Annotated in this window: 98 protein-coding genes, 3 tRNA genes and 2 pseudogenes (2 of these 103 running past the window's edge); 56 read left to right on the forward strand and 47 right to left on the reverse strand. The window is 60.0% G+C overall.

The genetic code is table 11. From position 1 onward, the window contains the following. The 17 genes from V7756_RS03335 to uvrB form a co-directional block, all read right to left on the reverse strand. Positions 1-1,293, reverse strand: the 5' portion of a protein-coding gene (locus tag V7756_RS03335) for a putative bifunctional diguanylate cyclase/phosphodiesterase (RefSeq protein ID WP_335608744.1). 486 nt of this gene lie to the left of the window's left edge; 1,293 of the gene's 1,779 nt are visible here — the first part of the coding sequence; its start codon is at positions 1,291-1,293; its stop codon lies off the left edge, out of view. 538 nt (positions 1,294-1,831) lie between these two features. Then, positions 1,832-2,815 (reverse strand): cation diffusion facilitator family transporter, encoded by a 984-nt coding sequence (locus V7756_RS03345; RefSeq protein WP_335608745.1) that lies wholly within the window; start codon positions 2,813-2,815, stop codon positions 1,832-1,834. Between the two features lie 290 nt (positions 2,816-3,105). Further along, positions 3,106-4,983: a carboxylesterase/lipase family protein gene (locus tag V7756_RS03350; RefSeq protein ID WP_335608746.1), complete on the reverse strand. Its 1,878-nt coding sequence runs from the start codon at positions 4,981-4,983 to the stop codon at positions 3,106-3,108. 300 nt (positions 4,984-5,283) lie between these two features. After that, complete coding sequence (locus V7756_RS03355) at positions 5,284-5,778, reverse strand: M48 metallopeptidase family protein (protein ID WP_335608747.1); 495 nt, start codon at positions 5,776-5,778, stop codon at positions 5,284-5,286. Positions 5,779-5,889: 111 nt separating this feature from the next. Then, positions 5,890-6,348 carry a DUF2147 domain-containing protein gene (locus V7756_RS03360; protein ID WP_335608748.1) on the reverse strand — a complete coding sequence of 153 codons (459 nt, stop codon included), beginning with the start codon at positions 6,346-6,348 and terminating at the stop codon, positions 5,890-5,892. Between the two features lie 199 nt (positions 6,349-6,547). Further along, on the reverse strand, positions 6,548-6,892 hold the full coding sequence (locus V7756_RS03365; protein ID WP_335608749.1) for a 50S ribosome-binding protein YggL: 345 nt from the start codon (positions 6,890-6,892) through the stop codon (positions 6,548-6,550). Between the two features lie 191 nt (positions 6,893-7,083). Next, positions 7,084-7,160: transfer RNA gene (locus tag V7756_RS03370), tRNA-Pro, on the reverse strand. Between the two features lie 77 nt (positions 7,161-7,237). After that, positions 7,238-7,597 carry a MerR family transcriptional regulator gene (locus V7756_RS03375; RefSeq protein WP_335608750.1) on the reverse strand — a complete coding sequence of 120 codons (360 nt, stop codon included), beginning with the start codon at positions 7,595-7,597 and terminating at the stop codon, positions 7,238-7,240. Next, the gene (gene ihfA / locus V7756_RS03380; RefSeq protein ID WP_092283767.1) at positions 7,578-7,880 is read right to left on the reverse strand and encodes an integration host factor subunit alpha; all 303 of its coding nucleotides are present in this window, start codon (positions 7,878-7,880) and stop codon (positions 7,578-7,580) included. The genes V7756_RS03375 and ihfA overlap by 20 nt, the downstream gene beginning before the upstream one ends. Positions 7,881-7,883: 3 nt before the next feature. Further along, positions 7,884-10,265 (reverse strand): phenylalanine--tRNA ligase subunit beta, encoded by a 2,382-nt coding sequence (gene pheT, locus V7756_RS03385; RefSeq protein ID WP_335608751.1) that lies wholly within the window; start codon positions 10,263-10,265, stop codon positions 7,884-7,886. Between the two features lie 39 nt (positions 10,266-10,304). Then, complete coding sequence (gene pheS, locus V7756_RS03390; protein WP_335608752.1) at positions 10,305-11,309, reverse strand: phenylalanine--tRNA ligase subunit alpha; 1,005 nt, start codon at positions 11,307-11,309, stop codon at positions 10,305-10,307. A 105-nt stretch (positions 11,310-11,414) separates the two neighbouring features. Then, positions 11,415-11,771: a 50S ribosomal protein L20 gene (gene rplT / locus V7756_RS03395; protein ID WP_083727855.1), complete on the reverse strand. Its 357-nt coding sequence runs from the start codon at positions 11,769-11,771 to the stop codon at positions 11,415-11,417. Positions 11,772-11,803: 32 nt separating this feature from the next. Then, a complete protein-coding gene (gene rpmI, locus V7756_RS03400; RefSeq protein ID WP_083727856.1) occupies positions 11,804-11,998 on the reverse strand; it encodes a 50S ribosomal protein L35 in 195 nt (64 codons plus the stop codon). A 61-nt stretch (positions 11,999-12,059) separates the two neighbouring features. After that, positions 12,060-12,611, reverse strand: coding sequence for a translation initiation factor IF-3 (gene infC / locus V7756_RS03405; protein WP_233049867.1), 552 nt, complete (start codon positions 12,609-12,611; stop codon positions 12,060-12,062). Continuing rightward, positions 12,608-14,533, reverse strand: a complete 1,926-nt coding sequence (gene thrS / locus V7756_RS03410) for a threonine--tRNA ligase (protein WP_335608753.1) — start codon at positions 14,531-14,533, stop codon at positions 12,608-12,610. The genes infC and thrS overlap by 4 nt, the downstream gene beginning before the upstream one ends. 180 nt (positions 14,534-14,713) lie before the next feature. After that, positions 14,714-14,790 (reverse strand) — tRNA-Val (locus V7756_RS03415). A gap of 144 nt (positions 14,791-14,934) precedes the next feature. After that, positions 14,935-16,953, reverse strand: coding sequence for an excinuclease ABC subunit UvrB (uvrB, locus tag V7756_RS03420; RefSeq protein ID WP_335608754.1), 2,019 nt, complete (start codon positions 16,951-16,953; stop codon positions 14,935-14,937). Positions 16,954-17,302: 349 nt separating this feature from the next. On the opposite strand from uvrB, the gene V7756_RS03425 reads away from it, so the two are divergent. Both V7756_RS03425 and V7756_RS03430 read left to right on the forward strand, forming a co-directional pair. Next, positions 17,303-18,505, forward strand: a complete 1,203-nt coding sequence (locus V7756_RS03425) for an amino acid aminotransferase (RefSeq protein ID WP_335608755.1) — start codon at positions 17,303-17,305, stop codon at positions 18,503-18,505. Between the two features lie 67 nt (positions 18,506-18,572). Continuing rightward, positions 18,573-18,648 (forward strand) — tRNA-Asn (locus V7756_RS03430). A gap of 279 nt (positions 18,649-18,927) precedes the next feature. On the opposite strand, the gene rarD is transcribed toward V7756_RS03430, so the two are convergent. Beyond that, complete coding sequence (gene rarD / locus V7756_RS03435; RefSeq protein WP_335608756.1) at positions 18,928-19,839, reverse strand: EamA family transporter RarD; 912 nt, start codon at positions 19,837-19,839, stop codon at positions 18,928-18,930. 293 nt (positions 19,840-20,132) lie between these two features. Here rarD and V7756_RS03440 point away from each other — a divergent pair, with 293 nt between their 5' ends. The 7 genes from V7756_RS03440 to V7756_RS03470 all read left to right on the forward strand — a co-directional run bounded on the left by V7756_RS03440 (position 20,133) and on the right by V7756_RS03470 (position 24,045). After that, the gene (locus tag V7756_RS03440) at positions 20,133-20,306 is read left to right on the forward strand and encodes a BrnT family toxin (RefSeq protein ID WP_335608757.1); all 174 of its coding nucleotides are present in this window, start codon (positions 20,133-20,135) and stop codon (positions 20,304-20,306) included. 79 nt (positions 20,307-20,385) lie between these two features. Further along, on the forward strand, positions 20,386-20,652 hold the full coding sequence (gene brnA, locus V7756_RS03445) for a type II toxin-antitoxin system BrnA family antitoxin (RefSeq protein WP_335608758.1): 267 nt from the start codon (positions 20,386-20,388) through the stop codon (positions 20,650-20,652). Positions 20,653-20,863: 211 nt separating this feature from the next. Then, positions 20,864-21,649 (forward strand): 3-methyl-2-oxobutanoate hydroxymethyltransferase, encoded by a 786-nt coding sequence (gene panB / locus V7756_RS03450; RefSeq protein WP_335608759.1) that lies wholly within the window; start codon positions 20,864-20,866, stop codon positions 21,647-21,649. Positions 21,650-21,824: 175 nt separating this feature from the next. Further along, positions 21,825-22,061, forward strand: a complete 237-nt coding sequence (locus V7756_RS03455; protein WP_335608760.1) for a hypothetical protein — start codon at positions 21,825-21,827, stop codon at positions 22,059-22,061. A 126-nt stretch (positions 22,062-22,187) separates the two neighbouring features. Continuing rightward, the gene (locus tag V7756_RS03460; protein WP_335608761.1) at positions 22,188-22,883 is read left to right on the forward strand and encodes an aspartate/glutamate racemase family protein; all 696 of its coding nucleotides are present in this window, start codon (positions 22,188-22,190) and stop codon (positions 22,881-22,883) included. Between the two features lie 14 nt (positions 22,884-22,897). Continuing rightward, positions 22,898-23,314 carry a GFA family protein gene (locus V7756_RS03465; RefSeq protein WP_335608762.1) on the forward strand — a complete coding sequence of 139 codons (417 nt, stop codon included), beginning with the start codon at positions 22,898-22,900 and terminating at the stop codon, positions 23,312-23,314. A gap of 122 nt (positions 23,315-23,436) precedes the next feature. Continuing rightward, a complete protein-coding gene (locus V7756_RS03470; protein WP_335608763.1) occupies positions 23,437-24,045 on the forward strand; it encodes a LysE family translocator in 609 nt (202 codons plus the stop codon). Between the two features lie 9 nt (positions 24,046-24,054). Here V7756_RS03470 and V7756_RS03475 read toward each other — a convergent pair whose 3' ends face one another. The 4 genes from V7756_RS03475 to V7756_RS03490 are packed head-to-tail and all read right to left on the reverse strand — an operon-like array spanning position 24,055 to position 32,940. Further along, positions 24,055-25,479 (reverse strand): efflux transporter outer membrane subunit, encoded by a 1,425-nt coding sequence (locus tag V7756_RS03475; protein ID WP_335608764.1) that lies wholly within the window; start codon positions 25,477-25,479, stop codon positions 24,055-24,057. A 16-nt stretch (positions 25,480-25,495) separates the two neighbouring features. Then, positions 25,496-28,594 carry an efflux RND transporter permease subunit gene (locus V7756_RS03480; RefSeq protein WP_335608765.1) on the reverse strand — a complete coding sequence of 1,033 codons (3,099 nt, stop codon included), beginning with the start codon at positions 28,592-28,594 and terminating at the stop codon, positions 25,496-25,498. Then, positions 28,591-31,665, reverse strand: coding sequence for a multidrug efflux RND transporter permease subunit (locus V7756_RS03485; RefSeq protein ID WP_335608766.1), 3,075 nt, complete (start codon positions 31,663-31,665; stop codon positions 28,591-28,593). The genes V7756_RS03480 and V7756_RS03485 overlap by 4 nt, the downstream gene beginning before the upstream one ends. A 9-nt stretch (positions 31,666-31,674) precedes the next feature. Further along, the gene (locus V7756_RS03490) at positions 31,675-32,940 is read right to left on the reverse strand and encodes an efflux RND transporter periplasmic adaptor subunit (RefSeq protein WP_335608767.1); all 1,266 of its coding nucleotides are present in this window, start codon (positions 32,938-32,940) and stop codon (positions 31,675-31,677) included. A gap of 728 nt (positions 32,941-33,668) precedes the next feature. Between V7756_RS03490 and V7756_RS03495 the strand changes: the two genes are divergently transcribed. Then, entirely contained in the window at positions 33,669-34,778 is a 1,110-nt protein-coding gene (locus tag V7756_RS03495; protein ID WP_335608768.1) for a Zn-dependent alcohol dehydrogenase, read from the forward strand. 92 nt (positions 34,779-34,870) lie between these two features. Here V7756_RS03495 and V7756_RS03500 read toward each other — a convergent pair whose 3' ends face one another. Continuing rightward, complete coding sequence (locus tag V7756_RS03500; protein WP_442908942.1) at positions 34,871-36,820, reverse strand: alkyl/aryl-sulfatase; 1,950 nt, start codon at positions 36,818-36,820, stop codon at positions 34,871-34,873. Between the two features lie 176 nt (positions 36,821-36,996). Between V7756_RS03500 and V7756_RS03505 the strand changes: the two genes are divergently transcribed. After that, positions 36,997-38,712 (forward strand): SulP family inorganic anion transporter, encoded by a 1,716-nt coding sequence (locus V7756_RS03505; RefSeq protein ID WP_335608769.1) that lies wholly within the window; start codon positions 36,997-36,999, stop codon positions 38,710-38,712. Positions 38,713-38,733: 21 nt separating this feature from the next. Here the strand turns inward: V7756_RS03505 and V7756_RS03510 are convergent, their stop codons facing one another. Continuing rightward, positions 38,734-39,708 (reverse strand): IclR family transcriptional regulator domain-containing protein, encoded by a 975-nt coding sequence (locus V7756_RS03510; RefSeq protein ID WP_335608770.1) that lies wholly within the window; start codon positions 39,706-39,708, stop codon positions 38,734-38,736. A gap of 249 nt (positions 39,709-39,957) precedes the next feature. Between V7756_RS03510 and V7756_RS03515 the strand changes: the two genes are divergently transcribed. The 4 genes from V7756_RS03515 (at position 39,958) to V7756_RS03530 (ending at position 44,924) form a co-directional block, all read left to right on the forward strand. Further along, the gene (locus V7756_RS03515) at positions 39,958-40,473 is read left to right on the forward strand and encodes a sigma-70 family RNA polymerase sigma factor (RefSeq protein ID WP_335608771.1); all 516 of its coding nucleotides are present in this window, start codon (positions 39,958-39,960) and stop codon (positions 40,471-40,473) included. Positions 40,474-40,476: 3 nt separating this feature from the next. Further along, on the forward strand, positions 40,477-41,475 hold the full coding sequence (locus V7756_RS03520; protein ID WP_335608772.1) for a FecR domain-containing protein: 999 nt from the start codon (positions 40,477-40,479) through the stop codon (positions 41,473-41,475). Positions 41,476-41,614: 139 nt separating this feature from the next. Then, the gene (locus V7756_RS03525) at positions 41,615-44,014 is read left to right on the forward strand and encodes a TonB-dependent siderophore receptor (RefSeq protein WP_335608773.1); all 2,400 of its coding nucleotides are present in this window, start codon (positions 41,615-41,617) and stop codon (positions 44,012-44,014) included. Between the two features lie 46 nt (positions 44,015-44,060). Next, positions 44,061-44,924 carry an alpha/beta hydrolase gene (locus tag V7756_RS03530; protein ID WP_335608774.1) on the forward strand — a complete coding sequence of 288 codons (864 nt, stop codon included), beginning with the start codon at positions 44,061-44,063 and terminating at the stop codon, positions 44,922-44,924. A gap of 38 nt (positions 44,925-44,962) precedes the next feature. On the opposite strand, the gene V7756_RS03535 is transcribed toward V7756_RS03530, so the two are convergent. Both V7756_RS03535 and V7756_RS03540 read right to left on the reverse strand, forming a co-directional pair. Beyond that, positions 44,963-45,817, reverse strand: a complete 855-nt coding sequence (locus V7756_RS03535; RefSeq protein ID WP_335608775.1) for an MOSC domain-containing protein — start codon at positions 45,815-45,817, stop codon at positions 44,963-44,965. Positions 45,818-45,948: 131 nt separating this feature from the next. After that, entirely contained in the window at positions 45,949-46,212 is a 264-nt protein-coding gene (locus V7756_RS03540; RefSeq protein WP_335608776.1) for a DksA/TraR family C4-type zinc finger protein, read from the reverse strand. 117 nt (positions 46,213-46,329) lie between these two features. Between V7756_RS03540 and zapE the strand changes: the two genes are divergently transcribed. Both zapE and V7756_RS03550 read left to right on the forward strand, forming a co-directional pair. Beyond that, positions 46,330-47,490: a cell division protein ZapE gene (gene zapE, locus V7756_RS03545; RefSeq protein WP_335608777.1), complete on the forward strand. Its 1,161-nt coding sequence runs from the start codon at positions 46,330-46,332 to the stop codon at positions 47,488-47,490. 101 nt (positions 47,491-47,591) lie between these two features. After that, positions 47,592-47,855, forward strand: a complete 264-nt coding sequence (locus V7756_RS03550; RefSeq protein WP_335608778.1) for a YebG family protein — start codon at positions 47,592-47,594, stop codon at positions 47,853-47,855. A gap of 249 nt (positions 47,856-48,104) precedes the next feature. Here the strand turns inward: V7756_RS03550 and V7756_RS03555 are convergent, their stop codons facing one another. Beyond that, the gene (locus tag V7756_RS03555) at positions 48,105-48,650 is read right to left on the reverse strand and encodes a DUF411 domain-containing protein (protein WP_335608779.1); all 546 of its coding nucleotides are present in this window, start codon (positions 48,648-48,650) and stop codon (positions 48,105-48,107) included. A 302-nt stretch (positions 48,651-48,952) separates the two neighbouring features. On the opposite strand from V7756_RS03555, the gene V7756_RS03560 reads away from it, so the two are divergent. Then, positions 48,953-50,872: an alpha/beta fold hydrolase gene (locus tag V7756_RS03560; RefSeq protein ID WP_335608780.1), complete on the forward strand. Its 1,920-nt coding sequence runs from the start codon at positions 48,953-48,955 to the stop codon at positions 50,870-50,872. Positions 50,873-51,071: 199 nt separating this feature from the next. Continuing rightward, positions 51,072-52,718, forward strand: a complete 1,647-nt coding sequence (locus V7756_RS03565; RefSeq protein ID WP_335608781.1) for a methyl-accepting chemotaxis protein — start codon at positions 51,072-51,074, stop codon at positions 52,716-52,718. Between the two features lie 81 nt (positions 52,719-52,799). Here the strand turns inward: V7756_RS03565 and V7756_RS03570 are convergent, their stop codons facing one another. From V7756_RS03570 to V7756_RS03585, 4 genes are all read right to left on the reverse strand, one after another. Beyond that, a complete protein-coding gene (locus tag V7756_RS03570) occupies positions 52,800-54,116 on the reverse strand; it encodes a glycerophosphodiester phosphodiesterase family protein (protein ID WP_335608782.1) in 1,317 nt (438 codons plus the stop codon). 175 nt (positions 54,117-54,291) lie between these two features. Then, positions 54,292-54,909, reverse strand: a complete 618-nt coding sequence (locus tag V7756_RS03575; protein ID WP_335608783.1) for a TPM domain-containing protein — start codon at positions 54,907-54,909, stop codon at positions 54,292-54,294. A gap of 19 nt (positions 54,910-54,928) precedes the next feature. Continuing rightward, entirely contained in the window at positions 54,929-55,684 is a 756-nt protein-coding gene (locus V7756_RS03580) for a TPM domain-containing protein (RefSeq protein ID WP_335608784.1), read from the reverse strand. Next, positions 55,681-56,289: a LemA family protein gene (locus tag V7756_RS03585; protein ID WP_335608785.1), complete on the reverse strand. Its 609-nt coding sequence runs from the start codon at positions 56,287-56,289 to the stop codon at positions 55,681-55,683. Before V7756_RS03585 ends, V7756_RS03580 begins: the two co-directional genes overlap by 4 nt. A gap of 185 nt (positions 56,290-56,474) precedes the next feature. Between V7756_RS03585 and V7756_RS03590 the strand changes: the two genes are divergently transcribed. Together V7756_RS03590 and V7756_RS03595 are read left to right on the forward strand one after the other, a co-directional pair. Further along, on the forward strand, positions 56,475-57,728 hold the full coding sequence (locus V7756_RS03590; RefSeq protein ID WP_442908943.1) for a DEAD/DEAH box helicase: 1,254 nt from the start codon (positions 56,475-56,477) through the stop codon (positions 57,726-57,728). A 338-nt stretch (positions 57,729-58,066) separates the two neighbouring features. Next, positions 58,067-59,404 (forward strand): DUF1329 domain-containing protein, encoded by a 1,338-nt coding sequence (locus V7756_RS03595; RefSeq protein ID WP_335608786.1) that lies wholly within the window; start codon positions 58,067-58,069, stop codon positions 59,402-59,404. Between the two features lie 53 nt (positions 59,405-59,457). Here the strand turns inward: V7756_RS03595 and V7756_RS03600 are convergent, their stop codons facing one another. Next, positions 59,458-60,762: a methyl-accepting chemotaxis protein gene (locus tag V7756_RS03600; RefSeq protein ID WP_335608787.1), complete on the reverse strand. Its 1,305-nt coding sequence runs from the start codon at positions 60,760-60,762 to the stop codon at positions 59,458-59,460. 287 nt (positions 60,763-61,049) lie between these two features. Here V7756_RS03600 and V7756_RS03605 point away from each other — a divergent pair, with 287 nt between their 5' ends. From V7756_RS03605 to V7756_RS03620, 4 genes are all read left to right on the forward strand, one after another. Further along, positions 61,050-62,732 (forward strand): methyl-accepting chemotaxis protein, encoded by a 1,683-nt coding sequence (locus V7756_RS03605; RefSeq protein ID WP_335608788.1) that lies wholly within the window; start codon positions 61,050-61,052, stop codon positions 62,730-62,732. 217 nt (positions 62,733-62,949) lie between these two features. Further along, positions 62,950-63,501: a hypothetical protein gene (locus tag V7756_RS03610; protein ID WP_335608789.1), complete on the forward strand. Its 552-nt coding sequence runs from the start codon at positions 62,950-62,952 to the stop codon at positions 63,499-63,501. Positions 63,502-63,697: 196 nt separating this feature from the next. Then, positions 63,698-64,090 (forward strand): PAAR domain-containing protein, encoded by a 393-nt coding sequence (locus V7756_RS03615; protein WP_335608790.1) that lies wholly within the window; start codon positions 63,698-63,700, stop codon positions 64,088-64,090. Positions 64,091-64,170: 80 nt separating this feature from the next. Continuing rightward, on the forward strand, positions 64,171-64,614 hold the full coding sequence (locus V7756_RS03620; protein WP_335608791.1) for a hypothetical protein: 444 nt from the start codon (positions 64,171-64,173) through the stop codon (positions 64,612-64,614). 16 nt (positions 64,615-64,630) lie between these two features. On the opposite strand, the gene V7756_RS03625 is transcribed toward V7756_RS03620, so the two are convergent. Beyond that, positions 64,631-65,194: a phosphoribosyltransferase gene (locus V7756_RS03625; protein ID WP_335608792.1), complete on the reverse strand. Its 564-nt coding sequence runs from the start codon at positions 65,192-65,194 to the stop codon at positions 64,631-64,633. 62 nt (positions 65,195-65,256) lie between these two features. Here V7756_RS03625 and V7756_RS03630 point away from each other — a divergent pair, with 62 nt between their 5' ends. From V7756_RS03630 to V7756_RS03640, 3 genes are read left to right on the forward strand one after another with little or no spacing between them, the layout of a single operon-like run. Next, complete coding sequence (locus tag V7756_RS03630; protein ID WP_335608793.1) at positions 65,257-65,865, forward strand: phosphoribosyltransferase; 609 nt, start codon at positions 65,257-65,259, stop codon at positions 65,863-65,865. A gap of 21 nt (positions 65,866-65,886) precedes the next feature. Then, positions 65,887-66,468 (forward strand): pyridoxine/pyridoxamine 5'-phosphate oxidase, encoded by a 582-nt coding sequence (locus V7756_RS03635; protein ID WP_335608949.1) that lies wholly within the window; start codon positions 65,887-65,889, stop codon positions 66,466-66,468. A gap of 9 nt (positions 66,469-66,477) precedes the next feature. Next, complete coding sequence (locus V7756_RS03640) at positions 66,478-66,879, forward strand: SRPBCC family protein (protein WP_335608794.1); 402 nt, start codon at positions 66,478-66,480, stop codon at positions 66,877-66,879. A 69-nt stretch (positions 66,880-66,948) separates the two neighbouring features. Here the strand turns inward: V7756_RS03640 and V7756_RS03645 are convergent, their stop codons facing one another. Further along, positions 66,949-67,827, reverse strand: coding sequence for a beta-1,6-N-acetylglucosaminyltransferase (locus V7756_RS03645; RefSeq protein ID WP_335608795.1), 879 nt, complete (start codon positions 67,825-67,827; stop codon positions 66,949-66,951). Positions 67,828-68,111: 284 nt separating this feature from the next. On the opposite strand from V7756_RS03645, the gene V7756_RS03650 reads away from it, so the two are divergent. Further along, complete coding sequence (locus tag V7756_RS03650) at positions 68,112-68,921, forward strand: substrate-binding periplasmic protein (protein ID WP_335608796.1); 810 nt, start codon at positions 68,112-68,114, stop codon at positions 68,919-68,921. 3 nt (positions 68,922-68,924) lie between these two features. Here V7756_RS03650 and V7756_RS03655 read toward each other — a convergent pair whose 3' ends face one another. Next, entirely contained in the window at positions 68,925-70,061 is a 1,137-nt protein-coding gene (locus V7756_RS03655) for a glutathione S-transferase family protein (RefSeq protein ID WP_335608797.1), read from the reverse strand. Between the two features lie 145 nt (positions 70,062-70,206). After that, positions 70,207-71,757, reverse strand: a complete 1,551-nt coding sequence (locus V7756_RS03660; RefSeq protein ID WP_335608798.1) for an MFS transporter — start codon at positions 71,755-71,757, stop codon at positions 70,207-70,209. Between the two features lie 321 nt (positions 71,758-72,078). Between V7756_RS03660 and V7756_RS03665 the strand changes: the two genes are divergently transcribed. The 14 genes and pseudogenes from V7756_RS03665 to V7756_RS03730 all read left to right on the forward strand — a co-directional run. Then, positions 72,079-72,495, forward strand: a complete 417-nt coding sequence (locus tag V7756_RS03665; protein ID WP_335608799.1) for a DUF6152 family protein — start codon at positions 72,079-72,081, stop codon at positions 72,493-72,495. Between the two features lie 33 nt (positions 72,496-72,528). Next, positions 72,529-72,999, forward strand: a complete 471-nt coding sequence (locus V7756_RS03670; RefSeq protein WP_335608800.1) for a DUF2214 domain-containing protein — start codon at positions 72,529-72,531, stop codon at positions 72,997-72,999. Between the two features lie 151 nt (positions 73,000-73,150). Then, a complete protein-coding gene (gene metG, locus V7756_RS03675; RefSeq protein ID WP_335608801.1) occupies positions 73,151-75,205 on the forward strand; it encodes a methionine--tRNA ligase in 2,055 nt (684 codons plus the stop codon). Positions 75,206-75,315: 110 nt separating this feature from the next. Next, the gene (gene rsxA / locus V7756_RS03680; RefSeq protein ID WP_092288309.1) at positions 75,316-75,900 is read left to right on the forward strand and encodes an electron transport complex subunit RsxA; all 585 of its coding nucleotides are present in this window, start codon (positions 75,316-75,318) and stop codon (positions 75,898-75,900) included. A gap of 2 nt (positions 75,901-75,902) precedes the next feature. After that, positions 75,903-76,484 (forward strand): electron transport complex subunit RsxB, encoded by a 582-nt coding sequence (gene rsxB / locus V7756_RS03685; RefSeq protein WP_335608802.1) that lies wholly within the window; start codon positions 75,903-75,905, stop codon positions 76,482-76,484. Then, positions 76,484-78,871, forward strand: a complete 2,388-nt coding sequence (gene rsxC, locus V7756_RS03690) for an electron transport complex subunit RsxC (protein ID WP_335608803.1) — start codon at positions 76,484-76,486, stop codon at positions 78,869-78,871. The genes rsxB and rsxC overlap by 1 nt, the downstream gene beginning before the upstream one ends. Continuing rightward, positions 78,871-79,938: an electron transport complex subunit RsxD gene (gene rsxD / locus V7756_RS03695; protein WP_335608804.1), complete on the forward strand. Its 1,068-nt coding sequence runs from the start codon at positions 78,871-78,873 to the stop codon at positions 79,936-79,938. Before rsxC ends, rsxD begins: the two co-directional genes overlap by 1 nt. 2 nt (positions 79,939-79,940) lie before the next feature. Beyond that, positions 79,941-80,594: an electron transport complex subunit RsxG gene (gene rsxG / locus V7756_RS03700; protein WP_335608805.1), complete on the forward strand. Its 654-nt coding sequence runs from the start codon at positions 79,941-79,943 to the stop codon at positions 80,592-80,594. Next, positions 80,584-81,297 carry an electron transport complex subunit E gene (locus V7756_RS03705; protein ID WP_335608806.1) on the forward strand — a complete coding sequence of 238 codons (714 nt, stop codon included), beginning with the start codon at positions 80,584-80,586 and terminating at the stop codon, positions 81,295-81,297. Before rsxG ends, V7756_RS03705 begins: the two co-directional genes overlap by 11 nt. 8 nt (positions 81,298-81,305) lie before the next feature. Continuing rightward, positions 81,306-81,941, forward strand: a complete 636-nt coding sequence (nth, locus tag V7756_RS03710; protein WP_335608807.1) for an endonuclease III — start codon at positions 81,306-81,308, stop codon at positions 81,939-81,941. 106 nt (positions 81,942-82,047) lie between these two features. Next, a complete protein-coding gene (locus V7756_RS03715) occupies positions 82,048-82,227 on the forward strand; it encodes a PA3496 family putative envelope integrity protein (RefSeq protein ID WP_335608808.1) in 180 nt (59 codons plus the stop codon). 179 nt (positions 82,228-82,406) lie between these two features. Further along, positions 82,407-82,622 carry a DUF2061 domain-containing protein gene (locus V7756_RS03720; protein WP_335608809.1) on the forward strand — a complete coding sequence of 72 codons (216 nt, stop codon included), beginning with the start codon at positions 82,407-82,409 and terminating at the stop codon, positions 82,620-82,622. Between the two features lie 130 nt (positions 82,623-82,752). Next, a complete protein-coding gene (locus V7756_RS03725; protein WP_335608810.1) occupies positions 82,753-84,066 on the forward strand; it encodes a serine/threonine protein kinase in 1,314 nt (437 codons plus the stop codon). 166 nt (positions 84,067-84,232) lie between these two features. Next, positions 84,233-84,868, forward strand: a pseudogene (locus V7756_RS03730) (MlaA family lipoprotein); the annotation flags it as partial. Positions 84,869-84,901: 33 nt separating this feature from the next. On the opposite strand, the gene V7756_RS03735 reads toward V7756_RS03730, so the two are convergent. Beyond that, on the reverse strand, positions 84,902-85,354 hold the full coding sequence (locus tag V7756_RS03735) for a YcgN family cysteine cluster protein (protein WP_335608812.1): 453 nt from the start codon (positions 85,352-85,354) through the stop codon (positions 84,902-84,904). Between the two features lie 3 nt (positions 85,355-85,357). Further along, the gene (locus V7756_RS03740; protein ID WP_335608813.1) at positions 85,358-85,654 is read right to left on the reverse strand and encodes a glutaredoxin family protein; all 297 of its coding nucleotides are present in this window, start codon (positions 85,652-85,654) and stop codon (positions 85,358-85,360) included. A 115-nt stretch (positions 85,655-85,769) separates the two neighbouring features. Between V7756_RS03740 and V7756_RS03745 the strand changes: the two genes are divergently transcribed. Then, on the forward strand, positions 85,770-87,098 hold the full coding sequence (locus tag V7756_RS03745) for a deoxyguanosinetriphosphate triphosphohydrolase (protein ID WP_335608814.1): 1,329 nt from the start codon (positions 85,770-85,772) through the stop codon (positions 87,096-87,098). Between the two features lie 15 nt (positions 87,099-87,113). Here V7756_RS03745 and V7756_RS03750 read toward each other — a convergent pair whose 3' ends face one another. From V7756_RS03750 to V7756_RS03785, 8 genes are all read right to left on the reverse strand, one after another. After that, entirely contained in the window at positions 87,114-88,844 is a 1,731-nt protein-coding gene (locus tag V7756_RS03750) for a bifunctional protein-serine/threonine kinase/phosphatase (RefSeq protein ID WP_335608815.1), read from the reverse strand. 61 nt (positions 88,845-88,905) lie between these two features. Beyond that, complete coding sequence (locus tag V7756_RS03755; RefSeq protein WP_335608816.1) at positions 88,906-89,715, reverse strand: formate/nitrite transporter family protein; 810 nt, start codon at positions 89,713-89,715, stop codon at positions 88,906-88,908. 77 nt (positions 89,716-89,792) lie between these two features. Continuing rightward, the gene (gene nirD / locus V7756_RS03760; protein ID WP_442908952.1) at positions 89,793-90,158 is read right to left on the reverse strand and encodes a nitrite reductase small subunit NirD; all 366 of its coding nucleotides are present in this window, start codon (positions 90,156-90,158) and stop codon (positions 89,793-89,795) included. A 35-nt stretch (positions 90,159-90,193) separates the two neighbouring features. Next, complete coding sequence (nirB, locus tag V7756_RS03765; protein ID WP_335608818.1) at positions 90,194-92,752, reverse strand: nitrite reductase large subunit NirB; 2,559 nt, start codon at positions 92,750-92,752, stop codon at positions 90,194-90,196. A 448-nt stretch (positions 92,753-93,200) separates the two neighbouring features. Beyond that, positions 93,201-94,079, reverse strand: coding sequence for a hypothetical protein (locus V7756_RS03770; RefSeq protein ID WP_335608819.1), 879 nt, complete (start codon positions 94,077-94,079; stop codon positions 93,201-93,203). A 38-nt stretch (positions 94,080-94,117) separates the two neighbouring features. Next, entirely contained in the window at positions 94,118-94,501 is a 384-nt protein-coding gene (gene gloA / locus V7756_RS03775; RefSeq protein WP_335608820.1) for a lactoylglutathione lyase, read from the reverse strand. A gap of 116 nt (positions 94,502-94,617) precedes the next feature. Further along, positions 94,618-95,835: an argininosuccinate synthase gene (locus tag V7756_RS03780; protein WP_335608821.1), complete on the reverse strand. Its 1,218-nt coding sequence runs from the start codon at positions 95,833-95,835 to the stop codon at positions 94,618-94,620. Between the two features lie 154 nt (positions 95,836-95,989). Continuing rightward, complete coding sequence (locus V7756_RS03785) at positions 95,990-96,838, reverse strand: flagellar protein MotY (protein WP_335608822.1); 849 nt, start codon at positions 96,836-96,838, stop codon at positions 95,990-95,992. A gap of 220 nt (positions 96,839-97,058) precedes the next feature. Here V7756_RS03785 and pyrC point away from each other — a divergent pair, with 220 nt between their 5' ends. The 12 genes and pseudogenes from pyrC (at position 97,059) to cobA (ending at position 113,628) form a co-directional block, all read left to right on the forward strand. After that, entirely contained in the window at positions 97,059-98,093 is a 1,035-nt protein-coding gene (pyrC, locus tag V7756_RS03790; RefSeq protein WP_335608823.1) for a dihydroorotase, read from the forward strand. Between the two features lie 32 nt (positions 98,094-98,125). Further along, positions 98,126-98,806 carry a ribonuclease T gene (gene rnt / locus V7756_RS03795; RefSeq protein WP_442908944.1) on the forward strand — a complete coding sequence of 227 codons (681 nt, stop codon included), beginning with the start codon at positions 98,126-98,128 and terminating at the stop codon, positions 98,804-98,806. 336 nt (positions 98,807-99,142) lie between these two features. Beyond that, complete coding sequence (locus tag V7756_RS03800) at positions 99,143-100,114, forward strand: TAXI family TRAP transporter solute-binding subunit (RefSeq protein ID WP_335608824.1); 972 nt, start codon at positions 99,143-99,145, stop codon at positions 100,112-100,114. A gap of 267 nt (positions 100,115-100,381) precedes the next feature. Beyond that, entirely contained in the window at positions 100,382-103,000 is a 2,619-nt protein-coding gene (locus V7756_RS03805) for a TRAP transporter permease (protein WP_335608825.1), read from the forward strand. Further along, positions 102,993-103,421 (forward strand): universal stress protein, encoded by a 429-nt coding sequence (locus V7756_RS03810; protein WP_335608826.1) that lies wholly within the window; start codon positions 102,993-102,995, stop codon positions 103,419-103,421. Before V7756_RS03805 ends, V7756_RS03810 begins: the two co-directional genes overlap by 8 nt. Positions 103,422-103,587: 166 nt before the next feature. Next, positions 103,588-104,805 (forward strand): CmpA/NrtA family ABC transporter substrate-binding protein, encoded by a 1,218-nt coding sequence (locus tag V7756_RS03815; protein WP_335608827.1) that lies wholly within the window; start codon positions 103,588-103,590, stop codon positions 104,803-104,805. A 30-nt stretch (positions 104,806-104,835) separates the two neighbouring features. Then, entirely contained in the window at positions 104,836-105,414 is a 579-nt protein-coding gene (locus V7756_RS03820; RefSeq protein WP_335608828.1) for an ANTAR domain-containing response regulator, read from the forward strand. Between the two features lie 180 nt (positions 105,415-105,594). Beyond that, the gene (locus V7756_RS03825) at positions 105,595-106,806 is read left to right on the forward strand and encodes a nitrate/nitrite transporter (RefSeq protein ID WP_335608829.1); all 1,212 of its coding nucleotides are present in this window, start codon (positions 105,595-105,597) and stop codon (positions 106,804-106,806) included. A gap of 1 nt (position 106,807) precedes the next feature. Beyond that, positions 106,808-108,475 carry a bifunctional protein-serine/threonine kinase/phosphatase gene (locus V7756_RS03830; RefSeq protein WP_335608830.1) on the forward strand — a complete coding sequence of 556 codons (1,668 nt, stop codon included), beginning with the start codon at positions 106,808-106,810 and terminating at the stop codon, positions 108,473-108,475. 263 nt (positions 108,476-108,738) lie between these two features. After that, positions 108,739-109,971, forward strand: a pseudogene (locus tag V7756_RS03835) (NAD(P)/FAD-dependent oxidoreductase); the annotation flags it as partial. Positions 109,972-110,113: 142 nt separating this feature from the next. Then, on the forward strand, positions 110,114-112,816 hold the full coding sequence (locus V7756_RS03840; protein ID WP_335608831.1) for a nitrate reductase: 2,703 nt from the start codon (positions 110,114-110,116) through the stop codon (positions 112,814-112,816). A 29-nt stretch (positions 112,817-112,845) separates the two neighbouring features. Then, positions 112,846-113,628, forward strand: a complete 783-nt coding sequence (cobA, locus tag V7756_RS03845) for a uroporphyrinogen-III C-methyltransferase (protein WP_335608951.1) — start codon at positions 112,846-112,848, stop codon at positions 113,626-113,628. Between the two features lie 127 nt (positions 113,629-113,755). On the opposite strand, the gene V7756_RS03850 is transcribed toward cobA, so the two are convergent. Beyond that, positions 113,756-115,343 carry the 3' portion of a 2-isopropylmalate synthase gene (locus V7756_RS03850; protein ID WP_335608832.1) on the reverse strand. Its footprint extends 89 nt past the window's final position, so only the last 1,588 of its 1,677 coding nucleotides appear in the window; its start codon lies beyond the right edge, outside the window; its stop codon occupies positions 113,756-113,758.

Here is a 115,343-nt window from a genome sequence, read left to right on the forward strand (position 1 = left end):
ATTGATACCCACCTTGAGGGTAATTCCCTGAGCTTGCCAGGCTGCTGCCTGAGCGACGGCCGCATGCAGAACTTTCATCGTGATAGCGCCAATCAGCGCGGTTTTTTCTGCTAGCGGGATAAACTCATCTGGGCCAACGTGCCCCAACGCCGGGTGCCTCCAGCGCAACAGCGCCTCAACCGACTCACATCGCCCTGATGCCAGATTAATTCGCGGCTGAAAAACAAGATAAAACTGATCATCAGCTTGTAACGCTTCAGCGAGACTGGAGAGCACTGTAAAAGCCCTCTGCTGTGCCCCATCCAGACACTTGTCGTACCATTGCCAGCCTAGCTGGCGGTCTCTTGCATCGTCAGCTGAACTTATAACCAGCCGCAGCCAGTCTTCATCCTCGGCCTGATCGTGCTTAATCGGCAGCACGCCGATCCCTGCCTGCGTCTGGATCGGAATGCCTTTGCTATTCACCGGCATAGCCAAGTCGTCAAGGATACGCTGATATAGAGAGGGACCATCCTCGGCCTGGTCCTCATTCAACAGAAAGGCGAAACGTGTAGGGCTGATTTTATAGAGCGAGCAACCCCGCGGCAGAAGCGCCTGCAGCCGGTTTTTCATGGCTAGAATCAGCTCATTAGAGAAACTGTAGCCAAGAGCCTTGACGATATCGTTTAAAAAGTGCGGCGCGATGACGTCTACGGCGGCGACGGTGCACCCTTTGCCGGTACTGACGATGGAACGAATCTTCTGTTCGAGCATCACCCGGTTGAACAGTCCGGTCGACTGGTCAACGAACGCAACTTGGCGCAGGTCTAAAATGCGCTGCATGACCAGTTCGGCGATATGACGGAGCAAGGCTAACTCGTGCTCATCCAGTACGGGACGTGGCTTGGTGTCGATGATACAAACGCTGCCCAGACCGAGGCCGTCTGCGGTAGTAAGCGGCACGCCAGCATAGAACCGAATATTTGGGTCACCGGTAACCAGGGGGTTATTGGCGAATCGCGGATCGGACGTAGCATCGGGAATCTGAAAAGGCTCATCGGCCAGAATGGCGTAGGCGCAGAACGAATCACGGCGAGGCGTCTCGCGCACCGGCAGCCCGAAGCTCGCGCGAAAATACTGCCGGTTTTCGTCCAGAATCGAAATCAGGGCGATGGGCACCTTAAATGTTCTGGCAGCCAACTCCACCACACGCTCGAACACTGGGTCCGGCGTGCTTTCCAATAAACAAAGCTCCTGAATGCGTGAAAGCCGCTGAGGTTCATTAACAGGAGCAGGAGGCCCTTCAGTAAACATATCTTTTCAAAGCCGTACCGTAGAATCAAGTAAGCAATCCAATGGATGTCCCACACTACAATGAGATTCATCAACACTCCAATGAGATTCATCACCTGAATTAAACCGTAGCAAAAGGCCATTAAAAATGCAGCAGGGTTTTGCATATTCTGCTGATGTTAGAGCATACGCAGTTGCCATCCTGAATAAACTGGGCAACTGCCATCGTGGGCTCACAAATCAAGGCTTGGGCAAATACCCCGGCAACGCCTCTACCCTCTCCAGCCAACGGGCAATGTGAATATAGGGCCTGAGATCCACATCCCCTTCCGGCGCCAGAGCCACGTAGGGCTAAACAGCGCTGATTGGAGGCAGAATACGTTGGGGAGTTTATGGCACTATTCATGATTCTCACCGCATTAGAATAAACAACGCTCATAATTCAATTTAAGCGGGAAAATGAAATAACGCGGTGGTTCATCTGTTCATACCGCCAATATGTATAGAAAACCGGATAATTTCGACACGTTTACCTGACGTGTCGAAAAAACGCTAAAATTTAGACATGTTGCTTTGGTCCTGAAGCTGCCTCAGTGTGCTTTGACCGTCCGCCACACCCCTGCTCCACCACACACCCCTGCCGAATCGCCGCATCCTCCGGCTGCAAGGTGCTGTGCGCTATACCGAAGCGCTCGCGCAACACCTCCTGAATCTGCGGCAACACGCTTTGCCATTGATCAATGGCTTGTATGTCTACGTGCGCGGCCAGGGCGTGGCTGTTGGATGAGAGGCTCCAGATGTGCAGATCGTGCACGGCCTGTACGCCGTCGATCTGTGTGAGTGCCTGGCTTACTTCGGCCGGGTCTATGCCTTGGGGTACGCCTTCCATCAGTACCCGGGTGACGGCGCGTAGCAGGCGGATGGCCGATACCAGGATGAGCAGGCAGACAAACAGCGAGAGGATCGGATCCATGATCGCCGGGCCGCCGTAGTAGATGATGGCACCGGCAGCCACGGCGGCGACTGAGCCCAGCAGGTCACCCATGACGTGCAGCAGCGCGCCGCGCACGTTCATGTTCTGCTCGCCGCGCATCAGTACCCAGGCGACGATGATGTTCACCAGCAGGCCCAGGGCCCCCACGACCAGCACGGTGACGCCGTTCACCTCGGGCGTATCGAGCATGCGCAATACGGCTTCGTAGGCGATATAGGCAATTACCAGGAACATGAAGATGACGTTGAACAGCGCGCCCAGCACTTCGGCACGCTGCAGCCCGAACGAGTGCTGGCGTGAGGCGGGCTTGTTGGCCAGCCAGGCAGAGAAGGCGCCGACCGCCAGCGAGAGCGAATCGGTAAACATGTGGCCGGCATCGGACAGCAAGGCCAGGGAGTTGGCCATGAGCCCGGCGAATACTTCGACCAGGGCGAAGGCGGTGGTGAAGATGAGCGCGAAGACCAGAGTCTTGCCGCTGCCATGGCTGTGGCTGTGGCTGTGCGCGTCATGCTTGTGGTCGTGCGAGTGATCGTGGTGGTGTTCGGTCATCGGTTTCTGGCCCCTGTGCCGCGCCTTCTCAAGATGGCTGCGTGCTGCTGAATATAGCGCGTTGCTGTTCCGGTGAGACGGCGCGTTGCGGTATCCGCGCCCGACTCTCCATCAACACCCGTATTGAAAACCCTGCAGCCACTACAGGGTCAAGCAGAGAAAACGCGCATCTCGGCCAGACAAGCCCTTCTGACAATTGCCGTGTCATCCGTCACAGGTGACGGCAGAAAAAACGGGACCCTAAGGTCCCGTTTGCAGGCTAATTGCCGAAGGTACTAGCCATCATGCGATCACGGGCTGGAGTAACTGGCCGACTGACCAAAGAGCGCGCGCAAGGTGCCCTGCTCTGTGGGTGTAAGGCCGAGGTTGGTCATGGCGGTTGTCCACGCGGTGTTTACCCCCGCCAGCGTCAAACCCTCATCTGACATGCTGATATCCGAGGCCGAATCGGTCGCATCAAAGACGATAACCTTGTCGCCCCCTAGGGTGTTTGACCAGGGCTGCCAGGCCAGCTCGTCTTCGCTAAATTCGCCATTCGGGTTGCCGCCACGCGCGAAGTCCGCCAGGTAATCCATCATGGCGTTCTGCAGCTCTTCACGGCCAGGCGCGTTTTGTTGAGTAAAAGGCAAGTTGAACAGCCCCTCGCCTACGCCGTGGAAGAAAGAGATCTCCGAGGCATGCCCGGCGCCATAAATGAAGTCGAAGGGCTCCGGACCAGACTGGCTGCCCCAGCGAAAATCATAGGCATAGGTAGCAGGTTGGTGTTGGGAAATTACCCGGGCCAGTTCGTCTACGTATTTTGCCCGCCAGGCGCGGCCGCCGTTATAACCGGTGACTTCGTAGGTGTCTTTGTCTTTCTGGGTGGGTAGCACCTCGTCGAGTGTCTGCGCTCCTTCAAAGGCAACATCCAGCAGGTCGAGCCAGCTCTTGCCGGCGGCCGAGGGGATGGTGCCACCCACCGCTGCCTTCAATGCGCCGCCGTACAAGGGCATGAAGGACTTCTGTTCGTACTCGTTGGCGCCGAGTATTACCGGCACATTGTTGAAGTCGCCAGCGGTGAACGCGGGCAGCCAGCCACCGGCCGGGATTACCACGCCGTCTTCGATGGCGCCATAGGCGCTCAATTGGCTGTAGTTGAATACCGCCTGGTACAGGTCCCGAGCGTCCGCTGCGCGCAGGTAGGCGTTCAGCGTGCCGGCGCCTTCCATGTCTTGCCGCATTTGGGTCGCTTGCGCGGCGTCGATCGGGGTGGTGGGTGTTTTACGATCCTCGATCAGACGAATCAGCCATTCGATATGGTTGTTGGTTGCGGTGCGCGCACTGTTGGTACTGCGCGTCGTCATGGCGCCGCTTTGCGAAACCGCCTGTTGAAACAGATCGCCACTCGCCTCGGGCGATACCAGCAGGTTGAGTACGTTGTGCGCTCCAGCAGATTCGCCAGTGATGGTGACGTTATCCGGGTCGCCGCCAAAGTCGGCAATGTTGGCTTTGATCCACTTCAATGCCTGGATGGTGTCGAGCGTGCCAAAGTTGCCAGAATCGGAGAGCGGGTCTGCACCGCCGGTTTGTACGTCCGGATGGAAAAACCAGCCCAGCGGCCCTAGGCGGTACTGCAGCACTACCATGACCACATCGGAGTTCTCGACCAACGCGCGGCCATCGTACTGCTTGGCAGTACCAAAGTTGTTGGAGCCACCGTGAATCCATACGTATACCGGTAGTTTTTCGGACTGATAACCGGCGCGGTTAGGGCGATAGATATCGGCGATCAAACAGTCTTCATCACCAACCATGGTAGAAGTGCGCTGCCAACGGGTGGTGGTCTCGGCCTGCACGCATTCAGCGTGGCGCTCCGTAGCATCGCGCACTCCGGTCCAGTCTTCGGTTGGTTGCGGTGCGCGCCAGCGCAGATCGCCCACGGGTGGTTTTGCGTAGGGCAAGCCATGCCAGATCAGGGTGTCATCTTCGACGATGCCCTGGACTTCGCCATTGGCCAAGGTGATCTTGGCGCTTACGCTTTCATTGTCATCATCATCGCTACTGCTACTGCTACTGCCGAAGCAGCCAGATAGCAAGAGCGATCCGGCAATGGCGAAGGCCAGGGTGGTAAAAACGGGGCGCGATAGGACTGAGTTGGTTTCATCAGTTGCGGGGCGGCAAGAACGCATTTGCTCTCTCCTGAGTCAATGTTATTGTTTTGCTTCTCTGAGCCCGATCATGCGTCGAGCCGAGTTCAGTGTAGTTTAGGATTTGTCTATCGGATGAGACATAAGCAGTCGCTATACCCTGTATAGCTTTCGACTTATTTTGAACTCGCCGCGTAAGGTAATGCACCAGCATCGGTGCTGAACGACCAGCGCTGGCGAGCTAGTCCAGAGTTCTGCACGCCTGGCAGACCTGCTCAGTCTTTGCCGCCCGGGTTGTGGCGGCGCGCTCCGGGGCCGCGCGTTTGACCCTGGCCTGCGCCCCTACCCTCGCAGCGTCAAAAACAACCGCAAGTCCAGCTCCAACTGGTGATAGTCCGGCTCCATGTGCCGGCACAGTTGGTAAAAGGCCTTGTTGTGGTCTTTCTCGCGCAGGTGCGCCAACTCATGCACCACCACCATGCGCAGCAGCGGCTCGGGCAGGGTTTTGAGCATGGCCGAGACCTTGATCTCGTTCTTGGCCTTGAGCTTGCTGCCCTGCACGCGGCTGACAAACTGGTGCTGGCCCAGGGCGTTGTCGATCACGTGCATGCGGGTATCGTAGAAGACTTTGCTGATCGGCCCGCTGCTGCGCATGTGCTCCTGCTTCAGGCGCTGGGTGTACTCGTAGAGCGCGGCATCGGACTGAATCAGGTGCTGCTGCGCCTGCGGCGGATAGCGCTGCTCCAGCCAGGCGCCCAGCCGATTCTGATCGATCAGCGCCTGCACCTGCTGTTGCAGGCCGGGCGCGTAGCCGTTGAGGTATTTGAGTGTGGCCAAGGTCGTTTGATTGTCAGCGCATTGAGACGGCTGATGATACAGAACTCGGTTGCCTGTGGCTTTGCCCTAGCCGTTGCCTTCGTGGGTGCCTGGGCGGGTAAAGCCGGCAGGTCACTCCTGACGAATCCAGGTCTGGGTGCGACCCAATATGGGCGTGCCGATATAGCCGCGCACCTGCAGCTTGTCACCGCCCTCGATCAACTCGGCTTTGCTGCTGTAGACCTTGCCGTTCTCCGGATCGAGAATCTCACCGCCGGTGTACTCATCACCCTCTTTCTGCAGGCCGGTAAGAATGGTCAGCCCGACGATGGGCGCATCCTTGTTTTCACCTTCGCATTCCTTGCAGGTGCTTTGCTGCTCCTTGCCTGGCTGCGGGAAGACTTCTTCAATGGTGCCGCGCAGCGTGCCTTCCTGCTCGACAATACGGATCAGTGCACGGGGCTTGCCGCTATTGTCGTCAATACTCTTCCACAAGCCTTCTGGCGAGCTGTTGTCTGCCCAGGCGACAGAGGATATGAAAACGGCAATCAGCGCCAAAACAACGTGGCGCGCGCGAAGGAGGTGATGCATTGGAATTCTCCAGCAGGGTTTACAGAGTCTGGCCTGGCCTCAACTGCGCTGGCAGTTGGGCTTGCTAATTATGACAGCGGCAATTAGTCGGGTGTTCTATCCACACGTAAAAAAGGCCAGTCATTGCTGACTGGCCTTTTCGGTAATGCTTGACGCGCTGTTCACTTCAGCGCGCTGGCCTTACAACTACAACAGCTACTTAGACAGCCGCAGAGATCGGCTTGTCCGGGTACCAGGCATCCTGCAGGGGGCTGACTTCTACCTTGGCCAGCTCGCTACGGCCCTTGAGCCAGCGTTCTACGGCAGCGCGCTGTTCTTCGCTGACAGAGCCGCGCTCGGCCAGGCAGACCAGACCAAAGTCTTCGCCGCCAACATAATCCAGATTATTGGCGTCCATTGCCTGGATCAGGAAGTCTTCGAGGAAGCTGTCGATCTCTTCGACGGTCAGGCCGTCCTTGAATGCCAGGTTCAGTTCAAAACCCAGCTCTTGAAATTCGTCTACACAAAGCTTTTTGCGCAAGCGGCGCGAACGGGTGGTAGCCATGAATAATTCCTCTTGGATAAATACAAGCGAGAGTGTAGCCGGCCCTGAAAGCGGCGGCTGCAGAAAGTATCAGCTTGGTGGTTTCGGCTGCCGGCATCGACGCCAGCGGGAAAGGCAGACTGAGCAAGCCCAAAAACAGCTGAAAATGAAAAAGCCCAATGCGTAAACATTGGGCTTGATCACTAATAATATGGTCGGGACGGAGTGATTCGAACACTCGACCCCTTGCACCCCATGCAAGTGCGCTACCAGGCTGCGCTACGCCCCGACGATGCTTCGATTTGTCTTCCGAAGCGGGTCGCATGATACATTAACTATCTGAAATGAGAAAGTTTTTTTTCAGTATCAGCGTACACGCAAAACGTTCAGTACTTCTTCCAGCTCGGCAATGGTCTGACGGATCAGTTGCTTGTACTGGGTTACATCTTCACGTGCTTCGTCGCCGGACAAACGCTGACGCGCGCCGCCGATGGTGAAGCCCTGGTCGTACAGCAGGCCGCGAATCTGGCGAATCATCAGCACATCCTGACGCTGATAATAACGACGGTTACCGCGACGCTTTACGGGTGATAGTTGTGGAAATTCCTGCTCCCAGTAACGCAGAACATGAGGCTTTACTGCACAAAGCTCGCTGACTTCACCAATGGTGAAATAGCGTTTGCCGGGGATCGCCGGCAGTTCGTCGTTATGGCTGGGTTCCAGCATAGGCTTCTACTCTGGCCTTGAGTTTTTGTCCGGGGCGAAAAGTCACTACGCGCCTTGCGGTAATGGGTATCTCTTCACCCGTCTTGGGATTGCGTCCGGGGCGCTGACGTTTGTCACGCAGATCGAAATTGCCGAATCCGGACAACTTGACCTGCTCGTTGGTCTCCAGTGAATTGCGAATTTCTTCGAAAAACAGTTCGACCAACTCTTTGGCTTCGCGCTTGTTGAACCCTAGTTCTTCATAGAGCCGCTCAGCCATTTCCGCTTTCGTCAGAGCCCCCATCGGCTATTTCCTTAGTGTGGCGTTGAACCCTTGCTCCAGGGACTTCAGCACTCTGTCCATGACAGCATTCACCTCTTCATCCGTAAGAGTGCGCGAGGAATTCTGCAAGGTCAAGCCGATAGCCATACTTTTTCTATGCGGATCAATACCTTTGCCCTCATAAACGTCAAACAACCTGAGGTTTTTCAGGTGTTCACCCGCTTCGCGGCGAATGCATGCCAGCAGGTCTTCCGCGAGAACGCTGCGGTCTACCACCAAGGCAACATCACGTCTGACTTCAGGATAGCGGGACAATTCGTTGAAACGCGGGAGTTTTCCCTGGCAAATTTTCGCCAATGCCAACTCGAACACAAAAATCGGTCCGTTAAGGTCCAGATCGGCAACCAACTGTGGGTGCAGCGCGCCCAACAGGCCTACTTGCTGACCATCGCGCTGGATGCTGGCAGTCTGTCCCGGGTGCAATGCCGGATGCTCGGCTGGCACGAAAGTGAAGGCCTCGCCCGCACCGCCGCTACCCAGAATGGCTTCCACATCGGCTTTGACGTCAAAGAAGTCGAGCTTCTCGGCACCGTTGGCCCAACCTTCGGGCAGACGCGTGGCGCAGGCGATGCCCGAGAGCATACGTTCCTGCAGCAACTCGCCATCGGCCTGCGGCACAAAACGCAGGCCGCTCTCGAACAGGCGCACGCGGCCCTGCTGGCGGTTCTGGTTGTACTGCAGCGCCTTGCTCAGGCCCGGCCACAGAGAGGTGCGCATGACGGCCATGTCGGTTGAAATCGGGTTGGCCAATGCCAGGGGCTCGATCTCGGGATCGAACTGCTTGCTCAGGCCCGGCTCAATGAAGCTGTAGGTGATAGCTTCGTGATAACCGCGCGCGACCAGCAGACGACGCAACATGGGCAGCTCGCCACGGGTCTCCGGCTTGGCACTCAGCGTCAGGGCCGCGGTAGGTGCACTGACTGGCAGGCGGTTGTAGCCATACAGACGTGCCAGCTCTTCAATCAGATCGACCTCGATGCTGATATCGAAGCGATGGCTGGGTACATCTACCTGCCATTGGCCTTCGCCCTGGGCATTGACGCCCAGACCCAGACCGGTCAGATAGCCAACCACATCGCTCTCGCTCATCTGCATGCCGAGCATCTGATTGATGCGCTCGCTACGCAAGATGATCTGCTTCAGCGTAGGCAAGGCGCCCTGCTCTACCGCTTCGATAACCGGCCCCGGCTCGCCACCAACAATCTCGAGGATCAACGCGGTGGCGCGCTCCATGGCTTCACGCTGCAGTTGCCAATCGACGCCGCGCTCGAAGCGGTGCGAGGAATCGGTGTGCAAGCTGTAACCACGCGCCTTGCCAGCGATGGCGATGGTGTCGAAGAAGGCACTTTCCAGGAACAGGTCCCGGGTGCCGGTGCTCACACCGCTGTGCTCGCCACCCATGATGCCGGCCATGGCCAATGGGCGCTCGTGGTCGGCGATTACCAGGGTATCGGCGCGCAGGGTAATTTCCTGGCCATCGAGCAGCACCAGCTTCTCGCCTTCTTCAGCCAGGCGCACGCGAATGCCATCCTTGATTTCGGCCAGATCGAAGGCATGCAGCGGCTGACCCAGCTCAAGCATGACGTAGTTGGTGATATCCACTACGGCGTCGATGCTGCGAATGTCGCTGCGGCGCAGACGCTCGACCATCCACAGGGGCGTGGAGCGCGACAGATCAACATTGCGGACAACACGGCCCAGGTAACGCGGACAGGCCTGCGGCGCCAACAGCTCGACCGGGCGCACCTCATCGTGCATGGCGGCAACCGGATCAACCTGTACGCGCGTGACCGCCGCGCCGTAGTTGGCGCCGACTTCACGGGCCAGACCGGCAATGGACAGACAGTCGCCACGGTTGGGGGTCAGGTCGACTTCAATGATGGCATCGTCCAGGCCCAGGTATTCACGCAGGCTCTGGCCTGTGGGGGCGTCGGACGGCAGCTCGTAGAGGCCGTCGTGGTCTTCGGAGAGCTTGAGTTCGGCAGCGGAACACAGCATGCCGAAGGACTCTACGCCGCGCAGCTTGGCCTTCTTGATCTTGAAGTCTTCGCCGAGTTCGGCGCCGACCATGGCAAAGGGGATCTTGATGCCGGGGCGCGCGTTGGGCGCGCCGCAGACGACCTGAAACGCTTCGCTGCCGTTGCTGACCTGGCAAACGCGCAGCTTGTCGGCATCCGGGTGTTGCTCGGCACTGAGGATCTCACCCACCACCACGCCGCTGAACACGCCGGCGGCCGGGGTAACGCTGTCTACTTCGAGTCCGGTCATGGACAGGCGCGCTACCAGCTCGTCACGGGAGACGGCGGGGTTCACCCAGGTGCGCAGCCACTGTTCACTGAATTTCATTATGGATTCCTGCTCTCAAAAGGGTTGCGGGTGCGGCGCTCAGCGAAACTGCTCAAGAAAACGCAGATCGTTGTCGAAGAAAATGCGCAGGTCGCCCACGCCGTAGCGCAGCATGGTCAGGCGCTCTACGCCCATACCAAACGCAAACCCCTGGTATTTTTCCGGATCAATGCCGGACATGCGCAGCACATCCGGGTGAACCATGCCGCAGCCCAGCACTTCCAGCCAGTCGGCCTTCTCTTCACCGTTCTTGACCACGGTGCGGCGGATATCCACCTCAGCGGAAGGCTCGGTAAAGGGGAAGAACGAGGGACGGAAGCGCACTTCCAGATCAGCCTCGAAGAACTCGCGCAGAAACTGCTCGATGGTGCCCTTCAGATCGGCAAAGCTCACGCCCTCGTCAATCAGCAGGCCTTCGACCTGGTGGAACATGGGCGAGTGGGTCTGGTCCGAATCGCAGCGGTATACCCGGCCAGGACAAATGATCCGGATCGGCGGCTGAGAGCTTTCCATGGTACGCACCTGAACTGGAGAGGTGTGGGTGCGCAGCAGAGTGTTGGCATTGAAATAGAAGGTGTCATGCATCGCCCGCGCCGGGTGATGGCCGGGGATGTTGAGGGCTTCAAAGTTGTGGTAGTCGTCCTCTACTTCCGGACCTTCCTCGACGGTATAACCGACGTGGGCAAAAATCTGTTCGATGCGCTCCATGGTGCGCGTGACCGGATGCAGGCCACCACTCACCTGGCCGCGGCCTGGCAGGGTTACATCTACGCGCTCGGCTGCCAGCTTGGCATTCAGCGCGGCGCCTTCCATATCGTTCTTGCGGCTGTTCAGCACGCTGGAAACACGCTCTTTGGCCTCATTGACCATGGCGCCGACTTTGGGCCGTTCTTCAGCCGGGATATTGCCCAGGGTCTTCATCACCTGAGTCAGCTCGCCCTTCTTGCCTAGGTACTGCACGCGGATCTGTTCCAGCGCATTGACATCAGCTGCCTGCTCGATAGCGTCAAGGGCTTGGGAGACCAGGGCGTCAAGGTTTTCCATTTACAAACTCCAGAAACAAAAATAGGGGAAGAGCGTTGAGGCTCTTCCCCTATCATTGACGTTGCCATCCGCGCCTTGCGGCGCGGTGATTGTCGTAACGAGGGCTTAAGCCAGGCTAGCCTTTGCTTTTTCGACAATCGCGGTAAACGCCGCTTTTTCGTTCACGGCCAGATCGGCCAGAACCTTACGATCGATCTCGACGGACGCCTTTTTCAGGCCAGCGATCAGGCGGCTGTAGGACAGACCGTTCTGACGAGCACCAGCGTTGATACGGGCAATCCACAGCGCGCGGAACTGACGCTTGCGCTGCTTGCGGTCACGATATGCGTACTGACCAGCTTTGATAACCGCTTGCTTGGCAACGCGGAACACGCGTGAACGCGCGCCGTAGTAACCTTTAGCCAGCTTGAGAACTTTCTTGTGACGCTTGCGCGCCATGACACCACGTTTTACACGAGCCATTGCTTTCTTCCTCTAACCTGTAACCTTGATGATTAACGCAGACGCAGCATGCGCTCGACTTTTTGGACGTCAGCAGCGTTCAGCTGCGAAGTGCCGCGAAGTTGACGCTTACGCTTGGTGCTCATCTTGGTCAGGATGTGGCTCTTGAAAGCATGCTTGTGCTTGATGCCGTTCCCGGTTTTCTTGAAGCGCTTGGCAGCGCCACTTTTGGTCTTCATCTTTGCCATGTTCAGTTACTCCAAATTGAAGTGCATCAAATAATCGCAAGGCCTGGCGTTGCCCTGGAGATTACTTTTTCTTTTTGGGGGCGATGACCATCATCAGCTGACGACCTTCCATCTTCGGGTGCTGTTCCACGGTGCCGTATTCAGCAAGGTCGGTTTCGACCCGCTTCAACAACTCCATGCCCAGCTCCTGATGGGCCATTTCGCGACCACGGAATCGCAGGGATACCTTGGCCTTGTCCCCGTCAGAGAGGAAACGAATCAGGTTGCGAAGCTTGACCTGATAGTCACCCTCTTCCGTCCCTGGACGAAACTTGATTTCCTTGATCTGAATCTGCTTCTGATTCTTGCGCGCTGCGGCTTGCTGCTTCTTCTTTTCGAAGATGTGCTTGCCGTAGTCCATGATGCGGCACACGGGCGGTGCCGCATCGGGAGAGATTTCAACCAGGTCCAGCTTGACTTCTTCAGCTGCGGCCAGCGCTTCCTGAATGGATACGATGCCGATCTGCTCGCCATCTGCTCCAATCAGGCGCACTTCGCGCGCCGTGATGTTTTCGTTAATCGGCGGGCGTTGTGCGGCTCTTTTGTCTTGTCTCATCTCGCGTTTAATCTTTATTGCTCCGAATTCGGGCGGCCTCGTTGTGCCACAGCGCGAGATAGGAAATCAGCGAACTCGGTTACAGTCATTGAACCCAGATCTTTACCCTCTCGCGTGCGCACGGCCACGGTGTGCGACTCGACTTCCCGATCACCTACAACCAACAGGTAGGGAGTCTTGTGCAAAGTATGCTCGCGGATTTTAAAGCCGATCTTCTCGTTTCTCAAGTCCGCAACGGCGCGATAACCCAATTCATTCAGGGTTTTCTCGACATTTGCACAATATTCTGCCTGATTATCGGTAATATTCAGGACGGCAGCCTGTGTCGGTGCCAACCAAGCCGGGAAGTCGCCGGCGTAGTGTTCGATCAGAATTCCGATGAATCGTTCAAAGGAACCCAGAATTGCCCGGTGCAACATGACCGGCGTTTTGCGCGCGCCATCTTCGGCGACATACTGCGCGCCCAGGCGGCCTGGCAGCATGAAGTCGAGCTGCAGCGTACCGCACTGCCATACCCGGCCAATGCAGTCGCGCAGTGAAAATTCGATCTTGGGTCCATAGAAAGCGCCCTCGCCCGGTTGCAGATCCCACTTCAGACCGGCTTCGTTCAGGGCCGCTTCCAGACCCTGTTCGGCCTGATCCCAGAGAGCATCGTCACCGACGCGACTTTCCGGACGAGTGGACAGCTTCAGTTCGACATCATCAAAGCCAAAATCCTTATAAACCTGCAAAGTCAGTGCGATGAAGTCGGCCGCTTCCTTCTTTACCTGCTCATCGGTACAGAAGATATGAGCGTCATCCTGGGTAAAGCCACGTACGCGCATCAGGCCGTGCAGCGAACCGGATGGCTCGTTGCGGTGGCAGGAGCCGAACTCGGCCAGGCGCAGCGGCAGCTCGCGGTAGCTCTTCAGCCCCTGATTGAACACCTGGATGTGGCAGGGGCAGTTCATTGGCTTGATGGCGTAGTCGCGGCTTTCCGACTCGGTGGTGAACATCGCGGCGGAGTAATGCTCCCAGTGACCGGAACGCTCCCATAGCACGCGATCCACTACCTGCGGCGTCTTGATTTCCTTGTAACCGGAGTCACGCTGAATCTGGCGCATGTACTGCTCAAGCACCTGATAAATGGACCAGCCGTTGGGATGCCAGAACACCATGCCCGGCGCTTCTTCCTGGGTATGGAACAGGTCCAGACGCTTGCCGATCTTGCGATGGTCGCGCTTCTCCGCCTCTTCCATGCGCTGGATGTAGGCAGCCAGCTGCTTCTTGTCTGCCCAGGCGGTGCCGTAGATACGTTGCAGCTGCTCGTTCTTGGCATCGCCGCGCCAGTAGGCACCGGAAATCCGGGTCAGCTTGAAGGCTTTCAGGAAGCGGGTATTGGGCACGTGCGGACCGCGGCACATGTCGACGTATTCTTCGTGGTAGTACAGGCCCATGGCTTTCTCGTCGGGCATGTCTTCGACCAGACGCAACTTGTACTCTTCACCACGCTCGGCGAACACCTTGATCACTTCATCACGCGGGGTCATCTTCTTGATGACGTCGTAGTCGGTGGCGATCAGCTCGCGCATCCGTGCCTCGATGGCGGCCATGTCGTCGGGCGTAAAGGGGCGCTCGTAGGAGATATCGTAGTAGAAGCCTTCATCAATCACCGGACCGATCACCATCTTGGCGGTCGGATACAGCTGCTTGACGGCGTGGCCGATCAAATGTGCGCAGGAGTGGCGGATTATCTCCAGGCCTTCTTCATCCTTGGCGGTGATGATCTGCAGCGTTGCGTCCTGCTCGATGAGGTCGCTGGCATCTACCAGACGGCCATCTACCTTGCCGGCAATGGTGGCTTTGGCCAGGCCAGCACCAATGGATTGGGCTACATCGGCAACGGAAACGGAATGATCGAAGGAACGCTGACTGCCGTCAGGGAGAGTAATAGTAGGCATGATGCCACTCCTGCTCAGTGGTGACCCCTACGCAAGGCCACATGATGGAAATACCGCTCGGACTGCTCGCTACAGTTCATACCGGCTCACGATCGCCGGCAGCCCTCATCAGGCTACTGCAGAAGCGCCCCGAACAGCGCAATAAATAAAAAACCCGGTCACAGGGACCGGGTTCAAATTTGGTAGGCACAATTGGATTCGAACCAACGACCCCCACCATGTCAAGGTGGTGCTCTAACCAACTGAGCTATGTGCCTGCAATGGCCGCGAACTTTACGCAGCATCCGAAACCTTGTCAAGCATAAGTGACTGAAAAATACGATTAAACCCGGCTAAAGCTCGGCTTTGTACAATAATCAGCCAGGCGCCGCTCGTGGCTGCCTTAATAGCCGGGGTATTGCTTAGCCGAGCTTGACCAACTGGTCGCGCAGTTGCTGAATTTCATCGCGCAACTGCCCGGCCTGCTCAAATTCCAGATCGCGCGCAAACTGATACATCTTCTCCTCCAGCTGCTTGATACGCTTGCCCACCTCGGCGGGCGTGCGCAGCTCCTGCGCTTTATACTCGGCCGCATCTTCTGCCGCCTTCTGCCGCTTGCGCTTGTTGGAGCGGCTGCCGGGCACTACCGCACCCTCCAGAATATCGGCCACGCTCTTGGTCACGCCCTTGGGTGTGATGCCGTGCTCCAGGTTGAAGGCAATCTGCTTCTCGCGGCGGCGCTCGGTTTCGCCGATGGCGCGTTCCATGGAGCCGGTAATACGGTCGGCGTAGAGGATGGCCTTGCCATTGAGGTTACGGGCGGCGCGGCCAATGGTCTGGATCAATGACCGCTCGGAGCGCAGGAAGCCTTCCTTGTCGGCATCCAGGATAGCCACCAGAGAAACCTCTGGCATATCAAGACCTTCGCGCAACAAGTTAATGCCGACCAGCACGTCAAAAACACCGATTCGCAGATCGCGAATGATCTCCACCCGCTCGACGGTGTCGATATCCGAGTGTAGATAACGCACGCGTACGCCGTGATCCCCCAGGTAATCGGTCAAGTCTTCGGCCATCCGCTTGGTCAGGGTGGTAACCAGCACGCGATCGCCCTTCCCCACCCGCAGACTGATCTCCGACAGCAGGTCATCCACCTGGGTGGTGGCAGGTCGCACTTCGATCTCCGGATCGACCAGGCCGGTGGGGCGTACCACCTGCTCGACCACCCGCCCTGCATGTTCTGCCTCGTAGGGACCGGGCGTGGCGGAGACGAAGATCGCCTGCGGCGACACCGCCTCCCACTCGTCAAAGCGCATGGGGCGGTTATCCAGCGCCGAGGGCAGCCGGAAGCCGTAATCCACCAGAGTCTCCTTGCGCGAGCGATCACCCTTGTACATGGCGCCAACCTGCGGCACCGAGACGTGGGATTCGTCGATGATCAGCAGCGCATTCTGCGGCAGATAATCAAACAGCGTCGGCGGCGGCTCGCCCGGCGTTCTGCCCGACAGATAGCGCGAGTAGTTCTCGATGCCGTTGCAATAACCCAGCTCCATGATCATCTCGAGATCGAAGCGGGTACGCTGCTCCAGGCGCTGCAGCTCCACCAGCTTGTTCTGCTCCTTGAGCACTTCAAGCCGCTCGCCCAACTCCACCTTGATCTTCTCTACTGCCTCAAGCAAATTCTCACGCGGCGTCACATAATGGCTTTTAGGATAGATAGTTACGCGCGGAACCTTGCGTAAAACCTCACCTGTTAGCGGATCAAAGAAGCTGATGGTTTCGACCGTATCGTCAAACAACTCGATACGAATGGCCTCCAGATCCGATTCTGCCGGGAACACGTCTATCACATCACCGCGCACCCGGTAGTTGGCACGTGCCAGCTCCATGTCGTTGCGGGTGTACTGCAGCTCGGCCAGGCGACGCAGCAGGGTGCGCTGATCCAGATGGTCACCGCGATCCACATGCAGCACCATGCGCAGATAGGATTTGGGGTCGCCCAGACCGTAGATGGCCGAGACCGTGGCAACGATGATGGCGTCCGGCCGCTCAAGCAGCGCCTTGGTGGCGGAAAGACGCATCTGCTCGATGTGGTCATTGATCGAGGCGTCTTTCTCTATAAAGGTATCCGAGGACGGTACATAGGCCTCAGGCTGATAGTAATCGTAATAAGAGACGAAATACTCGACCGAGTTATGCGGAAAGAACTCGCGAAATTCGCCGTACAGCTGCGCCGCCAGAGTCTTGTTGGGCGCCATGATGATGGCCGGGCGCTGCACCTGCTGGATGACATTGGCGATGGTAAAGGTCTTGCCCGAGCCGGTTACGCCCAGCAGGGTCTGATGCGACAGCCCCGCTTCCAGGCCCTCGACCAATTGCTTGATAGCCGTCGGCTGATCGCCGGCTGGCTCGAAGCGGGTTTGCAGATTGAATTCAGTCATCGACGGACGTACTCCGTAGTTCTGCGACAAAGCCGCATGATACCGCAGATGGCAACCCCCTGGGCTGCTCCGGACCCCGCTGGGCGGATGCCACTAGCACTGACCCGGAAAGCCGATTGGAGTTCTGCCATCACTTCTCTATAATAAACGGCCACTCGCACCCTGCTGTAGCAACGCAGGCGAGACCGCCAGGACCAGACCCGAATCGCCGAGCAAGCAGATTTACCCGCTGTAGATATGCATTGTGAAGCGCTTTTCAAGGTCATCCCGGTACTGCAGGCCGCTTTTGACAGTCTGCGCATGGCACAGCCCGAGCCCTCCATTCACCTGTATCGAGTTTGCCCATATCATGAGTTTGTTTTCCCCGGTTGAACTGGCCCCACGTGACCCAATCCTTGGTTTGAATGAAGCCTTTGGCGCTGACACCCGTGCCAACAAGGTCAATCTCGGCGTTGGGGTTTACTGCGACGAGGAAGGCAAGGTGCCGCTGCTGCGCGCCGTGCAGAAAGCTGAAGAGGCTCGCGTTGCCGAGCACGCTGCCCGTGCCTATCTGCCGATTGATGGCCTGCTACCCTACGACCTGGCCGTGCAAAAGTTGCTGTTCGGCACCCACTCCGCTTTGCTCGACTCTGGCCGCCTGATTACCGCGCAAGCCCTGGGCGGCACTGGCGCGCTCAAGCTGGGTGCAGACTTTCTGTACCGTCAAACCGAGAAACGTCTGGTCGCGATCAGCAACCCGAGCTGGGAAAACCACCGCTCGCTGTTCGAAGCCGCCGGCTATGAGGTTGTCGACTACCCCTACTACGACGCCGCCACCAATGGCCTGGACCTGCAGGGCATGCTCAGCGGTCTCGAAGCCCTGCCCGAAGGCACGGTAGTGGTATTGCATGCCTGCTGCCACAACCCTACCGGCGTCGATCTGGGTCTGGCCGACTGGGCCAAGGTGATTGACGTGGTTAGCCGTCGCAAGCACGTGCCCTTCCTTGATATCGCCTACCAGGGTTTTGGTGAAAACCTGGAAGACGACGCCTTTGCCGTGCGCCTGTTTGCCGAGTCCGGCTTGCCCTTCCTGGTCGCCAGCTCCTTTTCCAAATCGTTCTCGCTGTATGGCGAGCGCGTTGGCGCACTGACCATGGTGACCGCTGACCAGGCCGAGACTGCACCTGTGCTGTCGCAGCTCAAGCGCGTGATTCGCACCAACTACTCCAACCCGCCAACCCACGGCGCCAAGGTGGTGGCGGCGGTGCTCAATTCCCCCGAGCTGTATCAGTTGTGGGAAGAGGAGCTGGCCGAGATGCGCGACCGTATCCGTCACATGCGCCGACTGTTGGTCGAGAAGCTGCAGGCTGCTGGCGTGCAAACGGATGTCGATTTCATCCAGCGTCAGCGCGGTATGTTCTCTTACTCCGGCCTCACCAAGGAGCAGGTAGCACGCCTGGCTGACGAGTTTGGCATCTATGCCGTGGGCAGTGGCCGTATCTGTGTGGCTGCGCTGAACACCGGCAACATTGATGCCGTTGCCAGCGCCATGGCCGCTGTTCTGAAGGGCTGAGCGCAGCAGAAATTGGCTTCAAGGCGTTGACTTTAATCATTATTTTGATAAAGTTCGCAGCGTCCGATCCGCGATAGCTCAGTTGGTAGAGCAAATGACTGTTAATCATTGGGTCCCAGGTTCGAGTCCTGGTCGCGGAGCCAAGTTGAAGAACCCCGGCTGATCCATCGTGCTGCTCACTTGCGCATTGGGCCTCCGCCGGGCTTCCTGAAAAATCCGATTCCAGTTGCTGGTATCGGATTTTTTTATGTCCGTTAAGTCGCAAAGCCAGATTCCGACCGTCTCAGACTACCCGGTTTGGCTGTTCCTCTTGGGCAGGCCGAGTTCCATCTCGGCCAGCAGCTTCAACCACACCACCCCAGGCCGGGATGGAACCCGGCCGTCCCGGGCAACCCCGTTTGGGTTTTCCTGGGGATAGTTGTTTAACTTTCGAGCCCTGTACGTCTTTTCGCGCTCTGCATGCTTTGCCAGGCTGACCAGGAATACAGCAACAGGGCCAGCCAGATGAGCGCAAAACTAGCCAGCTGCACCAGGCTCACGGTCTCTTTGAACACGAATACCGCAATCAGAAACTGCATGCTCGGATTGATGTACATGAGAAAGCCGAGTGTCGCCAGACGCAGCCGCCGCGCTGCGCCAGCGAACGCCAACAGCGGAATAGCGGTCACCACGCCACTGGCCACCAGCAGCATCAGCGTGCGCGAATCCCGGGTAAAGTGCGACAGCTCCATCTGCGCCAGTGCTGCCAGCGCCAGCAAAGCCAGCGGCAACAGCAGCAGCGTTTCGACAAAAAGGCCGGACAAACCATCCAGTAGCACCTGTTTGCGCAACAGGCCATAGGTGCCAAAGCTGAGCGCCAGAATCAGTGATATCCAGGGTATGGTGCCTAGCAATACCAACTGCACCAGTATCCCCACCACTGCCAACGCAACCGCCACGCCCTGCAAGCGCGCCATGCTTTCACGCAGTACCAGCATCCCCAGGGCAACATTCACCAGCGGCGTCAGAAAGTAGCCCAGGCTGGCTTGCAGCACGTGGCGCGTTTCCACCGCGTATATGTAAACGCCCCAGTTCAACCCGATCAGCAGCGCACAGCCCAAGACCCGGCCCAGCCGGCCGGGATGCGCCAAGGCTTGAACCACTGGCGCCCAGCGGCGCATCAGGGTTATGACCAGGGCGAGAAAAACGCAGGACCAGACAATCCGATGCGTCAATATTTCATAGGCTGGCACACCATCAAACAACGCAAAGAACAGCGGAAAGCAGCCCCATAGCAAATAGGCACTTGCGCCATAGGCAATGCCCTGGCTGTTCTCATCAAGTTTGCGGGCCATCGCGTGCTCTGTTCAGGGGAGAAGGAATATTCAGATTAGCAGTGCGCGTAATTCTACAGGCGCGATTATGGCTGCCAATCGAATCTTGCGTTCGACCTGAATTGCGCCGTCGTTCAAATCGGGAATCAGCCTCTGATCAGCACTGGTTGTGAAGCGTCACGCAGTTCCTGCTTTCCGGGTTCATGTTCTGCTGCGTCTCGTGTTTTGGTATCTCCAACCATCCATTACGCAGCGCCGGGGCTTCCGGCAATAGCCAACTTGCCAGACAAGTAGAAAAGGAATAGTTTTTACTCATGGACCTGTTCGAGTTCGACGCACCGAAGAGCCGGGCCAATCGGGACATACATGGCGTGGATTTCACTGAGGTGCAGGCATTATGGAAAGACCCGAACCTGCTGGAAATACGCGCAAAATCCGACGACGAGCCCAGGTTTTTACTCATAGGCAAAATAGACGACAAACACTGATCCGCTGTCGTCACCTATCGGAATGGGCGTATCCGGGTCATATCAGCACGACGCTCGCGCAGAAAGGAGATTGAACTCTATGAAAGCTGAAAAATTCGACACGAAATTTGACGATGGCCAGGATGTTGTTAACGATCTTGATCTTTCAACTGCCCGCCGCGTCCATCAGGAGCAGAAGCGAATCAACGTCGACTTTCCTGCCTGGGTAGTAGAGTCCCTTGATCGGGAAGCGGGACGCATTGGCGTTACCCGCCAGTCGATCATCAAGGTCTGGCTGGTAGAGCGCCTCCAGGCAGAAGCCGCTAACAAACATCTGGATAACGACGGAGCTAGCCGCGCGCAGTAACCTCACTCGACCGCGCCGCCCGCAAGCTTCTGGCTTTATTCCCGATGCATCCCAGCATAACTGCAAACAATGATGCTTGAGCCCTGCCGCGTTTGCTGGTATTTCATCAGCACGACACGGCATGCTGACCTGCCGCCGCATCTCCTGTAGCGGTGGCAGAGGGTTAAGCAATGTGACCCCGCGTCGTTTCCAGCCAATTGGGAGACATCACATGACACTGCACGCAGCTGATTTTATTGCCCGCAAGGGCAACAAGCCGATCACCATGCTGACTGCCTACACCTGCCCGGTCGCCCGTGGCATCGAGGCGGCTGGCGTTCCGGTGATTCTGGTGGGCGATACCGTGGGTATGGTGGAGATGGGGTTTGCAAGCACCCGTGATGTGACCCTGGAGCACATGGAGTATCACATCGGCGCGGTGCGCCGCGGTGCCCGCGACACACACATCATCGGTGACCTGCCCTACCTGACCGATACCGATCCGCAAACCGCGTTGGCCAGCGCGCAGCGCCTGGTTGCTGCCGGTGCCAACAGCATCAAACTGGAAGGCCCAAAAGCCGAAGTAATCCGGCATCTGGTGGACAACGGCATTGCGGTAGTAGGCCATACCGGGCTGACGCCGCAAACCGCTACCTCGTTCAAGAAGGTGGGCAGCACCGAGGCCGAGGCGCAGCGTATTCTGCAGGAAGCGCAGCTGATCGAGGCGTCCGGGGCCTTCATGGTGGTGCTGGAGCACATCCCCTATGCGCTTGCCGGGCAGATCACCCGCGCACTGAGCATCCCCACCATCGGCATCGGCGCGGGCCCCGAGTGCGACGGCCAGGTGCTGGTGATCAACGATGCGCTGGGACTGGGCGATTACTGGCCGCCCTTCTCCAAGCAGTACGCCCACGTGAGCGACACCATCCTCAAGGTGGCGCGCGACTTTACCGCCGAGGTGGAGACCCTGGAGTTCCCCAACAACATCATCCAGTTCACCGGTACCGGCAAGCGCTGACACCGGCGCTCTTGCGGGCGGGGCGCGCACTGGCAGCCAGCGCCCTGGCCGCACGGGCGGCAGCACGGATACGCTGTCGCTGGATTTTTGCCTGAAGCTGGGCCACATTAAGCTGCAACCCGGGCATCAGCCGTCGCTGCTGAGGCCCGACTTACTCCTGGCTCAAGGAAGAACCATGCTTCAATTCGCGTTCGCTCTCGTTATTTCCCTGCTCATCTGGTGGCTATTCATGCCCACTGGCGATGGTTTCGTGTCGCTCATCATCATCGGCTTCTTGGTGCTGCCTGCGCTTAACTGGCTGATTGGCCGTTACTGGCCCAGGTCGAATATTTCCTTTGGGCAGGAAATCGACCTCGGCTCCCACAGCAATCACTCCAGCGATGGCGACAGCGGCGGCGGCGGCGGCGAGTAGCAAACAACCGGCAGCAGGCCAAAGCCTTACCAGCTGTACTGTTCACATGCGCCGCCTGAGCGCTAGACTGTCCGCATCGCCCGCATCGCCCGCATCGGCCAAGCGGGCCGTGAACAGGAGCACAACATGCAAACCATCGGCCTGCTCGGCGGCATGAGCTGGGAATCGACGCAAAGTTATTACGCGGCAATCAATCAGGGCATCAAGCAGTATCTGGGCGGCCTGCACTCGGCAAAGCTGGTGCTCTACAGTGTCGACTTTGCCGAGATAGAAGCCCTGCAACAGCGTGGCGACTGGGCCGCAGCGGCGCAGATTCTGGGCCAGGCCGCGCAATCGCTGCAGGCGGCCGGCGCCGACTTTCTGGTGATTGCCACCAACACCATGCACAAGGTCGCGCCCGAGATACAACAGCAGATCAGCATTCCTCTGTTGCATATCGCCGATGCCACAGCGCGGGTATTACAACAGCATGGCGTGCAGAAAGTGGGGCTTTTGGGTACCGCCTTTACCATGGAACAGGCGTTCTACCGTGAGCGTCTGGAAGCGCAAGGCATCGGGGTGGTGGTGCCCGATGCGCCAGAACGCGCCGAGGTGCACCGCGTCATTTACCAGGAGCTATGCCTGGGTACCGTCAGCGATGCCTCGCGCAGCCGTTATCTGCAGATCATTGATGCACTGGCCGAGCGTGGCGCGCAGGCTGTGATCCTGGGCTGTACCGAAATCGGCCTGCTGGTGAGGCAAACCGACACCAGCGTGCCGCTGTACGACACCACCGCCATTCACGCAGCCGCCACCGTCAGCCGGGCACTGGCCGGCCAATAGATCAGGAAACCCTCATGCCGGACATCCATTACCCCATCTCTGGCGCCTGCCAATGCGGCGGCATAACCTACGAGTTGCTCGCCCCGCCGCAGGCGGTGATCGCTTGCCATTGCCGCGAATGCCAGAAGCTCTCTACCAGCGCCTTCAGCATTACCGCATTGGTAAAGGCCGAAGACCTGCGCTTCCACGGCCCCCTGCAGCACTGGAGCCGTGTGGCCGAGAGCGGCAACACCAACGCGGCGGCATTCTGCGGCACCTGCGGTAATCGCATCTATCACGTCAATCCCGACATCCCGCAGACGATCAAGCTCAAGCCCAGCAACCTGTCGGATACCCGCGTTATTCAGCCGACCAAGCACGTGTGGGTAAGTGAGAAGCAGGATTGGTTTGCCATTCCCGACGGTGCTGAGACTTTTCCGAAAGATCCGTAGCGCGCACCAGCACGGCAGTCTGGTAGGCCTTTTTTTTCGCGCCAGCCCTTTCCGTCTGGCGAACACTGCAGCACAATCAGAGGGACGCCGAAACCTGTTGTGAGGTCGAACTAGAGCGCTAAATGGACGCTTACCTGCTATTTCTGATCATCACCGTAGCCACTGTCATGAGCCCTGGCCCCGGCGTATTGCTAACGCTGACCAACGCCATCCGTTTCGGGGTACAAGGCGCTATTGGCGGCATTCTCGGGCTCGCGGTGGGCGCCTTTCTGATTGCCGGAGCGTCTGCCACCGGGCTCGGCATTTTGCTGGCGACGTCGGCCGCGGCCTTTACCGCGCTCAAATTCGTTGGCGCGGCCTATCTGATCTATCTGGGCATCAAGCTGTGGCGTGCGCCGCCAGCCACCATTGAGCTGCGGGTCAGCAGCCGCAGCCTGGGCCGGCAGTTTGCCGAAGGCCTTGGCCTGCAGCTGACCAATCCCAAGGCCGTGTTCTTTTTTCTGTCCATCCTGCCGCAGTTCGTGACCTACGATAGCGCCCACGTCGGCCAGTTTGCCTTGCTGGTCTGTACCTACAGCGTGGTGTTGGTTGTGGTCCATCTAATCTATGCGGGGTTGGCAAAATCCACGCGGCAGTGGCTGGCTTCCGATAGCGGCGGGCGTCTGGTCAACCGCCTGGGCGGCGGCACCTTCTTGTGTTTTGGGCTAGGACTCGCCGCCACCAGCCGCTGAGCAACCCGTTCAGGGCTGCTCTGGCCGCTCGGCGGCATCTCCCACATCATCGCCCACCTGCCAGCTGCCACCAATGCTGGCAGCCAGTTCAGCAGCAGCGGCCAATTGCGAGGCGGTAACGCTGACCTGGCCGCGTCGGGCGTTTAGGGTGGTGTTCTGCGCCACTGCTACCTCAAGATAGGAAATCAGCCCCGACTGGTAACGGTTGGTGATTACCCGCTCGTTCTCTTCCGCCAGCTCGACCAGCTTGGCTTGCTGCACCGCCTGCTCACGCAGAATGCTGGTGGTGGCCAGGGCATTTTCCACATCGGTCAGGCTATCGAGGACTGTCTGGCGATAGGCTGCGGCCTGCTCGTCATAACTGGCGACGGCCGCATCCTCTGCGGCGCTGCGCCGCCCACCGTCGAAAATCGTCAGCGCCAGGCTGGGGCCCAGCGTCCAGAAACGCACCGGGGCATTCCACAGATCGCTGAAGGATTCCCCGTTCACGCCGCCGCTGGCATCCAGGCTGAGCGTTGGCAGCCAGGCGGTGATGGCCACGCCGATCTGCGCGTTGGCTGCCGCGACGTTGCGCTCGGCCGCCACCACATCCGGACGGCGAGCAATCAGCTCGGCGGGCAGTTGGGCGGGTATCGCCGGTACGGCGGGCAAGGCTTCTACCCGGGGCAGCTCGAAGGCCACTGGCGGTTTGCCCTGCAACGCCGCTATGGTGTTTTCTTCAATGGCGCGCTGGTTCTCCAGATCGTAGAGATCGCTGCGCAGCGATTGCAGCTGAGTCTCGGCCTGGATCACATCCGCGCGCGACACAATACCGGCGTCATACTGGTTGCGCGTCAGCTCGGAAGAACGCGCGAAGGATTTCAGTGTTTGCGTCAGAATGCGGTGCTGCACATCCAGCGCGCGCAGGTTGATGTAACTGTTCACCACCGCCAGCTGGATGGATAGCCGCGCGGCCGCCAGATCGGCGGCACTGGCCTCCAACTGAGCAGTGCTGGCTTCCACTTGACGGCGCACCCTGCCCCACAGATCCAGCTCCCAACTGATCCCCAGCCTGGCGCTGCTGCTTTCGCCAATGGCAGAGTCGTTGTTGCTGCTGCGCGCGGCATCCACCGCTGCGCTCAGCGTGGGACTGTAATCGGCACGCGACAGGCGTCGCTGGGCCAGGGCGGCGCGGTAGCGCGCTTCGGCTTGCGCCAGTGTCTGGTTGTTGCCATTGGCTTCCTGCACCAGCGCAGTGAGCTGATCATCGCCAAAGGCCAGCCACCACTCCCCGCTGTCGGCCCAGCCCTGCGCCGGCATGGGCTGCCAACCCTCGTCGTACTTGAGCTGCTGTACCGAGACCGTCGCCGGTTTAACGTAGTCAGGCCCCATGGTGCAGCCGGCAGAGACTGTGGCGGCAAGCAATACGGCGGTGGAAAGAGACAGAGATTTCATCGATGACGGCCAGGATTCAGTTGGAAGATTCGGATTCGGGTTGGGTAGTTGCGGCGCTACGCTTGAGCCAGCGCTGGTGCAGGTTCTCCAGATACAGATAGACCGCCGGTGTGGTGTAGAGCGTGAGCAATTGGCTCAGCGCCAGACCGCCGAAAATGGTGATCCCCAGCGGGCGACGCATTTCTGCGCCCTCGCCAAAGCCGAGAATCAAGGGCACCGCGCCCAGCATGCCGGCCATATTGGTCATCAGGATCGGCCGCAGCCGTAGTAGCGCCGCGCGGTGAATACCCTGCTGCGGCGTCATGCCTTCGCGGCGCTGCAGATCGAGCGCAAAATCGATCATCATGATGGCGTTTTTCATCACGATGCCAATCAGTAGAAACAGCCCCAGCATGGCAATCAGACTGAGGCTTTGCCCGCCCAGTTTCAGCGCCAGCAACGCACCCAGGCCGGCCGGCGGCAAGGTGGAAAGAATGGTCAGCGGATGCAGTGTGCTTTCATAGAGCACACCCAGCACCAGATACACCGCCAGCAGCACCGCAACAAAGGCCCAGGGATCGTTCAGCGCGTTGCCGAAATCATTCGGCGATGGCGGCGCCTGATGTACCTCACTGGGCAGCATGACTTCATTGAGTATCTGCTCTATGGCGGCATCGGCCTCGCCCTCCGTCACCTCCGGCGCCAGCGAATAGCCAATGCCCATGGAAGCAAACTGGCCTTCGTGGCGCACGCGGTCCTCGGCCATGCCGTAGTCCCAGGTGGCGAAGCTGGAGAATGGCACGCGCTGACCGTCGCTGGTCAATACTTCAAGCTGATCCAGCACCGCCGGACGCTCGGTGTAGCGCGGCGCCAGCTCCATCACCACCCGGTATTGGTTCAGCTCGTCGTAAAGCGTCGCCACCTGACGCTGCGAGAAAGAGTTGTTGAGCACCGAGGCGATGGTCTGCATATCCACGCCCAGCCGGCGCGCGGCTTCACGGTCGATGTTCAGTACCATCTGCCGGGTTTCGTCGCCGTCCACGTTGTCCACGTCGGTCAGCAGCGGGCTTTGCTCCATCGCTTGCGCCACCTTGCGCGCCCAGACCTTCAGTGCCTCAAGCGAATCAGAGCGCAACACCACTTCATTCTCGCTGTTGCCAAAGGGCCCGCGGAACTGCAGATCCTGATCGGCCATCAGATACATCATCACGCCTGGCACCTGTGGCGCGTTGGCGCGCAGACGATCAATGACCTGCTGCGCCGAGACCTTGCGCTCGGCCAGCGGCTTCAGTCGAATGGCCAACTGCGCATTGGTCAGCCCGCCATTGCCGCCGCTGGTGCCGGTCAGATCCTGCACCGCCGGGTCGGACAAAATGTACTGCCGATAGGCTTCGATCTTCGGCTGCATCACCTGGAACGACAGCCCATCGTCGCCGCGAATAAAACCGCGAATCTGTCCGGTATCCTGCTGCGGCAGGGACTCTTCCGGGAGATTGAACATAAGGTAACCACTGGCCAGTATTGCGCCCAGCAGCGTCAGCAAGGCCAGCGGCCGATGGTTGAGCGTCCAGTTCAGCGAGCGGCCATAGCCGCGCTGCAGGTCGGCAAACAGGGACTCCGATTTGCCTTCAGCCCCTGACCCTCCAGCAACGCTGGCGCGCCGCTGCAACCAATGCGCACACAAGCTTGGCGTCAGCGTGAGCGAGACCACCAGCGAGATCAACATGGCAGCGATCAGGGTGATGGAGAACTCCTCGAACAGCTGCTTGACCAGGCCGCCCAGCAGCAGGATGGAAGCAAACACCACCGCCAGTGCCAGCGTCATGGCAATCAGGGTAAAGCTCAGCTCACGCGCGCTGCGCGCGGCGGCTTCCTGTGGCGACAGCCCGTTGGCCATATGCCTTTGCACATTTTCCAGCACCACGATGGCGTCATCCACCACCAGGCCAGCGCCGACAATCAGCGCCATCAGCGAGAGGTTATTGAGCGAAAAGCCCCAGAAATACATGACCACGAAGCTGCCGATCAGCGAGACCGGAATGGCCGCTGACGGGATCAACGCTGCGCGGAAGTTACCCAGAAACAGCCAGACCACCACGACCACCAGCAAGGCCGCCAGCAACAGCGATATCTGCGCCTCGCGCAAGGTGGCGCGGATCACCGGCGAACGATCCATGATCACCGACAGCTCGGCATCCGCCGGCAGTAATACCAGCAACTGCGGCAGGCGGTCATAGATGTTGTCGATGGTTTCGACGATATTGGCGCCACTCTGGCGGCTGATATTCAGAATCACGGCCGGACGATCATTGTGAAAGCCGCTGCTGTAGCGGTTCTCCACCGAATCGCTCACCTGGGCCACATCGCCCAGACGCACCACGGCGCCCTCGTCATAGCGCACCACCAGATCGCGATAGGCTTCGGCCGTACGCAGCGCATCACTGGTCTGCACCTGCCAGCGGTGGGCGCCCTCTTCGATCACCCCCATGGGACGCAGTGCATTACTACGTGAAATGGCGTTGCGTACCTCGTCCAGCGATAAGCCGTAATGCAATAGCGCGCCGGCATCGAGTTGCACCCGCACCGCAGGTAGCGAGGCTCCATCGACTGTCACCTCGCCGACGCCGGAGATCTGCGCCAGCTTTTGCGCCAGAATGCTCGCGCCGATGTCATACAGTTCGCTGGAGGCCAGATTGGGCGAGCTCAGCGCCAGCCCCATGATGGGCGCCTGCGAGGGGTCAATTTTTACGTATTGCGGATTGCCCGGCATGCCGGCGGGCAGATCGCCACGCACGGCGTTGATCGCCGCCTGCACCTCACGCGCAGCCTCATTGAGGTCGCGCTCCAGCTCAAAGGTCAGTGCCACCTGGGCGCTACCCTGGCTGCTGGACGATGAAATGGCGGTCACCCCGGAAATACTGCCCAGTGCGCGCTCCATCGGCGTGGCCACCGTGGTCGCCATGCTCTCGGGGCTGGCGCCAGGCAGGCTGGCGGTCACCACGATCATGGGAATATCCAACTGTGGCAGCGGCGCTACCGGCAGCAGGCGCCAGCAGAGCAAGCCACAGAGCACCAGCGCCAGGGCCAGTAGCGAAATGCCGACCGGGCGCTGGATGAAGGTATTGGCGGCGTTCAAGGCGTTACCTCAACCGGCGCCGGCGACTCGTCCTTGCGCGTGAGTCGATCAAAGAACAGGTACACCACGGGCGTGGTAAAGAGCGTCAGCACCTGGCTGACCAGCAGCCCACCGACCATGACCACACCCAGCGGCTGGCGCAGCTCGGCGCCCGAGCCACTGGCAAACATCAACGGCAGCGCACCAAAGAGTGCCGCCAGGGTGGTCATCAGAATCGGCCTGAAACGCAGCATGGCGGCGCGATGAATCGCCTCGCGCGGGGCCATGCCCAGGTTGCGCTGAGCATCCAGGGCAAAGTCGACCATCATGATGCCGTTCTTCTTGACCAGACCGATCAGCAGCACGATGCCGACCACCGAGATCATGTCCAGGGCGCGGTCGGTCAGCAGTAGCGCCAACAGCGCGCCCAGGGTAGCCGAGGGCAAGGTCGACAGAATGGTGATCGGGTGAATGGTGCTTTCGTACAAGACGCCCAGCACTATGTACATGGTCAGCACCGCCGCCAGAATCAGCCACAAGGTGTTGGCCAGCGAGTTGCGGAACGCTTCTGCCGCGCCCTGAAAGCGCAGCTCGACCGAAGCCGGCAGCTCCAGCTGCGTCTGCACCTGTTCAATCGCCGCCACCGCTTCACCGAGCGAAGCACCGGGCGCCAGGTTGAACGACACCGTAGCCGCCGGGAACTGCCCCTGATGATTGATCAGCAGAGCCGCGCGGCGTTGGTGAACGCTGGCCACGCTGGCCAGCGGAATCGGGTTGCCATCGGCGCTGGTCATGTACACCTGCCCCAGGCTTTCCGGCGTGCCGGCAAACTGCGGATCGACCTCCATGATGACCCGGTACTGGTTCGCCTGGGTGAAGAGCGTGGCAATCTGACGCTGACCAAAGGCGTTGTAGAACGTATCGGCGATGTCGGTGACGTCCAGCCCGAGGCGGGCGGCGGCGTCACGGTCGATATCCACATAGGCTTCCATGCCCTGCTGCTGCAGATCGGAAGCCACGTCCACCAGTTCGGGACGGTCACTCAGAGCGGCGACCATCTGTGGCACCCAGTCGTGCAACTCGTCGCTGTCCAGGCTGGTGAGACTGAACTGATATTGGGTGCGGCTCACGCGATCCTCGATACTGAGCTCCTGCACCGGCTGGAACCAGGCGGTAATCCCAGGCACCTGGGCACTGCGCTCGCGCAGACGATCCATCACCTCGAACAGGCTTTCGCTGCGCTCGTCATGCGGTGGCAGGTTGATCAGCAGGCGACCGCTGTTGATGGTCACGTTGGTACCATCCACACCGATGAAAGACGACAGACTTTCCACACCAGGGTCTTCCATCAAGGCTTTGGCCAGATTCTGCTGACGCTCGGCCATGGCGGTGAACGAGATGTCCTGCGGCGCCTCGGTGACCACCTGGATCACGTTGCTGTCCTGCACCGGGAAGAAGTCCTTGTTGACCGCCAGATAGAGCAGACCGCTGAGCACGATGGTCGCCAGCATCACCAGCAGCGCCGCGCCCTGGCGCGCGAGAACCCAGTCCAGCCCGCGCCCATAGCGCACGATCACCCGCTGCAGCAGATCGTCCTTGTGCTCCTGCGGCGGGCTTTTCAGCATGCGCGCGCACATCATCGGTGTGAGCGTGAGCGAAACCACCAGCGAAATGACGATGGCCACCGCCAGGGTAATGGCAAACTCGTGGAACAGGCGCCCCACTACGTCCGGCATGAACAGCAGCGGGATCAGTACCGCCACCAGCGAGAAGGTCAACGACATCAGCGTAAAGCCGATTTCGGATGCCCCCTTGAGCGCCGCCTGCATGGGCGTCTCACCCATTTCGCGGTGACGCGCCACGTTCTCCAGCATGACGATGGCGTCGTCCACTACAAAGCCGGTGGCAATGGTCAGCGCCATCAGCGTGAGGTTGTTGACGGAGAAGTTCATCAGATACATGAAGGCGAAGGTGCCCACCAGTGACAGCGGCACCGCGATACTGGGGATGAACGTCGCCTGCAAGTTACGCAGGAATACCAGGGTCACCAACACAACAAGGAAGATGGCAAACACCAACTCCTTCTGGGTGTCGCGTACCGAGGCACGAATGCTGTGGGTGCGGTCGGTCAGGATCTGCACGTCTACCGCCGCCGGCAAACTGGCGGTCAGCTGCGGCAGCAGTTCACGCACCCGGTCGGCCACCTCGATCACGTTGGCGCCGGGTTGACGTTGCACGTTCAGCAGTACCGCCGGCGCGCCATTGGCCCAGGCAGCCAGAAAGCGGTCTTCGGCACCGTCAACAATGGTCGCCACATCGCCCAGGCGCAGCGGTGCGCCATCGACCCAGGTAACAATGAGCTTGCGGTAATCCTCGACCGACCGAATCTGGTCATTCGCATCCAGCATGGTGCTGCGGGTCGGCCCGTCGAAACTGCCCTTGGGCTGGTTGACGTTGGTTGCGGCGATGGTCTGGCGCACGGTATCCAGGCTCAACCCATAGGAGGCCAGCGCACGCGGATTGACCAGTACCCGCAGGGCCGGCCGCTGACCGCCGGCCAGGCTGACCATGCCCACGCCGGAAAGCTGCGCCAGTTTCTGCGCCATGCGGGTATCCACCAGGTCGTGCACCCTCGGCAGCGGCAGGCTGTTGGAGGTGATCGCCAGGGTCAGAATGGGCGCATCCGCCGGGTTGACCTTGCGGTAGATGGGCGGCGTGGGCAAATCACTCGGCAGCAGGCTTTCCGCCGTATTCATTGCGGCCTGCACTTCCTGCTCGGCCACACCCAGATTTTCATCCAGCGCAAATTGCAGGGTGATTACCGAGGCGCCACCCGAGCTGGTGGACGACATCTGCTTGAGACCGGGAATTTGTCCCAGATGCCGTTCCAGCGGGGCAGTAATGGTACGCGCGGTGACCTCCGGGCTGGCGCCCGGCTGGAAGGTGAACACCTGAATGATCGGGTAATCCACCTGCGGCAAGGCAGCCACCGGCAACATGCGCCAGGCCATCAGCCCGGCCGCCAGAAATGCCAGCATCAGCAGCGAGGTGGCAACGGGTCGCAGAATAAAGGCAGCAGAAAGATTTTTCATAGGGCCTGCTCAGTTGCCGGAGCGCGGCGGGCCCCGACGCTCACCCTGGGCTGGTCGCTCACCCGGTGCGCCGCGGGGGCCGGCAGGCCTTTCACTTGCCTCTGCAGCACTGGCCTCAGGCTCGGCGCCCGGGATGGTCACCTCCTTGCCGTCGCGCAGCCGGTCCAGGCCTTCCAACACCACCAGCTCACCCGCTTCCAGCCCACTGCTGACAGCTACCCGGTCGTTGGCCGCCGCGCCCAGCACCACTTCGCGCACGTACGCCTTGCCTTCATTGATCACGTAAACATAATTGCGGTCGGTGCCGAACTGCACTGCGTCCGCCGGAATGGTGACCACATCGGCCAGGGTGTTAAGGCGCAGACGTACATTGACGAACTGGTTGGGAAAGAGCGCGTAGTCGTCGTTTTCAAACCGGGCGCGCACGCGCAGGGTGCCGGTGGTGGTGTCAATCTGGTTGTCCAGTGTGGTCAGCTCGCCGGTAGCCAGCACTTCGCTTTCACTGCGGTCCAGAGCCTCGACCTGCAGCTTGCCTTCGCCCCTATAGGCGCTGCGCAGCGTGTTCAGCTCGACTTCCGGCACGGTAAAGTTGACCGCGATGGGTTGCATCTGAGTGATGGTCACCAGGCCTTCGGTATCGCCACTGGAGATCAGGTTGCCCGGATCCACGCGGCGCAGACCCAGACGGCCCGAAATGGGCGCCTCGATCCGTGTCCACGACAACTGCAGACGCGCGTCATCGACCTGCGCCTGATCGGCTCTGATGGTACCCACCAGCTCGTTGACGAGCGCGCGCTGATCACTCAACTGCTGCCTGGCGATGGAATCCTGCTCCCAGAGCTTTTCATAGAGCACCAGGTCGGCGCGGGCGTTTTCCAGCTTGGCGCGGTTCTGCTGCAACTGACCTTCAGCCTGTTCCAGCTGCGCCTTGTAAGGCCGGGGATCGATCTCCGCCAGCAGGTCGCCCTGTTCTACTGCCGAACCCTCTTCAAACACCAGACGATCAAGCACACCGTCAACGCGGCTTTGTACCACTACCGTATTCAGCGGCGTCACCGTGCCAATCGACTTGACCTGAACTTCAAGACTGCCCAGCACGGCGGGCTCGGCGCGCACCACTGCGGGCGCATCCCAGCCCATACGCCGCCAGCTTTCTGCCTGGGTGGGCGCTGGTTCACCCCCAAACTGATACCAGCCAAACAGAATGACAGCCGCAATACCGGCAACCAGAATCAGAAGCTTGCCGTGACGGCGAAGGGAAAATGCTTGGGCCATGAGATCAATATCCGGGTTTACAGCGTGCGTGACAGTGGACGAGCGAATTGAGAAGCTGACTTTAGGGAAGCTTGATTTAGAGCAGTAGCGAATTTACATACCTTTACCTTGGCTTTACATAAGTTTTCCTTTACGACGCGTTACCGCAACCGTCCCGAGTCAGACCTGTGGTTGCCTGATCCGGTCGAGCTCCATCTCGACCACAGCGCCAGCGGCACCGCCGCTGGAGGAGATGGAGCTTATACCTCCCGGCAGGTCTGCCCAGGCGTCAGCCAAGCTTGGCGGGAGTATGCAGGCTGCGCGGCCGGCAAATGATAGTTATTATCATTTGACTGCACAAGCGCGCATTTGCTGCACCGCCTCCTGAACTCTGGCTGTGCTCGTTGACAGCCCGGCGTCAAGAGAACTAGCATCCTGTTACTTTTATCGTAAGCAGTTACGCACATCGTACAGATATTCCGCCAACCCGCGGCAGACATTTACATCTTGCCCAAGCAGGCACCAGACAGGGACAATCTCTCCAGGTGCACGTCTGAACGCCGTGAAGACAAATGCCGGCGGCATTCAAAACTGCAGATAAAACACAATTCGCTTTAGTAATTAACCGAGCCAATAACGTAAAATGCTTCATCCTGGTGATCTGGGAGCGATCGGCTTTAACAGGCAGCTTTCAGCACCGCACGAACACATTAGCCAAGCCAGCATCAGTAGATTAAAGGAGAAGAATAATGAGTCGTCAGGCAAAAGCCGTCGTTTGTCGTGAATGGGGCCAGCCCATTCAGGTGGAAACCATTACCGTCGATGCCCCCAAGCGTGGCGAAGTAACCATCAAGGTAGCGGCCTGTGGCGTCTGCCACAGCGATCATTCAGCCACTACCGGCAAGATCCCTTACCCTGCTCCGCTGGTGCTCGGCCATGAAGCCGCTGGCGTGGTGGTAGAAGTAGGTGAAGGCGTCACCGCACTGAAGGAAGGCGACTATGTGGTCAGCACTTTCATTACCATGTGCGGCAAATGCCGCAACTGTGTGCGCGGCCGCCCGGTACTCTGCGAGAACGCACGCAAGTCGATGGTTACCCTGCCCGACGGTACCGTGCGCACCCACGGCAAGGACGGCGAAGACCTGAACGTATTTGGTGCCTGCGGCGTGATGGCCGAATACGCCACTCTGCACGTCGACAACTGCGTGAAGATCGACGACGACATACCCATGTCGAGCGCCGCGCTGGTGGGTTGTGCGGTCATTACTGGGGTGGGTTCAGTCTTCAATACCGCCCAGCTCGAGCCCGGCTCGCGCGCCGCCGTATTCGGTATTGGCGGCGTGGGTCTGAATGCCATTCAGGGCTGCGTGACTGCCGGCGCTGAAATGGTCATCGCAGTCGATACCAACGCGACCAAGCTGGAAATGGCGAAAGAGTTTGGCGCTACTCATACCATCAACATCACCGAAGTGGATGACGCCAGCAAGGCGATCAAGAAACTCAGTGGTGGCGGTGTGGATTACGCCTTCGAGTGCGTGGGTAATGGCAAGGTGGTCGAGCAGGCATTCAAGGCTCTGGGTCGAGCCGGTACCGTCGTGGTCGTGGGTGTGGCCGACGGCAAGGACACCACTTCGATCAATACCTTCACCCTGCCGGCCGACGAGCGCACGCTAAAGGGTAGCTGGCTGGGTTCGGCCCGTCCGCAGTACGACTTCCCGCGGATTCTCAACCTGTACAAGGCCAACCGCCTGAAGCTGGATGAGTTGGTCACCCAGACCTACAACATCGACGATGCACCCCAGGCCTTTGCCGACATGCTTGACGGCAAGAACGCGCGCGGTGTGATCATTTTCGAGTAAGGCGTTGCAGCTTTAACGCCACCCGAAAAAAGCCCCGGCCAGTCAGCAGACTCGCCGGGGCTTTTCATAATGATCGGCCGGGGACTGCTACTTCAGCTCTCCAGACCCTGCGGCGTCACTATGTTGAAGCTGCCGGAGAACCGATCCAGTGCGCCGAGCATCTGCTTCAATTTATCGCTATCACCAGAGACCTGAATATCGCCCTGCTCCAGCATGCCCGGAAAATCTTCCGGTTGCGCGCCCAGCGGCACCAGCAGCGCAGCGGTCATGGCCACCTCGACATCCGGCTCCGCATGCTTGCGGTGAGACAGATAGGTCAGCACTCCCTCGCGCAGCGTCAGCGCATAATCCTGATCAGTGTCGGAAAACGACCAGTTGATCAGCGTACGCGGCTGGGTCAGCTTGTTCGGATTGAGGCGCACCGCCAGAAAGTCGAAGAACTGCTCGGGCGTGAGTGCATTCATCAGATCGGGCGGCACGCCCAGGCCGCCGCGTGAAGGCCCCTTGCGCACGCCGTGGCGCAACTCCATGGCGCCGGTCAGATAGGCATTGCGCCAGGTGGTGTTTTCGCACTGATAGCCCAGTTGCTCGAGCGCGTCGGCCTGCAGGTGCCGCGCCTCGACGTTGTCCGGCTCGCTGAACACCACCTTGTTGACGATCTCGGCTACCCAGCGGTAGTCACCCTCGGCAAATGACTGGCGCGCCTTGGCCAGCACGGCGGCCGCGCCGCCCATCCACTCGATGTGCCTGCTGGCGGACTCGCGTGTGGGCAAAGGATTCAGGTTGGCCGGGTTGGCGTCGTAGAAGCCCAGATAACGCTGATAAACCGCGCGTACGTTGTGGCTCACCGAGCCGTAGTAATCACGGTTATACCACTTGCGCGCCAGAGAATCGGGCAGCTTGCGCAGCTGATCGGCGATATCCAGTGGCGTCAGGCCGTGGTTAAGCAGGCGCAGCGTGGCGTTATTGAGAAAGGCGTACATGTCGCGCTGGTCTTCCAGAAACACCCGGATGTTGTCCTGCCCCCAGGTGGGCCAGTGATGCTGGGCGAAAAGCACATCGGATTGCGCGCCGTAACGCTCCAGCGTTTCGCCCAGATAGTAGGACCAGATCTTCGGGTCACGCACCTGCGCGCCGCGAATAGTCAGAATATTGTGCTGGCAACGGCAGGCATTTTCCGCCACGCACAGGGCGCGCAATGAGGGAAAGAACAGATTCATTTCCGCCGGCGCCTCGGTGCCCGGCGTCAGCTGAAACTCGATCTCCAGGCCATCAATGACCTGGGTTTCGTATTCTTGCCGAATCAGCACGGTGGGCGGGATGAGCGTAACCGTGCCTTTGGATGTTGCCTTGCCAAGACCAGCATCCACCTGCCCCTTTTCACCCTTGGGCAGCAAGCCGCCATACATGTATTGCGCGCGGCGCCCCATGGCGGGGCCCGCCAGCACATTCTCGCTCACCGCCTCTTCCATGAAACCAAAGGGGGCCACCACGCTGACCCTGCCCGCCTGAACATCGGCCTCGTCTACCACGCCCTTCACGCCACCAAAGTGATCAACGTGACAATGGGTGTAGATCACCGACAGCACCGGCTTTTTCGGGCGGTGCTGAAAGTACAGCTCCAGACCGGCAGCTGCCACTTCGGTGGAGATCAGCGGGTCCATGATAATCAACCCGGTGTCGCCTTCAATGATGTTCATGTTGGACAGGTCAAAGCCGCGAATCTGATAGATGCGCTCAGTCACCTTGAACAGGCCGGCAATATTGTTCAGCCGCGCCAGACGCCAAAGGCTCGGATTGACTGTCAAAGGCGCTCGCACCTCCTGTTCAAAGGCATAGGCATGAAAATCCCAAACCACCGCACCGCTCTTGCGCTCGACCCGTGCAGCGGAGGGCTTGGCCACCAGGCCACGCCAGGCATCGGTAAAATCGGCATCGTCTTCGAAGGGCATGGAGCTCATGCAGGCGTGGTGAAGCCGGGTAGTGGCGGCGGAGGCGTCTTTGGGTAGCAGAGCATTCGCAGAAGCATTTTCGACTGACACGAGGGATCTCCTTGACTGGGATTTCAGCTTGCCGGGGCTATCGCTGGCTAGCTTTTGCAGGCGGCAATTATTACACTCAACGTAATCGTTTACTATATTCGTAATCTTTACCAAAAACTGTCAACCATTATCCGTCGTTCCTACGCTGACCTGACTACTTGCTCTGGACCCATTCGATGCCGCTGCACTATCGCTGCCTCGCGTTGCTGCGCCGCCTGCTGCCTTTTCTGCAGCGGCGGCCACCGCACATGGCCGTTTTAAGAAGCGACGTGATCGCTGGGCTGACCGTGGGCCTGGTGCTCATTCCGCAAGCCCTCGCCTATGCCCAGTTGGCCGGTATGCCTGCCGTGACCGGCCTCTACGCGGCGCTGCTCCCGGGTGTGGTGGGCGCGCTCTTTGGCTCATCGGCCCTATTGGCGGTGGACCCTGTGGCCCTTAGCAGTCTGCTGACCTTTGCCGCACTGCAACCATTGGCCGTGCCGGCTTCGAATGAGTGGGTCACCCTCGCTATCTGGCTTGCCATCTATTCTGGGTTGTTTCAGTTCCTGCTGGGCGCCTTTCGCCTGGGCGTACTGGCGAACCTGGTTTCCAATGCCGTCATCAAGGGCTTTGTGACGGCGGCAGCCATTATCATTGCGCTATCGCAGCTGCCCGCACTGCTCGGCCAGACGCACCTGTGGGGGCTAGGCTGGAGCAGCCTGCCGCTACAGGGCTGGCTCGACTTGGAGGCTGCGCTGAGCGCCGCAGCGGTCGGACTTGGCGCAGTAGCGGCATTGCTCGCATGCAAGCATTACCTGCCGAGATTGCCCGGGATCATGCTGGTATGTCTGGGCGCGCTGATGCTGAGCCAATACCTGGGTTTTGCCGAACGGGGCGGCGCAGTGGTGGGTGAGATCGTCGGCGGCCTGCCGCAACCGAGCCTCCCAGCGACGCTGAGCCTGGAAACCCACCTGCGATTGCTGCTGCCGGCGCTGGTCATAGCGCTGTTGAGTTTTACCGAGGCCATGGCCAGCTGCCGCACGGTAGCGCGCGCAACCCACGAGCCATGGAGTACCAACCAGGAGCTTCTGGGCCAAGGGCTGGCCAAGATCGCCAGCGGCCTGTGCGGCAGTTTTCCGGTCAGCGGGTCATTTTCCCGTACTGCGCTGAACGTCTACAGTGGCGCCAGAACGCGCTGCGCAACGCTGGTCGCGTCAACGGTGGTGCTCTGCTGTCTGATCGGCTTTACCGGCATTCTTTACCATTTACCCAAAGCCGTGCTGGCCGCCATCATCATAGTGCCGGTGTGGCGCCTGATTGACCTGAAAGGAATCAGAAGGCTGCTACACGACAATCCCAGGGATGGCCTGGTCGCCCTCGCCACGCTGATCACCACCCTGCTCAGCGGGCCACACCTGTACTGGGGCGTCATCGTGGGGCTGGCGCTGTCGCTCAGCCTCTTTCTGGCGCGCCACGTGGCACCCCGCATAGTAGAAGTATCCCTGCATGAAAGCGGTGCACTGCGCGACAGGCACCTGTATGACTTGCCGCCGATTGCAGGTCACGTGCTGGCTGTGCGCATGGATGCGTCCCTTACCTACCTCACGGCGCCCGTACTGGAAGCTTACATCCGCAGACGACTGGGCGCCGATCATGCCATCACCTCGGTGCTGGTCTGTGCCTCGGCACTGAATCAGATCGATTCCACCGGCCTGGACACCTTGCGCGATCTGCATCAACTGCTGGCTGCTCAGGGTATAGCGCTGTATTTATCCAGCGCAAAACGACCGGTCCGCGAGGCACTGCACCGATCCGGATTATTGGCAGAGTTAGGCGAGAGGCGCCTTTTTGCCACTGACCTGCAGGCGCTGGAGCACCTTGCTTGCCCAGAGCCCCATCTGGCAGCTATCTGAGCACTGGCCTGGCGATTCTGCTCAGCCTTGCAACGGCCAGTGCGGGGGCAGTTGCAGCGCCTGAACTTCTCTTGCCAGCAGCTCTCCCAGCGCAGTCAGCTCAGCCGAGGTCACTCGAAAGGCCGGCATCATCAAACCCATGACCGCCCGTACTTCGCCTGCCCGATCACGCAATGCCACCGCCACGGAGCAAGCACCTTCGATGCGCTCTCCCATGGACATGGCGTAGCCGCGTCGCCGCGTCTCGGCCAGATCCTCCAGGATGCGCGCCAGCCCATCACTGCGCTCCGGTATCTGTTCATCCATGATGGCTTCCAGGCAGCGGTGCTGGTCTGCCGCCGACATCAGCGCCAGTTCAGCCTTGCCCGCCGCCCCCAGGTGCAACGGAAAGGAGGAGCCGATATCCAGCATGTATCGAATGGGTTTGCTGCTGGGGATGGCGGTGACCACAAACTGGCGTTCGCCGGCGCGCCTGAACAGCGACACCGTCTCATCGGTCCTGGCGTGCAGACTTTCCATCAGCGGACGTACCTGCTGGATCAGGTCGTCGCTGTTGAGAAACGGCTGCACCAATTCCATCAGACCATAGCCAAGACGCCAGCGCCCCTGCGCTGCTGGTTCCAGCAGCTTTTCCTGTTCCAGTGTACCGAGCAACTCTGCTACCGCAGCGGGCTCCAGAACGGCCTTTTCGGCCAACTCATCAACACTGCTGCCAGCGAAGGAGGAGCCGGCAGCGCTCCTCAGCAGCATGACCGCACGACGCACGGCCCCCGTCCCGGTGGAGCGGCCGGTGTGCGAGTAGCGCTTGTCTTCAGGACGGCGGCGGATATAACCCCTGGCCTCCAGCGTCTGCAATATACGAAAAACGATCGGGGTCGACTCATCCATGGCTTTCGCCAACTCCGAGAGCGAGATCGGTGCCGACGATGACTCGATAAGCTCCAGCACATCAAGGGCGCGCGACAGCGTTCTCAATTGGGGGGTTGGGTCTGACACTCTGCCTCCCGGGCACGATTGCAACAGGCATGATTAAAAGGCGCATTACACTGGCATCCCGTCTGGATGTCGAGCGGCCGCCCGCATTTACTTGCCGGTTTTGCTCGCTGAGCCGCATTAATGCGCCAGCACCTGCGAGAGCGCCAGGCGGCGTGTAGCGCACAAAAATTACCTTGTAATAGGAATCATTCTCTTTTAATGTTTCCTACCTGAATTGCCGCCTCCATACACCTGCCGTTTCGACCAAGCATGCCCGCAACTGAAAACACCTCCAGCATCAGTATCACCGCCCTTTACAGCGAGCATCATGGCTGGCTCTTCGCATGGCTGCGACGCAAGCTTGGCTGCGCCGATCAGGCCGCAGATGTAGCGCAGGATACTTTCGTGCGGGTCTTGGTGCGCAATGAAATCATCAGCAATCAGGCACCCAAGGCCTTTCTCTCGACCATAGCCCGCGGCCTGGTGATTGACCATTGGCGCCGCAGTGCGCTGGAAAAAGCCTATCTCGAAGCGCTTGCCCAGTTGCCCGAGCAATATTATCCGTCTGCCGAAGAGCAACATCAGACCTTGCAAACCCTCGAGCAGATCGCGGCGCTACTGGATGGGCTCAAGGCCAAGGTGCGTACGGCCTTTCTGCTTTACCAACTGGGCGGCCTGAGCCATGCCCAGATTGCCGCTGAATTGGGTGTTTCCACGCGCAGCGTGGAACGCTACGTGGCCGAGGCGCTGCTGCATTGCTATCAACTACGTTACGGAGAGTGTTGAGCAGTGCACACAGCCGCGCAGACCGATCAGATCATTCCCACCGCCGTGGTGCGCGCGGCCATCGAATGGCGGCTGAAACTGGATACCGCCGACAATCAGGCGCTGGTCAGTGCACGTATTCAGCGCTGGTGCAAAAAGCGGCCGGAACATGCCCTGGCGTGGCAACGGCTAGGCAATCTGCAAGCGGAGTTTGCCGGTTATGCCGCGACTCTGCCCCGCCGCGAACTGGGCATACCCCTGCTGCAGCGCGCCAGCGTTGATTTGCAGCGCCGCCGGGCACTCAAGTTGCTGACACTCGCGGTTGCCGTTGGCGGACCTGCCGGCTGGCTGGCCAGTCAGAACAGCCGCCTGGTCGCCGATTACAGCGTCGGCACCGGCGAACGCCGACATATTACTCTGGCCGACGGCAGCCAGTTGCTGCTCAACACAGGCTCGGCAGTGGATGTGCGCTTCAGTGCCACACAACGCCTGTTGGTACTGCGCGAAGGCGAAGTGCAAATCCACAGCAGCGCCGATCCGGACAGATTGCGCGCCAGGCCGTTGCGGGTGGAATGCCGCCACGGCTGGTGCGAAAGCGATGCCGGGCGCTTCCTGCTCCGCGACCAGGGCAGTTATAGCGAGCTGCAACTGCAAGAGGGCACCTTGGCACTGGCCACCTACGCGGGCGAAGAGCGTCTGGCTACGGTGGGCCAGCAGTATCAGTTGCATCCCGGCGGGATTGAGACCGTAACAGCGCCGCGCCTCGACCCGGCCGCCTGGACGCGCGGCATGCTGGTGGTCAATGACATTCGTCTGGGCGACTTTGTGCGCGAGCTGGCGCGTTATCGCAACGGCATCATCGGCTGCGACCCGGCGGTGGCCGAGCTGCTGCTGTCGGGGGTATTCCAGCTGGCTGACCAGGATGCCCTGCTCGACAATCTCTCGCGCAGCCTGCCGGTGCGTATCGTTTCGCGCTCGCGCTATTGGGTGCGGGTAGTGGCTGCGCCTGAGCTTGCCGCCTAAGGCCGCGCTCTTTCGTGCGCCCGGCCCTCCATTTGAACGGACAGTCTGGGGGCGAGGAAAATAAATCTTTTTTTGTCGGCTTAAGCGCGCTCGTCCGGTTAGTCAGATACCACTACTCAACTGCCAACGGATTTCATTTATGCGCGCACTAGCAAACGCCCCCCGCCATAGCGGCTTCCGCCTGACCAGCCACTGCGGCGCCGCCATTTGCATGGCAATGGCACTGGCCACTGCCAGCCCCGCGCTGCTGGCGGTGGAAGCCAGCAGCGCCACCAGCAATCAACAGAGCTTCTCGGTGGCGGCTGGCCCGCTGGCGAGCGCGCTCAGCAGCCTGGCCCAGCAAAGCGGCATCAACCTTTCCTTCGCTGCTAGCCAGGTCCAAGGGGTGAGCAGCCCGGGTGCGCGCAATGCCCCTTCGATAGACACAGCGCTGGCACAATTGCTCAGTGGTACCGGCCTGGTCGCGCAGAAAAGCAGCTCTGGCTACGTAGTGGTGGCAGCACAAACAGATAGCAGCGCCTACCGACTCAATCCGCTGACGGTAGAGGCGCAGCGCACCCAGTCGGGGGTAGCACCCGTGCCGGGCTATTTTGCCAGCACCAGCCGCACCGCGACCAAAACCGACACCCCTGTGCTGGAAACCCCGCAGAGCATCAGTGTGGTGACCGCCGAGCAGATTGCCGACCGCAAGGCCGGCACTGTGGAAGAAGCCGTCGCCTACTCTGCAGGTGTCAGCGTGGGCGGCGCCGGCCTGGACCCGCGTTTCGACCAGATCAATATTCGCGGTTATGCCGCAGTAACCAACGCCGACTATCTGGATGGCATGCGTCAGGCAAACAGCGGCTGGCTTTCCTATTTCGCCACTGATCCCTTTGCGCTCGAGCGCATCGAAATCCTCAAGGGGCCAGCCTCCGTACTCTATGGCCAGATCAGCCCCGGCGGCATGGTCAACCGCGTAAGCAAACGCCCGAGCGAAGAAGCCGTAGAGCAGGTCGAGCTGCAATACGGCAGCAACGACCACATGCAAGGCCAGTTCGATATTGGCGGCCGACTGAATGAAAACGGCGATGTGCTTTATCGACTGGTAGCTATTGCGCGAGATGCCGATACCGACATCGAACAGGTCCCCAACAACGTCGGTCTGATTGCGCCCTCACTGACCTGGCGCTTCAGCGAGCAGACCGACTTGACGCTACTGGCCCAATACCAGGACCGAGAAACCTCAGGCTCACCAAGGCCTTACCAGTCAGGAGATACCCTCACCCACTTCTGGGCTGGCGATGAAGACTTCGACAAGCTTGACCAGCAGCAAGCGCAGTTTGGCTACGAGTTCGAGCACCGTTTCAACGACACCTTCAGCCTGCAACACAACCTGCGCTATGGCACCACTGACACCGTCAACCAGTACACCAGCGCCAGCCTGCAAGCGGGCAGCACCAGCGTTCTGGATCGCACGGCCTGGGGCATCTACGAGCAAATGGACTCGGTCACCACCGACACCCGTCTGGTCTCGCACTTTGCCACCGGCGCCCTGGATCACACCCTGCTGACCGGGCTCGACTACGCCTATCTGGATTTTGACGTCGAATATTCCATGGGCGTTGCACCCTCCATCGATATCAACAATCCAGACTATCACCAGCCAATCGCTCGCCCGCGTTCGGTGCTGGTAGACCAGAGTGGCACCACCCACCGCAGCGCCGTCTACCTGCAGGATCAGGTCGCCGTGGGCGCTTGGCGCCTGTCAGCTGGCCTGCGCCAGGACTGGGCCAACACCGAGAAAACCAACAACCTGAACGGCATCAAGAGCAAGACCCATGATGACAAGACCACCGGCCAGCTCGGCGCGCTTTACCTGTTTGATTCGGGTCTGGCGCCCTATGCCAGCTACGCACAATCCTTTTTGCCGCAGACTGGCACAGGTGTTGGCGGGGACGACTTCAAGCCGACCGAAGGCGAACAGTTCGAGCTCGGCATCAAATACCAGCCACCAGGCAGTAGCACGCTGCTGACCGCGTCTCTCTATCACCTGGTGCAGTCCAACTCGCTGACCACGCTGCCCGGTACCGCCTTCAGCGTACAGAAGGGCGAAGAAACCTCACGCGGGCTGGAACTCGAAGCGGTTTCCGACCTTGGCGAAGACCTGCACATGATCGCCAGCTACGCCTTCAATGATGCGGAGGTGACCGAGAGCAACGATGGCGACAAGGGCAACACCCCGATTCTGACCCCACGGCACCTGGCCTCACTGTGGCTTGATTACACTCTGCCGCGTGGCGCCCTGCAGGGGTTGGGCCTCTCTGCTGGCGCACGCTACAACGGCCGCAGCTATGCCAATGCCAGCAATACCGAGAAGAATGAAGCCTACACCCTGGTGGATGTAGCTGCGCACTACGACCTGCGAGGTTCGGCCGACGGCATCCGCTTGGGCCTGAACGCCAGAAACGTCACCGACAAGCGGTACATCTCCTGTGAGGCGGGTTACTGCTATCGCGGTGCCGGCCGTGCCTTGATCGGTAGCGTCAGCTATCGCTGGTGACCATATCAGGGCCCCGTTATACGGGGCCCGCTTGAGGAGCCAGACCTTGTTATCGATCCCCGCTGTACGGACTTTCAACTTCATGGCGCTCGCTCTCTGCCTGCTGGTAATTAGCAGCCCGGCACAGGCAAGCGAACAGCCAGTCACCCTGAGCGGCAGCATCGAGTGGCAGATGCATAACGACCAAGGTCACCCCTACCGCATTCTGATCAGCAAACCCGAGGGTGACGTGCCCTACACCGGTGGCTACCCGGTGCTTTATGTACTGGATGCCAATGCCTACTTTGCTTCCTTTCACGAAGCCAAACGGGCGCAGAAACAGTTCCGTCACGCCATCATTGTCGGCATCGCCTATCCCGGCGAAGAACCCCTGAACTTCCTGCGCCGCGCCTATGATCTATCCCCGCCGGTGCCGGAAGAGCGTAACGACCCGCCCCAGGGTGGGCAGGACGAACTGCTGGATTTCCTGCAGCAGCGGGTCATGCCGGCCGTCGCCGAGCGCTTCCCGGTAGATCCCGACCAACAAAGCCTGTTCGGGCATTCCTTTGGCGGCATGTTTGCCATCCATGCGCTCTTTACGCGCTCCGCGCTCTTTGATCATGTGGTCGCTGCCAGCCCCAGCCTGTGGTGGCATGACCGCCACCTGCTGGGCCCGGAGCGTGCCTTCAGCACCGCGATTCAGGCAGGTACCATCGACGTCACCCACAGCAGCCTGGCGCTGATCCTGGGTGAGTACGATTCACCGCAGGAAATACAGGACTCACAAGCGCTACACAGACGCTTGCAGCCGCTGTCTGCCTGGGGCCTGCGCAGCAGCCTGCACATAGAAACCGGAGAAGACCACATGTCGGTCCCCTTCAGGATAGAGTCGCGTGTCCTGCAGGAGGTGCTGACCGCGCGTCGCCGCTGAAGCGCCAGCATCCACCGCAACGCTTTACAAAAATCAGCTCAGGGATGCCGATACACTGCATCGCCTACCCGCAGCATTCCGGGCTGCACCGTATCGGCATAGATTCCCAGATTCTGATCCGCCTCGCTCACCACCGCGCGCAACAGCCTGCTATCGGCGGGTAGCCGCTGCTGCGCGCGAGTGACCGCACCGCAGCGCGGCGCCGCGGCAGTGCCGCGCAGTTCTGCCTCGCCAAGCTGCAATTTGCCGCCCAGCCAGGACTGCTCGACCAGGCCGGCCTGGCTGTCGAGCGTATCTATCACCAGGTTCGGGCGAAAACGCCGCGTGTCCCAGTCGCTCTGCGGGTGGCGCGCGCGCAGGTAATCCAGGCTGGCAGTAGTCAGCAGATGCAGCGGCGATACCAGAAAATAGCTGCCGGGCAGCGAAACGTAATCGACCATCGCCTGCGGCAAATCGGTAAAGTCCGGCAGGGGTTCCCCAACCTCTCGCGCGAATGTGGCCTTGAGCTCTTCCAGCCAGGCGTGCCCCTCGGCCTTGTAGCGCCTGAACGCTGCCAGCTCGGTTTGTGACGACAACGGCTCCAGACGCGACTCATGGCCAAGCAGGCGTGAAATCAAACCGTGTACCTGGGGGTCGTCGCTGCTGACCTGTGCACCATCAGGCAACAGCAATTCCACTGTCTGACCCACCGCAGCGCGTTGGCGCGCGATCACCTGCAACAGGCGCGGTCTGAACTTGCAACTCTGAATCTCGTTGCGGGCGATATCGCGAACAGCCCAGAGCCGATCGCCCTCAAGCCCCTTGCCGGTGAGCGGACAGACTGTCAGCGACTCTCCGGCCATGCCCTTGACCGGGTAACGCCATATTTCACTGACCCGCCCCAGCATTCGCATAGCCCGTTGTCCTGTTCCGATTATCCAAAGCGGTGTTCAACACCCCCTTGGCAAAGCAGACAACGAGCAATAATCAGACCACTGGCGGCCGCCTCCCCTGCCGGCACGCCTGATCCGTCAACTGAGCCAGATCAACGCAACTGGCTATCCTTGCTGCCACGGCGATTGATACCAGACGCCTTTGATTGCTGGTCGGCGGCGCTCTGGCAACTGACGCACAAGCGCACGCCGGGCAGTGCCTGGCGGCGCGCCTCCGGGATGGGTTCATCGCAGGCCTCGCAGAATTGCAGGCTTTCACCGCGCGGCAGTTGGCTGCGCGCGCGCTGTACCGCTTCGTCCACGGTGTCGTCGATCTGCTCCTGTACAGCGCCCTCGCGGGCCCAGCCGGTTGCCATTTTCCACCTCCGCAAGAAACTCAACTGCCCTAAGCATCGCTCGCTTGTGCTGCGGCGTCAAAGCGCTCGCAGCTGAGCCTTGCGGGTTGACGCTGCTTTCGGTCAGTATCTAGGCCCATGACAGCTCTCTCGCCACTCTCCGCCTATCAGCACGCACTGGAACATCAGGGCTTTGTCCCGGATGAGGCCCAGTTGCAGGCTGCGCGGCAGTTGGAAGAATGCTATCAGGCGCTACAGGCGGGCCGCGAAACCCGGGGTGTCTATCTCTGGGGGCCGGTTGGCCGGGGCAAGACCTGGCTGATGGATCGCTTTCATGAAAGCCTGACGGTGCCCAGCAAACGCCTGCACTTTCATCATTTCATGGGCTGGGTTCACAAGCGTCTGTTTCAGATCACCGGCACGGCCGATCCGCTGCGCGCGTTGGCCCGGGAGATGGCGCAGAAAGTGCGAGTGCTCTGTTTCGACGAGTTCTTTGTCAACGACATCGGCGACGCCATTTTACTGGGTGGCCTGATGCGGCAGATGTTCGAGCAGGGCGTAGTGGTGGTCTGCACCTCCAACCTGCCGCCGCAAGACCTCTATGCCGACGGTTTCAACCGTGATCGCTTCGTACCGGCAATCAAGGCCATTGAGGAGCACATGTGGGTTGCTTCGCTGGACGGTGAGCAGGACCATCGCCTGCATCCCGGTCAGGCCTTGCAGCGTTACTGGGTCAGCGAAGCACGCCAGCAGCAATCGCCACTTGAGGCTGTATTCTGCAATTTGTGTGACGGCCGCGCGGCCAGTCAGGAGCCGGTGCTGCTCGGCCATCAGCAAATACCCTGTGTAAAGCGCTGCAGCAAGGTGGCTTGGTTCAGCTTTCACGCCCTGTGCAACAACTCCCTGTCGGCGCTGGATTTCATCGGCTTGTGTGACCGCTTCCCGGCCATCCTGCTGAGCGAAGTGCCCAATCTGAGCAGCCCGCAGCGCGCTGGCATCATTGCCCGCGGCACCGAAGACAGCGCAGAACGAGTGGAGGCCGGGGATCGCGAGCTGCCCAGCCTGTCGGTGCACGATGACAGCGTACGCCGCTTCATTGCTTTAGTTGATGAATGCTATGACCGGCATATCCCGCTATACCTGGAAGCAGCAGTGCCTCTGGAGCAGCTTTACACCCAGGGTTATCTGGCCTTCGCCTTCGAGCGCACCCGCAGCCGCCTGCAGGAAATGCAACTGCAACGCTTTGGCCAGGGCTACGAAACCGCTGCCACAGACGAATCCGCTACGCAAAGCACTTGATACTGTATTTTCATCCAGTACAATGACCAGCACTTGCCCGCTCGGCCGGTGTAGCCGAAACCGCAGCAATCTAAAGAATCGCATTCAAGCCTGAGGTGTGTATGGCCGTTGAAATTGTATATCGCAGCAGCAGAGACCCGGAGCAGTTGTTCATGGATAAAGCCGAAGCAGACCGTCACGACAAGATGCTGGAACTGGCAGAAACCCTGGGCGAAGTGTTGCAACAGGCGGTGCCCGAGCTGGGCGAAAAGTTGGCCGAGGAAGTCAGCATCTACATGGCGCGGCATCGCGATGTATTTGCCAAGGCGTTCAAGAGCAACCCTGAAGCCCTGGCCAGTCTGAGTGAGGAAGGCGCCGAGGCCTGAAGCGCGCGGGACGGGCGGGGGTTATCAATCACCGCCTCCCAGAGCTCCGCTCACTGATACATCCAGAAATTCGGGTGCGCCTCAACGGCTTGAGTCGGTGAACCAGTGCGTTTGATTATGCGCTTGAGTAAGGCCATGGTAATGCTCCCTGTGGGTTGTCTTGGACACGGGGAGCATCATCTGCCAGCGCGATTGATTTATAAAATCGATTAGCACTATCACTGCGATTGGCAAAACACTATAAGGCAATTACTGGTCAGCCGGACTCTCGACCTGCGCGTACACCTCGGCAGCACCGCCCTGCTTCAACAGCAATACCTGGTAAGGCATGAAGTCCTTCCCCATTTCCATTCCCGGGCTGCCTACCGGCATACCCGGTACTGCTAACCCGAGAGCACCGGCCGGTGGCGCAGCAAGAAAAGCCTCTATGTAGCGCGCCGGTACGTGACCTTCAAACACATAGCCATCGGCTGATACGGCGGTGTGGCAGGAACGGTACTGCGGAGCGATACCGTGCTCGGTTTTCAGCGCAGCCATATCGGCAGGATGCTGCGCCTGGGTACTGAAGCCCGCCTGATCTGCGTGTTCAATCCAGCCTTCGCAACAGCCGCACGTCGGGCTCTTGAATACCTGCAACAGATTACCGGTAGCGGGCTCTGCCAACAGCGACTGGTTCTGCGTTGGCTCTGCGCCGCCCAGGGTTTGAGGTTTCTCAGGAACCGGGTCGTTACAGGCCGCCAGCAACGGCAGCGCCCCAAGCGTGAATAGCACCCACCGTGGAAAAATCACCCGCATACGCACCTCCGTTCAATCCTGCCCACATGAGCCGACAGATTAGCATGTCTGCAGGGCGCGACAGGTAGCAACAAGACCGGCCAATTGTTACGGCTGATAACCCGCGACACGTCGACCGACCGCAATCAGACAGCCCAGCGAAACATGAACGCTCATTCAGATACGCTTGACAGTATACAGTTGTGCACTTACTTTCTTACCTCTGCACAGCAGCCTGCAACCAGCGTGAACCGAGCGCATCTGCCTGGCTGCAGCTGAGCCCAAGTAGAAACTTACAACACCAATAAAAATCGAGGCCTCCCATGACAAGCCAACCCGGCTTCAGCCCAACCCCGCGCGGCAGCACCCTGCCGCTGTTGGGACTTTCCGCCCTCCTTCTCACCGGCTGCCTGTCTGGCGGTGGTGGCAGTGACGACGAACCCAGCGTCGCCAGCGGCGTATTCATCGACGCTCCGGTCGCCGGCCTGCACTACGCAACCGGCAGCCGCAGCGGCGAAACCGACAGCGAAGGTACTTTTCAATACCTGCCCGATGAAACCATCACCTTCTCGCTAGCCGGCATTACCCTGGTCGCCGCCGCCGGCGCCAGCCAGATCACGCCGCTGGATATAGTCGAGGGCGCCGCCTCCATCAACGACCCGGCCGTGCTGAATATCTCGCGTTTTCTGCAGTCGCTGGATGCCGATGGCAACCTGGCTAACGGGATTGATATCTCGGCTGAAATTCGCGAGACGATCAGTGACTACTTGGCCTCCAATCCCGGTGTCTCGCTCGATTTCAGTGATACAGCCAGCTTCGAAAGCCAGGCGCAGGCTCTGTTGGCGGCGCTCAATGACGCCGAAGTATTCACCGAAAACGCCGCGGACAGCGACCGGGCGCTCACAGCCAGGCTGGACGCGTTCAATCATCTGCTCGATTCACTGGATAGCCAGGCCGATGCCGGCGTCGATTTCAGCCTGCGACCGGTACTGTTCATCCATGGCGGCGCCGGCTCGGCCTCGCAGTTCGAATCGCAGGCCATGCGCTTTCGTGCCAATGGCTACCCGCGTTCCTATCTGGCGGTGTATGAGTACAACACCAATACCGGGCAAAGTGCGCTGGATCCCACCCAGGCCGCCGAACGCAATATTGCGATCAATAAAATGGTTGATCGGCTGCGGCGAATATCCGGTTCGGACGAGATTGATCTCATGGCCCACTCCATGGGCACAGGCGTGAGCCTGATGTACCTGGGCGAGGAAGCCAACGCCGCCAAGGTAGCGCACTACGCCAGCATCGACGGCGCCGCACTTGAAGCGCAACCGGGCGATGTGCCCACCCTGGCACTCTGGGGGCAGTACGTCGATCGTGAGGTGACCGGTGCGCAGAACGTCTACCCTGCCGAAGACATGCCCCTCGGGCATATTGAAGTGGCCACCTCGGCTGACTCCTTCGCGCGCATATACGCTCACTTCAACGGCAGCCAGCCGGCTACCAAGCTGATCCCCGAAGCCGAAGGCGACAGAGTGTGGCTCGCGGGTCGCGCCAGCCTGTTTCCGCAAAACCTGGGCGCCGAAGGTACCGAACTGCGCATTTTTGAAGTTGACCCAGCCACCGGCATACGTTTGAGCGATACCCCTGAGCACCTGGCCCGCATCGGCAGCGATGGCAACTGGGGCCCCTTCCAGCTGACCAAGGGCGCAAGCTACGAGTTTGGGCTGGTACGCGATGTAGCCGGTGCCGATCACTATTTCTACCGCGAAGGTTATCTACAGGACAGCGTCTTTGTTCGCCTGAATACCTCACTCCCGGGCGCGGGGGTCGGAGCTTATCTACACCGCAGCGCCAACCACACCAATATCATGATCGCGCGCGACCGTGAGTTGTGGGGGGACCAGGGCGAGGAGAACGACAGCCTTACGGTGAGTTACGGAGAAAAAGAAACGCAGATAGTCACCAGTGCCACCGCCCCGCTGCTCAAGCGCACCAGCAGCATTTTTCTGCATGATCGCAACAGCGATGGCCTGAGCACGCTACCCGGCCCCGACCCATTCTTCAACGCGCTGCCCTTTATCTCCGGCCTGGATCTGTTTATCCCCGCCTCTGCCAACGCCAGCCAGCCCATTGTGATCGAGCTGACCCCGCGCGGCGGAACAGGCAAAACCCAGACCATCACCATTCCGAACTGGCCTTCCGACGAGGTGCGGTCAAGCTCGGTGCAGTTTAAAGACTACATTCAATAAAGCACTCAAGCCGCTGAACTGCATGAGCTTAATGACATAAGCTCATGCAGTTTCTACCGCCTGCTCTTTCCCCGTTTCGCCTGCCACCACATTTTTCCATAGCGCATCTGTGCTCCACTGCTAGTCTGACAACAGATAAAAATAACAATGGCTCTGCGCCACCACCTTGGTGCGCTGCCTGCAAGCCTGGAGCTTTGTCATGAAAATGCTGCGCCGTTTTTCCATTTACCAGCGGTTGGTAGCCGTTACCCTGCTGGTATTGCTATTGGTGTTGGGGCTGGTTACCGGCTTTGCCCTGGACTACCGCAAAAGCCTGATGGATGGCCGGGCGATGAAGACACAGCACCTGGTCGAATCAGGCATGGGCGTGATCGAATACTTCTACCAGCAGCAACAGAGCGGAGAGTTAAGCGAGCAGCAGGCGCAGGCTGCTGCCGCCAGTGCGTTGCAAGGACTGCGTTATGGCAACAACGACTATTTCTGGATCCACTCCAACGATCTGACGATGATCATGCACCCCTTCAGCACCAAGCTGGTGGGCAACAGTGTGGCCGACGTGCAGGATCCGAACGGCAAATACCTGTTCCGCGATATGGTTGCCGTGGTCAAAGCCGACTCGGCCGGCTTTGTCGATTACATGTGGCCCAAACCGGGCATTAACGACCCTGTCCCGAAGATCTCCTACGTCGCCGGCTTCGCCCCCTGGGGCTGGATCCTGGGTTCTGGCATCTATCTGGATGACGTTAATCAAGCATTCTGGGCAGACATGGCGCCCAAGCTCACCCTGGCGGCGCTTGGCCTGTTACTGCTGGTGGCCGTGAACCTGATGATTGCCATGAGCATCGCTCGGCCCATTGCTCAGACTGTAGCGGCGATGAATGACATTGCCACCGGAGACGGCGACCTCTCACGCCACCTGGATACCAGCGGCGACGACGAGATCAGCGGCCTGGCACGCGGTTTCAATGCCTTTACCGACAAACTGGCGCAGGTGATCGATGATTTGCGCCAGGTGGTTGCGCGCAACAGGCGGATTGCCGATGAGGTGGGGGCAGCCATCAGCAAGGCTGAAATATCCTACAACCAGCAAAACAGCGAGCTGGATACCATCGCCTCGGCGGTAGAAGAAATGAGCGCCACCTCCGATGAAGTCGCACAGCGCATGTCCGACTCAGCCGAGGCGGCAAGACAGGCCAATGAACAGGCGCTCACGGGTCAGGAGACTGCCACCACAACCTCGCGCAGCATGGAAATGCTGGCTCGGGACATCGGCGAGGCAAGCCAAGCCGTGGCCGATCTCAACGCCCAGTCGCATACCATCGACTCGGTACTTGCGGTAATACGCGCGGTGGCCGAGCAAACCAATCTGCTGGCACTGAATGCCGCTATCGAGGCCGCGCGCGCAGGCGAGCAAGGACGAGGTTTCGCCGTAGTAGCCGATGAAGTGCGCACCCTTGCCAGCCGCACCCAGGCCTCGACAGAAGAAATTCGCAGCCTTATTGATGCACTGCAAAGCGGCACCGCCAAGGCGGTCAGCTCGATGGAGGGCAGTCACGCCCAGTCTGCGGCCATGCAGCATCAGGTCGAAAGCTCACATAGCGCGCTGTTGTCGATTGCCGCCTCGGTGGACACCATTACCGACATGACCAGCCAGGTGGCCGCTGCAGCCGAGCAGCAGTCGCGCACCAGTACCGAGATTTCCTCCAGCCTGAGCCAGCTCAGCACCCTGGGCGGGCGGGTGATGCGCGAATTGCAGGATACCGCCGGCAATGCGCGACAACTCACCGACGCGGCTGCAGAATTGGATCGTTTGATCAGCCAGTTCAAGACCGGCGGTCATCGCTGACAGACAGCAAAACGCCGAGCGATCCTCCGGCCCGGCGTTTTGTGGCGGCTCACCATGCCGCTCAGCTGAGATGCGACCTGGCTACTTCATACCCATGCAGTTGGCGTAGAAGGTCGTGGTAGCGGGCCAGTCAGAGAAAATGCCTATCACCCCCACATCCCGCGCCAGCACATCGATTACCGTCAACATGTCGCCATCGTTGTTGATGGCGTCCGTTACGCTCTGGTAGTACCAGCCGCCACCCTGGGCCAGCGGGCCGGCTCGCTCCATCGACCAGGCAATCAGATCCAGGCCGGCGGCGCGGGCGTTCCGGGCATACTCGGAGGGCACAATGTTGCCATGGCCATCGAGTGTCAGCATCTTCCAGATCGCCGGCGCCAGTATGCGCACACCCTGGGCATGAAGGTCTTCCATGTAGGCCAGTGACGAGGTCTCGGGCGTGATCGGCGACTCATCCAGAAATACCGCCTGATCGGCAAACTCGGGCATCTCGTTGATCCAGAAGGTCACATCCTCCAGTTGGAACGACTGTGGCCAGACATCGCGCGGCTTCAATCCCGCCTCCAGGTAGTCCTCCAGCATCTGCCGCGCATAATCGTGCTGGCTGTAATCGTCCTCGTAGGGCATCTCGACTACCGGGGTTTTCAGCTCCGGGGTGAACTTGACGCCCAGCGATCGGAACAGCTCGATGCTTTCCTTGTGACTCAACAGCGTGCCACGGCTGGCGTAAAGGTCGGTGCGCCAGTCGGCGGTGCCTTTTACGTATTCCTCAGGCGTGGTCGCCAGGGGGTCGTATGCATCCATCTTGCCTTCCAGAGTCTTGAACTCGGCCAGGGTGATGTCGCTGGTGCGGCATTCGGCCTGTGCCGGCGTGCCATTGACTGAATCCGCCGGCACAAAGGGCTGGGTACACTTGGCGTTAAGCTCGGGGATGGTGACGATATTGGTGGTGGTGTGCAGGTCGTTCTGCGCGTGGCGACAGACCAGCTCGCGGTCCTTGGTGAAGGCTACGTCGCATTCAACAATGCCCGCGCCCATGCGCGCCGCTGCGACATAGGACTCCAGGGTGTGCTCGGGAAACTGCAGCGGGGCGCCACGATGGCCAATCGAGAAATCAGTGCGCTTCATGTTGTCGGTGCGGCAGGATTGCAGACGCGTCTTCAGCGGGCCTTCGTCCATATCGTCGACCAGCCATTGTGGCCGTGGCCCGAGCTGCACATCGGCGCGCCTGTTGCGCCGCTGCTTCAGCTCAGCCAGTTTCTCGTGCAAGCGCTCAAGCCCACGCGCTGCGTTGTCGTTGTGATCATGACCGGCAAACCAGCCCTGCGCGCCAACCATGCCGCTGACAGTCATGAGACTGCCGGCCAGAACCAGGGTTAACCCAATGCGAGACGTCATACCAGACTCCTTCTGAAATGAGTGGATGTGCCTGCATAGCTTTGGCGTGACGGATGACAGCCAGGTGAACCGAGGAAAAAAAAAGCCGATCGATGCCACAAAATTGCGCGGCCGGTCGCAAAACGCGCAGGCCATGGCAATCCAGCCATGGCCTGGCATGGAAATGTCATCAACCTCAGTTAAGCACTACCAGGCGATTGGGCAATTCGTTGCGTTCATGCGTGGCTGGCAGGTGCTGCGCCAGCTGCTCCCCGCACGTCTCGATGCAATCAAGAAAACCCTGCAATACCTGACCCTTGCCTACCTGAGCGGTAAACGCAGCGACGATCGACTCCCAGCGGGCGTTGTCGATGCGACTGGAAATACCGCGATCTACCATGATCTCGACGTAACGCTCGGCCTCGGAGACAAAGATAAGCATCCCGGTTTCGCCATCGGTGTGATGCAGATTGAGCTCGATAAACTGGCGCCGCGCCAGATTGGCGGCGCGCCAGTGCCGTACCGACCGTGGAATCAACCGAGTGGTGATGCGCGGTACACGAAACACTAGCGCCAGCACCACGAACGTGGCCCATTGCGCCAGCAGCAGCTCCATCAGATTCAGCCAGCCGCTGAAATACACCACAGCGCCCGGTACTACCAGGGCGAGAAGACTTGCCCATAACAGCGGGATATAGCGATAGTCATCCGCCTGGCGGGCCAATACCGTGACCACCTCGGCATCGGTGTGCTGCTCGATGCGATCAATCGCATCGGCAACCTGTTGTTGTTCACTGCTTGAAAGAAGCGTCATTGTGCATCCTTGATTGAAATCACCATCCGCCGGAGGCCCCGCCGCCGCCAAAGCCGCCGCCACCACCGCCGAAGCCGCCACCGCCAAAACCACCACCGCCGCGCGAGCTCCCGCTCATGCCGCCCAGTACCGCCCCGGCCAGCAAGGCTCGCCCCATGCCGCCACGGCCACCGCCGCCGATAAAGGTGGTCACAATCAGCATCAGCACAAGTAGTATCGCGCCGGCGGGCTTCTTCTTGCCCTCGGCACGCTCGCCACGCTCGGCAACCGCCAGAGGATTGCCGCCCAGCACCTGAATCATGGCGCCCGCGCCCTGCACTATGCCTTGCTCGAACTGGCCCTGGCGAAAGGCTGGAGTGATGATGCTGTTGATGATGGTCGAGGACTGTGCATCGGTCAGCCGCCCTTCCAGGCCATAGCCTACTTCAATGCGTATCTTGCGATCGTCGCGGGCGATGATAAGGAGCGCGCCGTTGTCTTCGTCCTTCTGCCCGATGCCCCAGGCGCGGCCAAGCTCCACGCCGAAGCGCTCGATGCTCTGGCCTTGCAGGCTTGGCACGGTGACCACCACAACCTGCTCGCTGGTCGCTTGCTCATGGGCCGCCAGCATCTGGGTAAGCTGCTGCTCTGCGCCCTGCCCCAGTAACTCGGCCTGATCTACTACCCGGCCGGTCAGCTTGGGCAGAGCCGCTTCATCAGTCTGTGCCACCGCAGCACCTACCCATAGCAACGGAGACAGCAGCAAACTCAACAACAGTGGCAGGAAACACCTCATTCGAAGTTGACCTGTGGCGCCTGCTCGGCGTTCTCGGTGGTGGCACTGAAGTTTTCACGGATCGGCATGTCGCTGTACATCAGGCTGTGCCAGATACGACCGGGGAAGGTACGAATTTCGGTGTTGTAACGCTCGACTGAAGCGATAAAGTCGCGACGCGCCACCGCAATGCGATTCTCGGTGCCTTCGAGCTGCGACTGCAGGGCCAGAAAGTTCTGATTCGACTTGAGGTCCGGGTAGCGTTCGGAAACCGCCATCAAGCGGCTGAGTGCGCCGGTAAGTTGACTCTGCGCCTGCTCGAACTGGCGCATCTTGGCCGGATCATTCAGATCCTCGGCGCTGATATTGATCGAGGTTGCCTTGGCCCGTGCCTCGACCACCGCCGTCAGGGTTTCCTGCTCCTGGCGGGCAAAGCCCTTGACCGTTTCCACCAGATTGGGAATGAGGTCAGCGCGGCGCTGATACTGGTTTTCCACCTGCGACCAGGCCGATTTTACCTGCTCGTCGTAGGTAGGAATGTTGTTGATGCCGCAGCCCGCCAACAGGCTGCTGAACATAAGGAGAATTGCCACTTGCCAGGTGTATCGAAAACGCTGCGTATTCATTGTCTGTCGTCCGTCCGGGTGTTGTTGGCCTTTGACCCGCTATCAGCAACGCGAGTCTCGCATTAGCAGAACACGAATGCCCGCCAGTTAAAACCCCTGCACACCTGCCCGTCGGTAAGCCCGATTAACCGTCCGGGCCTGGCAACAGGTAAACTGGCCGGCCTACTCTCTACCATGACAACACTATGACCTTTGCCGCCCTCGGCCTGATCGATCCTCTGCTGTGTAATCTGCAAGCGCTTGGCTACAGCAGCGCCACGCCCATCCAGACCCAGGCGATCCCTGCCGTGCTCAAGGGCCGTGACCTGCTGGCCAGCGCACAAACCGGGACCGGAAAAACGGCGGGGTTTGCGCTCCCCTTATTGCAAATACTGCTGCAGCAGGGTCCCAAGCTAGCCAGCAACTCGACGCGCGCCCTGGTGCTGGTACCCACGCGTGAGCTGGCCGAGCAGTTGCTGCAGAGTTTTCAGCGCTATGGCAAAAGCCTGCCGCTGCGCAGTTACGCAGTATATGGCGGTGTATCGATCAACCCGCAGATGATGGCGTTGCGCAAGGGCGTGGATGTGCTCATCGCCACCCCCGGTCGCTTGCTTGATCTCTACCGCCAGAATGCCATCAAGTTCGGCCAGTTGCAGATGCTGGTACTCGATGAAGCTGATCGCATGCTCGATCTGGGCTTTGCCGACGAGCTGGACCAGGTGGTGTGCGCACTGCCTAACCGGCGCCAGACGCTGATGTTTTCAGCTACGTTCACCGCGCCCATACGGCAACTGGCCGATGACCTGTTGCGTGATCCGCTGATACTCGACATCAGCCCGCGCAACAGTGCAGCCACCAGCGTCGAGCAATGGCTGGTTCCAGTCGACAAGAAACGCAAAGGGGATCTGCTGCTGCAGCTGCTAAGGCAGCAGCCGGGCGCTCAGGCGTTGGTCTTCGTCAATACGCGCAAGGGCGTCGAGCAACTGGTACAACGGCTGGAGAGCGAAGGTCTGAGCGCCGATGCCATTCACGGCGACCGCCCGCAACCTGCGCGGCTGCGAGCGCTGGCGCGACTCAAGGCCGGCGAGATACAGATACTGGTGGCTACTGATGTTGCCGCGCGTGGACTCGACATCCATCAGTTGCCGCTGGTGGTCAACTTTGACCTGCCAATCAATGCCGAAGACTATATTCACCGCATTGGCCGCAGCGGTCGCGCCGGCAGCAGCGGACAGGCTGTCTCGCTGGTAAGCGCCGATGAAGTAAGGCAGCTGGCTGCGATCGAAACCCTTACTCAACAGCTACTGGAACGTCGCGAGCAGCCAGAGTTCTCGCCGGAGCATCGGGTCCCGGAAACACGCATCGGTGGCCAGCTGGTGAAAAAACCCAAGAAGCCAAAGAAACCGAAACAGGGCGGCAAGAACAAAGTTCATCTTGGCACCTGGTTTGAGGAGAACTGAGCCACGCAAGCAGTTCATGGCGCCTCAGCGTGGCAACGGCCAGGCGTCCAGGTGCGGCCGTGTTGCGCTCGGCTATCGCCCTGTTCCACCCTTTGATCTACTCCGGGCGCCGCGCCGGCTAACGCGCCACCACGACTCTGTAGCGTTTTGTAGCCAGGCCCGCTAGAACCGGGTTTTGACGTGGCTTTGGCGTTACAATGCGCTCCGCGCGAGCACCCGCGTTCCAGCGTGAGCCCGCGTGAGACGAGATGGGCCGCCTGCGTCATCTGCCCTACTCTATTCCTACCCCTACCACAGTCACGCGCCGGCCAGGCTTGCGCGTCGCAAGGAGCAAAACCATGTACAGGACGTTCGCCGCCGTGCTGCTGACGCTTGCCTCGGCTCAAACAGTGGCCCAGGTCGATCCGCTGCAAGCCGACCGTCTGGGTCGAGACCTTACCCCTCTAGGTGCCGAACAGGCCGGCAACAGCGAAGGTAGTATTCCCGCCTGGGCCGGCGGCGTCAGCACGCCCTCAAGCTATCGTCCCGGCATGCATCATCCCGATCCTTACGCGGCAGATAGCGAGGCATTTCGCGTCACCGCGCAGAACATGGAGCAGCACAAGGCACAGCTGCCCGCAGGTTTGAGCGATTTGTTGCAGCGCCACCCAGACTATGCGATGCGCGTCTTCCCGACTCGCCGTAGCGCGTCCGCCCCGCAGCGCATCTATGACGCCACCAAAGCCAACGCCGTCAGGGCCGAGTTGATCGCCAACGGCAATGGCATTCGCGGTGCAGCGGCAGGCATCCCCTTCCCGATTCCGCAGGATGGCATCGAGATCATCTGGAACCACATCCTGCATTACAAGGGTGACCAGAACCACTTCATCAACAATCAGGCCGTGGTGATCAACGGCAACAGCAACCTGATCAAGCGCGACCGTCAGATCTATTACGTCTATGGCCGCGAAGGCATGACTACCGATCAGCTCGACAACACCCTGCTGCTGTACAAATACGTGGTGACCGCACCGGCAAAGCTCGCCAATACCGCCCTGGTAGTACAGGACCCGCTGGATCAGGTACTGACCACCCGCAAGGCCTGGCGCTACAGCCCGGATAACCGCCGCGTGCGCCGCCTGCCCACCCTGGCCTACGATTCGGTGCAACCTGATACCAGCGACCTGGCGACTGCCGATGTGCTGGATACCTATAACGGCGCACCGGACCGTTACGAATGGAGCCTGGTCGGCAAACAGGAAATGCTGGTGCCCTACAATAGCTACGCGGTACACCAGAAAGGTATTCCCTACGAGCAGATAGTGCAGGCGAAAACACTGAACCCCGAACTGCTGCGCTACGAGCTGCACCGCGTCTGGATAGTGAATGCGGTATTACGCACCGGCTATCGCCACCCCTATGCCGCGCGCCGTTTCTACGTAGACGAAGACAGCTGGCAGATCCTGGCGGTCGATCTGCGTGATGCCGACGGCGAACTGATTGGGCTGCAGGAAGCGCATCCAATCAACTATTACGAAGTGCCCATGGTCGGCAGCACGCTGGAAACGCTCTATCACCTCAAGGACGGCAACTACTTTGTAGATGGGTTGGACAATAACGAGCCTATGTACAACTTCAATGCCAATATCAACCCCAGGGATTTCTCGCCCCAGGCGTTGCGCCGCGAGGGGAACTGAAGAAACGCCGGGCAGCCTATTAGCGGCCCGGCGTTTTCCGTTCTGCCTGACAATCAGTTAACGTTAAGTAAACCCGAGGCAGTACGACAGACATTCTCTGCACCCTGGTAGATCTCATCCATGATCGATGAGACCTGCTGCGTGCGCTCACTACCCTGTTCGGCGGTCAGGCTAACCGAATGCACCGTCTCGGTTACCTGGTGCGTGAGTTCGCGGTTCTTCTGCACCACCGATGCGATTTCCGAGGTGGACTTGCTGGTGCGTGCCGCCAGACTGCGCACCTCGTCCGCCACCACCGCAAAGCCGCGCCCCTGCTCTCCCGCGCGGGCGGCTTCAATCGCCGCGTTGAGCGCCAGAAGATTGGTCTGATCGGCGATGGCTGAAATGGTCGCAACAATTTCTTCGATGCTTTTCGATTGGGCGTTCAATTGGCCTATCAGGCGGGTCGCATCCGCAACCTGTGCAGCGATACGCGCCGACGTATCCACCGCTGCCTGCAGCGAGGTCATCCCCTGCTGGGCAATCAGGGCGGTTTCTTCCGAGGTGCTACTGGCTACTTCGGCCGCTTGCCGAATGGCCAGCCCCTGTTCAACCCGCGCGGTGATATCGCTGGCAAACTTGACCACCTTCACCACTTTGCCATGCATATCAAAAATCGGATTGTAGGTGGCTTCCAGCCACACCACCTCGCCGCGACTGTTGATGCGGTCAAATTGGCCGCTTCTGTGCGCACCCGCGCTCAGTTCCGCCCAGAACCTCGGATTCTGCTGCAAAAAGGCGTCGGTGCAGAAGAGGCGGTGATGCTTGCCCACGAGCTGGCTCTGCGAATAGCCCATGACGTTGAGAAAATTGCGGTTGGCCTTGAGTATCTCGCCGCTCGGGGAGAACTCGATCACTGCCAGTGATTTATCGAGGGCCGAAATGACGGCATCCTTTTCCTTCAGTTCGTTGCTGACGGCGGTAACGTCGGAGGCCAGCTTCACTACCGACACCACCTTGCCACTGGCGTCCGTCACCGGGAAGTAGGTCGCTTCAAGCCAGAGCTGCTGACCATCGGCGCGCACCCGCGCAAAGGTATCGGAGAATGCCTTGCCCTGTGCCAGATCGGCCCAGAAGCGCTGATAGGCTGGAGTGCTCGTATCACTAGGCAAGCAGAATTTGCGATGCGGCTGGCCCACTATCTGTTCCATGGAGTACCCCATGAGCTGCAAAAAGCGGGGGTTGGCATCAAGCACCACACCGGCGGGAGTAAACTCGATAAACGCCATGTGCGTCTTCATGGCGTCCAGTTGGGCCTTCTTTTCTGCCAGATCCAATCCCTGTGATCTGTACAACTCCTTCAGCTTCGCATTGAACATAAGTCTCTCCCCGCCATTAGTGGCCGAGAGCCATACTATCGATACGCCACTAGAATGCAATACTTGTACGACGAAATACATATCGTACAAGTTTGAAAGCCTCTCAGACGCTGACCTAGCATCAGAGACCAGAGCCCTGCTGCCTGACTTTTAACCCGGGCGGCATTTTAACGCCGCTGTATTTCCATTTAATCTGCCCCCTCACCTTCAGTTGTGCCCCCCATGGCCGATACTCCTATGAGCGCAGCCAACGGCATGCGCCGCCCAAGTACTTTACGGAGACGGCCATGCGCCTCACATTGAAAACCAAAGTTGTTCTCTTGGCTCTGATACCTACGCTGCTGTTTGCGCTGGTGATCAGCGGCGCGGCGGTGAAAATCCTGCAAGGCCTGGCCGAAGTGGAAGTGGAGCAGACCCGTGAACGGCTGCTGCAGGAAAGCCGCGACGAGCTGCAGAACTACATGCAGATTGCCCTCGGCGCCGTTCAGCCGCTCTACGAGCAATCAGCCGATGGCGACATGACTAGCCGCGCCGAAGCGATACGCATACTGTCGCAAATCAAGTACGGCGAAGACGGCTACTTCTTCGCCCACGACTCCGATGTTGTTCGTCTTTTCCGCGGCACCAGTCCAACGGATGTCGGCAGCAACCTGAGCAACCGCCAGGATCCGAACGGCGTTTACATCAACCGCGAGCTGGTGCGAGTTGCCAAGAACAATACCTACTACGTCAACTATGCATCCCCCCTGCCGGGCAATGAATCGGTGTACGTACCAAAGCTGGCATATAGTTATTACCTGCCGAAATGGGACATGGCAGTAGGTACCGCCATCAACCTGAACAACATTGATACGCAGGTCGCTGCTGTCGAAGCGGCGATTGATCAGCGTATCCGCAACATCGTGACCAGCATTGTGCTGGTGGCCGTGGTCATGTTGATCATCTTTGGTGTGGTAGGCGTCGCCCTGGCCAACACGCTGCTGCGTCCGCTGCAGCGACTCAAGCAGAACCTCGACGATATCGCCGAGGGCGATGGTGACCTCACCCGCCGCCTGCCGGTAGACAGCAATGACGAGTTGGGCGACCTGGCCAACGCCTTCAACCGCTTCGTCGACAAGGTCCATGTTCTGGTGCGCCAAACGGTGGACATGACTGGCCAACTGACGCAACTGGTCGCAGAAGTCAGCGCGCAGGCACAACGCTCGGAGAAGGCCATGTCGCAGCAACGGCATGAGACAGACCAGGTGGCGGCGGCAATCAACGAAATGTCATCGGCCGCGCATGAAGTTGCCCGTAGCGCCCAGGGCGCTTCCGAAGCAGCGCAGCAAACCGACCGTGAAGGCCAGGACGCCAAGCGGGTCGTCGACGGCAGCATCAAGCAGATTCACTCGCTGGTAACCGAGTTGCGCGCCAGCGGTGGTTCATTGGACAAGCTGAATGAAGACGTGCAGTCCATCGTCGGCGTGCTGGGCGTCATTCGCTCGATTGCCGACCAGACCAACCTGCTGGCCCTGAATGCAGCGATCGAAGCAGCTCGGGCCGGTGAAGCAGGACGTGGTTTTGCGGTGGTAGCAGATGAAGTGCGCGCGCTGGCCAGTCGCACCCAGACCAGTACTGAAGAAATTCAAAGCATGACCGACCGGCTGTTGCAGGGCACTGAAGGCGCGGTCAGATCCATGCGCCAGTCCAGCGATACCGGTGAGCTGACCAGCGAGCACGCCAACAAGGCCGGCAGCTCGCTGGACGCCATTGCCGGTTTGATTGGCACCATCAACTCGATGAACGCGCAGATTGCCAGCGCGGCAGAGGAGCAAACCGCCGTCGCCGAGGAGATCAACCGCAGCGTGCACCAGATCGCCATGGCAGTGGAAAGCGTTGCCGAAGAGACCCGACACGGTGCTAATACCGCCCGCAGTCTGTCCGAGTTGGGTGAGCGTCTGGGTGCGCTGGTAAGGCAATTCCGCATCTAGGCATAGCCGGCCACGCTGGCGCAGCAGTGCATCGGCCCCCTTGGCGGGCTCTGGATGCACTGCTGCGCACCGCCAAGGAAGCAGTAGCCCTGAATACATTAGCGGTCCATAGTACTCCCGCGCAGGCGCGGACGATGCCCGGGCGGACGGCCCGCGTAGATAGCGAAAGCACTGGACCGGGCGAAACAGTATAAAAACTCAATTCAAGGGACTGTACATGCGCAGTAAATTTCGTCTAATGCCCCTCACCCTGGTTTGCCTGGGTCTGGTCTCAGCCGCAGGCTGCGCGTTATCCATGCCACAGCGGGCCCTGCCCCCCAGCCAGCTGCAGGTCTGGATAGAGAACGGCAACGACAAGCGCCCGACGCTCACCTTCTATAACGATGACTACGACTGCTTCGGCGTGATCAGCGTTGAGCTGGACGAGCGCAGCAGCAAAGCCTCGGCACAGATCCCACACAAAGCCTATACCACGTTCCAGAGCAAATGGATCAGCCATGCGCCCGCCGAAGTGGGGCTCGATACGGTCGAATGCGAGATCACCGCCACCATCGACAGCCGGGAGCTTAGCGACATCACCCTCAGGACCGAAGGCAACTCGACGCAGTGCGATGTATCGGTAACCGGCACTACCACCTCCGGCGAAACCCGCAGCCTGCCCTATCAAAAGCGCACTCGCGATATTTTACAGTTCTATACCCAGGGGCCTTTCTGTCAGCCAGACCCGCGCTTTCAAGGTTCTTCCACCTACGCACCGCCCAGGGGTTAGCTCCCCTTTCAACAGCTCAGCACTGTCGCTATTCCGGCCGCAGGGTTTGTACATTGCGGCAAGACCGACCACGCAGCGTGACGCGTTTTGCAGAATACCGGCCCCCTGGTTTTTGCCCGCCGCAAAACCGCGTATAAGCACAGCCAATTGTCAGCGACCCTTTCACAATTACTCACGACATTTGGCGCTTATCAGTATGTTGAAAATAGGAATCGGCTCAAAGACGTCCACCGGCGGCGTTGTTATTGAAGGCAACAGCGGACTTGACTTCGACGGTCTGGTCGCCAGCTCTGTCGGCCACAAAGCGACTTGTCCCGCGTGCAAGAAAGGGGTCGGCGAGATCGTCGCTGGGCCCGAGAAGCGTCATGCTGCCGGCAGGACTCGCTGCCAGGGCAGGCGACTATGTGGCCTGTGGCTGTCCGCCAAATTCGAATGTACTGCTTGGCGAGGGTACTGTCAGCATCGGCTCTTAGGGGGGCGGCCTGGCAGCGCCAGCCGCCGCCGAGACCGCCGCAGGCCAGTGACCCGCAAAATCCGTGAGCCGACTGTACTGGAGCTACGGCGAAAGCCATACCGCGTTACACGGTAGCGACCACCAGAATCCGCGCAGCCATGCCTTGGACAGTCCGGCGGTATCGCCAAAGCACATTTTGTACTGGAATTGAAATAGTGAGAACCACCAGCATACTCGGCATTGCAATCGTTTTTCTGCTCGCGCCACCGACCACAGCTGTCGCGACGACCATGGAACAGGCGACAACCGAACAGGCAAGGAGCTCGCTCAAAAACTATGGTTTTGTGCGCTGCCTCGACGCGGCATACCGGGATAGCCAGCCCCTCGATGACGACCTTGCCGCTGCCGGCGCTGCCTATCATTACATGGGTAGCGGTGCGCATTTTATACAGCAAGACGAAGAAATCCTGGACGTGACCCACGACCCCTATCAGTCCACTGCGGAATTCATCGCCAGGGTCTATCCGACTACCCATGCCCAGACTCAATCACAGGAACGCAAAAATCCCATGATTGCATGCCTGAGCATCTACAACTCAATTGAGTACGATGACTTCATTCGTCGCCAGGACGCCTACATTATCAACGTCGAAAATTAACCTCAGAACGGCAATATCAAGGCAAGTTCGGCTTCAGAATCTCATACAACACGGGGCGATTGGCCTTGATCTCATCCACTGTCAGCCCTTCCAGCGAATGCGGATATTTCAGCCAGGCGTCAGTGCTGTGCAGGTAATAGTGCGGTTCCCAATCAACCTCATTGCGGCTCGGCTTGTAATAGGGCACCGCCACGCGGATGTCGTGCGGGGTATTTAGCCGCGCCTTGCTCTTCAGTTCCTGGATGATGGCCTCCACCGAGCGGCCGGTATCGAACACATCGTCGACAATCAGCAGCGAATCTTCGTGGGTCACGTGCTTGACCAAGTAGTTCAGGCCGTGCACCCGCACTTCCCTGCTCTGCTGATCAATGCCGTGGTAGGAGGAGGTGCGGATGGCGATGTTGTCGGTGTGCACACCGTGGTAGTCGAGAAACTCCTGCACCGCGATGCCCATGGGCACGCCACCACGCCACACGGCAATGATGAAGGTTGGACGAAAGCCCGAATTCAGCACTTGCGCACCAAGATGAAAGGCATCTTCCAGCAGGCTTTGTGCACTGAGGTATTGTTTATCAGCCATAAGACCGTTAGCGTTTGTGAATTCGCGACATAGTCCCACCAGACGGAGCCCTCTGGCAAGCCATGACCCAACCCAGCAGCACGCAAAAAACCGCTCGCCCTCGCCGCTTTCTCGACGAAAACCAGCTGATCGAAGATGCCTTTCGTCTCGGCGTGCAGGTATTCGAAAGCGGCTTTCGCCCCAACTTCATTGTGGGTCTGTGGCGCGGCGGCAGCGCCGTCGGCATTTACGTGCAGGAATGCCTGCAAACCCTGGGCGTGAAGACCGACCATATCGCGCTGCGCACCTCCTACCGGGGCATGGACCATTATGACGCCATGATCGCCTCCCCGGAGGCCGAAATCCGCGTGCACGGTACCCATTACCTGCTCGACAACATCAACCAGGACGATCGCCTGCTGATCGTCGATGACGCCTTCGGTACCGGTCACAGCATGCAGGCAGTACTCAACAAACTGCAGCAACAGCTCAAACGCAACATGCCGACTGACACCCGCATAGCAACCTTGTACAAGCGCCTCGGCGCCAGACAGACCGAACTGGAGCCTGACTTCTGCCTGCACACCACCGAGGACTGGCTGGTTTTCCCCTACGAGATGAACGGCCTCAGCCGCGCCGATATAGATGAGCACAAGCCATATCTGAGTCCGATTCTGGACTCGGTCAAATAAACCGACTCTGCAGAGACAGCGATCATGGATGATCCAATAGACCAGTTCGAACGATGGTGGCGCGAGGCGCGAACAGACAGCCCCTTGCGGCAGAAAAACGCAATTTGCCTCTCCACCCTTGATGAGAGGGGATTTCCCGGCGGCCGTTTTGTCGATCTGAAAGCCGTTGACCGCGAGGGTTTTGTGTTCTGTACCCGCCTTGATTCCGCCAAGGGCCAGCATCTTCAATACAACAACAAGGCGTCCATCACCGTCTGGTGGGACCACCTAGGCTACCAGGTGCGCGTGCTGGGCCATGCTGAGCAACTCCGGAATGCTGAAGCAGATCAGTTCTGGGAACACCGAGATCGCTGCGCCCGGCTCACCACCGTCGCCTTTGCGCAAAGCGAAGCGCTGGCCGATGAGGCAGAACTGATCGATCGACTGCAGCAATGTGATACCCAATGGGCCGGACGCCGAATACCCAGGCCAGAATACTGGAGTGGTTATCGGGTAAAGCCGATCAGCGTAGAGTTCCTGACGTTCCGCGAAAGCAGGCTCCATCTGCGTGAACGCTATGAGATACAAGACGATGCCTGGCGCAAGATATTGCTGCAACCTTGAGGAAACCCCATGTTTGAAGCGACGCACATCAGCCTCTTCATCGCTCGGCGCCCTACCGAGGTCTATGCCTTCGCCTCAAACCCGCTGAACCTGCCGCGTTGGGCTACCGGTCTGGCCACTGCCGAAATCCGCTGGCAGCGCGATGCCTGGATAGCGCAGGCACCCTTTGGCGCAGTGAAGATAACATTTGCCGAGCCCAACGCATTCGGCGTAATGGATCACGACGTCGAACTCGAATCCGGCCAGACTTTCCACAACCCCATGCGAGTCATTGCCAATGGCGCGGGTAGCGAGTTCATCTTCACGCTGCTGCGCCAGCCCGAGATGAGCGACGATCAGTTCGCTACGGACAAGCTGGCGATAGAGACGGATCTGAAGCGGCTCAAGGAATTGCTCGAAGCGCCGCATTGAAGTACCTACTGCGATAGTGCCTCGCAACTGGGTGCCAGAGAACGGCCCCTGTCGACAGGGCCGATAAGATCAGCAGAGCATCGCCGGTTCAGCCAAGGGTTGGCGGATGAACGCCGGCACCGCCTGCAGATGCCGCTCGATGTCGCCGAGCACTGCATCATCTTCGGTGGCGTCGAACTTGCGGGCGAACAGATGATGGCTGGCAATCAGATGAGCAGAGTCGGCTGAGGTAAAGGTACGCGGCCGCAGCTTGATATCGCCGTCGGGAATCCAGTCAATCAGCCGCAGATCGTCCTGCATTATCTGCCCGTGGCAGTCATTGTTCATCATTACCGTTTGAAAGAAGCCCTCATCGGCGATGAAGCTGTTTCTATAGAACCGCTTGTAGCGTTTGGCTTCCTTTGCGGTGGATACGAACTCACAAAAACGCCGGCTGACAATCATCCACTGCGTGCCTATGTGCGGTGTCACGCCCTTGAGAAACTTGCGTGACAGATTAGGCCGGAATATGCGACTGCCCAGTTCAAAGCAGATGTCGAGCACGCGGTGCATGGTGTCCGGGCGTACGTCCTGCTGGTTGGCAGCCAGGATGTACTCGCGTTCAGGGTGCTTGCCTAGAAACTGACGAATGAACTCCTGGGTTTTCAGCGGAAAATCCTGACCACTGAGGTTGATGAAGTGAGTCCAGGAACTATTCTCTTCCAGTAGCTGTGCGATACCACGCAGCTCGATATTCACCAGGCTGTAGCCACCCCAGAGCGCCTTTTCCGGTTTCAGCGTACGGGCATTGGGATAATCACTCAGGAACCGCTGAATATCCTCTGAAAGTTCGCTACCGGAATTCTTGTCGATATGAATGAGGTAGTGATTCAGCGGGTGGTAAATGGCCTTGAACATGCGCTTGAACTGTTCTGGATACCGATGCACCAGAATGAGGTAGGCAATCATAATAATATTCCTGAACGAGACAGGAATAGTGACAGTACCGCGCTCCTGTTCCGATTTGGTAGAGGGTACCCATTGGCAAGGCGCATTCTTGTCCCCGACTTGATGGGGGCGAAACGGGCGTTTGCAATGACCGCGTGCAGGTAAATGTGCCAATGATCTGCAACAGACGTGGCAACCGGGCCTGACAAAGGCCAATCGAGATGCCATAGCTCGACCAGCTCTCAAAACCCGACTAGTCTTGGTTTGTTACACCCCAATTACACCCGACAAAAAACAATAAGAATATGACTCATCCTTCATTGCAGTCTGGGTCTTCATTTGTAGCCGCCACGCTGTTTGCCTTGCTCGCGTGGGCCGGGCAGGCATATGCGCAAAATGATCTGCCGGTGCTCAATGCAGGCTATATCACCTTCCCGCCTATTGCTTATACAGACGCCGATGGCAACGCCCAGGGCAGCATCATCGATCTCACCAATGCGCTGGCCGCCGACAGCGGCTATCAAATCAACTGGATCAATTACCCCATCAACCGGATTTATCACAGCCTGAGTACTGGCGATATCGACTTCTGGCCAGGTTCGCCGGCAGTGCCGGCCCTGCAGAACTTTACCCTTTCATCCAAACCGCTCGGCATCAGCGTCAAACTCTGCGCTTTCTCGTTACCCGACCAGCCGGTGCTCAACAACCCCAACGAGCTGGCGGACAAGCAACTGGTGCTGATTCGCGGCTACACCTATCGGGGGCAATTGGAAAAGGTGTTTGATCAGGCGCAATACCGACCAATAGTAGCGCCGGATCATGCAGCCGCGATGGAATTGCTGGTCAAGGGGCGCGGTCAATACCTGATCAGCTACGGTCACCCCATGCAACAGGTATTGCAGGACTATCCCCTGCGCGAGACGCGCTGCAACCCGCTTGACGAGTGGCCGCTGGTATACGTGATTTCTCTGCGCAACCCACAGGCGCAATTGATTGCCGACAAGCTGGACGCCGCCTTGGCGCGGCATCTGGCCGCTCAGCAAGCGCCAGCACCCGAGGTTGCAGCACCAGCGCTCGAACCGGCGCCCACCTCGGTACACTGGGCAGAACCCTGAGCCTTACTCGACGTTGCGCCATACCTCCAGGTTATTCTCACGCGCCACCCGACAGCGCTGATTGCGCGGCACGGCGGCCTCCAGGCCCAACTCCGCCAGTCGCGTCATAACGCGCTCTGCCTGTTCGGCAGGCAGTTGCTGCAGGGTATCGGTAGCGCGCTGCAGTACATAGCAGAGGTAGGGCTCCACTCCCACTTCAATAGCCGCGCCATGGTAATGCGTTGTGACCATGCCAACCTGGCGGACCTGCGGCTTATCCGACACCGGGCTGCCGTCGGCTGGTTGCATACGCGCTACAAAGTCTTCCAGGAATGCCAGCTTATCGGTCAGCTCGGGAAAGATATCCGCCGCGATATGCCGCAGCACCGGCTCCAAGGTGCGCGGCAGTTCATCATCGGCGCAGAACTCGGCAGGGTAATCGGCGTACTCCACCACATCCAGCCCCGGCGCGGTCATGCGCTCTACCCAGCGATAAACCCGCGGCGCACGCCGTTTCATGATGCCGGCTGGCACCGGATCGCGCCCCAGATGAGCAAACATGGGGCCAATCAGTCCATAGTCGGCAATCGAAGGTCGGCCGCCTAGCAGGTAGGCATGCTCGGCAAAATGCGCCTCCAGCAAATCCAGCAGCGTCTCGAAGGAGCGCTCAATCAGCGGCACGCTCTGCTCATTTACCCCCAGGCGCGGTAAATAGGAGTTCATACGGCCCATGATTTTGCTGGCCAGCTCCGGGTCAGAACCGCTGCTGAAGGCGTGAAACAGGAAGGCTTCCTGCTCGATGCGATATGACCAGCGATAGTGCATCGCCTGCTTGAGCATCGCTTGGCCACCGTAGTACTCGACGATCACCGCAACGACGCGCTGCAAAGGCGTACCGGGATAAGCCGGGTAGCTCACGCCGCGCTGCTCGAAATAATCGATGATGTCGATGGTGTCCTGAATCACCTGCCCTTCCGGCGTCTCGAGCACCGGGATGATGCCCCGCCCGATCTGCGGCTGGATGCGCTGGGTGAAGTCAGGGTGGGAAGTGGGCCGTTCGATATAGGCGATGCCCTGATTGCGCAGATAGCAGCGCGCCTTGCCGGTATACAGGGAGTGCGGCAGGCCATAAAGAATGTAGGGGGTATTGTCGCTGGACATGACAGATCCATTGTTATGGTTAGAAGACAGCCTCAGAACCTAGCGATCTTCCAGCCCGACGGCAACCCCGGATAGCCATATTTTCTCTGCTGATCTGGCCGGGCCGTAGAGCCGGGGTCGGCTGTAAGCCTGGGCGCTACGACGACTATTCTGCCGGCGCAGGCTCCAGCTTGGCCTGCCGCAGGTAGACGGACGTGAGCAGTGCCGTGGCCGCCATTATTAGAGCGCCAATCAGCGCGTTGGCATGCAGGGCGTCAGCAAAGCCCTGTTGTACAGCCGATAGCAAAGCCGCAGCCGTCTCGGTGGGCAACTGCTGCATGACGCCCAACGCCCCGCCCAGCGTATCGCTGGCTATCTCGGCCTGCGCCGGGGTGAGCCCGGCAGGCAGAGCTTCGCTCAAGTGCTGCCGATAGATTGCCGCGCCTATGCTGCCAATCACCGCGATACCCAGCGCCATGCCCAGCTCGGTGGCGGTCTCCGATGTTGCTGCAGCCGCGCCGGCCTTTTCCGGTGGTACCGAGCCAACCACCAGGTCGGTACCCAGAATCATTACCGGCATGATGCCGACACCCAGCAGCACCGTCCCCAGCACCATGAGTGCCACGCCTTCGCGCCCGTGCACCAGCAACAAAACCAATAGCCCCACGGTGGCCATCACCAGCCCAAGGCTGACGAACACCGAGGGTTTCAGGCGACGGGCAATGCGTGGCACCAACAGCGAAGCCGCCGTCTGCAGCGCTGCCGCCGGCAGCATCACCAGACCGGCGTCCAGTGCACTCAGCCCCGCGACACCCTGCAGGTACTGGAAGATCATCAGCCAGGCGCCGGAAAGCGCAAATATGGCCAACAACATGGATACCACCGAGACAGTGAACGCGCGGCGGCGAAACAGCGCCAGATCCAGCATGGGATCGGCCAGCCGCCGTTGGCGCAGCACAAACACCCGCGCCAGTGCAAAACCAGCCAGCACCGACATGCCGGCAAGCAGATTGAAACCGTCGCGAGCGGTATCTTTCAGCCCGTAGATAATCAACAGTAGCGCTGCAATGCTGAGCAAAGCACTGGGTATGTCCAGCCGCCCTGCCTGCGCCTCGCGGCACTCCGGCAGCAACAGGGGCCCGGCAAGCAGCAGCAGCGCCATCACCGGGACGCCAAGCAGGAACAGCGAACCCCACCAGAAGAACTCGAGCATGATGCCGCCGACCAGCGGGCCTATGGCGCTACCCACGATAAAGCCGGTCATCCAGACGGTGATCGCCAGCGTGCGCTCGCGCTCGTCATGGAACATGTTGCGGATCAGCGACAGGGTCGAAGGCATCAGCGTTGCGCCCGCCACGCCGAGTAAGGCCCGGGTGACAATCAGCATGCCCGCCGAGGTCGAGAAAGCGGCGGCTATCGACGCCAGGCCAAAGGCCAGCGCCCCGGCCAACAGCACACGACGACGCCCTATGCGATCACCCAGAGTACCCATGGTGATGAGAAAACCGGCCACCATGAAGCCGTAGATATCCAGAATCCACAGCAGCTGCGAGCTGGTCGGTTGCAGGTCTGCACTGAGGTGCGGCGCTGCCAGATGCAACAGCGTCATGTCCAGTGCCAGCAGCAAGGTCGGCAGCACCAGTACGGCCAGGCCAAACCATTCGCGGCGGCTGGCGCGCGGTGCGCCTGGGGCATCTGCCAGAATCTGTGAGGTCATCAGCTATGGGTCCGGTGAAAGGATATGTCTTATAGAGCGGCGTTCGCAGTTGCGCAAGATACAGCTGCAGCTACCTGCGGCGGTACAGCGGTTATTGCTGAACGGCTACAGGCAAAGTCGCTTGAGGCGCGGCGTTTCGACAGCCGTATGCAATAAAAAACAGGCACTCGGCGCGACGTATCTTGATACAACCCCGTGGCGCCTGAGCGGCAGGCCCAGCCCAGCCTTTCCTATACTCAGGCTCTATGCATGTATGCACGAGAATCATTTCGCACGATCAGAAACTTGTCAGGGACCTGACCAACCTAACCGGAGAACGGCATGAATAATCCCCGCATGTGCTGGAAACTGTTTTCGCCTATGCGCTCGGTCACCCATCCACTCGCCCTGGGTCTGGCATTGCTGGCCGCCCTCTGGACTTCAGCGGCGCTGGCGCATCACGGCTGGTCTTGGGCGCAGGACCAGCAGATGGAGCTGACCGGCGAGATTCTTGAGCTGCAGATCGCGCCACCGCACCCATGGCTGGAAGTGCAAACCGACGAAGGCACCTGGCGCGTAGAGCTGGGCAATCCACGCAACACCGAGCGCTCGGGCTTCAACCAGGATTCAGCCAGCGTCGGCGACAGCGTTACCGCGATTGGCAACCGCAGCAAGGATCAGTCAGAACTGCGCATGAAGGCGGTACAGATAAAGGTGAACGACAAGACCTACGATATCTATCCCGAGCGTATCCAGTAACGCCACGCGGCTGCTGGCTGGATCAGCCCCGCCATGGACGAACTCTGGGCAGCCATACAAGCGCTGCCGCCGGCCCAATGGCTGCGGGATGTTTCGCTGGCCTACATTCTGGTCAATGCGGCCCATATCGCCTCGCTGGGCCTGCTGGTCGGCTGCATAGTCACCCTCGATCTGCGCCTGCTGGGCGCTTTTGCCTCAGTGCCGCTGCCGCCGCTCTGGACTGTGCTAAGCCGCATGGCCGCAGCCGGGCTGATGCTAGTAGCGCTCACCGGGCTCTGGTTGTTCAGCGTCAATGCCGAGCAGTATGCGCACAATCGCGCCTTTCAGCTGAAGCTGGGCCTGCTGGCGCTGGCCGTGGCCAACGCCGCGTTGCTGCACTGGCGCATGCGGCCACGCAGCGGGCCCGGCAGCCAGCCGAATAGCGGGACCAAACTGCAGGCTGCGGCCTCGATTGCCCTTTGGCTCAGTGTTCTGCTTGCCGGCAGATGGATCGGCTTTGCCTGATCGGCCAGGTCTACTCAGCCACAGGCTGCTCACCGGCGAAACGAGGGGTCCTGTCTATCGCCAGCCAATGACTATGCCCGGCATACCCCCGCCCGCCCCACTCTGCTATCATTCTCACCCTTTTTCCGTCACCAACAGAAACTGCAGATCCATGCCCAGCCATAGCCAAACTCGTCAGATCCTCGTTACCAGCGCCCTGCCCTATGCCAATGGTTCTATCCATCTGGGGCACATGCTTGAGTACATTCAGACCGACATCTGGGTTCGCTTCCAGAAGTTGCGCGGGCATCAGGCGATCTACGTCTGTGCTGACGACGCCCATGGCTCGGCCATCATGCTGCGCGCCGAAAAGGAAGGCATCACCTCGGAGCAGTTGATCGACAACGTCAAGCTGGAGCATTCCACTGACTTTGCCGATTTTCTGGTGGATTTCGACAACTTCCACTCGACCCATTCGGACGAGAACCGCGAACTGTCGTCACTGATCTACGAACGTCTGAAAGAAGCTGGCCATATCAGCACCCGTTCGGTGACCCAGTATTTCGATCCCGAGAAGCAGATGTTTCTCGCCGACCGTTTCATCAAGGGCACCTGCCCCAAGTGCGCGGCCGAAGACCAGTACGGCGACAATTGCGAGAAGTGCGGTGCCACCTACGAGCCGACCGAGCTGAAAGACCCGCGCTCGGCCATTTCCGGCGCCACGCCGGTGCTCAAGGATTCCAAGCACTTCTTCTTCCGCCTGCAAGACTTCAGCGACATGCTCAAGCAGTGGACCCGCAGCGGCACCCTGCAGGAAGCCGTCGCCAACAAGATTGCCGAGTGGCTCGACAGCGGCCTGCACGAGTGGGATATCAGCCGCGATGCGCCCTACTTCGGCTTTGAAATTCCCGGCGAGCCCGGCAAGTATTTTTACGTATGGCTCGACGCGCCTATCGGCTACATGGCCAGTTTCAAGAACCTCTGCGCGCGTCGCCCGGAACTGAGCTTCGATGCTTTCTGGAATGCCGACTCCTCCGCCGAGCTGTACCACTTCATCGGCAAGGACATCGTCAACTTCCATACGCTGTTCTGGCCTGCGATGCTGGAAGGCGCGGGTTTTCGCAAGCCGACCGCCGTCAACGTGCACGGTTACCTGACGGTCAACGGCCAGAAGATGTCCAAGTCGCGCGGCACCTTCATCAAGGCGCGCACCTATCTGGACCATCTGTCGCCTGAATACCTGCGCTATTACTACGCGGCCAAGCTGGGCCGTGGCGTGGAAGACCTCGATCTGAACCTGGAAGACTTCGTGCAGAAGGTCAATTCCGATCTGGTCGGCAAGGTCGTCAATATCGCCAGCCGCTGCGCCGGTTTCATCCACAAGGGTAACGACGGCGTGATGGTTGATGCCAACCCGGCACCCGAGCTGACCGCCGCCTTTACCGCTGGTGCGCCGCTGATTGCCGATGCCTACGAGAAGCGCGACTTCTCCCGCGCCATGCGCGAGATCATGGGCCTGGCCGACAAGGCCAACGCCTGGATCGCTGACAAGGCGCCCTGGTCGCTGAACAAGCAGGACGGCAAGCAGGACGAGGTGCAGGCCATCTGCTCGCTGGGCGTCAACCTGTTCCGCCAGCTGGTGATCTTCCTCAAGCCGGTGCTGCCGCACCTGGCCGCTGATGCCGAAGCCTTCCTGAATGTGGCGCCGCTGCGCTGGGATGATCACCAGACGCTGCTGGCCAACCACCAGCTGAACGCCTTCAAACCGCTGATGGCGCGCATTGAACCGGCCAAGATTGAAGCCATGATCGATGCCTCCAGGGAAGATCTGGCCGCCGCCAGCGAAGCACCTGCGCCCGCAGCCGGTAACGGCGAACTGAGCAAGGAACCGCTGGAAGCCGAGATCAAGTTCGACGCCTTTGCCGCCGTTGACCTGCGCGTTGCGCTGATCGAAAAGGCCGAGTTCGTTGAAGGTGCCGACAAACTGCTACGCCTGTCGCTGGATATTGGCGACGCCAAGCGCAACGTGTTCTCCGGCATCAAGAGCGCTTACCCGGACCCGAGCAAGCTCGAAGGCCGGTTAACGCTCTATGTGGCCAACCTGGCGCCGCGCAAGATGAAGTTCGGCGTCTCCGAAGGCATGGTGCTGGCGGCCGGCCCTGGCGGCGAAGAGATCTTCCTGCTGAGCCCCGATGAAGGCGCCAAGCCGGGCCAGCGGGTCAAGTAACACCGAGCATAACGACAAAACCGGGAGCGGCCTTGCCGCTCTGATTAGCCGGAATCGGCCGCAGTGGTCAGCAGAACCGCACGCCGATTCCACACATGGGGTTGGGTAACATGGCTGAATTTGCCCTCATTCTGGTCAGTACCATTCTGGTCAACAACTTTGTGCTGGTGCAGTTTCTCGGCCTCTGTCCGTTCATGGGCGTGTCCGGCAAGCTGGAAACCGCCATTGGCATGTCGGCCGCCACCACCTTTGTGCTGACCCTGGCTTCGATCCTCAGTTATCTGACCTTCCAGTACATTCTGGTGCCACTGGATCTGGAGTTTCTGCGCACCATTTCCTTCATTCTGGTGATCGCCGTGGTCGTGCAGTTCACCGAAATGGTCGTGCACAAGACCAGCCCCCTTCTCTACCGGGTACTGGGCATCTTCCTGCCGCTGATTACTACCAACTGCGCAGTACTGGGCGTCGCCCTGCTGAACACTAACCGCGCCGAACAGACCTTCATGAAATCGGCTACCTATGGTCTGGGCGCGGCCATTGGTTTCTCGCTGATCCTGATCCTGTTTGCCGGCCTGCGTGAGCGCATCGCCATTGCCGATGTGCCCACCCCCTTTCGCGGCGCGGCCATCGGCATGATCACCGCCGGGCTGATGTCACTGGCCTTCATGGGCTTCACCGGCTTGATAAGGTTGTAAGCATGTCGATGATTCTCACTGCCGTAGTCGTTCTGCTGGGCCTGGCGCTGATTTTCGGCGCCATCCTGGGTTACGCCGCCATTCGCTTCAAGGTCGAGGGCGACCCCATCGTTGATCAGATCAACGATCTGTTGCCGCAGACCCAGTGCGGTCAGTGCGGCCACCCCGGCTGCAAGCCCTACGCCGAAGGCATCGCCAATGGCGAGCCGATCAACAAGTGTCCGCCAGGCGGTGAATCAACCATTCAGGCGCTGGCCGACCTGCTCGATGTGGAAGTACTGCCACTGGATGCCGAGCACGGCGAAGAAAAGCCCAAGATGGTCGCCTATATCCGCGAGGCAGAATGCATCGGCTGCACCAAGTGCATCCAGGCCTGCCCGGTCGACGCCATTCTTGGCGCCGCCAAGCAGATGCACACGGTAATCGTGGATGAATGCACCGGCTGCGACCTGTGCGTGGAGCCCTGCCCGGTCGACTGCATTGACATGCTGCCGCTGCCGACCACACCGCAGAACTGGAAGTGGGACTTTCCCTTGCCCGGCGCTGCCGTGATTGCTACCGATGCCCAGCGAGGAGCTGCCTGATGACCGCTGCCAGCCCCATTCGCATCTGGGACATTCCCGGTGGTATTCACCCTGCGGAGAACAAGCAGCAGTCCACTCGCCACGGTATTGAGACGGTGCCGCTGCCCGGCACACTGATTCTGCCGCTGCAACAGCATCTCGGTGCCCGCGCCGAGCCGTCGGTGCAAATCGGTGAGCGTGTCCTCAAGGGTCAGTTGATCGCCGAAGCCAGCGGCATGATCAGTTGCCCGTTGCATGCGCCGACCTCAGGTACAGTCACGGCTATCGGCCCGGCGCCCTACCCCCACGCCTCCGGCTTGGAAGAGTGGGCCATCACCCTTGAGGTAGATGGCCAGGACGAATGGATCGAGCTCGCGCCCATTGGCAAGTATCACGAACTGGAAGCCGCGACGCTGCTGGAAGTTATCCGCCAGGCAGGGATCAGCGGCCTGGGCGGCGCCGGCTTCCCGACCTCGGTAAAACTCAAGGCGCGGCCCGAGCAGAAGATTCATACGCTGATCATCAACGGCACCGAGTGCGAGCCGTACATCACCGCCGATGACAGCGCCATGCGTTACCGCGCCGAGCAGATTGTTGCCGGCATCGAAATTCTGCAGCACATTCTGCACCCCGAGCAGGTGCTGATCGGCATTGAAGACAACAAACCCGAAGCCATCAGCGCCATGCGTGCTGCCGTGGGTGATCGTAGCAGTCTGCAGGTGGTGGTTTTCCCGACCAAATACCCCTCGGGCGGCGAGAAGCAACTGATCCAGATCCTGACCGGCAAGGAAGTGCCCAGCGGCGGTCTGCCGGCTGACATCGGCATGGTCTGCCAGAACATCGGCACCTTGCTGGCGATCCACGATGCCGTGCTGCTCGGGCAACCACTGATCAAGCGCATCACCACCCTGACCGGTGACGCCCTGAGCCATCCCACCAACGTGGAAGCGCTGATTGGCACGCCCATCAGCCACCTGCTGGAGTTTGCCGGCCTGCAGCCCGAGCGCCTGTACCGTCTGGTGATGGGCGGGCCGATGATGGGCTTTACCCTGCAAAGCACCGCTGCGCCCATCATCAAGACCACCAACTGCCTGTTGGCCGGCACCCGCGATGAATTGCCACCGCCACCCCCGGCGCAGCCCTGCATCCGTTGCGGCCTGTGCGCCGAGGCCTGCCCGGCGGAGCTGCTGCCGCAACAGCTGCATTTCTTCGCCATGGGCAAGGATTACGAGCAGCTCAAGCGGCAGAATCTGTTTGATTGCATCGAGTGTGGCGCCTGCTCCTACGTCTGCCCCAGCAGCATTCCGCTGGTGCAGTACTACCGTGCGGCCAAGTCCGACATCCGCGCGCTCGACCTGCAGCAGCACAAGGCCGATCACTCCAAGCAGCGCTTTGAGCACCGCCAGGAGCGCCTGCAACGTGAAGCCGAGCAGAAGGAACGTGATCGTCAGGCGCGGGCAGACAAAGCCGCACGCCTGAAGGCGGCCAAGGAAGCCGAAGCCGCCAAGCCAAGCGCCGAGAGCGACAGCAGCGACAGCGCCTCTGCCGAACCAGACGTAGCGCGCCTGCAAGCGCAGAAACCCAGCGGCCTGAGCCCCGAGCAAAAGCAGCTGAAGATCGCTGCCGCTACCGCGCAGATGGCGCTGAAAAAAGCCAACAAGCAGCTCGCTGCCAACCCGGACAACACCGACCTGCAGGCGCAGATACCCGAGCTGGAACAAGCCGCGCGCGAAGCGCAGGAAGCCTTCGACAAGGCCCAGGGCGAGGTCGCCACCCAGCCCGCGGCAGAACCCGTGGCCGGTGCGGACGATGCCAAGAAGCTTAAGATTGAGGCCGCCATGCTGCGCGCCAATCTGAAGAAGGCCGAACGCGCCGCGGGTGACAACCCCAGCGCCGAGCAACAGGCGGAGCTGACCAAACTGCGCGAAGAGGCCGAGGCCGCGGAGGCGCGGGTACCTGCTGCGCCAGTTGCCAAAAAACCGGTCGATGAGAACCTGAAGAAAGCCAAACTGGACCTGGCGATGGCCCGTGCGGCAGTTAAAAAGACCGAGCGCGAACTGGCCAACAATCCGGACGACGAGAGTTTGAAGGCCCAGCTCACAAGCCAGCAACAGGTTTATTCCGCTGCCGAGCAGGCCCTGCATGAAGCTGAAAACAGCAGCCCCATTGCGCCGCCCGAACGTCAGAAGGTCGACAAGAAACCGGTGGATGAAAATCTGCGCGAACTGAAAACCAATCTCGCCACCTGCAAAGCCGATTTCAAACGCGCCGAGCGCGAACTGCAGGCCGCCAAGGATGCACAGACCGATACCACTGCCGCGCAGGAACAGCTCACCGCCACCCGCGCCAAACTGGATGCCGCTGCCAAGGCCTTCGCCGATTACATGGCCAGCAAGGAGACCGACTGATGGCTCTGGTACGCATGACCTCGCCCCACGCCAAGGGCAACAACCACACCCAGACCATTATGCTCTGGGTGCTGGGCGCCACGCTGCCCGGCGTGCTGGCCATGACCTGGTTCTTCGGTTTCGGCACCCTGATCAATATCTGCTTCGCCAGTCTGGTCGCGCTAACGGTCGAGAGCCTGATCCTGTGGATTCGCAAACGTCCCATTGCCTTCTACCTGCGCGATGGCAGCGCCCTGGTCACCGCCTGGTTGCTGGCCCTCGCCCTGCCGCCCTACGCGCCCTGGTGGCTGACGCTGGTAGCCACTGCCTTCGCCATCGTGTTTGGCAAGCAGTTGTATGGCGGCCTGGGTCAGAATCCGTTCAACCCGGCCATGCTGGGCTATGCCGTGGTGCTGATCTCCTTCCCGGTCGAAATGACCAGTTGGCCGGCCTGGCGCGGCGTCGAGTCCGTGCTGCCCGATGTGCAGGCCACGCTTGGCTTGTTTGACGGCCTGGCACGCATATTCCTGCCCGCCAGCCAGGCGATTGACGCCTGGACCATGGCCACGCCGCTGGATGTGCTCAAGACCAATACCAGCCTCACCATGAGCGAATTGCAAGCCAGCAAGCCGGTATTCGGCAGCCTGGCCGGCCACGGCTGGGAATGGGTCAGCCTGGCCTATCTGGCCGGCGGCATCGCCCTGCTGTACAAGCGCATCTATACCTGGCACGCGCCGGTCGGCATGCTCGGCGCCCTGGCGGTCATGAGCCTGCTGTTCTGGAACGGCAGCGGTTCGGGCTCCAACGGCTCGCCGCTGTTCCATCTGCTCAGCGGCGCCAGCATGCTGGGCGCCTTTTTCATCGTCACCGACCCGGTCTCAGGCGCCACCAGCAAGCTGGGGCGGCTGATCTTTGGCGCCGGCGTCGGCATACTGGTCTACTGCATTCGCGCCTGGGGTGGCTACCCCGATGCCGTGGCCTTTGCCGTGCTGCTGATGAACCTGGCTGCACCGACCATCGACTACTACAGCACGCCCCGCACCTACGGTCACCGCAAGGCCAAGCGCGGCATGGGCAAAACGGACTGAGCATGGAAAACCCTATCAGCACCCGCAGCTCGGTACTGCGCAACAGCATTATTCTGGGCCTTTTCGCCATGGCTACCGTGGGCTTGATCGCCATTACCCAGCAGAGCACGGCCGAGCGTATCAGCGAGGCCCAGCGCAGGGTGCAGCTCAGCGCCCTGAACGAGATTCTGCCGCACGAGCAACACGACAATGACCTGCTAGCCGACAGTTTTGCCGTCGACGATTATCAGTACCTGCGCCTGAGTGAGCCGCGTGAAGGCTACCGTGCCCGCCAAAATGGCGAAGTCACAGCGGTGATACTGCCGGTGGTCGCGCCCGAGGGCTACAGTGGGCGTATCGATCTGCTGGTGGGCATCTACGCCAATGGCGAGATAGCCGGCGTGCGCGCGGTCAATCATCGCGAAACGCCCGGTCTGGGCGACAAGATTGAAGTGACCAAGAGCCCCTGGGTACTCGATTTCAATGGCAAGAGTCTGGAAATGCCGGTCCCGGAAAACTGGGCAGTGAAGAAGGACGGCGGCGAATTCGACCAGTTTACCGGCGCCACCATCACCCCACGCGCCGTGGTCCAGGCGGTGTACCAGAGCCTGAACTACTTTGCAGAGCATCGCGACAGCCTGTTGCTGTCCGCCGAGGAGCCCGCCAATGGCAACTAAGTCGCTATCCGAAATCACCGCAGACGGCCTCTGGCACAACAATCCGGGCCTGGTGCAGCTGCTCGGGCTGTGCCCGCTGCTGGGCGTCAGCAGCTCGGTAGTCAACGCCCTGGGCCTGGGCCTGGCAACCATGCTGGTACTGACCGGCTCCAATCTGGCCGTCTCGCTGATCCGCAGCGCGGTGACCGATGCCGTGCGATTGCCCGCCTTTGTGATGATCATCGCCGCGCTGACCACCTGCATCGAACTATTGATGCAGGCCTTCACCTACGAGCTGTACCAGATCCTCGGCATTTTCATCCCGCTGATTGTGACCAACTGCGTGATTCTCGGCCGCGCCGACGCCTTCGCCTCAAAAAATGCGATTCTACCCTCGCTGGTGGATGGCTTCATGATGAGCCTGGGCTTTGCATTGGTACTGGTTGTACTGGGCGGCCTGCGCGAGCTGGTGGGCCACGGCACCCTGTTCGCCGGCATGGATCTGCTGCTCGGCCCGCTTGCTGCGGACTGGAAACTGGTGGTATTCCCCAACTACAAGGATGTGCTTTTCGTCATTCTGCCGCCCGGCGCCTTCCTGTTCATGGGGCTGCTGATTGCCTTGAAGAATGTGATTGACGCCAAGGTCAAGGCACGCGCCGCAGCGCGCGAGGCCAAGCCCGCTGCCGGTAGCAAGCGTGTTCGCGTCACCGGCACCATCAGCTGAGGCGGCGGATGAACAAGGAAAAGCGCTACGAGATCTTCCGCCGACTGCGTGAGGATAATCCCACCCCAACTACCGAGCTCAACTTCAGCTCGCCCTTCGAGCTGCTGGTCGCCGTCACCCTCTCTGCCCAGGCAACCGATGTGGGCGTCAACAAGGCGACCGCCAGGCTGTTTCCCGTGGCCAATACGCCCGAAGCCATCTACGCGCTCGGGGTGGATGGGCTGTCGGAATACATCAAGACCATCGGGCTGTTCAACAGCAAGGCGCGCAACGTGATCGCCGCCTGCAAAATGCTCATAGAGCTGCACAACAGCGAAGTGCCGGACAATCGCGAAGCGCTGGAAGCGCTGCCGGGCGTCGGCCGCAAGACCGCCAACGTGGTGCTCAATACCGCCTTTGGCCATCCCGCCATGGCGGTGGATACGCACATCTTCCGGGTCAGCAATCGCACCGGTATCGCACCGGGCAAGAACGTACTGGAAGTCGAAAAAAAGCTCATGCGCTTTGTGCCAAAGGAGTTTCTCGTTGACGCCCACCACTGGTTGATCCTGCACGGCCGCTATGTGTGCAAGGCGCGTACGCCGCAGTGCGGCAGTTGCCGCATTGAAGACCTCTGCGATTACAAGTACAAAACCGGCGAGTAAGAGTCTTCGAATTTTCCTGCATATTTGATTGAAAAAATCTATTTCCGCAAAACTCGGACTCCGTTTATAAGGTGCGCAAATGGCATCATCATTGCGGAGTTGAGTCATGGCCAAAGCAAAAAGCGATATAGAACTGGACGATGACGAGTTCATCGAAGAAGACGACACCCCCGATACCGACAATGCGCCCAATTCCAAGGCCAGTCTGACCAAGCGCCGCTTGATCGACAATTATCTGGAAGAACGCCGCCTGCAACGGGAATTATCGGACTTCGATTTCGACTGACATTCACTTGCTGCTGCGAAGCCCGCAGCAGCGGCAAGCCCTTGCAAAGCGATCCGGCCTGATTAACGGCTCCTATCGCAACCATTAGGCTTTTTCGCTTTCAGTAATCGACGCAGCAGGCTACTCTGCACATCAATAGTAATGATTCTCATTATCTGATTGATTGCCAGAGGTGTCCCATGTTGAAAACCATCACTTTTGCCTGCATGCACTTTTCCATCGCCTTCGGCGTGGTCTACCTGATGACCGGAAGTGTTCTCATCGGCGGCGCCGTGGCGCTGGTAGAACCTTCGGTCAATACCGTGGCCTTCTACTTCCATGAAAAAGTCTGGAAGCGTTATGAGCAGCGCAAGCAACTCAAGCTGCATCCCAATTCGCCTGTGTTTCAGGCGTAAGTCGAGCCCGACCGCCCGGAAAAGGTGCAAAGCAGCGGTGTAATAGCACGTGACGGTATTTTGCCAGCATTAAGCGGGAACTTTCCGGCCATTTTGGGGGTATATTCCCTGTAGCCACATGGAAATGTCTATGACCCGAATCAAGCTGCACCATCCGTTATATCTCTGCGCCGGTCTGTTGTTCTCACTATTATCGCTTGCCGCTTCCGCAGAGCCCTTTGCCTACCCGGAAACCAATCCCTTCATGGCGACTGTCGCCGGAACGCCGGAAGAACTCCGGGCTCCGGTTCCCGACGAAGTCGATGTCCAGCAGGATGACCTGTCGGTGCGCGTGTTGCCCGATCGTGTCTTGCCCCCGGCATTGTCACGTTATCGCGACTTGCGTTTCCGTGTTGCCTGGCAGGACGACCCTGCTCCACTGATTTTTCTGATCGCCGGGACCGGCTCAGGTTTTGACAGTGCGCGCATGGACTACCTCAAGCGACTGTTCTGGCAGGCCGGAATGCACGTGATAGTGCTGTCCTCACCCTCGAATTACGACTTCATCGCTGCCGCCTCCAATACCGGCATGCCGGGCATGGGCGCGGAAGACGCGCGCGACCTGCATACCGCCATGACACTGGCCTTGCAGGAAGCTCAGGACCAGAAGGGATTTGAAGTGACCGAGTATCGCCTGGCCGGCTTCAGTCTGGGCGCGCTGCACGCTGCCTTTGTGGCGGAGCTGGATACCCATCTGGGGCAGTTCAACTTCAGCAAGGTATTGCTGCTCAACCCGCCGGTGGATCTGTACGCATCGGTTGGCCGGCTGGATGAACTGTCCTACACCCGTATTGACGGTGTCAGCGATACCGAGAGTTTCTATGAGCACATTTTCCAGAAGCTTTCCCGGCATTTTGCCGAGCGCGGCGATGCCGATATCCAGAGCACCCTGTTCTATGAGATCCAGAATTCACCAGAAGCCCTGACCGATCCTGAGCTGGCGATGCTGATTGGCGCGGTATTCCGCTTCTCCGCCGCCGACCTCAACTTCATGAGCGATCTGATCAACAATGGTGGGCGCTTCGCCCCAGTGGACAAGGAGCTCAAGGTCAGTACATCCCTGACACCCTATCTGCGACGCGCACTGTTCTGCGACTTCACCTGCTATATCAACAGCCAACTGTGGCCCGCCTGGGAAGCAAAGAACGCCGGTCGCAGCATAGAAGACATGGCCTATGAAACCAGCCTGCGCAGCCTGCACAGCTTCTTCCAGGACAATGAAAAAGTGGCGGTGGTGAGTAACGCCGACGACTTTATCCTGACCCGTGAAGATTACCAGTTCCTCGCTACTACCTTTACCGAGCGTGCCTACCTCTATCCGCACGGCGGGCATGGCGGCAATCTCGACTACAAGCCGGTAGCCGAGCGCTATATGACGTTCCTGCAAGGAGGCAACCATGAATAAGGTCTGGCTGATCGGCCTGATGGGCTGTCTGTGTTACAGCACGGCGCAGGCTGCCGATGATGAAAAGTTCTTCTCCGTGGGCGGTACCCATGGGAGCACTATCGATTTTCCTGCCTACCAGGACCCACTGACCGAGCTGGAGATTGATGAGCGCGATAATCGCTATCAATTTGAACGCTCCAGTTTGCGCGCGCTGAACGTGCAGGATCCACTGGAGGGCATGAATCGGGTCATCTATCGCTTCAATGCGGAGTTTGATCAGTATGTGTATTTGCCGGTTGTGCGTGGCTACGTCTGGGCGACCCCCGGCTTTGTGCGCACCGGTGTGTCCAACGTCACCAACAACCTGCGCGATGTTCCGCATCTGGCCAACAGTCTGCTGCAGCTCAAGTTCGAGCGCAGCGCCAGTACTACTGCCCGTTTGCTGTTCAACACCATTCTCGGGTTAGGCGGTCTGTTTGACGTTGCGGACGCCATGGGGCTGCCGCAACAGCAGGAAGATTTTGGCCAGACCCTGGGGCATTATGGCGTGCCGCCCGGACCCTATCTGGTCATCCCCTTTCTGGGACCATCGAACCTGCGTGACGGCACTGGCTACCTGGTTGACTGGGCTATCGACGACAAGGTCGATCTCATGGGGCACCGCGACTATATGAACGATAACCCCTACACCTGGGCTCTGTGGGCGATTGATCTGCGCTATCAGACTCCATTCCGCTATGGCGCGCTGGACACGCCATTCGAGTATGACCAGGTGCGCTACCTGTACACCAAGCTGCGCGAATTTCAGGTCGACAACTGAGTTGCCGGGCGGCCTCGGCGCCGCCCGTTTCCGCTACCCAACCCGAAAGATGATGTGATCTTCCCAGTCATCATCCGCCACGCTGCCCTCGGCCAGCATCTGGCCAGACAGGGAGATACCCGCCTTGTGTACCGCGTTGCGATCGCCACAAATCAGATGGTGCCAGGGTGGCAGATCACTGCCCTCTGCTACCAGACGATAGCCACAGGTGGGCGGTAACCAGGCAAAATCGGCGGCGGCGCCCGGCGTGAGCTGAATGCAGTCGGGTACCTTGGCTTGCCGATTGGGGTAGTCACTGCACTGGCAGCTCTTGTGGTCCAGCAGCTTGCAGGCAATACGGGTGTAATAGAACACCTGAGGCTCGTCTTCATCTTCCAGCTTTTGCAGGCAGCACAAACCGCAGCCGTCGCAAAGCGATTCCCATTCCTGCTGATCCATCTCGCTCAGAGATTTGCGTTGCCAGAACGGCAGTACGCGCATGGCCATGGCTCAGCCCTCCTCTGCCAGCACGTCCTGCAACCAATCGAGCAGACGGTTCAGGTCGAAGGGAAAGTCCAGCTCGGCGCCGGTATCCTCGCGGCGCACTACCGGTATGCGCAACTGATAGCGCTGCATCAGCTCATCGCTATCGCTGATATCCAGCTCGCGCACCTGCACGCCGTTTGCCTGCAGGGGCGCCAGTTCAGCCATGGCCATCTCGCACAGATGGCAGGCGCTGGTGCCGTAAAGCGTAATAAGTGTCATGCCGGTCGCAATTGCTCTGAGGTGGTCGAAACGGGTCGTCATTCTACCCCTTTGCCCCGCCGCTGCCGACCACCTTCGGGCGCAAAACGACAGGCTTCGTGGCCTTGGCAGCGTCGGCCGCATCCCACATACTCAGCGCACTACTACGGAGACATCTATGGATTGGGAAACACTGCTGTGCCGCGAGCGTCTCGGCAAGCCGCTGGCCAGCGCTGACGAATTGGGGCGTACCCCCTTCCACAAGGATCATGATCGCGTCATTTTCTCCGGCGCCTTCCGCCGCCTGGGCAAGAAGACCCAGGTGCACCCGGTCTCCAGCAACGATCACATTCACACCCGCCTTACCCATAGCCTGGAAGTAGGCTGCGTCGGCCGTTCGCTGGGCATGCGCGTGGGCGAAATGCTGCGCGGCGAGATGCCGGACTGGTGCCAGCCGGCCGATCTGGGCGTGATAGTCCAGGCCGCCTGCCTGGCCCACGACATCGGCAACCCGCCTTACGGCCATTCCGGTGAAGACGCCATTCGCCACTGGTTCCGGCAGGCAGCCGAACACGGAATGCTGGATAACCTGAGCGAGGCGCAGCGGCAGGACTTTCTGCATTTTGAAGGCAACGCGCAGGGTTTTCGCGTACTCACCCAGATCGAGTATCACCAGGCGGAGGGCGGCATGCGCCTGACCTACGCCACTCTGGGCGCGTATCTCAAGTACCCCTGGACCGCGCAGCACGCTGACAGCCTGGGCTACAAGAAACACAAGTTCGGCTGTTATCAGGCCGAATATCCCCTGCTGCAACAGATTGCCGACAAGTTGGGTCTGCCCGCTCAGGGTGAACAGCAGTGGGCGCGCCATCCATTGGTGTATCTGGTGGAGGCTGCCGACGATATCTGTTACGGCCTGATCGATCTGGAAGACGGCCTGGAAATGGAGCTGCTGGGCTATGAAGAGGTGGAACAGGTGCTGCTCGACCTGGTGGGCGACGATTTGCCCGAGACCTACCGCCAGCTCGGGCCGCTGGACTCGCAACGTCGCCGCTTGGCGATCCTGCGCGGCAAGGCCATTGAGCACCTGGTGAACGCTGCAGCCGAAGCCTTTATTGAACAGCAGCCGGCCTTGCTTGCTGGCGAGCTCCAGGGAGACCTGGTCGAACACATGCACGGCGCTGCGCGGCGTTGTGTGCTGGAGGCCAAGCAGATGGCGCGCAAGCGTATCTTCCAGGACAAGCGCAAAACCGTGGTCGAGATCGGCGCCTACAGCACGCTGGAAACATTGCTGAATGCGTTTTGCGGAGCGGTTACCGAGCTGCACGCCGGTCAGAATCTGAGCTTCAAGCATCAGCGCATACTTGACCTGCTGGGACACACCATTCCGCAAGCGGACTGGGACCCCTACCGCAGCTACCTGCGGGTAGTGGATTTTATTGCGGGCATGACCGATCTGTATGCGGCCGATCTGGCCACCCGTATCCGCGGCATCAACCTGCCCTGAATCCGCGCCGCGCGCCTACCAGGCCAGTAGCGCGGCGATGGTCAATACCAGCACAAAGCAGAGCCCCTTCCAGAACAGCAGCGGGTTTCGCTCCAATAACGGCGTGCGCGTGCGGCTGAGGAAGGCCTGGCTGGGCTGACGCAGATCAAAGACAAACTCCGAAAGGGCCTCGTAACGCTTATGCGGACTGGGCTGCAGAGCGCGCTTGAGCACATCGTCAATCCAGGCTGGTATGTCTCTGTCTTCATGCAATACCGACTGATAGACCAGCTTGTTCTGCGCAGCGCGCGTGCGCGTCTTGGCCACCTGGGTGCCGTATGGCAACTTGCCGACCAGCATCTGGTAGGTGATGCTGGCAAGCGAAAACTGATCCGACTGCACAGTGCCGCTTTCGCCCAGAAAACACTCCGGGGCGGAATATTGCACCGTGCCAAGCATCTGCTCCTGCTGCGCTGGCGCGGCTATTTCCACCAGACCGGCCACCCGGGTTGAACCAAAATCGATGATCTTCACCGTGCCGGTACGGTCGATCATGATGTTGTCCGGCCGCAGATCCTGATGCAGCATCTCCATGCGATGAAAGGCCTGCAAGCCTCTGGCAATCTGCTCGACGATGTTGCGCACCTGCTCCAGGCTCGGTTTGGGGTTGTCGATCATCCATTGCCGCAACGTCTGACCTTCAACGTACTCGGTTGCCACATACAGGTACTCGCGGCGCCGCTCCGTGGCGCAGGGCTTGAGTACGTACGGGCTGTTCAGGCGCCGGGCGATCCATTCCTCCAGCAGAAAACGTTCGAGGTAGGCTGGATCTGCGCCCATGTCGATGGACGGGATTTTCAGAATGACCTGCTCTTCGCTCTGTTCATCCACCGCCAGATAAACATGACTGCGACTGCTACTGTGCACCTCACGCATGATGCGGTAGCCATCAAAGCGCATGCGCGGCTCAAGTACCGGCGGCAGTGGCAGCGTAGCCGATGCCTGACTGAGCCAACGGCCGTTCGCTGCGTCGACAATGGGGAGGCTTTCTATCCGCACGATCTGAATGGTGAGGTTGTCGTCGCTGCCCTGCGCCAGCGCCTGCGCTACTATCAGGCGCGCTGCAGCGTCCAGATCCGCCTGTTGCTCATGGATGGTCTGAGTGATGAAAGCGGCGCTGACGAACTCATAGACCCCATCGGTCGCCAGCACGAAGATCTCGCCCTGCTCTACCGGCAGGCTCTGGTAATCGATTTCCAGTTGCTGATTGACGCCCAGAGCACGGGACAGCTGACTTTGCTCCCGGGAGAGCCACAGCCGGTGGTCCTGGGTAAGCTGTTCCAGTTGCGAACCTGCCACGCGATAGATACGCGCATCGCCGATGTGAAAGAGATACGCACTGCTCGCCTTGATGATCAGCGCGCTGAAGGTACAGACGTAGCCGCGATCCTTGTCATAGCGGTATTGGCTCTGGCGGGTCTGGGCGTGCAGCCAGGAGTTGGTGGCCATCAGTACCCGCTGCGCCGACTTCTTCACCGTCCAGGCTTCGGAGGTGCAATAGTAATCCGCCAGAAAGCCCGAGACCGCTGCTTCACTGGCGACCTGACTGACACTGCTGCTACTGATCCCGTCCGCCAGGGCCACCGCAATGCCCTTGCTGCTCAGTTGCGGCTCAGCGGGTAACCAGGCACCGTGGAAATCCTGATTGATGGTCTTGCGGCCCTTGTCCGAGCATTGCCCAACACGCACTGCCAGTTGCTTCGTCATGCCTTGTCACCCAGAACCCCCGGCCCTTGCGAGGCTGGGGTCGTTAGCCGGAAAGCGCCGCTCAGATTGCGCGCTTGGGTGCTGTGCGCACGTGCGTGGTATAGAGCGTAAGGCCGGTGAACGCCAGACCGCCAACCAGATTACCCAGGGCGGTGGGAATCTCGTTCCAGATCATGTAGTCCATGATCGAGAAGTCACCACCCATGATGATCCCCGAGGGGAACAGGAACATGTTCACCACCGAGTGCTCGAAGCCCATGTAGAAGAACAGCATGATGGGCATCCACATGGCGATCACCTTGCCGCTGACCGAGGTGGAAATCATTGCACCCACCACACCCATGGACACCATCCAGTTGCACAACATGCCGCGCAAAAAGATCGTCGCCCAGCCCGCAACACCGTATTCAGCGTAGCCCAGGGTGCGCGCCTCACCAATATGCGAAATCTTCTCGCCAATGGCGCCCGGCTCGGTCGAAAATCCGTAGGTATAGACAAAGGCCATCATGAAAGCGACGGTCAGCGCGCCAGCAAAATTGCCGACAAACACCAGCCCCCAGTTGCGCAACAGTCCGCCCATGGTTACCCCGGGGCGCTTGTCGAGCAGCGCCAGTGGCACCAGCATGAAGACCCCGGTGAGCAGATCGAAGCCCATCAGGTAGAGCATGACGAAACCCACCGGGAACAGAATGGCGCCCAACAGCGGATTGCCTGTCTGCACCGTGATGGCAATGGCGAACACGGCGGCCAAGGCCAGAATCGCACCGGCCATGAAGGAGCGGATCAGGGTGTCACGGGTAGACATGAAGACCTTCGACTCGCCGGCGTCGACCATCTTGGTGACGAACTCTGAAGGAACCAGGTAGGACATGGGGGACTCTCTCTATGATTTGCGTTAAGGGTGGCCGCCGCTGCAGGTGGCACGGCGGCCTGCCAGTACCGTCCGGATCAGTCTGCCTGCAAGCCGACTTCCACCAGATCGCCGTTCAGGCGCACCGGCCAGACCCGCAAGCGTTGCTCGGGGTACTCGACACAACTGCCATCGGCCAGACGAAAGTGTTGCTTGTACAGCGGTGAGGCAATGACCAGATCGCCCTTGAGGTGACCAACGATCCCGCGGCCAATGACATTGGCGCCGGACTTCGGATCACGGTTCTCGATGGCGAACACTTGCTCGCCCTCGCTGGTTTGCGGCAAGTGAAAGAGTGCCACCTGAGCGTCATCGAGCAGCGCAACCACGCCCGAGTTGGCGACCAGGTCCTGGCGCGCGCACAGCGGGCGCCAGGCCGCATTGGCAGCAGATGCGCTGTGCATGGTTTGGCTGTTGATCTGGCTATTGGTGTGGGTCATCAGACTACCTCCTCGGCTACGGGAATCAGGTGAAGCTCGTGCGCCTGTACTGGCCGGCGCTGATCACGCTCCTTGACGAAATGAATATCCGGATCGCCGCGTTCGTCGTTGACGAAGGTGCGGAAACGCTTGAGCTTCTCGGGGTCTTGCAAGGCGTTGGCCCATTCACATTCGTAACGGTCCACCACCAGCTGCATTTGCGCCTCCAGTTCGGCGCCCAGCCCCAGACTGTCGTCGATGATCACCTCTTTCAGGTAATCCAGGCCGCCTTCCAGGCTTTCGCGCCAGACCGAAGTACGTTGCAAGCGATCTGCGGTGCGCACATAGAACATCAGAAAGCGGTCGATGTAGCGGATCAGGGTGGCGTCATCCAGATCGGTGGCAAACAGCTCGGCATGGCGCGGACGCATGCCGCCGTTGCCTGCCACATACAGGTTCCAGCCCTTCTCGGTGGCAATCACACCCACGTCCTTGCTCTGCGCCTCGGCGCATTCGCGGGTGCAGCCGGAGACGGCAAACTTGATCTTGTGGGGTGAGCGCAGGCCCTTGTAGCGATTCTCCAGTACCAGCGCCATGCCGACGCTGTCCTGCACGCCGTAGCGGCACCAGGTGCTGCCGACACAGGACTTCACCGTGCGCAGCGACTTGCCGTAGGCGTGACCGGTTTCAAACCCGGCGGCAATGAGTTCACCCCAGATATCCGGCAACTGGTGCAGCTCGGCACCGAACAGATCGATACGCTGGCCGCCGGTGATCTTGGTGTAGAGATCGTACTTTTTGGCGACAGCGCCCAGGGCAATCAGTTTGTCTGGTGTGATCTCGCCGCCGGCAATGCGCGGCACTATCGAGTAGGTGCCGTTCTTCTGCATATTGGCCATGAAGGTATCGTTGGTATCCTGCAATGGCACCAGCAGCGGATCGGTAATCGGCTGATTCCAGCAGGACGCCAGAATGGAGCCCACCGCCGGCTTGCAGATGTCGCAACCGGTGTGCCCGCGGCCGTGCCTGGCCAACAGTTCTTCGAAACTGATGATGCCTTCCACGCGCACTATGCCGTACAGCTCCTGGCGAGTATGGGCAAAGTGCTCGCACAGGCTCTTGTCGACCTCGACGCCGCGGGCGTTCAGTTCGTGCTCGAACACCTGCTTGAGTAGCGCACTGCAGCCGCCGCAGCCGGTGCCGGCCTTGGTAGCGGACTTCAGCTCGCCCAGATCGGTACAGCCGGCATCCACCTGGCAGCATACCGCGCCCTTGCTGACGTTGTGGCAGGAGCAGATGGTAGCGGTGTCTGGCAAGGCATCGGCGCCCAGCGCTGGCGCGCCTTCACCGGCTGGCAGTATCAGACTGGCCGGATCGGCTGGCAGCTTGATGCCGTTCTGCGCGTACTGCAGCAACGTGTCGTAGTAGCTGTTGTCGCCTACCAGCACAGCGCCGATTACCTTGCTGCCATCCGGCGACACCACAAGACGTCGGTAGCTGGCGTTGACCTCATCGTTGAAGCGGTAGCTCTTGGCACCGGGCGTGGCGGCGTGGGCGTCACCGATGGAGCCCACATCCACGCCCAGCAGCTTCAGCTTGGTAGACATGTCGGCGCCGCAGAAGCTCTCGTGCTGCTTGCCCGCCAAGAGTGCAGCCAGATTGCGCGCCATGGTGTAGCCGGGCGCAACCAGGCCGAAAATGCTGCCATTCCAGGAGGCGCACTCGCCAATGGCGTAAATGGCAGGATCATTGGTGCGGTAGTCGTTGTCGATCACCACCCCGCCGCGTTCGGCCAGAGCCAGGCCGGCGCTACGCGCCAGCGCATCCTGCGGGCGAATACCCGCGGAGAACACGATCAGGTCGGTCTCCAGGCTCTCGCCATCGCTGAAGTTCATGCGGTAGCTGTAATCATCACCAGCAACGATCTCACTGGTGGCGCGGTTCAGATGCACCCTCACGCCAAGCTCTTCGATGCGCGCTTTCAACGCAGCGCCACCGTCGGCATCCAGCTGTACCGGCATCAGGCGCGGTGCAAACTCGACCACGTGCGCTTCCAGCCCAAGGGACTTGAGTGCGTTGGCCGCTTCCAGCCCCAGCAGACCGCCACCTACAACCACACCGCGACGCCCGCCCTTGGCAGCGGCGCGAATGGCGTCCAGATCGTCCAGGGTGCGGTAGACCAGGCGGGAGTTGCCTTCTGCGCCGGCAATGGGCGGCACAAAGGGATAGGAACCTGTCGCCAGAATCAGTTGGTCATAGCGCTGGCGACCTTCACTGGTAACCACTTCCTTGCGCTCGCGGTCGATTTCCTGCACCGCGACCCCCAGGTGCAGATGCACGCCATGCTGCGCATAGAAATCGGCTTCACACATCGCGAGGGATTCAGCATCACGGCCACCAAAGTATTCCGAAAGATGCACGCGATCATAAGCACGCTGGCGCTCTTCGCCGAACACATGCACCTGGTAGCGGGCAAGCGCGCCCTGCTCGGTCAATTGTTCCACGCAATGATGGCCGACCATACCGTTGCCGATGACGACCAGTATTTCGTTCTTGATCGGAGTCACTATCGAGTTCATCGCCTTTCCTCAGTCAAAGCCGCAGCCGGCACGGGCCGGCAAAAAAACAAAAAAAAACGCCTGGAGTCCTCTTTCGGGACTCCAGGCGCCGTTGCCTGGTATTCACTGGATTGTGCTGGGTGTTTGCCTGAGCCTCGTTGCCCGGATCACCCGCTTCCTCGCCCGCAGGCGGTATGGTCATCGATGACCACAGGAAGCTTTGACAGAGTTGAACGCTGCCGTTGAGCAGACCGAAGCAATAGCTGTGCCAGCGCGGAGATTTGGCCGATTGTTGCAGCAGAGGAAACTTGGTATAAAAATTGGAATTAATTTAAATACAGTCACTTACAGACAAAAATTGAATCTGAGCATGACCGTGCCTGCAGCGGCGTTAGGCATTGGGAACAGGCAGAGAAAATGAACCAGAAGGGTGCGATAAACAGGAACAACCCTGTTTTGGTGCAGCAAATCAGCGTATTCCAGAGGGCTCGGATCGGCGGGGCTGGCTGCCGCCAGCGGCCAGGCGCTCCAACAGGATGTCTACCAGCAGCAACTGAGCACTGATGGCTTGCGTGGCGACCTGAAAGAAGTCCAACGAATGGACGCCAGGGGAAGGCTGGCGCTCCAGAAGCACCCGGATGCGCTCGAGCAGTATATCCAGGGTATCCTCGGCTTCGCGCACCGGCTGGCTCACCAGAGTGCGTAAGTCAGGATCGGAAATCAGCCGCGCCAGCGCAGCATAGGACTGCGCTTGTATTTGCACCTTGAGTGCGTCGAGAGCATCCCGCCAGCGCGGCAGATTCTGTCGGTTGGCCGCGATGCCGGTGCCTACCGCACGGCTCTGGCCAAGCAGCTCGATATTCTGCAACAGCTCCAGCCACAAACCCTCCGCCTGTGGTGCCAGACGTCCCAGGCAGACGAGATCAAAACGATTGGCCAGTGCCTCTACAGTCTGTAACAGACAACCGATCATCTGGTTGTGCAGCATCAGCAGTTGTTCGGCACTTTCATGCTCGAAGCCACTTTCGATCTGCCGCCACAGATCACGCGCCTGGTGCCAGCTGTCGTACCAGTACAGACTTGCCTCGTATTCGGCTGTGCTGGCCAGCAGCTGTTGCAGTTGCTGATGCACCGACCAGCGTCGGGCCTCCAGCGCATGCTCGCCCGACATCGAGCCAAACGACAGACCTCGGTGCCGCTGCGCCTGCTCCAGCAATTGGCGCAGCAAACGTATCTGCGACAACGCCTGCTGACGCTGCTGTCTTTGCGCACGCTGGCGCAGCTGACGCAGGCGGTACAGGCCAATGGCGCAAAGCACCACTATGGCGATGAACAATGTCCATATCATTGCCGGACGTCCTGGCTGGCCGGTGGAATGGTTTCAGATCACTTCTTGCCAAGCAGCTCGATACGGTAGCCGTCGGGGTCCTCGACAAAGGCCAGCACACTCTGCCCGTGCTTCATCGGTCCCGGTTCACGAACCACCTTGCCGCCAGCGGCGCTGATTTGTTCGCACGCCTTGTAGACATCGAGCACCTCAATAGCGATATGCCCGTAGCCGGTACCCAAATCATACTCGCTGGTGTCCCAATTGTGGGTCAACTCCAACGCGGTGTGCTCGGCCTCATTGCCGTAACCGACAAAAGCCAGGGTAAAGCGCCCTTCGGGGTAATCCTTGCGGCGCAGTAGCGTCATGCCCAGCACTTCGGTGTAGAAGGCAATGGACTTTTCCAGATCGCCGACGCGCAGCATGGTGTGCAGAATTCGCATGATCACAACCTTTGCTTGAAGGATAAAGTTAAAGCTACAAGCTTACTGCCGCTTCTGCCAGCCCAACAGCAAAACGCCCGGTATCCCGGGCGTTTTGCTCAGTGACTGCAGCCGAATCAGAGCAGCTTGCGGCCCTTGTTGGCAGCAATGCGCATACGCAGGGCATTGAGCTTGATAAAGCCCGCCGCGTCGGCCTGGTCATAGGCACCGGCGTCGTCTTCAAAGGTGGCGATGTTGGCATCAAACAGCGAGTCATCGGACTTGCGGCCCACCACGATCACATTGCCCTTGTAGAGCTTCAGGCGTACCACACCGTTAACCTGAGCCTGGGAAGCGTCGATCATCTTCTGCAGCATGACGCGCTCGGGGCTCCACCAGAATCCGTTGTAGATCAGCTCGGCGTACTTGGGCATGAGGCTGTCTTTCAGATGCGCCACTTCACGGTCCAGGGTGATGGACTCGATGGCGCGGTGGCCCTTGAGCATGATGGTGCCGCCGGGGGTTTCGTAGCAACCGCGAGACTTCATGCCGACAAAGCGGTTCTCGACGATGTCCAGTCGACCGATGCCGTTGTCGCCACCCACCTTGTTCAGATAAGCCAGCACAGTGGCCGGGCTCATGTCTTTACCGTCGATGGCGACGATATCGCCATTCTGGTAGCTGAGCTCGATATAGGTCGCCTGGTCAGGGGCATTTTCCGGCGAGACCGACCAGCGCCACATGTCTTCTTCGTGCTCGGCCCAGGTGTCTTCCAGCACGCCGCCTTCATAGGAGATGTGCAGCAGGTTGGCGTCCATGGAGTAAGGCGACTTCTTCTTGCCGTGGCGCTCGATCGGAATCTCGTGCTTGGCGGCGTAGTCCATCAGCTTCTCGCGCGACAGCAAATCCCATTCACGCCAGGGCGCAATCACCTTGACGCCGGGCTTGAGGGCGTAGGCACCCAACTCGAACCGCACCTGGTCGTTACCCTTGCCGGTGGCGCCATGGGAAATGGCATCGGCGCCGGTTTCGTTGGCGATCTCGATCAAACGCTTGGCAATCAGCGGACGGGCGATGGAGGTACCCAGCAGGTACTCACCTTCGTACACGGTGTTGGCGCGGAACATGGGGAACACGAAGTCGCGTACGAATTCTTCACGCAGATCGTCAATGTAGATTTCCTTCACGCCCATGGCCTGAGCCTTGGCACGTGCCGGTTCCACTTCTTCGCCCTGCCCCAGGTCGGCGGTGAAGGTCACCACTTCGCAGTTGTAGGTTTCCTGCAGCCACTTGAGGATGACCGAGGTATCCAGGCCGCCGGAATAGGCGAGGACGACTTTATTGACTTCTGCCATGAGGTGCTCCCTTAACAAGACTGTACCGCCACTCCCGCAGGAGCGGACGAAAGGCAGCTATTCTAGCGTCAAGGCACAAGGAATCACAGGGGAGCCGGCCAGTGTTTATGGCCACGAGGGGGAAGAAGCCATCCGCGATCAGACTTGGGCGCGGCTATTCCTTCTCCAGGCGCAACATCACCCGGCGGTTGGCGGCGCGCCCCTGTTCGGTTCGGTTGCTGGCCAGCGGATAGCGATCACCATGGAAGCGCAGCGCGAACAGCTCTTCGTTTACGCCCTGCTCCACCAGGTAGTCCTTCACGGCCAGCACACGCTGGCGTGACAGCTCGCGATTGTCGAGTCGGTTACCCTGGTTGTCGGAATGCCCGTCGAGCAGGATTTCTTGAATATCGGCATCCGCCTTTATATAGATCACGGCCGCGTCCAGCATCGCCTTGGCCTGCGCGCTCAGCTTATCGCCGCCGGAAGCAAAGCTGATCAGACTTTCGGATATCTGCGCGTAGCTCACCGGCAGCAGGCCACTGACGCACTTCTGAAAGTCCAGCCAGGCCTGCTGGTAACCCACGCTGGATACCACCACGCGCACCGGATCGCCGCCGGCGTAGCCCGTGCGCATGATGGTCGGCTGCAGGCCGGAGGCCAGCCCGGCCAGCATGCGTCCGGCCTGCTGGTAAGGCACCTGCATGACGCCAGCGCCCTGATGCACGGTCATCTGCCCCACCGGCACCGCGTTGCTGCCCGGGCGCCAGGGCGGCGCTTCGTTGTACAGCTGCGCGGCGCCGGGGGTCATGGGGTTGTCCCAGGCCTTGAGTTCAAAGGCCGGCTGCTCACCGGCCAGGCGCACAAAAGTCGCCTCGCCATAGCCCGCGACTGACTGGCTCAGCCGGCAAGCGAATTGGTCACCCGTGACTTGCCATTGCACATCTTCCATCCGCGTCTGGAAGGTAAGTGCCTGCGCCGGCAGAGCCAGCGCCAGCAAAAGTGCCGGGTATGTTCGCGTCACCACGCTTGTCACCTCTTCAGCGGCCGGCTGGGCACCGACCTAACAATCTCTCTTGCCCGTTTAGTCGGCGGCTGGCACTGAATCTTTACCGTTGCGACGAGAATAAATTACCCGTGTTGGCAGCCAAGCCTGTCTTGAGCGCGGCCACCGCTGGCATCCGGTGTGAAAAGACCGTCGTTTACGGTAGCATTGCGGCATTACTCTGCTCTGGACGCCCCGCATGATTGACCGCCTTACCATCACCCGGCCGGATGACTGGCATATTCACCTTCGCGATGGCGAGGTGCTGTCGCACACGGTTGCCGACGCCGCGCGCACCTTCGCCCGAGCGATCATCATGCCCAATCTGGTGCCGCCGGTGCGCGACGGTAACGAGGCCGCGGGCTACAAACAGCGCATCCTGGCAGCCCGTCCCGCGGGCTCGCAGTTTGAACCCCTGATGGTCCTCTACCTGACCGACCAGACCAGCCCGCAGATCGTGCGCGAAGCCAGCCAGAGCGGCCAGGCGATTGCCGCCAAGTTGTATCCGGCGGGCGCCACCACCAATTCGCAGTCCGGCGTTACCGCGCTGGAGAATATCTATCCCGCGCTGGAGGCCATGGCCGAGGTCGGCATGCCGCTGCTCGTGCATGGCGAGGTGACCCACGCTGCGGTCGATATATTTGACCGTGAGAAGGCCTTTATCGACCAGCAGCTGGTGAAGGTGGTCGAGCGCTTCCCTACTCTCAAGGTTGTCTTCGAGCACATCACCACGGCGGACGCTGTCGACTTCGTCAAGCAGGCGCCAGCCAATGTGGGCGCTACCATTACCGCACATCATCTGCTGTTCAACCGCAATCACATGCTGGTAGGCGGCATTCGACCGCACCTGTTCTGTCTGCCGATCCTCAAGCGGGAGAGACACCAGCAGGCGCTGTGTGAAGCCGTGGCCTCGGGCTCCAGCAAGTTTTTCCTCGGCACCGACTCTGCACCGCACGCCCGCCATGCCAAAGAGGCGGCTTGCGGCTGCGCCGGTTGCTATACCGCCTACGCCGCCATTGAACTCTATGCCGAGGCCTTCGATAACCTGGGGGCCCTGGACAAGCTGGAGGGTTTTGCCAGCTTCCACGGTCCAGATTTCTATGGTTTGCCGCGCAACAGCGATCAGATAACCCTGGTTCGTGATAGCTGGCTGGCGCCGGAGCAGCTACCCTTTGGCGATCAGTGCGTGATTCCGCTGCGTGCAGGCGAAACCCTACAATGGCGTCTGACCTGACATCCCTTTTTCTGCGAAGCTAAGGATTACGCGTGAGTGAGTTCGACTTTGATAGCGACAACGATAGCCTGGATGCTTCCGCCCCTGGCAAACCCAAATCACCGATGGCCTATCGGTTCCGGGGCTTTCTGCCAGTGGTCGTGGATGTCGAAACCGGCGGTTTCAACGCCGCCACCGACGCGCTGCTGGAGATCGCCGCGACCACCATCGCCATGGATGAAGACGGCATGGTCTACCCGGACCAGACCCACTTCTTTCGCGTCGAACCCTTCGAAGGCGCCAATATCGAGGCCGCCGCACTGGAGTTCACCGGTATCAAGCTGGACCACCCCTTGCGCCAGGCGGTAAGTGAAGAGCACGCCATTACGGAGATCTTCAAGCATGTGCGCAAGGCGGTGAAATCAGCCGGTTGCAAGCGCGCCGTGCTGGTGGGCCACAATGCGTTTTTTGACCTGGGTTTTGTCAATGCTGCGGTCGAGCGTATTCAGATCAAACGTAACCCGTTCCATCCTTTCTCCTGCTTTGATACCGCCACCCTTGGTGGACTCGCTTACGGACAGACCGTCCTGGCCAAGGCCTGCAGTGCGGCGGGCATGGATTTTGATGGTCGCGAAGCTCATTCGGCCCGCTATGACACCGAAAAAACCGCCGAGCTGTTCTGTACCATCGTCAATCGCTGGCGCGAGATGGGAGGCTGGCCACCGGTAGATTGAGCAAGACCGGCCAGCCTGCAGGCTCACTCTCCAGGAATCCCACCCCCCGGATTGAGCCTGAGCGCACATTGCCAGCATCCCGCCCGCAGAGTTCCTTGCCCGTACCACGAGCAAAAGGTATGTTCGGATGGAAGTGAAATCATCCACTACACTATTTGTTCATGTTGTTCATGATCACCGTTATCCATCAGCGTTTGTGCAATCAACCAGATGAACATGCACAACCATCGGGACCTTAATTGCTTTCATTGCTGTACAACGGCATTGAATCAACCCCTGGCTTGCGGACAACCACACCGCAGCCACGAATAATCAGAAGAAAAGGAGTTATTCCACATGAAGCGCAAATCCCTCGCGATGTTGTTCTCGGCCACCATAGGCTACGCCACGCTGGCATCTACCCCGGCGGTGGCGGAAGAATTTGTCACCATTGGCACTGGCGGTCAGACCGGCGTCTACTACGTAGTCGGCCAATCGATCTGCCGCCTGCTCAACCGCAACAGCGAAGAACACGGCATCCGTTGCAACGCGCCATCCAGTGGCGGCTCGGTGGCTAACGTAAATGCCATTCGTGGCGGTGAAATGGATATGGGCGTGGTGCAATCGGATGTGCAGTACAAGGCCTACGAGGGCGTACAGAACTTCCAGGCCGACGGCCCTTTTGAAGGCATGCGCGCACTCTTCGCCCTGCACGGTGAACCACTGACCATCGTTGCCCGTCGCGATGCCGATATTACCGGCGTCAAGGATCTCAAGGGCAAGCGCGTGAACATCGGCAATCCTGGCTCAGGCCAGCGCGACACCATGGACGTGGTACTGGAAGCCCTCGGCTGGACAGTCAAGGACTTCTCTCTGGCCTCGGAGCTGGGCGCCGCCGAACAGGCTGCCGCACTGGGCGACAACAACGTAGACGCCATGGTCTACGTGGCAGGCCATCCGAATGGCTCGATTCAGGAAGCCACTACCACGGTGGACTCGGTCCTGGTGTCGGTTGATGGTCCCGAGATCGATAAATTGGTAGGTGATCGCTCCTACTACGCCAAGGCAGTCATTCCTGGTGGTCTGTATCGTGGTAACGACGAAGACGTAAACACCTTCGGCGTTCGCGCTACCCTGGTCGCCTCTGATGAGGTGAGCGACGAAACCGTCTATCAGACCGTCAAGGCCGTATTCGAGAACTTTGATCGTTTCAAGCGTCTGCACCCTGCCTTCGCTACCCTGAAGGAAGAACAGATGATCAAGGAAGGCCTCTCCGCCCCCTTGCATGATGGCGCAGTGCGCTACTACAAGGAACGTGGCTGGATGTAAGCCACACTGCGAGCCGCCCCACCGGGCGGCTCCTTTGTTTGGAACAAAGATTTATACATATTACCTTCGGGTTTTGTGCTCAGCTTGAAACTTGAAACTTGAAACTTGAAAACAGGATTTCTTTCCGTCGGCCCTTTTGCCAATGGACTATTGCAGCAACCGGCGCTTCACAAGAGCCGCCCGGTGTGCCGGCAGCATTACCACCGTATCTGCCAAACCTGCCAATTGCGGCACCATAAGATAAAAGAACAGGAGTAGCGCGCAGCCATGAGCCAACCCAGCGACGCAACGGGCAAGACCCCGACCGACCTTGAAGACCTGGTCGCCACCAGCGACACCGGCGCCCGCAAGCCCACTGGCCTGGCACGCAAGCTCCTGCTCTCGATAGCGGCTCTATGGTCTCTTTTTCAGCTCTGGATCGCCTCGCCGCTGCCGTTCATTCTGGGCTTCGGCGTGTTCAACAGTACCGAATCACGCTCTATCCACCTGACCTTCGCGGTGTTTCTTGGCTTCATGGCCTATCCCGCGTTCAAACGTTCGCCACGCGATTACATCCCGATAATCGATTGGGTATTGGCGCTGGTCGCCGCCTTCTGCGCGTCCTATCTTTATTTCTTCTATGCCGAGCTGGCGACACGTCCGGGCAAGCCGATTACCCAGGATGTGGTGATTGCGGTCATCGGTCTGCTGACGCTGCTGGAAGCCACCCGGCGCGCGCTCGGCCCGCCGCTGATGATAGTGGCGCTGATCTTCATCGTGTACTCGGTAGCCGGCCCCCATATGCCCGGCATTCTGGCGCACCGCGGCGTCAGCCTCGAATCGCTGGCCAACCATCAGTGGCTGACTACCCAGGGTGTCTTTGGTATTGCACTGGGCGTTTCCACCAGTTTTGTGTTTCTGTTTGTGCTCTTCGGCTCTCTGCTGGATAACGCCGGCGCCGGTAATTACTTCATCAAGGTAGCCTTCTCGCTACTGGGACATTACCGCGGCGGCCCGGCCAAGGCGGCCGTAGTGGCCTCTGGCATGACCGGACTGATCTCCGGTTCCTCGATTGCCAACACCGTCACCACCGGCACCTTCACCATTCCGATGATGAAACGTGTGGGCTTTTCTTCCGAAAAGGCTGGCGCCGTCGAAGTCGCCTCTTCGGTCAACGGCCAGATCATGCCGCCGGTGATGGGCGCTGCGGCCTTTCTGATGGTCGAATACGTGGGCATCTCCTATGTGGAGGTTATAAAACACGCCTTTCTGCCGGCCCTGATTTCCTATATTGCGCTGATTTACATCGTGCACCTTGAGGCCATAAAAGCCGGCATGCAGGGGCTGCAAAGCAGCAACCCGCCAAAGCCGCTATTGCGCAAGATCATTGGTTTTCTTACTGGTCTGTTACTGCTCATGGCCTTGTCTTTCGGCGTCTATTACGGCCTAGGCTGGCTGAAACCGGCGCTTGGTGAGGCCGCCAGTTGGGTAATTGCCGCCGGGCTTGCAGCCGTGTACGTGGGCCTGCTGAAAATCGGCTCGCGTTATCCGGAACTGGAACTGGATGACCCGGACTCGCCGGTAGTCCATCTGCCGCAAACCAAGCCAACCGTCATGTCCGGCCTGCATTACATTCTGCCGGTCATAGTGCTGATCTGGTGTCTGATGGTCGAGCGGCTCTCCCCTGGTCTTTCGGCGTTCTGGGCGACGGTGTTCATGATCGTCATCATTCTCACCCAACGTCCGTTGATGGCCCTGTTCCGCAACCAGTCGAGCATGCGTGCAGACCTGCTGCACGGCGCCAACGATCTCTGGCAGGGCCTGGTAGCCGGCGCCCGCAACATGATCGGCATTGGCATCGCGACCGCCACCGCCGGCATTATCGTCGGCGCGGTCTCACAAACGGGCGTGGGTCTGGTATTGGCGGATCTGGTCGAAATACTCTCGATGGGCAACCTGCTGCTCATGCTCGCGCTGACCGCCGTGCTCAGCCTGATTCTCGGCATGGGCCTGCCGACCACCGCCAACTACATCGTGGTATCAGCGCTATTGGCGCCGGTGATCGTTACCCTGGGCCAGGAAAGCGGTCTGCTGGTGCCACTGATTGCCGTGCATCTGTTCGTGTTCTACTTCGGCATCATGGCCGACGTCACCCCGCCGGTGGGGCTAGCCTCGTTTGCGGCCGCCGCGGTATCTGGCGGCGATCCGATACGCACCGGTTTTCAAGCCTTCTACTACAGTTTGCGTACCGCCGCGCTGCCGTTCCTGTTCATCTTCAACACTGATCTTTTGTTGATCGATGTGAGCTGGGCTCAAGGCATACTGATCTTCATCGTCGCCACCATTGCCATGCTGATCTTTGCCGCCGGCACCCAGGGCTGGATGCTGGTCAAGAGTCGCTGGTATGAAAGCCTGCTGTTGCTGCTGGTGGCTTTCACCCTGTTCCGCCCCGGCTTCTGGATGGACATGCTGCATGACCCCTATCGCAGCATTCCGCCAGGGCAGCTGGAACAGGCGCTGGGCAACGTCGACAAGGGTAGCAACCTGCGCGTACAGGTGAATGGCGAGGACGATATTGGTCAGCCGCGCACCTTCTTCGTACTGGTACCCGTGCCTGAGGGCGATACAGCGCAGGAGCGCATGGACAACCTGGGGCTGATGCTGATGGAAGACGGCGACCGCACCATAGTCGATATGGTTACCTACGGCAGTGTTGCCGCCGACCTTGGCTTCCAGTTCGATCAGGAGATTGTCGAGATTCTTGCGCCGGTAGACCGCTGGGCCAAGGAATGGATGTGGCTACCCGGTCTGGCGATCTTCCTGTTGGTACTCGGTTTGCAATGGCGTCGGCGCCCTGCTGACTCCGGCGCAGCCCCTGCAACTGCGCGAGGTAACGGCCATGTATAACAAGATTCTGCTGCCGATCGACCTGAACCACCAACAGTCCTGGAGCAAGGCGCTACCCACGGCGTTGAATTTCTGCCAGACCTACGACGCCTCCTTGCATGTGATCACAGTGCTACCCGATTTTGGCATGCCGCTGGTGGGTGGCTTCTTTCCCAAGGAATATGCCGACCAGGCGAAGAAGACCATGACTGAAAACCTGCGCGCCTTCGTCAAGGAGAATATACCGAAAGACGTCAAGGTGCAGCGCATAGTCGCCGATGGCAAAGCCTACGAAGCCATACTGCGCATGGCCAAGAAGATCGACGTTGATCTGATCATCATGGCATCACACAAACGCAAGCGTCTGGAGGACTACCTGCTGGGCACCAATGCTCTGCGGGTGGTACAGCAATCCAAGCGTTCGGTGATGATAGTGCGCTGACTGGCACACTATTTGCCTCTTTCGTGACTCCAGTGCCTTGCGCGCAAGGCACATACCACGACAACGGCGTCGTACCTCCAGCTGGCAGCCACTTGCATCTATCGATAAGATGCGCCGCTGCCTTTGGATGTGCGGCGCTTTTTTCATGCAGCAGCGGGACTGACAGATGAAGCAGACAGACCACCAGCGCGAGGATGTGCTCGCCTGGGTAAACGGCAGCGATGCCCCGGAAAAGCACATTTTGAATCTGGGCTTCATGCCATTGACCGACTCGGCATCGCTGATTGTCGCTGCTACTCAGGGCTTTGCTCAACCCTACGGCTTGACTCTCAACCTGCAGCGACAGCAATCCTGGTCGGCGCTGCGCGACCGCCTGCTCAACGGCGAGCTGGATGCAGCGCAGGGCCTTTATGGTCTGGCGTACGGCATACAGTTGGGCCTGGGCAGCGCCTCCACTCCCATGGCCGTGCTCATGGGATTGAACCAGAACGGTCAGAGCATCAACCTGTCACAGAGCATGCTGGAAACCGGAGTAGACAGCAGCCAGGCGCTGGTGGAGCGCGCGCTGCTGGGCAACACCCGACTCTGCCTGGCACATACTTTCCCTACCGGCACCCACGCCATGTGGCTGTATTACTGGCTGGCGGCCAATGGCATTCATCCGCTGCGCGACGTGGATACCCGCGTGGTGCCGCCGTCGCTGATGGTCGAGCACCTGCGCGCTCGCCGTATCGACGGTTTCTGTGCCGGTGAGCCCTGGGGCGCCCACGCCATTGAGGATGGCATGGGCTACACCTTGGCTACCAGCCAATCAGTGTGGCCGAATCATCCGGAAAAGGTCCTCTGCGCCACCCAGCGTTTTGTCGAGGAATGCCCCAACGCCGCGCGTGCGCTGATCATGTCCATTCTCGATGCCAGCCGTTTCATCGACGATAACGACGACAACCGCCGTAGCAGCGCGCAGCTGATCAGCGGCGCCGACTACGTCAATGCCCCACTGGAGTCCCTGCAGCCGCGCATGTTGGGGGATTACGTAGATGGGCGCGGTAACGCCTGGCGCGATGAGCACAGGCTGCGTTTTCATGGCGCAGGTGAAGTGAACATGCCCTACCTGTCAGATGGTCTCTGGTTCATGACCCAATTTCGCCGCTGGGGATTACTGCGCGAGGAACCGGACTATCAGTCTGTAGCCAATCAGGTGCAACAACTGCAGCTGTACCGCGAGGCCGCTGGCGCCTTGGGCATCAGCGTGCCTGAAAGCCCGCTGCGCAGCAGCACCCTGATGGACGGCAAAGTCTGGGATGGCAACGACCCTACTGCCTATGCCGGCAGCTTCGAGCTACACGCCATGACCAACGCCGCTGCGCTGCAGCAGGCCAACTGAACTTTGTCATCAAGGATTGTTTGATAAATCATGCTGCGCATACTGCTGATCAACGACACCGTGAAGAAAGTCGGCAAGCTCAAGGGCGCCCTGCTGGAGGCAGGCTTCGAGGTCATCGACGAATCAGGCCTCACCATCGATCTGCCGGCGCGGGTACAGAGCGCCAAACCCGACGTCATCCTGATTGACAGCGACTCGCCCGGCCGCGACGTGATGGAACAGGTCTGCCTGTTCAGCCGCGACCTGCCTCACCCGATAGCTCTGTTTACCGATGAACAGGACCCGGCCATCATGCGCCAGGCCATCCAGTCCGGCGTCAGCGCCTATATCGTCGAAGGCGTGGAAAGCTCGCGACTCAAGGCGATACTGGACGTTGCCATGGCCCGCTTCGAGACCGACCAACAGCTGCGTGCCGAGCTGCAGGCCCGGGAGCAGCAGCTCAATGAGCGCAAGCGGGTGGAGAAGGCCAAGGGCCTGCTGATGAAGATGAAGAACTGCGATGAGGCCGAAGCGCATACGCTGATGCGCCGCCAGGCCATGAGCCGCCAACAGAAGCTGATCCAGGTAGCCGAACAGATCATCGCCATGCACGAGATGCTCGGCGACTAAGCTCTGGCACACATCCTGCTAGCTCTATAGCAGGCAGCCAAAGGCGGTTGCCTGCACAGACAACGACGTCATCCTCGCTCCGGAGTCAATCCGGGTGCGGGGGTGACGTTTTTTTTTGCCCCTAGCTAGCGGGTAGTACATGCTGCAAAGCGCGCCATGCGGCGCTGAGAGGACTGCCATATGAACACGAGCTTCTGGAAAGCCGGCCACACACCAACCCTGTTTTCCGCCTTCCTGTACTTCGACCTCAGCTTCATGGTCTGGTACCTGCTCGGCCCGCTTGCGGTGCAGATTGCCACCGATCTGGGGCTCAGTGCACAGGAACGGGGCATAATGGTCGCCACGCCGATCCTGGCTGGTGCTCTGCTGCGCCTGGTGCTTGGTTTCATGGCCGATCGCCTTTCGCCCAAAACGGCAGGGGTTATCGGCCAGGTTATCGTCATCAGCACCCTGCTGCTGGCCTGGCAGTTGGGCATCAACACCTATGAGCACACCCTGCTGCTGGGCCTGGGGCTGGGCTTTGCCGGTGCCTCCTTTGCGGTGGCGTTGCCGCTGGCATCGCAGTGGTATCCACCGGAGCATCAAGGCAAGGCCATGGGGATTGCCGGCGCGGGCAACTCGGGCACCGTGATGGCCGCCATTTTCGCGCCGGGACTGGCCTACCTGTTTGGCTGGCAGAATGTCTTTGGTCTGGCGCTGATTCCGCTGGTGATCACGCTTGTTCTGTTCATCATGCTGGCCAGGAACGCGCCCCAGCGTCCGGCTCCAAAAGCACTGAAGGATTATGCCAAAGCCCTGAAAGACGTCGACAGCTGGTGGTTCATGTTTTTCTACAGCGTCACCTTCGGCGGCTTCATCGGTCTTGCCAGCGCCCTGCCCGGCTATTTCAGCGACCAGTACGGGCTAAGCCCGGTCACCGCCGGTTACTATACCGCTGCCTGTGTCATGGCTGGCAGCCTGATGCGTCCACTGGGCGGTGCCCTGGCCGACCGCATCGGCGGTATTCGCTCGCTGCTGTACATGTACGCACTCGCCGCCGTGTGCATTGCCATCGTCGGCTTCAACCTGCCCAATTCCTATGCTGCACTGGCCTTCTTCGTGACCGCCATGCTGGGCCTGGGCACTGCCAACGGCTCGGTTTTCCAGTTGGTGCCGCAGCGTTTCTTCCGTGAAATCGGCGTGATGACCGGCCTGATCGGCATGGCCGGTGGGGTTGGCGGTTTTATTCTCGCCGCCGGCCTCGGCGCGATAAAACAGCACACTGGCGATTACCAGATCGGGCTGTGGCTGTTTGCCAGCCTGGGCATTCTGGCGTGGTTTGGCCTGTTCAACGTCAAGCGCCGCTGGCGCACCACCTGGGGCGCCTCATCCATGACGGCGGCGCGCGTCTGACATGGGGCTGCAGCTGAGCATCAGCGAGGCCAGCGGCAAGGGCCCGCGCGCGCAGAATCAGGATGCAATACGCGTGGTAACACCCGCCCCACGGTTGGCGGCCAGCAAAGGGCATCTGTTGGCCGTGGCCGACGGCGTAAGCCAATGCCAGGACGGCGGCCTCGCTGCCAACGCAACGCTGCAGGCGTTGGCCCTGGATTACTACTCCACGCCGGAAACCTGGGCTATAACCCACGCCCTCGACAAACTGTTGACCGCCCACAATCGCTGGCTGCGCGCCAATGGCGGTGGCCAGCCGCTGCTTACCACGCTGACCGCCCTGGTGCTGCGTGGTTGCCGTTATACCCTGGCGCACATCGGCGATTGCCGCGCTTATCTGCTGCGCGGCGGCAAGCTGCGTCACCTGAGCACAGAGCACGTTTGGGAACAGCCTGGCATGGAGCACGTACTCAAGCGGGCTCTGGGCCTGGATGAACATCTGCTGATGGATTACAGCGAAGGTGAGCTGCGCGAAGGCGACCAGTTGTTGATCCTCAGCGATGGCGTATGGGCCTCACTCAAGGACAGCGAGATTCATTGCCTGCTGCAGGAGCAACCCTTTGATCAACTCTGCCAGGCGCTGCTCAATAGTGCCTGGAAGGCAGGCAGCCAGGATAACGCCAGCGCCTTGCTGGTGCGGGTGGATGCGCTGCCCCAGGTCTCGCTCAGCGACGCGCTGGCGCCGCTGGACGAGCGTGCGCTGCCGCCACCGCTGAAGACCGGGCAGGAGTTCGAGGGTTGGGAGATAGTCAATGTGCGTGCCGAGTCGCGGCAGTCCATGCTGTATCGCGTGCGCGACCCACTGCATCAGACCTGGCTGCTGAAGACCCTGCCCGCCAGCTTGCATCAGGATGAGCAAGCCCGCCAGGCGCTGGTACTGGAAGAATGGTTCATGCGCCGGGTGGCCAGCGCCTCCACGCCGGAACTGCACCCGCTGCCGCACCGCCGTCATCTGTACTACGTAATGCGCGAGTATTCCGGCGTCACGCTGGAAGAGCAGCGCCGCCAAACCGGACTGTTGAGCATCCCAGCCTGGCGAGAGCTGGCCGCACAGCTGATCAAGGCCGTGGGCAAGCTGCATCAGCGCAATCTCATCCACCGCGATATCAAACCTGAAAACCTGCATCAGGGTGATGATGGCCAGCTGCGCCTGCTCGATTTTGGTCTGACATTCTGCCCCGGCCTGACCGCGCAGGAATCCGGCCACGCGCCTGGCACGCCCAGCTACAAGGCACCGGAGGTATTCAATGGCGCCGAGCCGAGCCGCCAGCAGGATATCTACGCAACAGGAGTGACCCTGTATTTTCTGCTCACCGGGCACTATCCCTACGGTGAAGTCGAGGCCTTTCAGCGTCCGCGCTTTACCAGGCCCGTGCCAGCCAGCCGCTATCGCCCAGACCTGCCGCCCTGGATCGATGACCTGCTGCTGCGCGCGGTGGCGCTGGAACCCGAAGCGCGCTTCGAGACCGCCGAAGAGTGGTTGCTGGAATTGAGTCAAGCCGAAAATCGCCCACTGCATAGTGCTCACCAGCCGCTGTTGAATCGCGATCCGCTGCGCTTCTGGCGCTATCTGGCGCTCGCTGCGCTGGGGCTCAACCTGTGGCTGGCCTTCATGCTGCTGCAGCCCTGACGCCCCAACGCAGTGCGAGACGCCACACGACAGTGCACGAGGACCGCCAAAAGCCCCGCCAATCCGCTGCAGATTACTGATATTCAGGCGTTTTACGAGCTGGCACGGAACCTGCTCTGGTTAACATAGCGTTAATTACAATGCGGGGCTGTCAATGGCGATGACCCTGCCTTCCTGATCGAACAGGACCTGGACAAAGGCGTCCCTACTGCGTGAGCAGAGGGGCGCCTTTTTTGTTTTTGGCTTCAGGCGGAGCACGCACAATGCAAAAGCTCAAACTCGTCTTGATCGGTAATGGCATGGCCGGGGTACGTACCCTGGAAGAACTGCTGAACCTGACCCCCGATCTGTACGACATCACGGTATTCGGTGCCGAACCGCACCCCAATTACAATCGGATCCTGCTCTCCCCAGTGCTGGCCGGCGAGCAATGCTTCGATGAGATAGTGCTCAATGATCTGGACTGGTACCGCGCCAACGGCATCACCCTGCATCTGGGCAAGCGGGTAGCAAAGATCGACCGCCGAACACGCAAGGTCATCGCCGAAGACGGCACCGAAGCCGAATATGATCGGCTGCTTCTGGCAACCGGCTCGCGTCCTTTCATACCGCCAATGCCGGGCAACCAGCTGGCTGGCGTCATCGGCTACCGCGATATTGCTGATACCCAATTGATGATGGATACCGCCGCAACCCACTGCCACGCGGTGGTGATCGGTGGCGGGTTGCTGGGCCTGGAAGCTGCCAATGGCCTCAAGCTGCGCGGCATGGATGTGACCGTAGTCCACATCGGCCAATGGCTGCTGGATCGCCAACTGGACCAAACCGCCGGTGAACTGCTGCAGCAATCGCTGGAGCAGCGCGGCCTGAAGTTCAGATTGGCGCAATCCACCGAGGCGTTGCTGGATGACGGCGCCGGGCGTGTCAGCGCCGTCAGATTTACCGAGGGTACGGAGATCCCCGCCGATCTGGTGGTGATTGCGGCCGGTATCCGCCCCTGCATCGAGCTGGCCGAGGCTGCCGGCCTGGCATGTGATCGCGGCATTCTGGTCAACGACACGCTGCAGACCTTTGATCCGCGCATCTATGCCATCGGCGAGTGCGCCCGTCATCGCGGTGTGGCCTACGGCCTGGTAGCCCCCTTGTTCGAGCAGGCGAAGGTCTGCGCCAATCATCTGGCCATGCTCGGTTTTGGCCGCTACCTGGGGTCGGTCACTTCCACCAAGCTCAAGGTCACCGGCATTGACCTGTTTTCCGCTGGCGAATTCATGGGCGCCGAAGGCACCGAAACCATCACCCTCAATGACCCCATCAGCGGTGTTTACAAGAAGCTGGTGGTCAAGGACGACAAGCTGGTGGGCGCCTGTCTGTTTGGCGATACCGTCGATGGCAGCTGGTACTTCAAGCTGGTCAGGGAAAACCAAAACATCAGCCAGATCCGCGACTCGCTAATGTTTGGTGCGACCTGCGCCGGTGCGACCGGCACAGTAGATGCCAGCCCAGCGGCCAGCGAGCCAGCTGCCGCCAAATCATCGGGCCTGCAAAACACGCCGCCGGCACAGCCGACTGTCAGCAGTGAGCCATTGGAGGTCAGTGCATGAGAATCAGCGCAGCCATCCGCTCCCAGGATCAGAATCGATGAGCAGCCAGACCACCGCCTCTACCTGCTGCTACTGCGGGGTCGGTTGCGGCGTGCTGATCGAGCACGACGGCAAAACCATACAGGATGTGGCAGGCGACCCCACGCACCCCGCGAACCTGGGTCGTCTATGCAGCAAAGGCTCCAGCCTGCACAAGACCGGCGATCTCGCCGCGCGCGCGCTTTACCCCGAGCTGCGCCTTGGCAAGCAGCTGGCACGCAGCCGTACCGATTGGGATAGCGCACTGGGCCATGCTGCGCAGGTGTTTGCTGAAACCATCGCCGAGCACGGCCCAGACAGTGTCGCCTTCTACATCTCGGGCCAGTTGCTGACCGAGGACTACTACAGTTTCAACAAGCTGGCGCGCGCCCTGGTGGGCACCAACAATATCGACAGCAACTCCCGTCTGTGCATGTCCAGTGCAGTGGTCGGCTACAAGCGCAGCCTGGGCGCAGACGCGCCGCCCTGCTCCTATGAAGACATAGAGCAGAGCGACTGCCTGTTGATCGCCGGCAGCAACATGGCCTTTGCACACCCGGTACTGTTTCGCCGGCTGGAAGCAGCCAAGGCTGCCGATCCGAGCAAGCGGGTCATCGTCGTCGACCCACGACGCACTGATACCTGTGACATCGCCGATCTGCATCTGGCCATAGAGCCGGGCACCGACGTTGCGCTGTTCCACGGCATCCTGCATCTGCTATTGCAGCAGGGTCGGATCGATCGCGCGTTTATCGAGGCTCACACCCAGGGATTTGTCGAATTGCAGGCACTAGTGTTCGAGTACAGCCCGGCACACACAGCTCAGCTGTGCGGCATCAGCGAAGATGACCTGCAAACCGCCGCGCACTTGATCGGCAATGCGCCCAGCTTCCTCTCGCTCTGGTGCATGGGGCTGAATCAGTCCAGCGCCGGCAGCGCCAAGAACAACGCCCTGATCAACCTGCACCTGGCTACCGGGCAAATCGGCAAGGTGGGCAGCGGTCCCTTCTCGCTCACCGGACAGCCCAACGCCATGGGCGGGCGCGAGACCGGTAGCCTGTCCAATCTGCTGCCCGGCCACCGCGAGGCCGCCAATGCCGAACACCGCTCCGAGGTCGCTGACTACTGGGGCGTGGACCAACTACCGGCTACCACCGGCCTCTCGGCCATCGAGCTGTTCGAGGCTGTGCGCAGCGGACGCATCAAGGCGCTGTGGATCGCCTGTACCAATCCCGCACAGTCGATGCCGAACCAGCGGCTGATTCATGAAGCACTCGCTGCTTGCCCCTTCGTAATAGTGCAGGAAGCCTTCTTCACGACCGAAACCTGCCGTTACGCCGACCTGCTGCTGCCCGCCGCCAGTTGGGGTGAAAAGGAAGGTACGGTCACCAACTCTGAACGCCGCATCAGCCATGTGCGTCCGGCCATTCCTGCACCAGGTGAAGCTCGCCCGGACTGGGCCATCGTCTGCGACTTTGCCCGTCGGCTGGAAAAGCAGTTGCGACCCGGCCGGCCCAGCCTGTTCGCGTTCAGCTCACCGGCAGCAATATTTGATGAATACAAATTGCTGACCGTCGGCCGCGATCTGGATTACAGCGGGCTAAGCCATCAGTTGATTGACCAACTGGGCCCGCAGCAATGGCCATTCAAGACCGGCAGCCGGCAAGGCACAGCGCGCCTGTACGCAGATGGCGTGTTCGCCACGGATAACGGCAAAGCCCGCTTCCTCGCAGAAGCCTACAGCGCCCCGCAGGAGCAGCGCGATGCGCAGTTTCCGTTGACCCTCAACACCGGACGCCTGCGCGACCACTGGCACGGCATGAGCCGCACCGGCACCGCGGCGCAGCTGTTCGGGCATGTCGAGCAGGCACTGCTCGGCCTGCACCCGGACGACCTGGAACGCCATGAGCTGAGCGACGGTGATCTGGTGCACCTGAGCAGCCGCCGCGGTGAGCTGATCCTGCCGGTACAGAGCGATGAGCAGCTGCGCCCCGGACAGGCCTTCCTGCCGATGCACTGGGGCGATCGTTTTCTCAAGGGTCTGGGCAGCAACGTGCTTACCCAGCCGGCGTTCGACCCGCTATCCAAACAGCCTGAGCTCAAGCAGAGCAGCGTCAATATTCGCCGCGCCGACTTGCCCTGGGAGTTATTCGTGCTGGTGGAAGGCGATGTACAGCAGCGCTTCGAGGCGCTGCGTCCGCTTTGTGAATCGCTGGATTATCTGAGCATGGGACTGATTGGCCGTGAACGCCCCGCGCTGTTGCTGCGCGCAGCCGCAACTCAAGCCCCGGATAACGAACTTGTGAGCACCATAGACCGCCTGACCGGTTTGGATAGCGGACCGGTAATGCGTTACGACGATCCACAGCGCGCCATCGGCAAGCGCATAAGGATTGAAGAAGACCGCATTACCGCCATTCGCCTGAGCGGAGAAACCGCCGCGCGCAACTGGCTGCGCAGCCTGTGGCAAAGCGGTGAAGCCGATGCCGAGCTGCGCCGCTGGTTCCTCGCGCCGGTCAGCGCCCCGCCCGGCGGTGCGAGCAACCAGCAGGACAAGACCCTGTGTAATTGCATGGACGTCAGCCAAAGCCAGATCTGCGCGGGTATCGAGCGCGGTTTGGATTTGGATGGCCTGAAGCAGGAACTCGGCTGCGGAACCCAATGCGGCTCCTGCGTACCGGAAATCAAACGACTGATCAGCAGCCTGGCGGTGCCGGCATGAAGACCACTGAATCCAAGGAGTACACGCCCATGAACCCGACTGTATGGCTGGTAGGTGCTGGCCCCGGCGACCCGGAACTGCTGACACTGAAAGCAGCGCGCGTGTTGAGCCAGGCCGAGATTGTCATGGTCGATGACCTGGTCAACCCGGAGATCCTCGAGCACTGCCCGCAGGCGCGCCTCATTCGTGTGGGCAAACGCGGCGGCTGCCGTTCTACCCCGCAGGAATTTATCAACCGGCTGATGCTGCGCTATGGCCGCCAAGGCAAGCGCCTGGTGCGCCTCAAGGGCGGCGACCCCTGCATCTTTGGCCGCGCCGGCGAAGAAGCCCAGTGGCTGCGTGAACGCGGGGTGGAGTCGGAAATCATCAACGGCATCACCGCAGGATTGGCCGGCGCCACCCAATGCGGCATTCCACTGACCCTGCGTGGCGTGAGCCGCGGCGTCACCCTCGTCACCGCCCACACCCAGGACGACAGCGAGCTGAACTGGCAGGGCCTGGCCTGGGGCGGCACAACCCTGGTGGTGTACATGGGCGTCGCGCGCCTGCAGCAAATCCAGCAAGGCCTGCTCAACGGCGGCATGCCGGCCAGCACACCCATTGCCATGATCGAACAGGCCAGCACGCCGCAACAACGCCAGCACGCCTGCCGCCTGGATGACCTGTGCGAACAGGCTGCGGCCTTTGCGTTGCAGAGCCCGGCGGTGTTGGTGATTGGCGACGTAGTGAATGCTGCGGCAATCCCTTCATGTATTTTCGACTCGAAGGCTGATCCATCAATGCTCGCAGCGGTCCATAGCGCTTCGAACTGACGGCTCGACCCGCCCAAGGACGAGCCTGATCCGCATTCAGTTGCTGTTTCTGCCGTGGCCAGAGTGGCTCTCACTCAATAGCTATGCTTTCGCGCGCGGCAAGTAGCGCGCGAAAGCATAGACTAAATCAGCCAGTTGGCGCGTCTACCACCGCGAATCTCGCTGCTACGCTGAGCAGGGCCAGTATAGAGGCGGTCACAATATTGGGATGCTGACCCACTCCGAACCGCGATCCGGGTACGCCAGGCGTGGCCGCCTCCACAATGGCCACTGCTACGGCATCCGCGCCACCTGCGAGACTGCGTTCCTCATAGCTGTCAATGCGCAGTGGCAACCCCAGCGCAGCAACCGCAGCAGCCACCGGACCGTTGCCCACCCCACACAAACTCACCAGGCTGCCATCGGCGGCAACAAGGTCCAGCTCGACACCTTGCCCCTGCGCATGCTCGAACAGGCGGTGATGGCGATAGAGAAATCCTGGCTGCTCATGCGGGGGTGCAAGGTAGGTTCGCTCGAAAATCTGCCAAATCTGCTCGCTGCTCAACTCGGTTTCACTGGCTTCAGCCAATGCCTGAACGATGGCGCTGAACTCCACCTGCATTCGGCGCGGCATGAAGATGCCATGATCACGCTGCAACAGGAAGGCGATGCCACCTTTGCCGGACTGGCTATTGACGCGCACTATACTGTCATAGGTTCGACCCAGGTCATGCGGGTCCACGGGCAGGTAGGGCACGCGCCAGTGCTCATCCTGCTGCTGAGCGGCAAGCCCCTTGGCTATAGCGTCCTGATGAGAACCGGAGAATGCGGTAAACACCAGATCGCCAACATAAGGATGGCGCGGATGAATGGGCAGAGAAGTGCATGCCTCAGCCACGCGGGCAACAGCGGCGATATCCGAAAAATCCAGCCCCGGCGCTATGCCCTGGGTGTACAGGTTCAACGCGAGGGTCACGACATCAAGATTACCACTGCGCTCGCCATTGCCGAACAGGCAGCCCTCAACGCGCTGAGCCCCCGCAAGTAAAGCTTGTTCGGCACAGGCAACCCCCGTTCCACGATCATTATGCGGATGAACGGATAGCACAATGTGCTCCCGCCGCTCCAGCCGCCGATCCATCCATTCGATTTGATCAGCAAACACATTGGCGGTGGAAACTTCCACTGTCGTAGGCAGGTTGATTATCATGGGGCGCTGGGGGCCCGCATCCCAGGTTCGTATAGCCGCATTGCAGATTGCCAGCGACACCTCCAGTTCGGCCATGCAGAAAGTCTCGGGCGAATACTGAAGGACCCACTGCGTCTGCGGGTGTGCCGCCGTCAGCCGCTTGAACAGGGTAATATGGTGCTCGACCATCGCCATGATCTGCGGCACGCTCATATTGAAAACTACATCGCGCCAGACCGGTGCGATAGCGTTGTAGAGATGCACGATCACACGACGTGCTCCCGCTACGCTGCGCACCGTCTCCGCTATCAAATCCTCACGCAACTGAGTGATGACCATCGGCGTGACGTCGTCGGGAATCAGTTGGGCATCAATCAGGTGGCGCACGATCTCGAAGTCAGTCCGTGAAGCTGAAGGAAATCCGACCTCTATCTCTTTGAAACCGACACTTACCAGTTCCTGGAACAGGCGCAACTTGCGCTCGGGGTTCATAGGCTCAAATAAAGCCTGGTTGCCGTCTCGCAGGTCAGTTGAGAGCCAGACAGGT

This window comes from Halopseudomonas sp. (genome assembly GCF_036961105.1).
Classification (GTDB): Bacteria; Pseudomonadota; Gammaproteobacteria; order Pseudomonadales; family Pseudomonadaceae; genus Halopseudomonas.

Excerpts from the sequence above, each read along its gene's own strand:
- V7756_RS03630 (WP_335608793.1), top strand. The coding sequence starts at position 65,257 with ATGACCCAACCCAGCAGCACGCAAAAAACCGCTCGCCCTCGCCGCTTT.
- rplT (WP_083727855.1), bottom strand. The coding sequence starts at position 11,771 with ATGGCTCGTGTAAAACGTGGTGTCATGGCGCGCAAGCGTCACAAGAAA.
- V7756_RS03625 (WP_335608792.1), bottom strand. The coding sequence starts at position 65,194 with ATGGCTGATAAACAATACCTCAGTGCACAAAGCCTGCTGGAAGATGCC.
- panB (WP_335608759.1), top strand. The coding sequence starts at position 20,864 with ATGACACTGCACGCAGCTGATTTTATTGCCCGCAAGGGCAACAAGCCG.
- V7756_RS03575 (WP_335608783.1), bottom strand. The coding sequence starts at position 54,909 with ATGACGCTTCTTTCAAGCAGTGAACAACAACAGGTTGCCGATGCGATT.
- V7756_RS03670 (WP_335608800.1), top strand. The coding sequence starts at position 72,529 with ATGGACGAACTCTGGGCAGCCATACAAGCGCTGCCGCCGGCCCAATGG.
- ihfA (WP_092283767.1), bottom strand. The coding sequence starts at position 7,880 with ATGGGGGCTCTGACGAAAGCGGAAATGGCTGAGCGGCTCTATGAAGAA.
- V7756_RS03555 (WP_335608779.1), bottom strand. The coding sequence starts at position 48,650 with ATGCGGGTGATTTTTCCACGGTGGGTGCTATTCACGCTTGGGGCGCTG.
- nth (WP_335608807.1), top strand. The coding sequence starts at position 81,306 with ATGAACAAGGAAAAGCGCTACGAGATCTTCCGCCGACTGCGTGAGGAT.
- V7756_RS03655 (WP_335608797.1), bottom strand. The coding sequence starts at position 70,061 with ATGTCCAGCGACAATACCCCCTACATTCTTTATGGCCTGCCGCACTCC.
- V7756_RS03650 (WP_335608796.1), top strand. The coding sequence starts at position 68,112 with ATGACTCATCCTTCATTGCAGTCTGGGTCTTCATTTGTAGCCGCCACG.
- rsxB (WP_335608802.1), top strand. The coding sequence starts at position 75,903 with ATGTCGATGATTCTCACTGCCGTAGTCGTTCTGCTGGGCCTGGCGCTG.
- rsxA (WP_092288309.1), top strand. The coding sequence starts at position 75,316 with ATGGCTGAATTTGCCCTCATTCTGGTCAGTACCATTCTGGTCAACAAC.
- rsxG (WP_335608805.1), top strand. The coding sequence starts at position 79,941 with ATGGAAAACCCTATCAGCACCCGCAGCTCGGTACTGCGCAACAGCATT.
- V7756_RS03350 (WP_335608746.1), bottom strand. The coding sequence starts at position 4,983 with ATGCGTTCTTGCCGCCCCGCAACTGATGAAACCAACTCAGTCCTATCG.
- V7756_RS03470 (WP_335608763.1), top strand. The coding sequence starts at position 23,437 with ATGGACGCTTACCTGCTATTTCTGATCATCACCGTAGCCACTGTCATG.
- nirB (WP_335608818.1), bottom strand. The coding sequence starts at position 92,752 with ATGAACTCGATAGTGACTCCGATCAAGAACGAAATACTGGTCGTCATC.
- V7756_RS03780 (WP_335608821.1), bottom strand. The coding sequence starts at position 95,835 with ATGGCAGAAGTCAATAAAGTCGTCCTCGCCTATTCCGGCGGCCTGGAT.
- V7756_RS03755 (WP_335608816.1), bottom strand. The coding sequence starts at position 89,715 with ATGTCCTACCTGGTTCCTTCAGAGTTCGTCACCAAGATGGTCGACGCC.
- V7756_RS03425 (WP_335608755.1), top strand. The coding sequence starts at position 17,303 with ATGAGTTTGTTTTCCCCGGTTGAACTGGCCCCACGTGACCCAATCCTT.
- V7756_RS03465 (WP_335608762.1), top strand. The coding sequence starts at position 22,898 with ATGCCGGACATCCATTACCCCATCTCTGGCGCCTGCCAATGCGGCGGC.
- V7756_RS03360 (WP_335608748.1), bottom strand. The coding sequence starts at position 6,348 with ATGCATCACCTCCTTCGCGCGCGCCACGTTGTTTTGGCGCTGATTGCC.
- rpmI (WP_083727856.1), bottom strand. The coding sequence starts at position 11,998 with ATGGCAAAGATGAAGACCAAAAGTGGCGCTGCCAAGCGCTTCAAGAAA.
- V7756_RS03735 (WP_335608812.1), bottom strand. The coding sequence starts at position 85,354 with ATGGCCATGCGCGTACTGCCGTTCTGGCAACGCAAATCTCTGAGCGAG.
- V7756_RS03590 (WP_442908943.1), top strand. The coding sequence starts at position 56,475 with ATGACCTTTGCCGCCCTCGGCCTGATCGATCCTCTGCTGTGTAATCTG.
- V7756_RS03455 (WP_335608760.1), top strand. The coding sequence starts at position 21,825 with ATGCTTCAATTCGCGTTCGCTCTCGTTATTTCCCTGCTCATCTGGTGG.
- V7756_RS03595 (WP_335608786.1), top strand. The coding sequence starts at position 58,067 with ATGTACAGGACGTTCGCCGCCGTGCTGCTGACGCTTGCCTCGGCTCAA.
- thrS (WP_335608753.1), bottom strand. The coding sequence starts at position 14,533 with ATGCCTACTATTACTCTCCCTGACGGCAGTCAGCGTTCCTTCGATCAT.
- cobA (WP_335608951.1), top strand. The coding sequence starts at position 112,846 with ATGAACCCGACTGTATGGCTGGTAGGTGCTGGCCCCGGCGACCCGGAA.
- V7756_RS03540 (WP_335608776.1), bottom strand. The coding sequence starts at position 46,212 with ATGGCAACCGGCTGGGCCCGCGAGGGCGCTGTACAGGAGCAGATCGAC.
- V7756_RS03750 (WP_335608815.1), bottom strand. The coding sequence starts at position 88,844 with ATGACGAAGCAACTGGCAGTGCGTGTTGGGCAATGCTCGGACAAGGGC.
- V7756_RS03610 (WP_335608789.1), top strand. The coding sequence starts at position 62,950 with ATGCGCAGTAAATTTCGTCTAATGCCCCTCACCCTGGTTTGCCTGGGT.
- V7756_RS03805 (WP_335608825.1), top strand. The coding sequence starts at position 100,382 with ATGAGCCAACCCAGCGACGCAACGGGCAAGACCCCGACCGACCTTGAA.
- V7756_RS03605 (WP_335608788.1), top strand. The coding sequence starts at position 61,050 with ATGCGCCTCACATTGAAAACCAAAGTTGTTCTCTTGGCTCTGATACCT.
- V7756_RS03720 (WP_335608809.1), top strand. The coding sequence starts at position 82,407 with ATGTTGAAAACCATCACTTTTGCCTGCATGCACTTTTCCATCGCCTTC.
- V7756_RS03825 (WP_335608829.1), top strand. The coding sequence starts at position 105,595 with ATGAACACGAGCTTCTGGAAAGCCGGCCACACACCAACCCTGTTTTCC.
- V7756_RS03565 (WP_335608781.1), top strand. The coding sequence starts at position 51,072 with ATGAAAATGCTGCGCCGTTTTTCCATTTACCAGCGGTTGGTAGCCGTT.
- V7756_RS03815 (WP_335608827.1), top strand. The coding sequence starts at position 103,588 with ATGAAGCAGACAGACCACCAGCGCGAGGATGTGCTCGCCTGGGTAAAC.
- V7756_RS03585 (WP_335608785.1), bottom strand. The coding sequence starts at position 56,289 with ATGAATACGCAGCGTTTTCGATACACCTGGCAAGTGGCAATTCTCCTT.
- V7756_RS03570 (WP_335608782.1), bottom strand. The coding sequence starts at position 54,116 with ATGACGTCTCGCATTGGGTTAACCCTGGTTCTGGCCGGCAGTCTCATG.
- V7756_RS03535 (WP_335608775.1), bottom strand. The coding sequence starts at position 45,817 with ATGCGAATGCTGGGGCGGGTCAGTGAAATATGGCGTTACCCGGTCAAG.
- V7756_RS03715 (WP_335608808.1), top strand. The coding sequence starts at position 82,048 with ATGGCCAAAGCAAAAAGCGATATAGAACTGGACGATGACGAGTTCATC.
- V7756_RS03515 (WP_335608771.1), top strand. The coding sequence starts at position 39,958 with ATGCCCGCAACTGAAAACACCTCCAGCATCAGTATCACCGCCCTTTAC.
- V7756_RS03525 (WP_335608773.1), top strand. The coding sequence starts at position 41,615 with ATGCGCGCACTAGCAAACGCCCCCCGCCATAGCGGCTTCCGCCTGACC.
- V7756_RS03490 (WP_335608767.1), bottom strand. The coding sequence starts at position 32,940 with ATGGCCCAAGCATTTTCCCTTCGCCGTCACGGCAAGCTTCTGATTCTG.
- V7756_RS03440 (WP_335608757.1), top strand. The coding sequence starts at position 20,133 with ATGGACCTGTTCGAGTTCGACGCACCGAAGAGCCGGGCCAATCGGGAC.
- V7756_RS03640 (WP_335608794.1), top strand. The coding sequence starts at position 66,478 with ATGTTTGAAGCGACGCACATCAGCCTCTTCATCGCTCGGCGCCCTACC.
- V7756_RS03800 (WP_335608824.1), top strand. The coding sequence starts at position 99,143 with ATGAAGCGCAAATCCCTCGCGATGTTGTTCTCGGCCACCATAGGCTAC.
- V7756_RS03660 (WP_335608798.1), bottom strand. The coding sequence starts at position 71,757 with ATGACCTCACAGATTCTGGCAGATGCCCCAGGCGCACCGCGCGCCAGC.
- V7756_RS03725 (WP_335608810.1), top strand. The coding sequence starts at position 82,753 with ATGACCCGAATCAAGCTGCACCATCCGTTATATCTCTGCGCCGGTCTG.
- V7756_RS03495 (WP_335608768.1), top strand. The coding sequence starts at position 33,669 with ATGAGTCGTCAGGCAAAAGCCGTCGTTTGTCGTGAATGGGGCCAGCCC.
- V7756_RS03460 (WP_335608761.1), top strand. The coding sequence starts at position 22,188 with ATGCAAACCATCGGCCTGCTCGGCGGCATGAGCTGGGAATCGACGCAA.
- pheS (WP_335608752.1), bottom strand. The coding sequence starts at position 11,309 with ATGGAAAACCTTGACGCCCTGGTCTCCCAAGCCCTTGACGCTATCGAG.
- V7756_RS03375 (WP_335608750.1), bottom strand. The coding sequence starts at position 7,597 with ATGCTGGAACCCAGCCATAACGACGAACTGCCGGCGATCCCCGGCAAA.
- gloA (WP_335608820.1), bottom strand. The coding sequence starts at position 94,501 with ATGCGAATTCTGCACACCATGCTGCGCGTCGGCGATCTGGAAAAGTCC.
- pyrC (WP_335608823.1), top strand. The coding sequence starts at position 97,059 with ATGATTGACCGCCTTACCATCACCCGGCCGGATGACTGGCATATTCAC.
- V7756_RS03600 (WP_335608787.1), bottom strand. The coding sequence starts at position 60,762 with ATGTTCAATGCGAAGCTGAAGGAGTTGTACAGATCACAGGGATTGGAT.
- V7756_RS03810 (WP_335608826.1), top strand. The coding sequence starts at position 102,993 with ATGTATAACAAGATTCTGCTGCCGATCGACCTGAACCACCAACAGTCC.
- V7756_RS03615 (WP_335608790.1), top strand. The coding sequence starts at position 63,698 with ATGTTGAAAATAGGAATCGGCTCAAAGACGTCCACCGGCGGCGTTGTT.
- V7756_RS03740 (WP_335608813.1), bottom strand. The coding sequence starts at position 85,654 with ATGACGACCCGTTTCGACCACCTCAGAGCAATTGCGACCGGCATGACA.
- V7756_RS03840 (WP_335608831.1), top strand. The coding sequence starts at position 110,114 with ATGAGCAGCCAGACCACCGCCTCTACCTGCTGCTACTGCGGGGTCGGT.
- V7756_RS03645 (WP_335608795.1), bottom strand. The coding sequence starts at position 67,827 with ATGATTGCCTACCTCATTCTGGTGCATCGGTATCCAGAACAGTTCAAG.
- V7756_RS03505 (WP_335608769.1), top strand. The coding sequence starts at position 36,997 with ATGCCGCTGCACTATCGCTGCCTCGCGTTGCTGCGCCGCCTGCTGCCT.
- V7756_RS03560 (WP_335608780.1), top strand. The coding sequence starts at position 48,953 with ATGACAAGCCAACCCGGCTTCAGCCCAACCCCGCGCGGCAGCACCCTG.
- uvrB (WP_335608754.1), bottom strand. The coding sequence starts at position 16,953 with ATGACTGAATTCAATCTGCAAACCCGCTTCGAGCCAGCCGGCGATCAG.
- V7756_RS03705 (WP_335608806.1), top strand. The coding sequence starts at position 80,584 with ATGGCAACTAAGTCGCTATCCGAAATCACCGCAGACGGCCTCTGGCAC.
- V7756_RS03345 (WP_335608745.1), bottom strand. The coding sequence starts at position 2,815 with ATGACCGAACACCACCACGATCACTCGCACGACCACAAGCATGACGCG.
- zapE (WP_335608777.1), top strand. The coding sequence starts at position 46,330 with ATGACAGCTCTCTCGCCACTCTCCGCCTATCAGCACGCACTGGAACAT.
- V7756_RS03770 (WP_335608819.1), bottom strand. The coding sequence starts at position 94,079 with ATGATATGGACATTGTTCATCGCCATAGTGGTGCTTTGCGCCATTGGC.
- nirD (WP_442908952.1), bottom strand. The coding sequence starts at position 90,158 with ATGCACAGCGCATCTGCTGCCAATGCGGCCTGGCGCCCGCTGTGCGCG.
- brnA (WP_335608758.1), top strand. The coding sequence starts at position 20,386 with ATGAAAGCTGAAAAATTCGACACGAAATTTGACGATGGCCAGGATGTT.
- V7756_RS03485 (WP_335608766.1), bottom strand. The coding sequence starts at position 31,665 with ATGAAAAATCTTTCTGCTGCCTTTATTCTGCGACCCGTTGCCACCTCG.
- V7756_RS03580 (WP_335608784.1), bottom strand. The coding sequence starts at position 55,684 with ATGAGGTGTTTCCTGCCACTGTTGTTGAGTTTGCTGCTGTCTCCGTTG.
- pheT (WP_335608751.1), bottom strand. The coding sequence starts at position 10,265 with ATGAAATTCAGTGAACAGTGGCTGCGCACCTGGGTGAACCCCGCCGTC.
- V7756_RS03820 (WP_335608828.1), top strand. The coding sequence starts at position 104,836 with ATGCTGCGCATACTGCTGATCAACGACACCGTGAAGAAAGTCGGCAAG.
- rarD (WP_335608756.1), bottom strand. The coding sequence starts at position 19,839 with ATGGCCCGCAAACTTGATGAGAACAGCCAGGGCATTGCCTATGGCGCA.
- rsxC (WP_335608803.1), top strand. The coding sequence starts at position 76,484 with ATGACCGCTGCCAGCCCCATTCGCATCTGGGACATTCCCGGTGGTATT.
- rsxD (WP_335608804.1), top strand. The coding sequence starts at position 78,871 with ATGGCTCTGGTACGCATGACCTCGCCCCACGCCAAGGGCAACAACCAC.
- V7756_RS03665 (WP_335608799.1), top strand. The coding sequence starts at position 72,079 with ATGAATAATCCCCGCATGTGCTGGAAACTGTTTTCGCCTATGCGCTCG.
- V7756_RS03550 (WP_335608778.1), top strand. The coding sequence starts at position 47,592 with ATGGCCGTTGAAATTGTATATCGCAGCAGCAGAGACCCGGAGCAGTTG.
- V7756_RS03475 (WP_335608764.1), bottom strand. The coding sequence starts at position 25,479 with ATGAAATCTCTGTCTCTTTCCACCGCCGTATTGCTTGCCGCCACAGTC.
- V7756_RS03830 (WP_335608830.1), top strand. The coding sequence starts at position 106,808 with ATGGGGCTGCAGCTGAGCATCAGCGAGGCCAGCGGCAAGGGCCCGCGC.
- V7756_RS03365 (WP_335608749.1), bottom strand. The coding sequence starts at position 6,892 with ATGGCTACCACCCGTTCGCGCCGCTTGCGCAAAAAGCTTTGTGTAGAC.
- metG (WP_335608801.1), top strand. The coding sequence starts at position 73,151 with ATGCCCAGCCATAGCCAAACTCGTCAGATCCTCGTTACCAGCGCCCTG.
- V7756_RS03745 (WP_335608814.1), top strand. The coding sequence starts at position 85,770 with ATGGATTGGGAAACACTGCTGTGCCGCGAGCGTCTCGGCAAGCCGCTG.